The following is a 112377-nucleotide window of genomic DNA, read 5'->3' on the forward strand; positions in this document are numbered from 1 at the left end:
TCTCCGCCGGTGAGTACGGTGCGCCGAGGGCGAGGTCGACCCGGACCGTCCCGTCGTCGACCGTCACGTCGTTTACCAGTCCGAGCGAGACGATGTCGTCGTCGAGGACGGGGTCCTCAATCTCCCGCAGGCAGTCGCGAACTGCGGCTTCGTCCATGTCGGAACATCGCGGTCGACGGTCGAAAAGGGTTGTGCTCGGCGGATGGCGGACACGAACCTCGTCACCCGACGAAGTCGAACTACGGTCCGCCGTCAGTCGGTGGGTCGGGTCGAGTTCCACGCCTCCGCTCGAAGCGACGACGTTGAGGGAGAACGGCGTCCACAGCAATCGATCGCTTCCCCCTAAGACATCGCCAAAATCTGCAGGGAGTGTCGACGAAATCTCTATCACTGTCGGAGAGGACAATGGAAGTGTACCTGTGATACCCCGAACAATCTCCGATGAATCAAAATAATAATCCAAATAAAATATATGTGCCGAAGGGACCAGTCACTGAAAATGGACGTTCAGATATATTCGATGCGTTACTACAAATGAGACGACGGCAACTGGTTATAAGCTTGTGTGCTGGACTGCTAATTATCCCTTCCGGATGTATAAACATTTTTGACAATAGGGGTGTTGATATGTACCTAGCGAATGCGACTACCAATCGGGCAGTATTCAGAATACAGTTTCGAACCCCATCTGGAGACTTAATAGCCGGTGATACGTATGAGCTTGAACCGAATACTCGGAGGCGTATCGAAAACGTTGTTCCTCATGGCAAGTACTCTGTATCAGTAACTATAAATGGTGAAATTGTCGACGAACGTTACCCGTTTACCGAGACTAGTTGTGAACAACAAAAACTGACTGCTGAAATTTGGGAAGAAGATGAGGATCGGCAAACTAAATTGGATCAAAATAGATGTTAACTAATCCCGCTTGGGTCCAGTTCGCAACCGAGCTGAGATTCTATCCCAGCACCGGTTACCGGATTTCAGATCATTCCACTGCCGGATTCTGGAGCGACCGTATCCGTTTCCGGTCAAAGAAACCGATCTGGCCGAATTCGATCCCGAAAAGTTCGAAGAGAAGTACGTCCACTACTTCGAGGAACTGGAAGAGGCGTACTCGAACGTCTACCAGCAGTTGCACGGTAGCTACGACACCGAGGGGCTCCGCGCGATCAATCGGCAGGTAACCACGTTTCGCGTACACTCACCGAAACGGGGCATGGAGCCGGACGGGCTCGCGGAACTCGCCGCCCACCACTTCGTGATGCTGGTGATCTTGTTTCTCGCGCTCATGGCGTTAGACGCGGTGGTCGACGTGCCGGGTCTCCACCTCGAACGCGCCGTCGTCTACGGGTGGCGTTCTCGTATCGACCGAACTTGTTCAGGCTCGGAACCATCCCGAATCGATGGGAGCGGGAGTACGGCGGCCGCCGTCGCAGAGCGCGGCGCGGCGAACCACGGTCGGGTCGACTGGCTCGTCGCTGAGACTACCCGAAACGGCTTTGGCCCGGACGGCCGACGGCTGAGACATGATCGACGAAACGGCCGAGGAGATCCGACGGATGCAGACACACAGCTCCTCGGCGGTCGCCATCAGGGCGACCCGTGCGCTCGAAGCGCTGCTCGACCGCGAGTACGCCTCGATCGAGGAATTTCACACCGCGCTCGACCAGAACGCGCGGGTGCTCCGTCGGTCGAATCCCTCGCACGCGTCGCTACAGAACGCTCTCCGGAAAGTCGTCGACGAGAGTACCGGTGCGGACGTCGCCGACGTCGAGGAAGCGAAGTCCGTCACGCAGGCGGTCATCGAGGACGTCGCCGCCAGGGTCGAGTCGGGTAAACGCCGCGCGGCCGAGAACGCAGTCTCGCTCCTTTCGGGTGACGCGACGCTCATGACCCACGATTACTCCTCGACCGTGCTCGAAGCCCTCGAACTCGCGACGGCCGAGGGAGCGACGTTCGATCTCTACGTGACGGAGGCCCGCCCACGCTACATCGGCCGGAAGGCGGCGCGTGAGTTCGCCGCCGTCGACGGGGTCGACGTGACGCTCATCACCGACGCGGCGGGTGGCTTTCACCTGCGAGAGTGCGACCGGCTGATCGTCGGGATGGATTGCATCGTCGACGACGTACTCTACAACCGGGTCGGTACGTTCCCACTCGCGGCGGCCGCGAACCAGTGTGACGTCCCCGTCACGGTACTCGGAGCGGCCTCGAAGATCATCACACAGGGGTTCGTCTTCGAGAACGAGTTCCGCTCGGAGAGCGAAGTCATGCTGGAGCCGACGACAGCGTTTACCGTCTCCAATCCAGCATACGACGAGACCCCGATCGAACTGGTCGATCGGATCGTGACCGACGACGGCGTTCGCTCCGACTAACGTCGGTCTGCCTACCGATATTAGATCGGATACACCGATCCTTCTTTCTCGCGGTTCGTGGTGGACGCGCTATGCGACTCGTGCAACTGTACGTCCCGCGCGGTGAGCGCGAGACCGTCCTTGCCACGCTGGATGCGGCGGGGGTCGAGTACGGCCTCCTGGACGAGACGAGCGATGGCGCGTACGAGGCCGTCGCGTCGATTCCTGTCCCGACCGGAGCCGTCGACTCACTCCTCGCGAGGATCCGGGACGCCGGTCTCCACGATGACACGAGAATCGTCGTGCTGGGGGTCGAAGCGTCGGTCGGCGGTGCCGACGCGGACGCTGACCGCGACGATGGTGGTCAGCTTGCGCGTGACGAACTTCGGGCTCGCGCCATCGATCTGGCGCCAGCCTTTTCGACGTTCGCCGTCCTGCTCGTGCTGAGTAGCGTCATCGCGACGGCGGGGTTGCTGACCGACTCGGCGGCGACGATCATCGGCGCGATGGTGGTCGCTCCGCTGATGGGGCCGGCCCTGACGGCGAGTGTCGGCGTGGTCGTCGACGACGACGAACTCGCGTCACGCGGTGTGACGTTGCAACTCGTGGGCCTCGTCCTCACCGTCGTCACGGCCGCTCTCCTGGGGTACCTCCTCAGGGGAACCGTATTGTTGCCGCCAGGACTCGATATCGTGGCCATTCCACAGGTCGCCGAGCGGGTGACGCCGTCACTGCTGTCGCTGTTTCTGGCGCTCGGGTCCGGTGCGGCCGCGGTCGTGAGCCTGACGCGAAACGTTGGGTCGGTGCTGGTCGGCGTGGCGATAGCCGTCGCGCTCGTGCCGCCCGCCGCGACGGCGGGACTCGGTATCGCCTGGGGCGATCCGATGGTGGTCCTCACCGCGGGCACGCTCGTCCTCGTCAACGTACTGGCGATCAACCTGAGCGCCCTGGTGCTCCTGTGGATGCTCGGGTACCGACCGCACAGTGTCGACGGACTGGATCGAACCGTCCGTCGACTCGTCGCCAGATCCGCGATACTCTTCGTCTCGATCGGCCTGCTCTCCGTCGTACTGATCGGGATGACGGTCGGCACCTACCAGGTAGCGAGTGTAACCCACGACGTGGATACGGAACTCGAGTCGATGAACGATGCCGCAGCGTTCGACGCCTACGAGTTCCACGAAGTCGACGTCTCGTACGCCGTTCACGACGTGTACACCGGAGAGCCGGCGAGCGTCACGGTGCTCGCCGAGCGACCGCCGGGAAACGTCGATACCACTGGGCTGGCAGATCGCGTTCGCGATCGTCTGGAATCGGCTACCGGAAGGGAGGTAGACGTCGTCGTCGAACTCGTCGACACACAGCGAAGCAGCTGACGGTGAAGCCGAACGGTAGAACGAGGCGAGAGGGAGAGAAAGAGTGTGTGAGTGAGAGAGTAAGAGAGTGTGAAAGTAAGAGAGTGTGAGAGTAAGAGTGTGTGAGAGTAAGAGTGTGGGAGTGAGAGAGTAAGAGTGTGTGAGTGAGAGAATTAGATTGGGAGAGTGAGCAGGTAGCCGACTGTGACAGAATTGTGTGAATAATACTAGATATTATTCGAGAGGTCTGAAAGTCACACGTATGAGTGCTTCTCGGGTCAAAAAAGTTATTTCGTCCGCGTACCTGGGTTCGTCAATGCGACCCCGGTATTCCACCATTTCCTCCGAGAAAGTGTCGATTACACGGCCAGGCTCACCGGCGCCGACACCGGGTGAGAGTACGTGAGAAGTGTCGGCGTCGGAATCGTCGGCCTCGGCGGGATGGGACACCTCCACGCCCGAACGGTCGCGGACCTCGGCGCCACCGTCGTCGCCGGGGCGGACGTCAGCCCCGATTCGAGGGCCGAGTTTAACACGACGTTCGACGCGCGGACCTACGAACGCTACGAGGACCTCGTCGTCGACGACGAGGTGGAGGCGGTCGTCGTGACGACACCGAATCGCTTTCACGAACCGATCGCCGTCGCCGCACTCGAGGCTGGTCGATCGGTCCTCGTCGAGAAACCGCTCGCCCACACGATCGAGAGTGCACGTCGCATCCGCGAAGCGGCGATGGACGCACCAGGGTGTACGATGGTCGGCTTTCACAACCGGCACTCGGCGTCCGCTCGACTCTTCGACGCGCAGAACGAACGTGGACGCTTCGGCGACATACAGCACGTTGAGGCCAACTACGTCCGTCGGCGCGGCGTTCCGGGAACCGGGTCGTGGTTCACAGAGGAAGCGCTCGCCGGCGGCGGTGCGCTCATCGACATCGGCGTCCACGCGATCGACCTCGCACTTTCTACCATGGATTTCCCCGATATCGTCGAGGTCTCCGGTACGACACGGTCACTCTTCGACGATCCGGACGGGTACGCGGACCCCGACGACTTCGGCGGGACCGCACCCGATGGCCGCGCTTCGTACGACGTCGACGACTCGGTCTCCGCGTTCGTGCGAACGGCGGACGGACGGACGATATCGCTCGAAGCGGCCTGGGCGTCGAATCGCGAGCCATCGATGGATATCCACGTACGCGGGTCCCGTGCAGGCGCGCAATTCGAGATCGGCGAGACGTCCTGTCGAATACTTTCAGCCGGGACGTCCGGAGTGGACCACTACGAAGACGCCGTCCTCTCGACCGACGCTGCCGAGCCGGGATATCGAATCCAGGATCGACACTTCCTCGAGTGCGTCGAGACCGGTTCCGACCCGACGACCAACACCGTCACCGAGGCGTTCCAGGTTCAGCGTGTGATCGACGCGATCTACGAATCCGCCGCCCACAATCGGAGCGTCCGACTCGACTCTCCGGAAGACGGCACTGTCGAACCGCAACAGGCCGCAGGCGTACAGTTTCAGCGGTGAGCACCGACGCGTGAGACCACGTGCCCAGCGAATCGAAAGTGTCAGGTGAGCCTCTAGAGTGGCGCTCCCGTTCGTCGAACGATGGGACGACCCGGATTGGATCGCACCGCTATCTATCGCTGGCGGGACGCGCGACTGATCCGTCGGCCGCCCTTCGACCACCGTGTGTAGACAGTGGTTCGGGGTGGGCGACGCGTCCGATATCTGATGCTACATCTCGGATATCGACGTGCGAGCGCCTCGGCACGCCACTGGCCGAGTGGCGTCGCATCGAGAAGTGGATCGGTGTTCGAGTTCGGCCTTAGATGACGTCGTCGAAGTCGTGGTGGCCCTGGATCTCGACACCGTCGTCGGTGATCTCACAGAGGAAGACGCCGTTGCCGGAGCCGGTGTCACGCTCGGCGGCCGATTTGATGCCCTGTGCGGCGATCGTCTTCGCCTCGTCGTTCGAGAGGTCCGCTTCGTACGTCTGTTCCAGGTGCCCGTATGCGAGTTGCATCCCGGAGCCGGTGACGGTGTAGTCGTCTTCCATCACGCCGCCAGCGGGATCGATGCTGTAGACGTGGCTTCCCTCCTCGTCGACGCCGCCGAGGATCGGATGGATGGCGAAGAACGGGCCGCCGCGGGCGAAGTTACCGGCGAGTGTGGCCAGCGCGTCGATGCTCATGTTCTCGCCGCGTCGGGCCTCGTAGAGGTTCACCTCGGCCCGGAGGGACGAGATGAACGACTGAGCGCCGCCGACGCTGCCCACCATCGTGAGCGCAGCCGTCGGGTGGATCTGTTCGACCTTCTGGACGTTCTTGTTCGAGACGAATCGGCCACCGAGACTCGCGCGCATGTCCGTCGCGATGACGACACCGTCCGCCGTCGTGATCCCGATCGTGGTCGTCCCGGTTTTGTTGACGTTGTCGAGGTCGCCTTCGTCGACGTCGTTTTGCGGGAGCGAACCGAGTTCTGGGCTGTACGGGTCACGGTTACCGGCGAGTCGATCGGCGGTCGTCGAGAAATCGTCGACAGTCGGTGTACGCATTAGGCGACACTAAGGCACGGGACAGTATAAAACATCGGCGGTAACGGACCCCGGATTCGAGGGCGTGCCTGTCGTCGTTCACGTCGGTGGGTCAGCTGGCGGTGCGGTCGCCGGCAGCTGACCGGTCGTGAAAGGGGAGGTGCTCGATCGAGCGGCATCCTGGACGCATCGGTGGGTTGCGAATAGGACTGTGCGAGAATCGGGTCGCGTCGATCAGCCTCGACGTACCGACTCGAGCCAACGGTGAAACTCGTGACCGATGCGGTGACGGGACGCTAGAGGGTGTGAGAATCCGATCAGGGCTTGGTGTTCTCGTACGCTGATTCCGCCCGGACGATCAGTCGGCGAATCGGAACCGAGACGCCGACCTGTCTGGTCAGTAGCGCGAACGGCATCAACAGGATGCCGAACAGGATAGTCAACTGGTACAGGGTGAACACGAGCGCACGGTGGGCGCGGGTTGTCATCGCGTGGTCGGTCCTCTGCGGCAGGGGATACATAAGCTTTCCTGCCGGGGCCGCTCTGTCAGGATTCTTCATCACCGATTGGGCCCGGCGCAGTCTTGCGATTCAAGTACACTTTACCCGTTCGAAACTCGACTTGGACTCAGTCGATCGACACGTAATGTGGGCGGCTTGTATCCGCACGTTGTTCGTAACGTATGGCCATGATTCACCTCTCGTGCGGGTCGTGAACCCGACCGTGACGTCGCCACTGCTCTGACGAGGCGTTCGAGTGTCCCACCAGTCGCGGATCGCCAGCGGTAGTCGCTTGGGTTCGACGTGGCCGGATCGACCGAGATCGCTGTCGCTCGATCGGCTCGCCCGCAGCGTCGAGAGAAACCGCAAAGAACGTAGCCCGTCGGCCCGACGTGGGCGTATGAGCAACTATCTCGTTGCGATGGAAGCGGCCTGGCTGGTACGCGACGTAGACGGCGTCGACGACGCGATCGGCGTAGCCGTCAGCGAAGCCGGGAAACGACTGAACCAGGCCGACATGACGTACGTCGAGGTGGAAGTGGGCGCGACTGGGTGTCCCGCGTGCGGCGAACCGTTCGACTCCGCGTTCATCGCGGCCGAGACGGCGCTCGTCGGCCTCGCGCTCGAGATGGAGGTGTTCAACGCCGAGGGCGAAGAACACGCGAGCCGCATCGCCAAGAGCGAAGTCGGCGGCGCGCTCAAAGACGTCCCGCTCGACGTGGTCGAAGTCTTCGAGGAACCGGACGACGAGACCGCCTGACCGTCGATCGATTGCCCGAACCACCGGCTGGGGCTGATCTGGCGACACCTGGATCCGTTCGACCCAAACACCTTTCTATAACCCATAGTTATGTACAGCTATGGAACTGCCGACGCCAGCCGATCTCCGTCAACGGCGGACGGACCTCGATCTGACGCAGAGCCAATTGGCCGATCGCGCCGACGTCTCCCAGCCACTCATCGCCAGGATCGAGGGTGGTGACGTCGATCCGCGACTCTCGACGCTTCGTCGAATCGTAACGGCCCTGGACGAAGCAGCGGGCGACATCATTCGAGCGGGCGACCTGATGAACGAGGACGTCGTCAGCGTCTCACCGACCGATCCGGTCGGCGAGGCGGCCCGACTGATGGAATCCGAGGCGTACTCACAGTTGGCCGTCATCCAGGACGGTGTTCCGGTCGGCTCCATCAGCCAGGGTGACCTGGTTCACCTGGACGAGGACGCGCGAACGGAACCCGTCTCGGAGCACATGGCCGAAAGTTTCCCCACCGTCTCTTCGGACGCGACGGTCGACGAAGTGAGTAGTCTTCTCGACCACTACAAAGCAGTGATGATTACCGACGCTGGCGAGACGATCGGGATCATTACCGAAGCAGACCTGGCGGCGAGACTCTCCTGAGTTGCGACGCAACTCCGTGAAGAGACGGTTCTGCGTTCAGGCGTCGACGTCGCAGTGGGATTCTTCCGTGTTCGTCTCTGGCAGCTACGAGTTATCGTCTGAACACGCCGACGAGGCGGTCGAGAGCGTCGTGGAACACAGCTCCGTCAACGCACGTCGGAGTCGCTGTGAGATCGCTGATTTGGAGACACCGAGGCGTTCTGCGAGCTGGTCCTGTGAGATTCCGCGCGGCACTTCGAAGTACCCCTCGTCGAAGGCGACGGCGAGCAATTCCTCCTGTTTCGCCGTCAGACCGACGACCGGATCCGACGAGTCGTCCGCCGAGCGCAGGTGTGTGACCTGTAGAGAGATATCGATATCTTTGCACGCTTCGTTGAACGACACGAGTGCCTCGCGGGCGGGGAACCTGAGCTGGACGACCCACGCCGTTTGCGTACAGCGGGCGTCGACGATGCGACCACCCTGCTCTGCGATCGCACCGTGGACCGTGAGCGCCCGTTCGGTGACGTCCAGCCGGTAGACCAGTCGCCCGCCATTCCGATCGACCAGAACCGGATTCGTCACGGTTCGATCCCGTTCGAGTGCAGCCTCGAGTGCGGTCTCGTCGGCGACCGAGAACGAGACGAACTGGTAGCGACGGTCCGGTCCGCCGGCGTGGTACTCGGGGACGGCCGTCGCATCGTCGAGGCGGCGAAGCGTCGGTCGCAACAGCAAGCGATCGTGATCCAGGTGTACCTCGGCGACGACGCCTGGTCCATCCGTGGGCGGCGTCGAGACGAGTTCTTCTCCGATCCCGGCATCGGCCGGGTCCCGAGAAGCCGCGCCACCGGCGTCAATACTCACGACGATCACCCGCGTGGGTGGAAGCACCCGCCCGCCCGGTATCGACGCCGTCCGTCACAGATTCGATCGCATCCGTCACAGATTCGATCACGTAATCAGCCGTTTCCGTCCCTAGCATCGGTACTCGCCAGTTATCACGCCGACGTCATCGACGGTGGCGCTAGGTGTATTCACGCCGGCCGCGTCCTGGCTATCAATATTCACTGATTAGCGAGGGTATCGGTTACGGAAACGGCGTGAAACACAGGATTATCACCACCCAGTCCCGGGTAAGCATCGGTTGAAGCGAGGTGATCGACGATCGGTGAATGGAGTCGCGCGCGACGAACTGGTCGGCCGTCACGACCCGTCCGACTCGAACAGCAGGTCGAAGATTCGTCGCTCGGCGGCTCGAAAGTGTCGGGTAAAGGTCGGTTGCGAGATATCGAGCCGGTCGGCGATCTCCTCTCCGGTTCGTTCACGCGGCCACTCGAAGTACCCGGCCGCGTGCGCCGTCCGGAGGATCTGGCGCTGGCGATCTGTAAGCGAGTCGAGAACGGACGAGACGGACGGATCCGGTTCGTCCGCACGCGATGCCGGTCGCCGAGTGGCGAGTGCCGTCGTCGGGATGGTCGATCGGACCGTCTCGACCAGGGCTCTGACGTCGCGGTCTGATGGTAGATCGACACCGACTGTCGCATCCCCATCCCGGACCTCGACGGATGTGACGACACCTCCGTGGGACGCGACGGCCTCGACGTACGGGTGCTCGTCCACGAGAAGTTCCAGTCGGGTTCCGCGATCGGTCTCTTGCAGGCGCTCGATACGATCGATAGGGCCGATGGCTTCCACGAGCCCCGACGGGTCGACGTCGACGTCCTCCTGGACGGTCACGTAACACGTGAGTCCGTTCCCAGCGGGTACGACGGCGTCGAGGTCGACGCGGGTGTCGAGGGTGGATGCCAGCATCGCGAGCGCGTCGGTCCGTGAAACATCCATCGTGAGTTCCAGTTCGATCGATTCGCTCGCGTGAAGGGCCCGTATGGATTCGATGGCGTCGATTCCGAGGGCTGTCACCGTCGCCACGTGTTGACCGAGCCGTTCGTACAGGTCCCGATCGTTCACTGCGTCGACGTACACGAGGAGGACACCCTCCTGGAGCGTTCGACCGTCGAGTGGCGTGACGATGACGGCGCCCTCGGTGCCGGTCTCGTCGTCGGGTTCGGCCCGATCACCCGGATGCGGATCGACCCGTTCGACCACCTGCTCCCCGGAGTCGAGAACGTGGCCGACGACGTCGACGAGGGGGCCGCGAACTCGCTCGGTACCCTCCGGCGAGTCGCCTGTGTCGTCCCGTTGGTCGACGACGGTCGCTATCGACTGCGGGATCGATCCCGATCGTGCACGGACCGTCACCGGCTCTGTCCCCGACAGCACCGCAACCGTGGCAACCTCGTCGAGCGCTTCGACGGTTCCGCAGATCCGCTGTTCGAGTCGCTTACGCGTCGGGGCCGTCAGCGCGACGTCGACGAGTTCGTCGTACCGGTCGAAGACGGACGCGATTCGACCCCGCCGTCGTTCTTCCGACCGCAGCGCCGCCTGAAGTTCACGCGTGTCGGCGCGACACGACACGAGGGTGCGCTCGATCCTGACGAACGTCCTGAGGATGGGCGTGAGCACGGCGAGTCTGGAATCCGGTCCCGGCGCAGGTTCGCCCGACCACCGACCGTCGGCGTCTCTGGGAACTGTAGCGGCGTCGATGTCTCGGCCCCGACGGCCGGGGCCCGATTCGGTGCCGGAGCTGGAGAGCGACGTCGGCGACGAACCGACGACGACCACCTCGTCGGTGGAGAGTGCCAGCGCAATCGCGTTCTCTATGACTGTGTCCGAGGATATCGGAATTCGACCGACTGGGCCGAAGTCAGCCGGGTCCTCCGCTAGCGACGGGATCGTCCCTGGATCTATGGCGACGGTCGGGACGGATCCGTCGGGCGTTCCGACGCTCGTGACCGGTGAGAGTCGATCGTCGGTACGCCGGTACCAGATGCCGACAGAAACGTCGAGGGCCGTCACCAGTGCGGTCAACGTCCGCCGACGAGTCGACTGAATCGTCTCGGCGAACCGAGGGTCGTCGGTCGCCTGGTTGAGGGCGATGGCCGCGTCTCGTACTCGTCTGTGGTCGGTCACGTCGCGACCAGCGACCGCGATTCGATCGTGTACCGTGTCGACCGTGAGGGCGACCGTTCGTTCCTCGCCCCCGACCGTCGGATGCCACTCGATAGGGTCGACACGTCGGATCGACGCGCTCGCCCGCTCCTGGATCGTCGCAGCGGTCCGGTCGCCGACGACAGTCGCGAGCGGCCGCCCCACCACCGAATCGACCGACGCGTAGTCGATCGTCGCCCTGTTGGCCGTCGATACAGCCCCGTCGTGAACGAGGAACGCCGGCCCGGGGACGACGTCCAGAAGTGCGGCCGTTCGTTCGAGATCGAACCGGTATCGATCGACCAGGGTTCCCTCGCGACGCTGTGCTATGAGCGTGACGCGCTTCTCGTCGGGATACACGGTAACGACGTCGATGTCGTCACCGGTCGGTCCGTCGACGACGAACGAGCCGGTGGATCCCCTGGCAGCGACCTCGGAAACGCCCTCGTACCACGTGTCCAGGGTCTCTCCGGGGACGAGTTCCCAGAATTCGAACCCGATGGGGGCGTCTCCACGCGGGCCGAACCGCCGCGTTGCCGCATCGTTCGCCGCTGTAACGGTCCGCTCCTCGTCGAGCGTGACCACCGGATCGTCGAACTGCTCGATGGTCGCGTCTGGAACGTCGACCTGCTCCGGCTCGGTGACGGGGACCACGGTCCAGACGAGTCCGTTCAGCGCGGGATCGGCCAGCCGATTTCTGACGGTGATCTGCACGTGCTCGGTTCCGCCGGACCGACGCCGGACCCGCGCCGAGAACGATTCGGTCGCGTCGAGCGAGGACTCGGCCACCGATCGCCGATGGTCCGAAACTGTCCGGCGATACCCCTCCGGAACGATCGAGTCGAGCGGCTCGTCACGGAGCGTCTCCGGGGTGTAGCCGAGTGCACGATCGACTGCGCCGCCCACTCGATCGATCCGTCCCTCCGGCGTGGTCACCGCGACGACGGCTTCGGACGAGTCCAGCAGGACTCCTCCGCGCTCGCTGGCTCGCGTTTTCGACGCGTTCACGACGTTACGGACCCGAGCTGTCGCCAGTTCCCGCGCTACGTCCGACTGGATGACGTCCGTCGCTCCCGCCGTCATCTCGTCGACCGAATCGGTCACGAGCGACAGGATCGGCAGGTCGGTCCGGTCTCGAAGGGCGGAGACGTGCGACTCGTCGCTGATGAGACAATCCGCCTGCCGGACCGGTTCGTCGGCCTCGCTCGGCGTCGTGACTGATCGGACATCCACGTCCGGCGAGAGGATTCGACCGAGCCGATCGAGGGCCTCGGACCGACCGACCAGAAGGACCCGGATGCCCGTTTCACTCGCCGGTTCCTGATACTCACTCATGGCTCACTGGGCGCGGGAACGTATGGTCTGGCGGAGCGACCACTGTCGAACTGTTGCGGCCGTTGGACGGACGGTGCTAGTTCGTTTCGTTCGACTGCCCGGACTATTCGATCATCTCGCCGGTTCGATCGTCCGCGTCGTCCGTCCATCTGGACCGTCCTCGTCCGGGTGGTTCGACCGTCTGGGCCGGATCCCGCCACGTTCGACGCTCTCCGTCCCCTCTCGAAACAACGTCTGACCGTTCATCGAAGTAGCCGGGGCGTACGCCGATCGCAGACGCACTAGGCGTCCGTTACCCCTCCGTTCGATCGGGTGTAGATACCGGCCGCTCCCCGGCTTCCCGAAGACTGAACCACGAGTTGGATGGCCGAACCTGGCGGCCACCTACAACCTGCGCCATAACTATGCTGGCGCGCGGTGATCGACGGGTCCATGTCGACAGCAGTCCGCATCGGGTGCCCCGAATGTGATCGATCGGTCCGAGCGGCGATTCCGAGTGGAGATGGCCTCCGGTCGCCCGCGGAGGGTACTCGAAACAGGCTCAACGGTAGCGAAACGGCGTGTACCAACTGCGGACACGAACTCTTCATCTACTATTACTGAGCGGGGGCAGTGATCGATCGCACTGGCGTCCGCCACCTACTGGTGACGCAACTGGTAGTGGTCGTCAGTAGCTGCTGCCGGTATCGTGGTCGGCGTCCACGGCGTGCTCGCCCGGCGTGTGCAAGCGAGGAGCGGACCACCACCGACGATGTGGGGTGAGGAGAATGCGAAACTTCGCATACGAATCGGACTCGGACGAGTCGTCGACCGGGAGTGCCGACACGACGCCGTCCCGGGACTGGGAGACGCCACTCGATTCGTTCGACACCCTCGTAGTGCTCTCGAACCGGCAGCCGTATCGCCACACACGTGATGCTGACGGGTCCCTCGCGGTCGACAGGCCGACGGGTGGACTCACCGCGGCACTCGATCCGGTGTGCCAGCGCGCTGGCGGAACCTGGATCGCGTGGGGCGACGGCGACGGCGACCGACAGGTCGTCGACGAGAACGATCGTGTCGACGTGCCGCCGACCGACCCGTCGTACACCTTAGAACGCGTGTGGATCGACGACGATCTCGCCGACACCTACTACAGCGGGTACAGCAACCGGTTACTGTGGCCGATCTGTCACGGGGCCGTAGACGAAGCGAAGATCCGTCCGGGCGATTACGACGGATATCGACGCGTCAACGAACGGTTCGCCGAGCGCGTCGTCCCGCACGTCTCGGGCGAGTCGTTGATCTGGGTGCAAGACTACCACTTCGCGTTGGTTCCGGCGATGATTCGAGAGCGGGTCCCACCATCGACGACGATCGGTCAGTTCTGGCACGTTCCCTGGCCGAAACCCGAAACGTTCTCACGGGTTCCGCAGGCACGTGCGCTGCTAGACGGGTTGCTCGGCGCCGACGTCCTCTCCTTCCACGTGCGTCGCTTCGCGGATCGGTTTCTCACCTGTGTCGAGTACTTTCTCGACGATGCGTCGGTCGACTGGGACGCGTCGGTCGTCTCGTACGACGGCTCGGACACGCAGGTCGTGGCCGTCCCACTCGGGATCGACGCCGACGAGCACGCCCGGCGGAGTCAGAATCTGGACGACGGCGTGTACGAGACCCTGTCGGCGGAACTGTCGATACCGGATGGGACGCTCCTCGGACTCGGGGTGGATCGTCTCGACTACGCGAAGGGGATCGAAGAACGGCTTGAGGCCATCGAGACCCTCTTCGAGCGCCGACCGAGGTGGCGCGAATCGGTCACGTTCGTGCAGACGACGACCCCCAGCCGAACCGACATCCCGGCCTACGCAGCGTACGGAAAACGGGTCAGACGAGTCGTCGATCGTGTCAACGAACGGTTCGGGACGGACTCGTGGCAACCGATCGTGTACACCGAATCGTACCTCACACGGGACCAGCTAACCGCACTCTACCGAAACGCCGACTGTCTGCTCGTCACCTCGCTCGCCGACGGCATGAACCTGGTTTCGAAAGAGTTCGTCGCGGCGAGCGTGGACGAAACGGGCGTTCTCTGCCTGAGTGACCAAACCGGCGCACACGACGCACTCGGAGACGTGGCCAACACGATCGACCCGACCGATCGCGAGTCGGTGTGGCGGACGATAGACGACGCCTTGCGGATGCCGGTCCGAGAACAGCGCGTGCGGATGCGGACGCTCCGGGCGAGGACGGCCGAACGGTCGCTCTCGTGGTGGATGTCGACTCTATTCGAAACGTTCGCGGCGGCGACGCCGGATCGGTCGATCAGTCCCCAGGGGTATCCCACCGATGGGACGTAACTGGACGGGTTGGCGCTGCGACCGATGACCGATTCTGCAGCGGTGAGATGCCAGTCGGTCCCGAGACGGCTCTCGAACCCGACTTCGAGGCTCGGTCCGACGCTCGAGAACGCGTCTCACCTCCTGTGCTGTCTCGATTTCGACGGCACCCTGGCTCCGATCGTCGACGATCCGGCGACGGCAGTGATGCCGCAAGCGACAGAACGAGTGCTGGACAGGCTCGGGTCGTCGCGTTCGATCACCGTCGCCATCGTGAGCGGTCGATCGGTTACGGATCTCAGAACGCGCGTCGGGAGTCCGGCGATCCTCGTCGGCAACCACGGGCTCGAACGGTTCGATCCTGGTCCGCATCCGCCGAACGGTCAATCGGAATCGAATTCCGCCGGTCGACACGCAGTGCATCCGATAGCCGCTGCTGCGACACCGCGCATCGAAACCTGCAGTGGTGTCCTCGAAACGGTCCTCGATCCGATTCCAAACGCCACCGTCGAACACAAGGGGCTCACTGGAACCGTCCACGACAGAACTGTTCCAGAGTCGGCGGTGCCCGTGTGTCGCTCACTCACGAGAGACGTGATCGAGCGTGTTGGTGACGATCGAGTGGTACTCACCGAGGGCGCCCGGATTCTCGAGTTCCGACCCGCGATCGAGTGGGACAAAGGCGACGCCGTTGGGGTACTCGAGGACGGACATCCCCCGGGAACGGTACTTCTGTATTGCGGTGACGACACGACCGACGAGGACGCGTTCCGAGTTCTCTCCGATGACGACGTCGGGATCCGCGTCGGTGACGCGACGCCGTCGTACGCGTCGTTTCGCGTCGACTCACCGCAGGCACTCGTGGGTTCCCTCGAGTGGCTCGCCGATCATGGCCCCTCGCTGCTCGCGTCGTGACGGCCAATTGTTGCATCGGCTGATCGGGATGGTCGTGTTCGAAGGTAATTTCCGTCTGACGGTTGATCGGACGGGAAATGTCCGGAAATAATCGGCGAGTGACTTTCCGATGATAGTTCCCCCGTCACGCCATTTCAACGGCGACAACCGTACCAGATAACCAACGAATTACCGGTTTCGAGCCGAAAGAGTTTATTACCATCGGAAAGCTACGTACCATACGGAACACAGACAATGAAACTACGTCAACCAACTGACTTCCTCATCCTCGAAGCGCTCGAGGACGAAGGTCGCAACGTGGCGACGAACCTCGCCTCCCACACCGGAAAGAGCCGAAAGAACATCAACACCCGACTGCCCGTCCTCGAGGACTACGGGCTCGTAGACAAAATCGGTCCGGCGAAGCGATCGGGCCTGTACGAGATCACGCCCCTCGGCAAGAGCGCACTCGTCCACCAGGACGAGTACGACGACGTCGCCGACTTCGAGGCGCTGATCACCGGCCCAGAAGCTGGCTCCCCGGCAACGAACGAGGGAGCTCCGCAGGCCAGTTTCGCCAGAGGAGACGCGACCGACGGCACCGACGAGGAGTAACGCGACCGAGGTCCGCCGCTCGAAGTGACGGCGGTCGACCACCCGCTCCCCGTCGAGTCGATTTCGACCGACCGCGGAGTTACATCTGTAGCGACTCGTGACCCGTTCGTTCCACTATATCGAGAGGTGATGGCCATCGTAGGCCCGTAACGCACGTCTCGCACAGGCACTGTAGGAGAAATCGAGGCGACGAATCAAGCCGTCGTCCACCGCTCCAGCATCGGTAGGGCGGCATGCTGCGTCGAGGAGTTCGGGACGATGCCAGCCGTACAGCGACAGCATCGGGGTGACGATGCTCCGATTCTCTCGGTCGTATCGACGACCGTCGGTGTGATCGAGTCCGAGCGCGTGCCCGACTTCGTGGAGAACGAGTTGCGCCGCGAACGTCGACTCCGTGACGGGTTCGAGCCGTTCGGGGGTGGGGACGGACTCGAGGGCTGCCAGCCGACCGGCTCCTGGCACGGCGGCGACGTGTGCTGTGCCGTATCCGGACGGGGACGTCTCCAGCGGACCGTCCGTCACGAGGAGGTTGACGTCCCAGGCCGGATCGATCTCGTTCGCTCGCACGACGCCGGACAGCAGCGCGCGTGGCCAGGAGCCGTCCGTGACGGCGTCGGCCGCGTTTTCGGTTCCGACGTCGACGATCCCACCGCCGCTGAGTTCGAGGACCCAGTGATCGAATCCCAGACACCGATGGAGCAGTGAGCGAAGTCGCCACTCCAGGCCGTCGTACGCGGCGGCCCGTTCCGTCATCCAGTAGCGAAGGGAGACGGTCTCCCCGCTTCGATTCGTCGTGTAGCCGATGACGGGAAGGGCGCTACCGGCGCAGAGCGCGCCGAGGACGGATCGACGGTTCACTGTGGACCGATCCGACGCCGAGATAGTGAACGTCTCCGTGAATATCTTCAGCAGGTATAGTACGCGACGACTCTGCGCGGTCCCGCGTGCCAGGGGTCCCATCGATCGTGGCCACTCGTGGCATCACGGCGGGTCAACGTATACGGAGTGAATCCACGGCGCTTCAACGTGTGTGGAGTGAAACTGGGGTCTGTCGCTGCGGGCCGATCGGTCCCACCACGTCGGCCGACTGCGACGACGGGACCACTCGACGTCGGTCGGCGACCCACGTCCGGTGTCCATCGCCGCGAACCTCGAGGTAGGACGGCAGCGATCCCATCGCCAGGATCGTCAGGGCTATCACCGTTTCATCAGCTGACTCGACGAGTATCACGCCCGTCGATTCGTCGACGATCCGTCGACACCACTCTCCACACTCGATCCGTTGTCGCAATTGCCAGCCCGTCAGGTACCGGCCGGAGTCGGTCACGTAGAGGGTCTCGGGAGCCATCACAATCCTCGCACCACCGGGTGATTCGATGCGAGGGGCCGTTCGGTCCAGGACAGCATCACGTGTTCACGACTGTCGTGTCTGCCGGACAGTCACGTATTTCGATCCCTTCACATGGCCATCGTTAGTACATCGAGTGTCCGGTACGATGGATACCGTCGCTCTTCCGTCGCAGACCGATGGACGGTTGCCTCACCCGTACGTCCCGGACAGACGGATACGTCCAATCGATCACCGCTCGCAGTGTCTACCCGTTTACCCGGACAATTCGGCTGCTCGTGTCGAGCCGTGGCATCAACTACCCCATAATTTATTATTTATGCGGAAGAAGTACCAGTCGCAATGGCAAACGAAGACGAACTCCGCGAGCAGTTCACCGACGCCTTCGAGGGCGCATCGTACCCGATCTCCAGCCCGATGGATCTCGTCCCGGCACTCCCGAACGGGCCTGCCACGAAGTTCGAATCAGGTGACTTCTCGATGACCGCGATGGAATTGAACTCGAAAACCGCAGGGAGTGCGGACTTCCCCTACGACTCCGTCGACGAACTGGTCGACGATCTCATCGAGGGACTCAAAGAAGACGACCACATCTAGTCGGCTATCGTCGATCGATCCGTGACGAGCAGGAGGCTGGTCCAGTAGTCTCACCTGTCCACCGGTTCCGATAGAATCATCGTCGCCGTCGGTGATTCGGTCGCTCTACGGGCCGCGACCCGCGCTCACGGCAGTGGCTGTGGGGTACTAGACCATCACTTCGTCGAGTGGACGACGATATCGTCGTTCCCACACGCTGGACAGGCGGTCGTCGTCGTATCGACGGTCGTTCCACAGCGACGGCACTCGTAGACGTCTTCGCCGTTATCCCCGGTGCCGCCGAGGAACTCCCGGACAGTATCGAGCATCCCAGTCCCACCGAGGCGTCCAACGTCGACGTTGAAGTATCTTTCTGGATGACTCACGCGCTCGGACGACCCTCTCGGTGAGGAGACAGTCGGCGGATCTGTCCGACGTCGCGCACTGATTCGCCACTGTCTGCCGGCCATCGCACCTAGATTCGGCGCATGAATCCAGGGAGCACTCCCCGATCCGACGGCGGATCGCCCCGGTGTGCTCCCCCGTCGTCGGCCTCCTCGCCCCCTGGCGAGTGAGTATCTGGGTCGTTACCGTCCGCCGCATTCCCGCCGAACAGACTGGATTCGGCTATCGCTCGGCCCAGGCCGGCACCCGGAGCGGCGTCTGTCCGTTCGACAGGATCCGGTGAACCGCTCTCCGACGCGGATCTGGCGAACGCCTCCGGCGTGTCGGGACCGAAATAGTACGGTTCCACTGGGTGGAGCGCCGCGAGTAACTGGACGTTTGCGTACCCCGCGACGACGAGTGCAACGATGAAGACGACGTCGGGGAGCAAGAGGACCAGCGCGACCGACAGCGGCGAGTAGAGCATGTACGCGAGCAGTCGGAACCACCCGGGTACGTAGCCGTCGACGACGTACGCGTAGAGTCCGTACAGCCCGATCACGAGGCCGACGTCCAGATACAGAGAGAGCGGTAACCAGAGACCGCCGGCGGTGACGCTGTGGACGGCGACGGCGAGCGACCCCGCGAGGATCGTCGTGCGGTTTACGTACGTCTCGTCGAGTGCCATCCCCGTCCCGAGAAAGAGCGCGTAGAGGATCGGTCTGGCGACCCACCAGGGAAAACTATCGAAAATCAGGGCGGGTGCGGTACCGATCATACAGGGCCCGATACGACGAGTTTCGTCGTACCACGCATCAAGGTTCCTTCCGTTTCGAGTGTCGAATCGAACCTCGAAATCCCGCACGGACTCATAGCGGTACGACGACTCCCGTCAGCAGAGCACGACACCGGCCTCCGGCGTACCCGAAGCGTTTCGTGCACGCGTACGCGCACCCAGGGAACGCACCCGATCCGCCTCATCCGAACACCGTCCGGGGTCACCGGCGTCTCACCCTGGTGGAGCGAGTTCTCCGAGAATGGGTGAGAGCGTGAGCGAGCGATCGACGACGGTCGCGACGCGATCGATGGCATCGTCGGTCGTCCCACCCGTCGACCGATCGGATCGTGGGCGCTCTCCGTCGACTCCTCGGTACACTGCGTCGACGAACGCCGATCTGATCGACGGGTTCGCGAACAACCCGTGAAGGTACGTTCCGAGGACCGACTCACACACCGCACTCCCGGGTTCGACCGGTTCAGGGACGGGTTCGAGTACGGTCGTCGTTCCTGCGTGTATCTCGTACCCAGTCGCCTCACCGGTCGCGCCGGCGATCGGACCGCAGCCGTCGACGGTCACTCGCCGACGGCAGACACGCTTGTCGGGTGCGAAACGCGTCTCGACCGGCAGGACGCCGAGGCCGTCGAGCGTGGACGCGTCGCCGGTTCCCTCGTGGTGCGCTCCGAGCAGCCGCCGACCCAGCACCTGGTACCCGCCACAGATACCGACGATCGGCCCGTCGAACGAACGGACGACGTCTCCGAATCCAGCGCGACGAAGTTCCAGGCAGTCGTCGACGGCGTTTTTCGTTCCCGGGAGCACGATCCCGTCGGCGGCAGCGAGCCGGTCACGATTCGCCGCGGTGATCGGTACGTACTCGACCCGAACGCCGGGAACATCGACCAGTGCCTCGACATCCGCGGCGTTCGAGAGGTGGGGCAATCGGGGAACGCCGACGGTGACGCTATCGGCCTCGGGGACGCCGTCGTCGGCACCCCGTCGTTCGCCCGTCGACGAATCCGGCAGGCCGAGGCTGTCTTCCGCCGGCAGGTCGAAGTCTTCGTAGGGGACCACGCCCAGAATGGGGACGCCACAGCGTGCCTCGATCGTCCGGATTCCAGGCGTGAGCAGTGACGGATCGCCGCGGAACTTCGTGATAGCCGCCCCCACGACACGGTCGCGGACGTCGTCGGGGAGTAACGCGAGCGTGCCATAGAGGCTGGCGAACGCACCGCCGCGTTCGATATCGACACAGATCACGATCGAGGCGTCTGCGAATCGCGCCGTCTCCACGTTGGCGAGATCCCGATCGTGTAAGTTAATTTCGGCGATACTTCCAGCCCCTTCTGCGACGATCACGTCCGCCGTTCGGGCCAGTCGCCGGTGTGCGTCGAGGGCCGCCGCTCGGGCGTTTTCCCAGTGTGCCTCGTAATAGGCGTCGGACCGAACGTGACCAGCGGGCTGCCCATCGACGACGAGTTGACTCTCCCCGTCGCCACGCGGTTTGAGCAGTACGGGATTCGCGTCAGTCGTCGGCGTCGTACGAGCCGCCTTCGCCTGCACGAACTGTGAGACGCCGATCTCGCCCCATTGGGGAGTCGGACGATCGGCCGCGACGGTCGGAGCTGACGTCGGCTCCGGATCGCCAGAGCCTGTCGGCGAATCGCCCGTCGTCGGCCCGACGAGGACGACCCGCGCGTTGGTACTCATGTTCTGAGCCTTGAATGGGGCGACGTCGTATCCGCGGTCGGCGAGCAACCGACAGAGGCCCGTCGTGAGCGTCGATTTACCGACGTGGCTCGCGGTCCCGGCGACGAGGATGGTATCCGTCATCCGTCGAGTGACGATTCGTCACTGTTCGGCTTTGCCCTGTCGATGTCCTCGACCACGTCGTCCGGACAGGTCGACCCGTCGGGCGCCTCGGATCGATTCGGCGACCGGCTCAGACCGTGCCGGCCATCGTGCGGTCCGCCCAGTACGTCGCCGCGCGCCGCGAGAGGACCACGCCGACGGCAGCGAGGACGGCGCTGGCACCGATCAGTGCCACAGCGGTGGGTGCCGACGGCGGTGTCAGGACGAACGCGGCGACGAGGGTGGGAACGAGCGGGAGCGCGACGCCGGCACCGAACGCGGCGAAGCGCGCGCCGTCGAAGAGGAACTCGTTCGGTGAGAAACCGGCCAGCGCGACCGTGAGCCCGTAGTAGTAGCCCGCGTACCCGACGAGAACGGCCGCACCGGCGAGCGCGTCCATCGGGGTCGCCTCGAACCAGACGACGGCGAGCGCGTACGGGACCGCCGCCGTCGGCACCCCGACGATGACGAACGCGACGTGCTTCGCACGGAAGACGTCGACGACGGACACCGGCAGTATCAGGTAGTCGTCGACGGCGTCGAACTGCGTCAACCAGTTGTACGTCGTGAACGCGCTGACGCCGAGGACGCTGCCGAAGAAGATCCCCGGGGCGGGTGCGAGTCCGGTGATGGACTCGACGATCCCGAGAGAGCCGGCGACGAGACCGGCGAGAAGTGCGACGGCGACGAAGGGCTTCGCGTAGCCACCACTGCTGCGCCCGAGTTCGAGGAGCACTTTCGCCACCAGCGGGTCGTCGGTCGGGAGGAACCGTCGAATTCGATCGAATCGCTGCGGAGCGGTTCGCGACGGCGGGACGTGGGTCGGCTGGTACGCGGCCAGTGCGACCCCGCCGAGTGCGGCCGTCGCGAGAGCGAGACCGGCAGCGGCGAGCGGGTCGCCCACTGTGACGAGGACCTCGAGCGCGGTGCCGATCGATCCTGTGGCCACTGTCACTCCCACCCCGAGGACGACGACCAGACCGATCGCCCAGGCAGGGATACCGTTCGTTCGCGCCGAGATCGCAGCGACGGTCACGGCCATCCCGCCGGCGAAGACGAGCCAGAGCGAGAGCCACTGGCCGACGACGCTCGCGACGGTCCAGCCGGAGACGCCGGCCGCGCCGACGGCCATCGGCAGGACGAAGAAGACCCCGTAGAAGACCGCGTCCTTCACCAGGAACAGCCCGAGGACCAGTCGACGCGATAGCGGGAGCGTCGCCGCCACGCCGAGGAGGAACTGGTGTGCGCCGAAGACGTCTTCGAGCATCGAGGAACCGGCGAAGCCCGCCGTGCCGGCGTAGAGACCGAAGACGAGTGCGGCTGCGTGTACGCCGGCGACGATCGCGTCGGGGGTCGTCCCCGTCTCGGTGAGGAGCACGGCCGTCCCGGCGGCGAACGCGGTGATCAGGAGCGGCATTCCGAGGAAGCGATAGCCGTCGAAGAGCGTCGTGTGAATCCGCCACTCCTCGCGGGCCAGCGCCCGCGTCGTCAGCCAGAGCTGGGAGCGTACAGTGGGCACCGCCGGTACGCCGTCGCCGGCCGTCGCGTCGGTCGTCGTCGCTGACTCGTTCGGCTCTCCCGACGCGGACTCCGACGACGCTCCTGGCTCGGTCCCCGTCGAAGTGCCCTCTTCGAACTCCGACGGATCGCCTCTCTCTGGTTCCGCTGTATCGTCTCTCTCTGATTCAGTCGCGTCCCCAGTCATGGTGCCGTCGGAACGTCCCGCGGCTGTACGTCTTCGACCGTCGAGAGGAAGACGTCCAGCAGCGGTTCGTCGGTCGATCCGACGTCTCGTTCGGCGACGATGCGCCCGTCCGCTACGATCCCGACGCGTGTACACATTTCCTCGGCGACGTCTATGTTGTGCGTCGAGAGGAACGCCGTGTTCCCGTCCTCGACGTAGGCGGTCAGTTGCCGTTTGACCCGCTCCTGGACGAGCGGATCGAGGTTCGCCAGCGGTTCGTCGATGAACACGACGTCCGGCTCGTGCAGGAATGCCTGCGCGATCATGACCTTCTGTTGTTGCCCGCGCGAGAGGTCCGCGTTGATCGTCTCCAGACGGTCCTGAAGTCCGAGCCGACCCGCCCACCGATCGATGCGCTCGTCGACTACCTCGTCGTCCAGGCCTCGAATTCCGCCGACGTACGTGAAGAACTCTCGTGGAGTGAAGAAACTCGGCGGTGTCCCGCCTTCGGGGAGGATACCCACTCGTCGACGGGTCTCGATGGGATCGACGGACGGATCAGTCCCGTTCACCGTGACGGCCCCCGCGTCGGGGCGAAGCTGTCCGGTCAGCAGTTTGATGGTCGTGGTCTTCCCCGCCCCGTTCGGCCCCAGAAAGCCGAACAGTTCGCCGTGGTCGACGTCGAAGCTCATCCCGGAGACGGCGTCGACACCGGCGAACGACTTCGAAACGTCCCTGACTCGAATTACACTCATCGATCACGATAAATTCTCACACCAGTGGTATAATCGTACTGGCACCGGCGATCCAGGAGTATGGGATCCGCGCCCCGGATCGACGCTGCGACTCAGGTCGCGAGCGATCCAGTTCGTCAGTACTCGGTTCCCTTCCTGGCCCGCTGCCCGTCGTCGATCGGGTGGCGTTCCTTGCGGACGTTCGTGACCAGGTCGGCCAGCTCTGTCAGGTAGTCTGGCCGTTCGTGACCGCCCGAGAGTACGAGCTCTAGCCCGTCGGGTTTCGATTCGACGAGATCACACACCTCGGCCTCGTCGACCAGACCCGTTTCGGCCGCGTAGAGGATCTCGTCCAGTATCAGCATGTGCACGCCGTCGTCTGGCCCGCCGTCGAGGGGCAGTGGCGCCGACAGATCGGCCCCGTGCGACGCTTCGAGTAGGTCCCGGGCGCGTTCGAGCCCGGCTCGCGCCTGGGCCTCGTGGTCGGCCTCGTCGCTGCCGTCGGCCATACCGTGCCAGCCGTAGTGGCCGAGGTTCTCGAAACTGAAGCCCGGAAGCGTCTCGATGGCGTTGTACTCGCCGCGGACGGCCTCGACGCTCGCCGCACCGCCTTTCATGAACTGGAGGACGTGCACCCGATAGCCGTGGCCGACCGCGCGCATTCCCATGCCGAGCGTCGCAGTCGTCTTTCCCTTGCCGTCGCCCCACCAGACCTGTACCAGGCCGAACTCTCCGGGGGCCGTCGGGTCGATCGACTGGGCGACCGGCGTGCGGCCCTTTCCAGGTGTGTTCTCGTGGAGGGACTCCGTTGATTCGTCGACGGGCATACCTTGCAGTTCGAACTGGCGGTACTTGTATGCACGCAGACCCGACGGCATTCCGCTACCGTGACTCTCACCGGCCCGTCGGTGACGCCGTCGTTCCGCGGAGGACGGCGATCAGGTAGCAGGCGATACCGACGACGATGATCGAGCCGCCGGGCGGCAGCGACTGTGAGATCGCGAGGGCGTACCCGCCGATGACAGCCGCCTGACCGAACAGGATCGACAGGGAGACCGTTTCCCGAAAGCTCTCTGCGAGTTGCGTCGCGGCGGCGACCGGGATGACGAGCATCCCTGCCACGAGGATCACCCCGAGGACCTGCATCGCACCAACGACGACGACCGCGGTCATCACGACGAGCAAGGCGTTGTACCCGCGGACGTTCAGCCTGGCCACGCGAGCGGCCTGTTCGTCGAACGTGATGAACTGAAGCTGCTTGTACGCCGACGCGATACCGATGACCACGAAGATCGTCAGCACGACCATCAGACGGGCACCATCGCCGGTCACGAAGGCGAGGTTACCGAAGAGATACTCCTCGACGTTCACGGCCGTCAGTCCGCGTCCGTAGCTGATGACGAGCGTTCCGACGGCGAAGCTCCCGGTGAGCATGATAGCGATCGGTACGTCGCCGTACGCATCGGTTTGCTCGGCCAACCACTGCACCGCCAGCGCCCCACCGATTCCGACGACTAGGGCAGAGAGGAGCAACGACGCCTGCCAGTCGGTCGTCGCACCGAGCAAGAGCCCGACCGCAACGCCGGCGAACGCGGTGTGCGCGAGGGTTTCACCGATGAGCGCCATCTCCCGATGGACGAGAAAGACGCCCACGAGCGGGGCGACGATCCCGATCAGGACCGCCGTGGCGACCGACTGCCACATGACCGGGTGTCGAAAGACGTTCGTCCCGAGCAGGCGGTCCACGTGCTGGCCAGCGTAGACGTACTGTGCGGCCACATCCCCCAGTAGCGGATAGGCTCGGAGCCAGTGGGAGACGACGAACCCGGTCAGGACGAGCGCGAAAGCGACCGTGACAGCGAGTCCGATTCGCTGGATGAGACCGATACCGGTGGTGGACTCACCTGCTGTCTGTTCTCGTCGCGTCGGTGGCTTCCGTCCCTCCGCGTGAGCGGTCGGACCGATCGTCGAGTCACCGCGAGCCCGTCTCGATTCTGACGGATCGTCTATTGACTCGGCGTCTGTTTCAGATTGCGTGGATTCACTCATGGTCAGTGGTGGTGCCTGACTACTCGCCCCGACGCACCGTAGGCGTCGGCGAGGGCGTCGCTCTCGACGAACGATTCGGTGTCTCCGTAGTGATACAGCTGTGTGTTGAGACAGGCGATGTGGTCGGCTCGATCCGTGACGACGCCGATGTCGTGTTCGATCAGGACGATCGTGATGCCGCGCTCGTTCAGTGATTCCAGGAGCTGGTAGAACGCGTCGCGTGACTCCGCGTCGACGCCAACCGTCGGTTCGTCCAGCGCGAGCAGATCTGCCTCGGAGGCGAGTGCGCGAGCGATATAGGCCCGCTGCGTTTGTCCACCCGAGAGCGTACCGATCTGGCGTGCAGCTAGGTTGTCGATGTCGACGGTTGCGAGTGCGGCGTCGACCGCGGCTCGGTCTTCTTCAGAGAGGCGTGAGTGGCCAGCGCGTGCGAACCGCCCCATCCGGACAACTTCACGGACGGTGACGGGCATCGTCTCCGCCCGACCGGTCGCCCTCTGGGACACGTAGCCAATTCGCTCCCCCTGATCGAACGACGAGACGGACTCGCCGAACAGTTCGACAACACCCGAATCCGGTTCGAGCAGTCCGAGCATCACGTGTAACAGCGTCGTCTTTCCGGAGCCGTTCGGGCCGATCAAACCGAGGAACTCGCCGTCGCCGACAGTAAGCGTCACGTCCGCAACGGCAGGTTGCTCGCCGTAGGAGAGGGTCACGTTCTCCAGGCGCACGACGTCAGTCACGGCTCACCAGTGCCACATCGAGGGCAGGGACGTTTATTTCCGCCATCTGGTCGACGTAGCCCCAGTCCTTCTCGACCCAGGTTTCGGTCGTCCCAGCGGCCGGCGAGACAGCTACTCTCGACGTCGCATCGCTGTTCTCGACGATCGTCCGGGCCAGTCTGTCCGATTCGAATCGATCGTACAGAACCGTCTCGATCCCGTTCGAATCGACGAACTCGATCGTCTCCGCGATCTCCGACTGACTTGGTGACTGGTCGGGGGAGATTTCCGTCGGCGTGTGCAAGACGAACCCGTACCGGTCCTGCAGATACCGGAACGAATCGTGACTTGCGAGGACGCCGATCGGCCCGTCGAAATCCGAGACCAGCGTCCGGAACTGCCGGTCTAGGTCGTCCAATTGGTCGGTGTATGCCGCGGCATTCTCCCGGAACGTCTCCTCGTGGTCGGGTTCGATACGCGCGAGTCCGTCGGCGATCGTTTCGACCATCTCCGTGGCCCTGACCGGATCTATCCAGGCGTGGGGGTCGTACTGGCCGTGATCGTGTTCGTCCTCGTCCTGGTGATGATCGTCTCCTTCGTCGTGATCGTGTTCGTCCCCGTCTTGGTGGTGATCGTCTCCCTCGTCGTGATCGTGTTCGTCCCCGTCTTGGTGGTGATCGTCTCCCTCGTTGTGATCGTGTTCGTCATCGTGAGTGATCTCGTGATCCGTTTCTAGAAGATCGAGATCGTCGAACGCGTCTACGAGGGTCACGTCGTCGTAGTCACGTTCGATCACGTCGGCCGCATCCTGCGCCCACGAGAATGCCGGCGAATCGATGTAGATGAACGCCCGTGCGGTTCCGAGTTCCGTAATGAGGTCCGAACTCGGACTCCAGCCGTGTCCCATGTCACCGACGTCGATCGGCGTTTCGAACGTGATGTGGTCGCCACCGACAGTATTCGCCCAGTCCTGGAGGGTGAAAAACGCCGCGTATCCTCCTTCCGAACCCTGTAAGTCGGAATCGGAGAGACAACCCGCGACGGCAGTTGCTCCCACTCCGGCACCGATCGAGAGGAACGATCGTCGTGAACGGTCCATACATCACCCTCGACAAGGACTGTAAAAAGTGTTATTATCCTTTAGCGCAGATTTAATAATCCTTGCTATGGACGGGCCCTTTTTTGTTAAACAGCCGATTGGGCGACCGGAGGGTGTCGGAGGGAGCGGTGAAAACCCACCACCAATTCGAGTCCGATTCGAGTCGAGAGTGCGAGCGCCCGCCTCGTCACGATGGAGCGGCGACCTCGATCGGAGTGGCATCCGAAAGCGATCGGAGCCGCGCGGGATCTATCGGAAAGACGGCCGACGGCGTTCCCGCGGCAGCCCAAACCTCGTCGAACTCCAGCAACGTTCGATCGAGGACGACTGGAACGGTCGTCTCGTGACAGAGAGGAGGAACGCCCCCGATCGCCCAGCCGATGGTCTCGCGGACGTGATCCGGGTCCGCCATCTCGACCGCGCTCTCCCGGACGTCGAAGTGGTCCCCGAGGGCCCCTTCGTCGACGCGATTCGCGCCGCTCGTCACGCAGACGACGAGTGATTCGTCCACCTCGAACACGAGCGAACTGGCGATCTGCGCCACCGAACACCCGATCGCGTCGGCCGCGTCGGCGGCCGTCTTCGTCCCGTCAGGAAACTCGACGACGTCGGGATCGATGTCGTACCGGTTCAGTGCGCGCTCGCGAAAGTCCGCTGCCCGTTCGTGCATCTCGTGGGTCATCGAAAGCGATTACCGTAACGCTATCGGCGCTCGCTCGGTCGAGACGAACCTGGCGAGCGTCGACTGACACACCGCACGCGACCCGGTTGCTCGTACACAACGGCTACCCGTCACCGCACGCACACCTCGGTCGCGAGGTCGGTCCGACGCCGGTAGGTCGGTGCGTCGGTGGCCGATGCGTCGCGTTCGATGGTGAAGGGTTCGAGTGCGATCACGAGTCGGCCGGCGGGAAGCGTCGCCCGCAGGACCACGCCCGTACTCGTGACGACGACGTACGGTGGCGCAGGGACAACGGGCGCCGACAGTTCGTGGCCGAGGGCGTCGACCAGGTCGGTGAGCACCGTGCGTAAGTCGTCCATCGCGCCGCGAGTGACCAGTTCGGATCGAAACGGCTCGGCTTACGTGGCCCGCTCGATCCGGCCGTCGAGGTCGAATTCGGCGACAGCGTCAGGCTCCATCGAGGCTATCGTATCCAGGAAGGCGACGCGATAGCTCTCGGGACCGTCGTGGTCTGTCGATGTCGCCTGCTCGCCGGCCAGCCCGAATGCGATCGTGCCCGCGAGCGCGGCCTCCGCCGCGTCGTCGACGACACCGGCGAACGTTGCGATCGTCGCTCCCAGGACGCAGCCGGTGCCGACGATCTGTCCCATGCGTTCGTGGCCGGCAGCGATCTCGAAGACCTCGTCGGTCGTCGCCAGGACGTCGGTCACACCCGAGGCGACGACGGTCGCGCCGGTCGAGTCCGCGAGTGCCCGGGCGGTGTCTGCGATCTCCTCGTACTCGCCGACCGACTCCACGCCGGCGACGTCCGCTTCGACGCCGGCGAGGGCGCTCACCTCGCCGTAGTTACCCTTGATCGCCGTGAAGTCTACGGTAGAGAGCAACTGCTCGGCGTACTCGTCGCGGGTCGGCGTCGCGCCGACGCCGACCGGATCGAAGACGACCGGCACGTCGAGTTCGTTCGCCGCCGCTCCAACGGCCGCCATCGTCTCGACCTCCTGCGGCGAGGCGGTCCCGATGTTCAAGAGGACGGCGCTCGCACCGTGGACCATCTCCTCGGCGTCGCCAGGTGTGTCGGACATCACAGGGAGACCACCCCAGTGGAGCGTGACCTGCGCGACGTCGTTCATCGTGACCCGGTTGGTGAGGTGCTGGACGAGCGGCGATCCGGCCTCGAGCGCGGTCAGCGCGTCCGAGAGATCACCGGTGTCGATCGGTGACGACTCAGGCATCCGCCACCACCTCCCCCAGGGTGTGGGTCGCGGCGGTCGGGTCGTCCGCCGCGGTGATCGCGCTGATAACGGCCACGCCGGTTGCGCCGGCGTCGACGACGGGAGCCGCATTGTTCGCCGTGATTCCGCCGATGCCGAACACCGGGATCGACACGGCGTCGACGACCGATTCGATCCCGTCGGGACCGATGCCGTCCTTCTCGGCGTCGACGTCCTTCGAGGACGTTCCGTAGACGGCCCCGGTGCCGAGGTAATCCGCACCCTCTCGCTCCGCCCGTTTCGCCGCTTCGGGTCGCCAGGCCGAACACCCGACGATGGCGTCCGGTCCGAGGAGGTCCCTCGCCACGGACACCGGAACGTCCGACTGGCCGAGGTGGACGCCGTCTGCGTCTGCCGCCATCGCGAGATCGATCCGATCGTTGACGATGAACGCCACGTCGGCCGCGGCCGTCACGTCGCGCAGTTCCAGCGCGAGTTCGTACCGCTCACGGGCGGGGAGATTCTTCTCGCGAAGCTGGACCGCGTCGATACCGCCCTCGATCGCCGATGAGACGATATCGGGAGTCGAGCGCCCCTCAGAGAGTGATTCCTGGGTCACCAGGTACGTCCGCCAGTTCGATGGAGTCACACCCGTTCCTGTTGCGTAGGGACACAAAGTGACTTCGCCTTCTGGCCCGTCCTCGACCGGTACCCGGACTGACCGGCGCACGACGTCACGCGAGACGGTGAGTGCGCCTGTGAATGGCTTAAGGGGCTGACGTGTGTACGTTCCGGTGCGATGAGCACCCAGAAATCCGTCCGCCAACCGGCCGATTCGATCGAGGAGAACAGGCTCCGACTGGAGACGGACAAGGCGGAACAGGTGGTCGACGCGCTGAACACGGAACTGGCGAACGCGTACGTTCTCTACCACCAGCTCAAAAAGCACCACTGGGTCGTCGAAGGCGCCGAGTTCCTTCAGCTACACGAATTTCTCGAAGAGGCGTACGAACATGTCGAGGAAGGGGCCGACGTCATCGCCGAGCGCGCCCAGGCGTTGGGCGGCGTCCCCGTCTCCGGGCCCGACGCGCAGGCCGAGCGGGCCACCGTCTCCTTCGAGGGTGAGGACGTCTACGACCTGCGGACGATGTTCGAACACGATCTGGAGATGTACGGCGACATCATCGAATCCATGCGCGATTCGATCGAACTCGCCGAGAACCTCGGCGACTACGCAACCGGAGAGATACTCCGCGACGTCCTGGTGCACGTAGAGGAAGACGGCCATCACTTCGAGCACTTCCTCGAAGACGCGACGCTCGTTGTCGAAGCGGCGACCCACTGAGATCGAAGGGCGGTCGGGAACCAGGAGCCGACTTTCCGTTTCGACTTCGGAAAATTCCGTAGACCAGCCTTCCAGCCGGATTCGCCGTGACTACTGGTGAACTGGAACGACGATATCGGCGGAGATCCAGCCATCCGTGTTCCCACGTTCGGTGAACACGTGCCGTCCGGGTCTGGTTTCGTGACAGCAAACGATCGTCTCGCCCGGCGACGACTCGGTAGCGTCACTCAGTTCCTCGCGTGAATCGGTGGCGTCCATTCGGATAGTCTTAGGCGAGCCTAAACCCATAAGCGTTGCGTTCGCGTGGATCGGAAATCCCCGACAGACCGTACAGAAGGGGCACAAAACCGATTACCCAGTCTCAGGACAGCGAAAGGCCACGAATCTCGACGGAGTCACCCTCCTCGACGCGTCCGATCACCTGTCCGTCGGTCTCGGCTGCGAGGTCTGTGGCCTGCTCGTCAGGCACCGAGAGGACGAATCCGGTACCCATGTTGAACGTGCGGTGCATCTCCGCGTCGCTCACGGTGCCTTCCTCCTGGACGAACTCGAAGACGGGCTGGGCCGGGAGCGGATCGTCGACGACGTACCGCCGATCACCCATTCGAAGGAGGTTCGTCCAGCCGCCACCCGTCACGTGCGCGGCGGCGGAGACGTCGTACTCGCGAACGTACGGGAGGAGATCGGTGTAGATGCGGGTCGGCCGGAGGAGTTCCTCGCCGATCGTGCGTTCGGGGATCGGCGGGAACGGGTCGGTGTACTCGTGCTCGCGGGTGACGGCTTCGCGGGCGAGCGTGAGACCGTTCGAGTGGATCCCGTTCGAGGGGAACCCGACGAGTGCGTCGCCGACGTCGGATTCGCCGTCGAGTACGTCGGTCTTCTCCGCGAGACCGGCGCACGTCCCCGCCAGGTCGAAGCCGGTCACGACCTCCGGCATGACAGCCGTCTCGCCGCCGAGCAGCGTGAGGTCGGCTCGCTCCAGTCCGACGGCGAGTCCCTCTCCGATCTCGTTCGTGAGGTCGTCGTCCGGTTCGTCGATCGCCAGGTAATCGACGAACGCGACCGGTTCGACACCCGCCGCGACGAGATCGTTCACGTTCATCGCGATGCAGTCGATGCCGATAGTGGAGAACTCCTCGATCGCCTCGGCGACCATGAGTTTGGTCCCGACGCCGTCGGTGGCGAGTGCGAGGTATCGATCGCCGATGTCGAGGAGGCCCGCGTACTCCGTCGTGAGGTCGCTCCCGAACGCCGACAGCAGCGCCGCCGTGGCGTCCTCGCTCGCCTCGATGTCCACCCCCGTTTCCGCGTAAGTGAGTCCCGTCTCGTCGTGGTCGCTCATACTGAATCGAGTGACAGGTGACGGCAAAAGACCACCGGTCCGACGCGACGGTGAGGCGGATGGAGTGCGACACTGACGCCGTTCGCGAACCGTCTCGTCACACGCCGACGAACATCACGTAGAGGGCCGCGAGCAGGCTGGGAACGAAGACGAGGACGAACACGCTCGTGTTCCAGCGCTTGACCGTCGTGCCGTCTAACGGCCCCCACGGGAGCATGTTGAACGCGGCGAGGAACAGGTTGATCCAGACCCCGAGTCGACCGATCTCGCCCACGAGCGGGGGACCGCCAAGCGTCGCCGGCGCCATGTACAGGGCGAAAAACACGGCGGCGAGTGCCTGGTTCGTCAGCGGACCCGCCAGTGCGATCAGTCCATTCTCGCGGAGCGTGATGCGGCCGCGATGGTGGACGGCCCCCGGCGCGGCGAAGAGAAAGCCCACGAGCGCGCTCATCAGGGCGACGAAGAGCATGCCGTAGTCCGCTTTGAACTCGGCGACCTGTCCGAACCTGATCGCGACGACCTTGTGTGCGAGTTCGTGGCTCAGAAACCCCACGCCGACCGTGACGAGGCTGAGGAGCGTCATTCGGACCAGTGCCGCCGGGTCGATCCCTCCGATGGCGCTCCCGCCCGAGAGCAAGATCGCGAACGCGACACTCAACGTGACCCAGGCGATCGCGAGATCGATCAGTTCCCGGGAGCTGAACGACAGCGACGACCGTGTCTGGTAGCTCACGGGACGGCCCTCACGCTCACGGTGCTCACGTCACCACCTCCACGATCGTCTCGAGGCTGGCTCTGGCTCCCGACAGCAGTTCCGCGAGGAGCTCGCCGGCGCCGCCGATGTCCGTCGTGAACCAGGGGAGCACCACGAGGATGAACAGTCCGGACGCGATCATGCTCCCCACGTTCGTGAGTGCAACGATAACGATCAGACGAAACAGTGCGACGTCCAGCATCTCGTCGAATAGTTCGCCGAGCGGTCGCTCCGTGTCGTCGAGCAGTTCGTTGAGCACCCGGATGTCGGCGACGTTGACCGGGCGGTGGCGCAGTTCCATGTAGCCGGCGAACCAGCCCGGTGCGAGCAGCGGATTGATGCTCGTCAGCCAGGCGACGCCGCCGCCGACGGCCGCACTGGAGAGACGTGCCCCCGCGAGCCTGGCCAGTGAGAACGCGAAGATTCCGTTGATGGCCACCCACGCCAGGAACAGTTGGAGCAGGAGGAGGTTGTCTACGCCGGCCATCAGGAGCAATCCGAAGAACGCGACGAATCCCACCATCATCAGGTACCCGACGATCTTCGCGATCGAGAAGCCCTTGCCGGACGACGTCCCGGAGATCGATTCGATCGGCGGAAGGTCGTCGGGATGGTCGAGGTAGTGTTCGATCCCCGCGCGGTGTCCGGCACCGACGACGGCGACCACGGTGTAGCCCTGTTCGCGTAACGCGTGCAATCGGGTCGCGATGAACGCGTCGCGTTCGTCGATCAGCGCTTCCGCACCGCCAGGGCTGAACCGCCTGAACTCCTCCATCATCGCCGTGACGACGTCACCGTCGGTGAGCTGTTCGATGTCGAAATCGTCGATATCGTCCGCGGCCTCGTTCGCGGGGGTGAGCAGGCCGCCGAGGACGATCCCGAGCGTGCCACCGACGCCGGCGCCAGCGAGGACACCGACGAGCGATCGAATAGTGAGGCCGCCAGCGTTTTCGACGGACGTCGCCGTCAGCGGGCCCACGTACGTCTCGGTCGTAACGATGCCGATCATCACGGCGAGACCCAGGACGACGCCGACGAGCAGCCTGAGCGAGAATCCCGACAGCAACCCGGTGTCCCCGAGGCTGTCCATCGACGGGACGAACACGAGGCCTACGAGTACCCCGGCGCCCAGTCCGATCGCGATCGCGCCGACGGATTGCAATATAACCGGGCTCGTGAGCCCGAGCGTGAAGAGATCGACCAGACCGAACCACGGGGCGAGTCCGATCGCGACGACCAGACCGACGAATGCGCCGAATCCGGCGCCGAGCGTGAGGCCGACCGTCGTGGGTTTCGTCACGCCGAAGGCGAGGCCGCCGACGAGTTTCGCCTTCTCCCCGACGGAGAGTCTGGCCCAGAAGCGTTGCATCGTCACCTGGATGTCCCGGTCGACCAGGGCGACGCCGAGTCCGTTTCGCTCGGCGGCGTCGATGGCCGCCTTCATATCGGCTCCCGGTTCGACGTCGAATCGGTCTCCGAGCTGTGATTGAACGTACGAGAGCATCCAGTAGGCCAGAAACTGAAAAACGGTGTTTCCGGAGAGCAGATCCGTGGCCTCGATGTCTTCGGGCGTCCCGCCTTGCATCTGCCGGTAGCGTCCCTCGTCCAATTCGACGGCGACGACGTCGGGTTGCATCTCGTCGACCGTCTCCGACACTTCGTCCGCGCTCGACTGCGAGACGTGGGCCGTCCCCACGACCGTGATCTCCCCGCGATCACGGTCGGGTGGGTCAGGAGGGCTCGGTACTCGGCCCTCGCGTCCGTCGGTCATTATTCCAGATGAACACGCCGACGACGTTTAGGGGTATCGAAGGGGCGCGTCAGACCCAGCCGATCCGAAGCGACCCGTGCTCGAGTTCACGTCGCGTACTGCGTACAGTGAGACGTCCGATCAGGCCTCGTCTACCGATACGTCGATCGGGTACACCGTCGCTGACGAACCGTCTACCGGTACGTCGAATAGGTACTCGGTCACCGAGGAACCGTCAACTATGTACGCGAGTGGACGCCGGTCCTAAACTGTTCTTCCCGCCAATCGAGTGGGCCGGATGTTCCAACCTACCGATGTATATTCCAACCGAGTCACTTTCACGCACGCAGGAATCTGATACATCACCATTCATTTTACTCGCCGCCAGAGGACCGGTATGACCGATCTGATGGAGACGTACATCGAGAATCGAACCCTCGTCCAGCCGAATCACACGAACATGCTGGGCAAGACCCACGGCGGGAACGTCATGAAGTGGATGGACGAGGTGGGCGCGATGGCCGCGATGCGCTTCTCCGGCGAGACGTGCGTGACGGCCAGGGTCGATCGGATGAACTTCGATCTCCCGATCCGGCTCGGCGATTCGGCGCTCGTCACCGCGTACGTCTACGACGCCGGTTCCACGAGCGTCAAGACGCGCGTGACCGTCGAACGAGAGGACCTCCGGACCGGCGAGAGCGAACGAACCACCGAGTCGTACTTCGTCTACGTCGCGATCGACGAAGACGAGCGTCCGACCGCGGTCCCGGAACTGACCGTTACGTCGGCGAAGGGCGACCGACTGCGCGAGACGGCCCTCGACGGCGAGGCCAGTCACGAGTGACGTCCGGGATCGACGTGGCACTTCGAACCGCGATCGGAGGACATCTCGGACGCCAAACCGCGGATCCACCCCGTCGACAGATTCGGGGCGCCCGTGGCGAACGCTTATCGGGAGACCGGGCCAACGGACGGGTATGCCCCTCGACGTGGACCCGCCGGCACCGCCGGAACTCGAGTTCGTCGATCCGAACGAGTACGAGGACGCCACCGTCGCCGACGGACCCGACGTCGACTATCGGCGGGAGGAACTCCAGGGGTTCCTCGAGGATGGAGCCTGGGAGGAGGCCTTCGACCGGTGGCGTGCGGACGCAGACGTAACCGAACGCGAATTCGCCATCGCGACCGACCTCGACCTCTTCGCCGCGTTCGATTTCTTCTGGGACGACTTCGCCGACCGTGTCGGCTACCACGCGCCCGGTATTCCGGAGGACTGGCAGGAGCGTGAGTACCATCCGGAGCTCGACTCCTGGGGGACGGTCTCGTCGATCAACGCCGGCCTCACCGAGCTCGGTCAGCTGGTTTGCGAACACCTGAAAGACGAGTACATCGACTGGGAGGCCGAGTACGAACCGCCCGAGGATCTACCGGACTTCTAGGTCCGAAATATGTGTTTGGTCGTGACCCCCGACGCACCGGCGCGCCACGAGGAGAACGTCCCGACGCGCGACAATGAGAAACGTCTCGGGACGACTTACCGACGCGCCACGAGGAGGAACGTCTCGGGACGTTCCCGCGAGTCGGCGATCGTGAAGCCGGCGTCGCGCAACTGCTCCCCGGCATCGGCCGCGGAGAACCGTTCGTCCGTCGGTGGCCCGCTCTCGCCGCGTCCGTCGGCACTCCAGTCGACGGTGACGAGCCGACCGTCGGGACGGATGACGCGGGCGAGTTCCGCGAACGCGTCCTCGCTCGCGTACTCGTGGTGGGTCATCGTCGAGAAGGCGCCGTCGAGGTCGTCGTCGGCGAAGGGGAGCGAGTCCACGCCAGCGGTCACGAGTTCGACGTTCTCCGGCACGCCCTGGTCGCGGTACTTCTCGTGCATCGCCGCTTGCACGTCGACGGCGTAGAGCGTCCCGACGAACGGGGCGACGTCGTCGGTGTAGAACCCCGTTCCCGAACCGAGGTCGGCGACGGTCGAGTCCGACCCGAGCGGGAGTTCCGAGAGGAGTTCCTCGCGAGAACAGTACCGATACCGACCTGGGTCGCGGAGTCCGTCGGCGCGGTCGACGGGGAAGGTGTGAAAGCCCATCGCGGATCACACCTCTCCGAGTATCTGGGAGCGCGGTCGATCGTGTCGCCTCGTCTGGTTGTCAGGCATCGTACTCACGTTCACGGTCCGTGACAGGGCCGCAAAGGTCTTGCTCTGTTTCTCCGTGCGACTCGAATGCCGCTCCGGGTCCCTGGACGTCACGATAGCCTCGCTCGACAACTCAGTCGGAATCAGATCTGAGGAATAGCACGAGCAGCAATACAAAGAGGACTGCCGTCGACAGAACTACGTACGGAAACACGTCGACCCACGTCTGGTACGAGATCGATACAGCGAGCGTGAAAATCGGATCCCAGAAAAACCCCGCGACAAAAAGTGTCGCGGTCGCCGCCATTCCGAGGTACGTTCCTATCGTGCGAAGCGAACGAATCACTCCGTCGTCTTCCGACTCGACGTCCGTCGAATCGTCCGACGTCGTCTGTCCGTATTCGGTGGCACGGTCACTCATCTTGCTTCATCTCGATACTACTAGATTATCGTTCTGTCGGAGGAAAAATTGTAAGCAGACGAGTCGTGACAACCTGTGTCTTCTGTGGGTCTAGGTTTTCCTGGGTTAGCATCAAGATCGCGCCGCCCAGCTCGCGTGTCGCTTCGCTCCCGCTCACTCAGTCGGCGGTCGGCATGCCGACCGCCCGGCTCGCGTGTCGTCACTGCGTTCCTCCCGCTCACTCAGTCGGCGGCCCTCACTCCGTTCGCGCCGCCCGCCTGTTGCCGAACGTGTGCTAACTCGTGAGCGAGCAGGTGCTGGCCCTCCGGACGCTCCGGGGTCGTACTCCCCAGAATTGAACGCGATGTGGTTGCCGACCGTGAACGCGCGGGCGTTGATCTCCTCGCACGCGTTGGCGGCCGTGTGACCCGTGTGGATCTGCACGTCACCGAAGGAGTCGCCTGTCCAGTTTCCGATCACGTGCGAGCCACCAGTGGGTTCCGGATCATGCAGGTTCTGCTCACAGCTGCACTTCGAGGCCGAGGTCGGGGAACGCGTAGCCATCGATATCGGCGTCGGAGTAGTGAACGGGTTCGTACGGCGGGCGGTGTTCGTTACGGATCGTCTGCTGGAAGGTCCCCAGGCCGAGCAGGCGGAGGCTCTCGGGTGGCTCGACACCCATCTCGAGGAAGCGATCCCGGGCCTGACAGAGCAGGTGGTGAACGAGGAGTACCTGGAACCCCTCGACTGGAAGGTAGTCCTCCCACGGCGGGTCGATCGTCGCCAGTTCGAGGCGGGCGTCGGGCGGCCCACTGACGTCGTCGGCGGGGCCCTCCTCGACGACGTCGTCCACGGTCTGGTAGACGACGCCGAGGCCGGACGTCTCGTCGATCGAGAGTGTGTCCGCGTCCACGCTGACGTCGGTCACCTCGTCGAAGTGGTCGCCGATGGCGTGGGCGATAGCCGTCGGCGAGGTCGTCGACTTGACGGGGAGCGCTTCCGCGAGCGCCGACGTCTCCGTCTCGGCCAGCACCGTCGGGAGGTCGACGTCGAGCACGACGTGCTGCCGGTAGGCGAGCAGTCCGTCGGCGTCCGGGTGGTCGATCACCGGTCGGACCTCGTCCGTGACGGTGCTGCGGTACTGGTGGTAGTAGTCGCCGAAGGCCACCGCGAATTCGCGGGCCGAGAGCGACGCGACCGCGACGGCGGTGATCACGGCACTCTCGGGGAGCGCCCACGGTTCGACCGTCGGGTGGCCTCGCTCGTGGAAGACGTGATAGCGAGCGAAGCGGCGCGCCTGGGCCACGTAAACGTTCTCCTCGACCGTTCGCTTCGAGGGGTCGTCCGGGTAGCCGTCTTGGGAGTGACCTTGAACTGAACCATCGCATCCGACTGCGACAGTGTGTTTTGCCTGATTGTTGTCAGTCACGCGCACCCCTATGCCCCGATCATCTTCGTCAATAATGTGTCCCTCCATGGTTAATCGAAGCGGGTCTCACCGGTCTCGTCCGCCCAGTCGGTTTCGTAGCCGATCGTCTGGAGGATCGTGACGAGGAGATCCTCGCGTCCCGCAGCTGCGAAGACCCGGCGCCAGACTTGCGGATCGAGCTTTTTGTAGGCGATCGTCTTCGCGGTCAGGCCCGTGGCGGCCGCGACGCTTGCGGTTCCGGTCACCATCGCGGTCTCGGGATCGGTCATTCCCGTTTCGAGCGCGAGGCTCTGGACGACCGTTGCGACGATCCCCGTCGACAGGCCTGCTTTGATCGCGCCCTTCAGAAGCGTTCGGAGGGTTATCTTGTCGTCCTCGGCTTCGAGATCGCGAACCTCCTCCGTGATTGGTCCACCTGCACCGGGGTGGGGTGCTCCACCGGGGACGCGCTGGACGTGCACCTCCGTCTTGGCCATCCGTTGAATCCCGAGTTCGCCGCCCTCCATCACGCGCCGGGCGGTTGCCTCGGCCTCGCGCTCCAGTTGCGGATCGGGGTCGATCTCCAGCTCGACGTTCGCCTGCGGCATCATCGAGAGGGCACCGCCCGGCTCGCGTGTCGTCACTGCGTTCCTCCCGCTCGCTCCCCCGGCGGCCCTCACTCCGTTCGCGCCGCCCGCCTGTTGCCTCACGTGCGCTAACTCGTGGGCGAGGAGGTGTTGTCCCTCCGGACTCTCCGGATCGTGCTCCCCAGAATTGAACGCGATGTGGTTGCCGACCGTAAACGCCCGCGCGTTGATGTCCTCGTTTACACGGCAGACGGGTCCGGACACGCCTAGCCTCCGAACAATGCCCGTTTGAGCCGAGTCGTAAGCGACGAGCGACCAGGGATGGCCGCACCCTCCCCACCCGCGAGCGCGGCAGTATCGACACCCGGTTGGCGATACCCATCGATATCGGCGTCGGTCAGGTGGTAGTCCGGGTAGACGTCGGCGTGCTGGTAGTGCATCGTCTGCTCGGCCAGCCCCTGGCCCAGCACCCGGAACGGTTCCGGCGGTTCGAGTCCGAGCCGGAGGTAGGCGTCCCGGACCTGACACTGCAGGTGGTGACACACCAGTCCCTGGATGATCTCCGTCGTAAGGTCCGTCTCGATGGTAGTCTGTGGCGGCGTCATCTGCAGTTGTGCGTCGGGCGGACCCTCGCTGGTGTGGCTGCGCTCGCCGACGACGGGTTCCTCGACGCTGCCGTCGCTCGCCCGTCGCTGGTACTGCAGGTCGAGCGCCGACACCTCCTCGATCCCGTCGGCGTCTGCGGGAAGTCGGTCGGACAGCTCCGCACCCAGCGTCTCGTACAGGTCGTACGCGTCCGTGATCCCCGCCACCGCATCTATCGGAGAGACGCCATCGGGGTCGTCGAGGTACGCCTCGAAGTCGAGCCCGAGGAACACGTCCGCACGGTACACGGTGAGCCCGGTCGGAGCGGTTTCGTCGGGCATCTCGACGATCGGATCGACGTCCGGCCGGAGCGCGCTGTGGTACTGCTGGGCGTACGGCCCGAACCGATCCTCGAAGTCGTCGAACGACAGCCCGAACACCGCACCCAGCGTGTAGGGGAGCCACTCCGGGGTCAGACACGGCCCCAGTGTTGGATAGCCCCGCTCTCGCTGGACGTAGTACTGCGCGTACCACTGGGCCTGTCTGAGATTTACGGCATCGTTTGGGGTTTGCTCGTTCGCCTGATTTGGATACGCATCCTGCTCATGATACGTTATTTCTCCATCGAAATCAACAGAGATCAGATGTTCCTCCTCGTTGTGATCGACGACACTAATTCCGACACCACCTTCGTCCTCTCCTGTGATCTTCCCGTCCATACTACTCCTGTCTGCTTTTGACACGTTCCGGGCGGTCTTGTTCCATATCTATATCGAATCCCATTCTTTCTAACGTCGCAGCGACCCTCTCCTCGGCCCCCAGCAATCGTGCGATTTCTAGTATCAGATAGATGTCTTCGCGGTGCAGTCGATCTTTCCCGACGTGGATGGATCCGCCGACCGCGAACGTCACTGCTAACGCCTCCGTATGACTGAGACCGTATTCCGAATTTAGCAGTTGTACCGGCACCTGGGTGACACCGAGTGTCGTCGCATACTCCGCGAGCTTGTACGCGTCGCGGAACCGGTCGGGGTCGACGCTCAAGATGGAGGCTTCCTCGATCCCCGCGGCAATCTCGGTCGACGACACCTCGCCGCGCAGAACCTCCCTGCGGGTCTTGTCCGCCCGCTGGACGTGGACCGCCGTATCCGCCAGCCGTTGAATCCCTAATTCGCCGCCTTGCATCACGCGCTGGGCGGTCGCTTCCGCCTCGCGTTCGAGCTGCGGATCGGGATCGATCTCGAGCTCGACGTTCGCCTGCGGCATCATCGAGAGGGCCCCACCAGTTTGCTGCCTCACGTGCGCGAGTTCGTGCGCAAGCAGGTGCTGGCCTTCCGGACTCTCCGGATCGTACTCCCCAGAATTGAACGCGATGTGGTTGCCCACCGTGAACGCGCGGGCGTTGATCTCCTCACAGGCGTTCGCCGCTTGCGGCCCGGTGTGAATCCGCACATCCCCGAACGAGTCGCCCATGCGATCCTCCACCGCACGCTGGATCGACGCGTCGAGCGACTGACCCGACGAGGAGATGACCTCGCGCACGCTCTCGGGGACACCGGCGTCGCCCGCGGGTCCCGTCGCATCGTGGGCGTCTTTGTTCCGCTGCAGCGACGCCAGGTTCTGCCGGTTGTTGTCGATGGGGATCTCGTCGGGTCGATTCTGGAACTCGGCGATGAGTTCGGACGCACGCTCGCTCGCCGCCGGGCCGAGCGAGACTGATTCGTCGAGCGTCGCCTCCGTCGACCCCAGCACGGGCACCCCGAGAGGGCCGGGTGCCATCGGGTCGGCGGACTCGGATCGGGCACGCCGACGCGATCGGGACGAGTCGGTCGACTCGCGTTCGTCCGACGTCGACGACCGGCGTGAGCGGCGTCGTTTGCGCCTGCTCATCGACGACTCGCCTCCGGGGACCGTCGGCATCGGGATCCGCAGCAGGGCCAGCTACTCATTGTCCCTAATTTTATTCCAATGTACAATAATTCGGCCTTGTTTAGATGCTCGTCACCAGCACGGAGCGCGCTTCACTAGTAAGTTCTAGGGTCCTAGCAAACGCTGCTACTTGTCGAATGTACTAGGAAATGAAGCGGGTAGCTTCGGTTGTGCCTACGAAGATTGCCCGCTTCACGAAGCAGGTTGTGTCGCTCTCACAAAAAGCCGTCGCTGGAGCGCCAAGACCGGCGTTTCAACCGGGTGAGGGCGGCTATGCCGACTGGGTAATCGTGACAATTCACGGTCTCAAAACCTACCTCGATTTGCCGTATCGACGGCTGCTCGACGTCCTTGCAGAAATGCCTCGAATCGGTCGAATTCTCGATTTAGAACCGGCTGAGTTGCCCGATTTTACCACCGTCTGTGCGCGCATGCAGCCGCTGAAAATGCCGATCTGGCGCGACTTTCTCCGCCTGTCGGCGCAGTTGCACGACACCGGCGACATTCAGGCGATCGACGCAACCGGAATGGATCGCATCGCGGCGAGTCAGCACTACGCCAAACGGACGAATTACACCTTTAGAGCGGTGAAAACGACGGCGTTGATCGACTGCGAAACTGGGGTGATTCTCGACATTCATTGCTCGATGAAACAACCTCACGACTCTCAGATCGCGTGGCAACTGCTCACGCGGAACCTAGAGAAACTGACGATACTGACCGCGGACAAAGGTTACGACTGGGAACTACTTCGTCATAAATTGCGATCTGAGGGCGTTACACCGGTGATAAAGTACCGAGAATTCGGTTGGCACGGCATCGCAAACAATGTCTTGCTCGACGATACGACGTACCATCAACGATCGAATATCGAAGCGACGTTTTTCGCGCTCCGGCGAAAATACGGTGAGATCGTGCGAGCTCGAACCTGGTTCGGCCAGTTCCGCGAACTCGTCCTGAAATGTGCCGTCAGAAACGTCGAACTAGCGCTTGACGCTGCTACTGGCTGATTTCAGCCGTCTAAACAAGGCCAATAATTCTTCTCCTACAGGTTTCGAGGATGGGGGGAGCCGGGTGTCCCCGCCACCGATCGGCGGGGTAGGATTCGACCCACTCATCACCGATTGTCTACGCTCCAGCGAGGGTTGATTCCACCTACCCATCGGTAACTATATTACCCATCACGTCAACCATCCGCACGGAAGCTGCGTCCGCACGGGTACGAAAGTGCCCCGGGTGCTGGAACACCCGGGACGTGGCTTCCAAATCCCAGAGGAGGGATTTTGTCAGCCATGATTGCGTACACACCATCACGACAAAAAGGTCTCGCCCGCTCTCGGTCTAGAGAGTCGGAACGCTGTCCGCCGCTGACTTTCGATTTCGGAGGTCAGAGTCGGTCGTCGGTGAGTCTGAGAGTCACCGACTGGTTCGCCCGACCGTCCCGCGGTGATCGTCGATGACCGCCGCCGACGCGTCGAGCGACGCACCCGAGTACAAACCGCGCGGGCGCGAGTGTTATCGCTGTGATCGCGACGTCGCGCCGCAGTTCCTCTTTCGCGTCACCGTCGAGTCGCCGGCCCCGCTCTCCGAGACGTACGCCGACGGCGTCCGGTACTGCTGTGAGGATTGCGCCGCTGCGATGAACCTCTCTGACTTCTCCAGACGGTTCAAGCGTCGCGCTCACGATGGATAGCCGGCCGTCCACTGCAGCCCGACGGGCGGTATCGTCCTCGAACGTGTCTTCGCGCTCGTCTTCATCACTGGTCGTCTACGTCGACGTCCCGGCTACCGATTCGGCCGCTCCAGAGCCGAACACCCAAGGTATATTCGGGTTCGCGCCGACGGTTTCCGTAATGACCCTCGTCGACGACCTGGACTCGTACGGTGATCCCAACGACATCGGGCCGTCGGATCGAGCCCCGCGGGAGCCGGAGGGGCCGCCGGACACGTCGACCGGCGACTTCCTCGTCTGGACGTTCGACTCGGAGAGCTCCGCCACGGTTCCCGACGTCTACCTCGTGGCGCGCGACCCGGACCCGCTCGACTTCCGGATGTGGATCTTCGCCGGGCGGGGCGAGCGGGCCGAGTTCGTCCTCCGGGCCTCCCACCGATTCAGCCCGAGTGAAGCGCAGAATCACGACACGATGGAGTGTTGTGAGGTACTGATGGAGGGCCAGTCCCTGGGGAAGACCCACTGCCCGGAGGAGGTGACCGAGTACGTCGAGGAACTGACCGGGGCGACGGTGACCTACCCCGATTACGATCCCGACCGCGAGGACGATCGAGACCGCGACGACTCGCCGATCCAGTACTGAACGTGGTCTCTCTGGTAGTATGAGCCGACTGAGAAGCTCCTCGTCCGAGATGGTTGTACCGCCTCGTCCGATCCGTTTCGTCCGGTCCGTTTCGTCTGGTCCATTTCGTCCGGTCCGTTAGAAGAACGCGCCGGCGATCAGCAACGGGAAGACGAGCGTCGCTTCGGCCTGGATCTCGGTGTAGTTGCTCCCGTCTGTGGCCTTGATCTTGCCCCAGGAGACGGCTTCGTTCGGCGGGGCGCCCGAGAGCGAGCCGTCTCCTTCCATCCCCGTCTGGATGTAGATGGCGTACTCGGCGCCGCCGCGGAAGAGGTTGGTCATGATCGCGTGGTGCTTCGGGACGCCGGCGCCGACGGCGATCAATCCCGTCGTGTCCTGGAGCATACTGTCGCCGATCAGGGAGTCGTAGTCCTCGACGATCTCGATGCCGACGTCGGGCGTGTCGGGGCGCTGGCGGTAGTAGTAGAGGAAGTTCCCGACTTCTGCGTCGGTGAGCGCCGGACAGTAGACCGGAACGTCGTTCGCCGCGGCCTGATAGAGGACCGAGTCCTCGTCGTCGAGCGTCTCGCCGAGTTCTCGGATGAACGCCGAGGGCGTACGGATCGCTTCCTCGGCGAAGAAATCGTCGAAGAAGTCGTAGAGGTACTCCTCGAGCCAGACGTAGCGGTCGGAGGGAACGAAGATGTTGCCCAGGCGATTGATACCGCGTTCACGCAGGGCGGCTTCGTCCGCGTTCCACTCGCCCATCTTGAACGGCTTTTCCGTCTTGATAACGTCCTCGGTGATCGACCCCGACGTCGTGATGATGACGTCGACGTGGCCCTCGCGGACGAGCGCGGCGACGACCTCGCGGAGGCCGGAGGAGATCACGTTCGAGGTGAGCGTCAGGTAGATCGTCGCGTCGTCGTCTTGCATCCGCTCGGCGATGTCGATCGCCTCGGCGAGGTGTGTCGCCTGAAAGCCGGTCGTCGCGTAGCTGTCGAGGATCGCGCCCAGGTCGACGCCGTCGCGAAAGTCGTAGCCGCGGACGTCCGCCCCGTCGAGTTCCTCGTCCGTCCCGGGAACGACGTGTTCACGGGAATCGTCTGGTTCCATGGCCAGTCGTAGCCGACAAGACGGTTTCAATGGCTCGGAACGCCGGCGCGGAAACGAACGCATAAATCGGTCGACCGACTGTCCCCACGCATGGACACTTTCGAGTTGCTCACCCGGAACGCCGACGAGGTGGTGACCGAGGACGAGGTTCGCGAACTGGCGCAGGATCCCGACGGGAAACGGGTCTACGTGGGCTACGAGCCCTCGGGCGTCCTCCACCTGGGACACCTCCTGACGGCGAACAAGCTCATCGACTGCCAGGAGGCGGGCATGGAGGTCGTCGTGCTCCTCGCCGACGTTCACGCCTACCTGAACGGAAAGGGCACGTTCGAGGAGATTCGCGAGACGGCCGAGCAGATGCGCGCGCAGTTTCTCGCCTACGGCCTCGACGAGGAGCGTACGGAGTTCGTCTACGGCTCCGAGTACCAGCTCGACGATGACTACGCGCTCGACCTGCACGAACTCGAACTCTCGACGACGTTGAACCGCGCCCAGCGCGCGATGGCCGAGATCCAGTCCGGGGAGACGGCGAAGGTGAGCCACGTCGTCTACCCGCTGATGCAGGCGCTCGACATCGAATACCTCGACCTCGACCTGGCCGTCGGCGGGATGGACCAGCGCAAGGTCCACATGCTCATGCGTGAGGAACTGCCCGACATAGGGTACGAGGCCAGACCGGTCCTTCACACGCCGATCGTCGCGGATCTCACCACCGGCGAGGGGAAGATGTCATCGTCCGAGGGCGTCACCATCTCGATGGAGGATTCCGCCGACGAACTCGAGGAGAAGGTCAACTCGGCGTTCTGCCCGCCGACGCGCGACCCCGAGGGCGACCTCGAGAACCCGGTCCTCGAACTCTTCGAGTACCACGTCTTCCCGCGCTTCGAAGAGATCCTCGTCGAACGACCGGACGAGTACGGCGGCGACCTCGCCTACGCGAACTACGAGTCACTGGCAACCGACCTCGAGTCGGGCGAACTCCACCCGGCCGACGCGAAGGGGACACTCGCGAGCTACCTCGACGAGTTGATCGCACCAGGACGAACGCTCCTCGAAGAACTGCGCGCCTGAGTGGAACGGTCGACGCGTCGAGCGATCCACTCGTCGGCAGCGACGGACGGTCGATATCCCTGCCCGGATACGAGCGAGCGAACACCGGCTGATTGATGCGATACGAATTCCGAGAGTGTGTATGAACGAGACACGACGGGACGTCATCGAACACATCGAGGCGGGACCCGTTACGGGACCGGAGCTCGCAGACCGACTCGATATCTCGCGTGCGGCGGTCTGGAAACACGTCGAGGCGCTCCGCGACGCCGGGTTCGAGATTGCGGGCACGGCCGACGGGTACACGCTCGAAACGGTGTCCGGATACAGCGGTCCGCTCGTCGAGTACGGGCTCGACGCGCCGTTCTCCGTCGAGTTTCACGACAACCTCCCGAGTACGAACGCACGCGCCCGTGAACTGGCCGGCGGCGGCACGACGGACGTGGTGGTCGTCGCCGAGCGTCAGACCGGCGGCACCGGACGACTTGGCCGCGAGTGGGAGTCGCCCGCCGGCGGGATCTGGGCGAGCGTCGTCACCAGACCGGACGTACCGCCGGCGCGAGCGCCGCTCTTCACCCTCGCCGCCGCGGTCGCGACGGCGGAGGTCGTCAGAGAAGCCGGTGTCGACGCCAGGATCAAGTGGCCGAACGACGTGATCGTGCCGGCGGACACCGAGCGGGGCTATCGGAAGCTCGCCGGTATCCTCACCGAGATGGAGGGTGAAGCCGACCGCATCGCCTGGCTCGTGACGGGAATCGGCGTCAACGCCTCCGTCGACCCGAAGTCGTTGCCCGACGGGGCGACGTCGATCAGCGCGGAGGCAGAACCCGTCGATCGACGCGTGTTCTGCCAGCAACTCCTCGAACGGTTCGACACGGCTCGTTCCGACCTGTCGGGAACGGTTGAGCGCTGGCGATCGCTCGCCGATACGATCGGTCAGCGCGTCCGCGTCCAGCAGACGGACCGTACGATCGAGGGGACCGCAGTCGACGTGACCGCGACCGGCGCGCTGATCGTCGAGACCACGTCGGACCGGGTAACCGTCACCGCAGGCGACTGCGAGCACCTCCGTCCAGACGTCACCGGTGGCGAGTAACGCCTCTCACGGCGGGAGTCGGACGAGAACCACCCGTCTGGAGCACCGTCACTCGGCCGTCGCGACCGATTCAGCGGACGAGTCCTCGGCGACGTCGTCGCCGACCCTGACCGTCGTCACGGGAACCGGCGAGAGTCTGACGACGCGCTCGGCGACGCTACCGAGCAGCAGCCGGTCGATACCGCCCCGCCCGTGAGTCCCCATGACGATGAGGTCGCACTCGGTCGACTCGGCGTGCTCTACGATACACCGACTCGGCGAGCCACTGACGACGCACCCCCTGACGGGGACGTCGGCGTCGTGTTCTGCGACCAGTTCTTCGACGCGAGCGACGGCGGCGTCCCCTTCCTCCTCCAGCGCGGATCCGATACCGTCCCAGGCCGTCTCCATCGGGAGTGCGCCGTAGTTCGTCGCGTTGACGACGTAGAGGGCGTCGATCGCCGCGTCGTGCACTCCGGCGAGGTCGATCGCGTGCGAGACGGCTCGCTCGACAGCGAGCGACCCGTCCGTCGGAACGAGGAGCCGATCGTACATCTTGGTATGTCACGACGTATCGTCCCCACCGTATTAGGCGTATCGTGCTTTCGGATCGAAACGGATGCGGCGTGAGTCCGACGACGAGCGATAGACGGCACCGGGTCGGAACGGCGTCACGGGATCGTCGGAGTCCGACGACCTCACGGCGTCACCGGGTTACGACGTCGATACGGGATCGCCGTTCACCAGGACCGACTCGACGTCGCCCGCACCGGCCCGCCGGACGACGGCTCTGACTGGGTCTCGGACGCCGGCCAGGTTCGGCGATTCCCCGTCGAGAACGAGCAGGTTTGCCGGTCTACCCACTTCGATCAGTCCATCGTCGCGTCCGACGAGCGCCGCCCCGTTCCGCGTCGCCATTCTGAGGACGGCCGGGGCGTCGAGATCGGCGTGTTTGGCGACGAACTCCATCTCACGGAACATCGACGGCGAGTTGAGCATGACGTTGTCAGTCCCGAGTGCGACGGTGGTCTTCGACGCGAGTTCGGTCACCGGTGGAAGGCCGACGTCGGTCACGAGGTTCGAACGCGGACAGACCACGACTGGAATCTCCGCGTCCGCGATCCGATCGACGTGTCGGGCTTCTGGGTGGACGACGTGGACGAGGAAGTCGGGCGAGAGATCGAGCGCCGGGTTGAGGTCGCTCGAATCGGCCTCACCCGCGTGGATGCCGAACAGTTTCCCCGCCTCGTGGGCAGCCGTCCGTTCGTGCTCGAAGTCGTCGTCGTTCGCCCCGCTGGCACCGAATCCCGTCGCCGTCTCCAGGACGTCTATCGACTCACGGCCGAAGGCGTACGTCCCAATCGGCAGGTCGGTCGCCGCCTCGTCGAGCCGTGAGACGCCGTCGACGCCGCCTTCCCGGAAGTCGATGCAGGCGACAGTCCCCGTCCGGAGCGCGAACGTGAGCGAATCTCGCATCGCCGCGACCATCTCATCGCGCGGTGCGTTCCGTAGTAACCGGTGTTTCAGACCGTCCGGCGGAGCGACGAGTTCAGCGAGGGAGAGGCCACGCCCGGCCTCCTTCGCGATAGAGTCTCCCAGGTGCGTGTGCGCGTTGACGAACGCCGGAGAGATGATCCGGTCGTCTGGGTCAGACGTTTCTTCGACGGCGGCGATCCGCCCGTCCTCGACCACGACGCGTCCGTCGATCGGCTCGAATTCGGGACCGCGGAGGATCCTCCCGGAGAGGTTCATGGCGGTCGTTCGGCGGGTCGATCCTTGAACCGTTCGAAGACGCGTGTGAGGGAAGTACTGGAGTGACGATTGACCGGAGACCGTGGACGTGTCGCTCACCGGGGACCGACTCACTCTGTGAACTGATCGAGGGTCGTGTAGAGGCCGTCGCGGACGTCGCTCACCAGCGGTCCGTCGATGTCGAGACCGAGCACGTCGAGGGCGGCTCGTCCGACGCGATCGCGTTCGTCGGCGGGGGAGTAGACGCCGAGACGCCACTGGGCGTACTGGGCCGCACGGAGCGCGTCGACGAGCGGGGACTGGTAGCCGAGTCGGCGAACCTCCCCGTTGACGAGGACGCGCGTCGTCGATTCCGCCATCGACGGACGCTCCGGCACGTCGACGATCACGTGATCGGCCGGTACGTCGGCCCGATCGGCGATCTCGCGCTCGAATCGACGGACGGTCTCGTGCGTCGCCTCGATGATTCCACCGGGCACGTCGTCGATTTCGGCCCACACGGCCCGTTTGTGCAGCCGTCGGTCGTCGAGTCTGCGAACGAGCGGTCGACTCGCCGCACACTGACGCAGGGCGACGACGAGTTCGTAATCGTCCATTCGAGCGATCGTTTCGGCGTCCACCGCATCCGCGTCGAGCAGCGTCTCGGTCGCCCGCCGCAGCATCGCTTTGCTGATTCGGGCGACACTGTGGCTATAGACGGTCGGATTCATCAGCGCCCGGGCGACGAGTAGACTCTCGGCGGCCTGGACGTTTCCCGCTCCGAGGACGAGTTCGCCGTCGACGAACCGAAGTTCGCGGACGAGGCGACCGTGATCGATCGTCCCGTAGGGAACGCCGGTGTGGTGGGCGTCACGGACGAGGTAGTCCATCCGGTCGACGTCGAGTTCTCCCGAGACGAGCTGGCCGAACTCCCCGTCACCAGCGACGAGATCGGCGATTCGGGCCGGATCGAGGTCGTGATCGTGGAGGACTGTGCCGATCTCGCCGTCGGAGAGGAGTGCGTGAACGTCGTCGTGGTAGCGACCGGTGTGGCGCTGGATGAGGTCCTCGACGTTGTGACTGAACGGGCCGTGTCCGACGTCGTGGAGCATGGACGCCGCCGTGATTCGGTCCGCCTGGACGCCTTCGATGCCGAGTTGATCCAGGGCCTCACAGGCGAGGTGGTAGACGCCGAGGCTGTGTTCGAAGCGCGTGTGGTTGGCCGAGGGATAGACGAGCGAGACGGTGCCGAGCTGGGAGATGCGTCGTAACCGCTGCAGCGCCGGGGTGTCGAGCAGCGCCCGCGCGACGCCGTCCACGGCGATGTGATCGTGGACGCTGTCCTTGATGACCTTCATTACCCGACCATCGTCGGCGACGCATAAAACAATCACCGGCCTGGCGGGCCAGCGGGAGGTGGCTCCGGGTTTCCCATCGGCGTCGACAGCGGAACGTGAGAGACCGACTGGACAGTCGGGAGTCTATCTCTACGGCCCATCCAACTCGGGTACCGGTTCCCACGTGCCACGTTCGTCGCTCGCTTCGATCGACGCCAGTACCCGTTGGGCCGCCAGTCCGGCGTCGAACGAAGGATCGAACGACGTTCCATCCGCGACCGCCTGCAGGAAGGCGGCGTTCTCGTGGACGAAGGTGTGTTCCCACCCGAGGACGTGCCCGGGCGGCCACCAGTGGTCGACGTAGGGGTCGTCCTCGTCGGTCACGAGAATCGTCTCGAACCCTCGATTCTCTGGGCGCAGCACCTCGAGTTCGTTGAGCCGTTCGAGCGAGAACCCGAGACTGCCCTCGCTCCCGTGGATCTCGATCCTGTGATCGTTCGTGTGCCCGGGGGCGATCCGGGACCCTTCGAGGACTCCGATCGCGCCATCGGTGAACGCGAGCTGGGCGGTGTAGTCGTCGTCGACGGTGACTGATCGCATCTCACCGGAGCCCTCGACCGGGCGCTCGTCGACCGCCGTACGCAGGTGGCCGCTCACGCGGTCGATCTCTCCGCCGCCAGGTGCGTCACCGACGAGAAACCGTACGAGATCGACCGTGTGCGCGCCGAGATCGCCGAGCGCACCGGATCCCGCCAGTTCTGCATCGGTACGCCACGACCACGGCGCTTCAGGATCGACGAGCCAGTCCTGGAGGTAGCGTCCCCGTACCGTTCGAATCTCGCCGAGTTCGCCGTCCCTGATCAGTTCGCGCGCGTACCGGATCGCCGGGACGAACCGGTAGTTGAAGCCACACGCCGTGGGGACGCCCGCCGAACGCGCCGCCTCAGTCATCGCCTCCGCGTCCGCGAGCGTCGCCGCGAGCGGCTTCTCTGAGAAGACGGGCACACCCGCTTCGAGCGCGGCGATGGATGGCTCGGCGTGGAGAAAATTCGGTCCCAGATTGTAGAAAACGTCGACGTCGTCGACGACGGATCGCCAGTCCGTCGCCGTTCGGTCGAACCCGAGTCGCGATCGAGCGTCTTCGAGCGCCGCCTCGTCGCGACCGATCAGGACGTCCCGATTAACGGCCGGAGTCTCGGGAAAGAACATCGGAAGACGTGCCAGTGCGTTCGCGTGCGCCCGGCCCATGAATCGATACCCCAGGATGCCGACGTCGAGCGTCATAGCGCTCGTTCACCGACGTGACGGAAAGGGATTTTTCAGCGTCGCTTACCGATCGGCAGACAGGTATCGGGTTGCCATCGCCCGATCGTCGCCCGATCGGTTCACTCGACACCCTCGGTCCAGAACGGCGAGTCGGCGTCCGCTCGGAAGACGATCGGCGCCAGGAACTCGATCGCCTTCTCGAGGCCGTCGACCGAATCAGTCAGTGAATCCTCGTGTTCGATGCTGATCGCGCCGTCGTAGCCGACCAGTCGCAGCGTCGAGATCACGTCTTTCCAGTGGCGGGCGCCGTGCCCGTAGCCGACGGTTCGAAACAACCAGGACCGCTCTGACTCGTCTTCGAACGGCGTCGTGTCGAGCACGCCACGCACGCGCGCGTTCGCGTCGTACCTGCGGGTGTCTTTCGCGTGGACGTGGTGAATCGCGTCGTGGTCGCCGAGGTACCGGATCGCGTCCGTGATCGAGATCCCCTGCCAGTAGAAGTGAGACGGATCGAGGTTGGCGCCGATACGATCTGTGGTCTCCTCGCGTAACCGGAGCACGCCCGTCGGTTCGTAGACGAGCATGTTCGGGTGTGCTTCGATCGCGACGTCGACTCCGTGATCGTCGGCGTACGCAGCGAGCTCCGACCAGTAGTCGATCGCCAGGTCCCACTGGTAGGACAGCGCCGAGGCGTGCTCGGGCGGCCAGGGGGCCGTGATCCAGTTGGGAGTCTCGTCGTTCGGCCCGCCCGCCGGGAGGCCGGAGAAGCACGTCACGGTCTCTACGTCGAGGTGGTCCGCCAGGCGGATCGTCTCTCGCAGTTCGGTATCGGCGCGCGCCGCCCGCTCGTCGTCCGGGTGAAGCGGATTGTTGTGCGTCGCCAGCGCGCTGATGAACATACCGTGCTCGTCTAGCGTCCGGCGGAGGTCGTCCCGTGCGCTCTCGTCGTCCAGATAGGTCTCCCGGCGCAGGTGGTCCTCCCCGGGAAACCCACCGACGCCCGGTTCGACCGCGGTCACGCCGCGGTCGGCCAGAAACGCGAGTGCGTCGGCGAACGACCGGTCGGCCAGTGCTGGCGTGTGGACACCGAGATCCATGCGTCGTTCGACCACGGGCCCGGCGATAAAACCCGAACCACCCGCCGACGCGGCGCGGTCGTCCGCAAATCGACGATCGATATCGGCCACGGAGCGAGCGACGCATCACCGGACACCGTCCTGATCCGACGGCCGTCGACGGACTACTCGATCGATACCGCGTCGCCCCGCTCGCTCGACCGGTAGATCGCCTGGATTACGCGTTGTACCGTGAGGGCCTGGTCGACGTTCGAGACGTCGACGTCGTCGAGGATGGCGTCGAAGAACGCCTGCTGTTCTTCCCGATGGGTGTCGACATCCCGCGTCCTGACCGACGTGTCTTCGAGGGCTGCGGGTCCGTTCGTTCGCGCGCGGTGGATGGTCAACTCGTGATCGATGAGATCGAACCTGGCCGCTGCCTTCGTCCCGTGAACGACGAACTCGTGCGTCGCCGGGCGGTTGGTCGCCCACGCGACCTCCAGCGAGATCGTCTGGTCGCCGTCGGTCCGGACGAACGCGCTCGCGGAATCGTCCACGTCGAACGCGTCCCCACCCGCGTCTTCGCCCCACATCTCGAGGAACACGTAATCGTCTCGCCGCCCGAAGTCCGATCGGGCCATTCCGAGCACGACGGACGGGGTCGGAAAGCCGAGGAGGTACAGGGCGAGGTCGATTGCGTGGACGCCGAGGTCGATCAGTGCACCGCCTCCGGCCCGTTCCTGGTGGGTGAACCACGTCCCCCGGCCGGGGACCCCTCGTCGCCGAACGTAGTTCGCCTCGACGTGTCGTACCACGCCGAGTTCGCCGCGTTCGATCCGATCGCGGACGACTCCGGCGGTGTTCGAGAAGCGATTGTTGAACCCGACCATGCAGAAGGCGTCGGATGCCGCTTCGGCTGCCACGATGCGATCGGCGCTGTCGACCGTGTGAGCGAGCGGCTTCTCCAGGAGCACGTGGATGTCGCGTTCGAGCGCTTCGACCGCGTAGGGTTCGTGATATTCGTTCGGCGTCGTGACGACGACCGCGTCTGCGTCCTCGTAGAGCGGTTCACCACGGTCGTACGTCGGGACGTCGTACCGGCTTTCGAAGCGCTCTCGTGCACGCGGATCGATGTCGACCCCGCCGACGAGCGTCACGCCGATATCCAGCAATCGCTGGGCGTGGTACTGGCCGATGTTCCCGAGCCCGACGATCCCCGTCCGAACGGTCGATCGATCTCGTGTCATGATGGCGGCGGGGCCGGCGCATGCGTTGCTACGACGGCGAACACCTTTGATTCGTCGGACGGTCTCACACACCGAGTTCGGTGTCCGAACGGCCGATCGGTCCGGTCGGACCCGCGAACGACCGTGGCCGACCGACAGACCGGTCGACCAGCACAGGCGCACGCGTCTGCGGGTCAGAACGCTTAACAGACGAGGCGGAGAGTATCAGTTCATGCGAGGCGTCGAACCGATCCTTCGGGAGCTTTTCACGTCGAGGATCCTTTCAACGCTGCCCGGCCCGCTCGGATCCGTAGCGGCCGAAAACGAACGCGTAGTTCGTGTTCTCGGTGCGATCGCCGTCCTCGTCGTGGGATGGTACGCCTCGAAACTGGTCGTGCGTCTCGCCGGCCGAACCGTCGCCCAGCGGATCGAACGCCCCAGCGTCACGCGATCCGTCTTGCGGGCGATTCGTCTCTCGGTCGTCGGCCTGGCCCTGGTCGTCGCCGCCGGCGTCCTCGGAGTCGGCAACGTCGAGATCCTGCTCTCCGTCGGTGTCCTCTCTGCCGTCCTGGCCGTCGTCCTCGCTCCACTCATCGGTAGTCTCATCCACGGCCTGTTCATCCTCACCGACCGACCGTTCGAGATCGGTGACATGATCGAACTCGTCGACCAGGAACACGTCGGCTTCGTCGAAGACATCACGATCCGGTACACGAAGATCGTCACCCTCCAGAACACCATCCTCGTCGTACCCAACAGCGACATCCACGAGCGAGACGTCCTGAACTACTCGGCCGAAGACGAGCGAACCCGGGTCTCGATCGAGTTCGAGATCACCTACGAGAGCGACCTCGACCGGGCGATCACGCTCGCCGAACGAGCGGCCCGGTCGGTCGACGTGGTCGTCAGCGGCGGGCCGGACGTGCGTGTCGGGAGCGCGCGGTACGCTGCTGGGCCGCTCTGTGACGTCCAGTCGTACGCCGATAGCGGTATCGCGTTGACGCTTCGGTTCTGGGTAAAGGAACCCTACAAGCTGACGCGCGCCAGATCGGCCGTCGCACGGGCCGTTCGAGCGAAATTCGCTGACGCGGCCGTCGAATTCGCCTATCCGCACCGCCAGCTCGTGTTCGAAGACGCAGCGGCCAGAACGACTGTCGCCCGATCCGAAGAGGGTTCGAGTGACGCGACCGACGAACGATCCGAGTGAGCACTCGAACGGGAACCGACCGGTCGACCGAGCCGTCACACCGGCGTGAAAACGGTCGCTGGTACTATCGCTACGCGTCGGCAGAGACGGAACGGACGCCGGTTAGACGGCGTGTCGAATTGCTGGCCGCGAGCGACGGGTTTCGCGGTCCGGGGCGACCATCAGGAGGGAGCCGCTTCTGCGGTGACGACTTCGCAGTCGAGGTTGTGCTGGAGGTACTCGACGATGTTCGGGTTGTTCGTTAGTCGACGGAGGAGCCGTCGCCACAGTGTCCGCTGTTCTCGACCGACCACGACGACGTCCGCGTCTTCCGCGGCGACTTCGTCGAGGATGCTCTCTTCGACGAGGAAACCGGTCCGGACGACGAAGCGCGCCGTGCCGATGGGGCCGAACGCCCGTTCGACCGCCTCTTTGAGCTCGCGACGGGTGACGCTGTGGCCGTTCTGATAGAGGTTGACGTGTAGCACCGTCAGATCCGCTTCGCGTTCGTCCATCAGTTCGATCGCACGCTCCAGTGTGGCCTTCGAACGATGGTCGAGAGGAAATCGAACCGGGGCCACGATTAACGTCATTAGCGCTGAGGACGAGACCACCGCAGGTAAACCTTTCAGTTTCCGGGGTCGTCCCCCGCTAGTGGACGGATGCGTCGGCGTACGGTCGGACGAGAGAGACACGATGAGACACGATTTTAGTCGTCGGACACCAATCGATTTGCATGGAACCGATCGAAACGGACGCTGCGGGGACGTTATACCTGTCACGGTCGGACGGCGACCGCGGATCGAAGGGACCCTTCTTCGGTGTCTACGCCACTCGAACCGGTGACGACAAATTCGGGTGGTTCTGTAGCGCCTGTGAATCGGTCGACACGGCGATGGACGCCATGGGTCGCATTCAGTGCAACGAGTGTGGCAACCTCCGAAAACCAACCGAGTGGGATGCCGCCCACGAGTGAACCGCTGGTCCGGACCCGCCGACCGATTCGGTCCCCTCGTAACACGCAACCAAACCCAGAATCGATGCGATCGACAGTCAAACCGTGAAGGGGAGAATATCGACGGATAGCGCCGTCGTGCACGGCGATAGAGTGTGGCGTGCAAACGTTTATCATACCTGCGCGTGTATGTCGGCGTGGAATGGGTTCCGGTACCACGCCACTCGCCGAACGGGCACGATCGATTTTTACCGAACTCGGATACGCCGTCGACGGAGACGGGTCGGACTTTCGGGCGGAACGCGCGTGGAAGGTCGTCCACGTCAGTACGACGGCGTCAGTCGACGACGACGCGACGGACGGCTACCGGTGTTTCGTCGCCGAACCCGACGACGCGTCCGACTTACAACACCGGCTCGAGCGACGGCAACCGGCCTACGAGTGGGCCATCATCGTCGCAGACGGCGACGACTACCAGGTCGAGCGCGCACCGCCTGTATCGGCGTAGGGTGGCGAAGTCACACCGCCATCTGAGGGACAAAACGACCCGCCCCATTCACCGTGGGGTGTCGCGTACCCCTCCCACCAGCGACGCGAACGCGCGGTCGAGTACACTCGAGGCAGGCCGTACACGTGACCAGAACGAGGAATACGGTGGATAAAACCCGAGAGGACGGCACGAGGCCCGAGCGTGTGATCCGGGGATCGACACCGCCTCACGAGAGACGGGTTCCACATCCGAACGTCGAACGCACAGGCATCAGACAGCGATCGGCTCGTCTACCGGAGCGATTCGCGAACCGCACGAACGCCGGCGTCCGTATCGACGTCGGCGCCCGCCTCCGCCAGCGCGTCGCCGAGCGCGGTGACGGTGAGCACGACGTTCTCCGGGCGCGCGGCGTGACCCATACAGCCGATGCGGAATATCTCGCCTGCCAGATCGCCGAGGCCACCGGCGATCTCGAGATCGTAGCCCTCGAGGACCGCGTCGCAAATCGCCCCGTCGTCGACGCCCTCGGGGACGCACACGGCGTTCAGGCTCGGTAACCAGTACGCATCCGGTGCGTTCATCGCGAGGCCCATCGCCTCGACGCCGGCTTTCAGCGCACTCGCGAGACGTTCGTGACGCTCCCACCGTGCTTCGATCCCCTCCTCTGCGACGAGGCGGAGGGCCTCTCGCAGCGCGTAGACGTTCGTGATCGGCGCGGTGTGGTGATACGCGCGTTCGTCACCCCAGTATCCCTCGAGGAGTGAGAGGTCGAGGTACCACGACCGCGGGTCCGTCTCGCGATCGAGTACCTTCGCCATGGCCTCGTCGGAGAGCGTCAGGGGACTCGCGCCCGGGGGGCAGGAGAGACACTTCTGCGGACCGGCGTACGCGACGTCGACGTTCCAGTCGTCGACCCGGAGTTCGACGCCGCCGAGAGACGTGACCGTGTCGGCGACGACGAAGGCGTCGTGATCGTGAGCCGCCTCGGTCAGCACCGGTACGTCGGGTTGCAACACCCCAGTGCTCGTCTCCGCGTGGACGAAGCCGAAGACGTCCGGATCGTGCGCCGCCAGTGCCGACTCGACGTCAGCAGGGTCGAGCGGTTCGCCCCACGGCGCGTCGACCGTGACGACGTCGCCCCCGGCGCGACGAGCCATCGACGCCATCCGGTCGCCGAAGTAGCCGTTCGACGGGACGAGCACGGTGTCACCCGGTTCGACCAGGTTTCCGAACGCCGCCTCCATCGCGGCCGAACCCGTCCCCGAGACGGGGATCGTCCACTCGTTGTCCGTCCGGAACGTGTACCGGAGCAGGTCCTGCACCTCGTCCATCAGCTCGACGAACGAGGGGTCCAGGTGACCGACCAGTGGCGTACTCATCGCCCGCAACACGCGCGGGTGAACGTCGCTCGGACCGGGCCCCATGAGTGTTCGATTCGGCGGATCGAGCTCGGCGACAGCCGGAGCCGCTTCGGCCGACGACGTAGCGTTCTCTCCCATGAGCCAGTCCTGCCCCGGCACCCCCAAAGGCCTACCGAACCCGGCCAGACACGTGATGTCGCCGCGTCTATGTGTCTCACGCACCGCTTATTTACCTCGCCTGCGTACGATTCGGACTGTGTTCGTCGGACACGCCCTGTTCGCGTTCGCCGTCGCCGCCCTCGTCGCCGACCGGTGGGGCTGGCACCGACGCCAGGCGCTCGCCGTCGGGATCGTCGCCGGCGCGTTCGCGACGCTCCCCGACGTCGACGTCGCCTACGCGTTCGTCGGGCTCCTCCGCTGGATCACGACGGACGGAGCGCTCTCTGCGCCCACCGCGTTCTGGGACGCCAGTCGTGCCACCCACCGATCCGTGACCCACTCGCTCGTCACCGGCGCGATCGCAGCCGCATCGTTCGCGTTGCTCGCGCGCTCACTCACGGCCGATCGGTCAGTACCGGCGATTGGTGGTTCGCTCGGACTCGTTGCTATTCTCCTCGCGCTCGCGATCGGAGCGGGACCGCTCGCTGGGGCAATGATGGCGCTCTTCCTGGCGACGGGCTGGGTGCTCACCCGACTGGCCACCCACCGTACCACCCTCTCCGCACCGACGATCGGACTCGCCGCCCTCTGGGGACTGTGGTCGCATCCGTGGGGCGACCTGTTCACTGGCGAGCCACCAGCGTTCGCGTTCCCGATCGAAACCGCGTTCGTCGACTCTCGCGTGGTGATTTCGGGGGATCCGACACTCCACCTCCTCGGGGCGTTCGCGATCGAGCTCGCCACGGTCTGGCTCGCCCTCCTCGCACTCTACCGACTCACCGATCGAGCCGTGATCCCGGCGATCGACCGTCGCGCGACGGTGGGTTCCCTCTACGGCGTCACGGCGCTCGTCGCGACGCCACCGACGCTCGCCGTCTCCTATCACTTCGTGTACTCGATACTCGGCGTCGGGTTCCTCTTCGGGGCGATCAAAACGGCTCCGCTCCCGTCCCAGGTTCGCCTGCCGATCCGTTCGTCGCTCGGCCCGTCGATCCCGGGGAGCCGATCCGCCGCCCTCGACCGACTCACCGGCCGTACTCTCGCCGACAGACTCGGCGACGGCAGCTGGCTATCGAACGACGACGTCCTCGACGGCGCGCTCACCGCGGTCGCGGCCGTCACCGTCGCCCTCGCGACATACGGTGTGAGTTACGTCCTCGTCGTCGGGCCGTCGTAGCGGGCCGCCCCGGCGCCGGGGTTCCATACGCTTTTACCGGACCGGTCGGTATCCCTGCTCGTGGCTCGCGTCAGACTCGACGAGTTGCTCGGTGGCAGCAGAGCGAACGCGATCGTCTCGTGGCTGGTCGTCGCCGCCATCGCGGTCGGCGGTCTCACCGCGATCAGCGTCGAGCGACCGCTCTGGGTCGCATTCGCCGCCGCGCTCGTCGTCCTCGCGATCATACCGCCGGTGACACATCGGTCGTGGGACGTCATGCTCCCCTGGGAAGTGCTCCTCCTGGCCGCCCTGCCGATGGTCGAACTGGCGCTGGGGACTGCCCGGACGGGCGGTCACTTCACCTCGTACCTCTCGGTCGCGGCGGTCGCGCTCGTCGTCGCGGTCGAACTGCAGGCGTTTACCAGCGTCGAGATGACGTCCGGATTCGCCGTCGTCTTCGTCGCGATCGCGACCATGGCAACGGCGGCCCTCTGGGCGCTGCTGCGCTGGTGGCTCTCCGGGCTCCTCGGCGTCCCGTTCCCGACCGATCACGACGTCATTATGTGGGAGTTCGTCTACTCGACCCTGGCTGGACTCGGCGCCGGAGCGGTGTTCGAACTGTACTTCAGGCGGCTCGATCGCGCCGGAGGGGGACCAGCTGACGAATCGACGGCCGGAACGGAGGCCCTCGATGTCTAGGGTCCGATCGTTCTTCGCATCGACCCGACGGCAGCGTCAGCTCACGTACCTGATGGAACTGAGCCTGATCGGAATGGTGTTCATCGGAATCGATCGCGGCGACGTCGGCCTGCTCGTCAACGTGGGCGTGGCGGTCGCCGTGACGCAGTTACCGCCGATCCTCGAACGCGATTACGAGATTCCGATGGATCCACGGCTCACGCTGTGGATTACGAGCGCGGTCTTCCTGCACGCCCTCGGAACCGTCGGTCCCCCGGGCGGGACGGCAACGTTCTACAGCCAGGTCTGGTGGTGGGACCACGTCACGCACGCCCTTTCGGCCTCACTGGTGGCCGCCGTGGGCTACGCCACCGTTCGGGCCCTCCACGAACACGCAGACGGCATCTACTTCCCGGATCGCTTCATCGCCGTCTTCATCCTCCTGTTCGTCCTCGCGTTCGGTGTTCTCTGGGAGGTCCTCGAGTTCGCGATCGCGCTCGCCGCCGAGCGGATGGGGACGGGAACCGTACTCACCCAATACGGGCTCGAAGACACCATGATGGACCTGGTATTCAATTCCATCGGCGGCCTCGTCGTCGCCGCCTGGGGCGGGGTCTACCTCTCCGACGTCGTCGACGCGCTCCGCCAGCGCCTCGACGGTGAGCGAACCGCTCGATAGCGAGAACGGCCGGGTGGATTTATGTCGACGGTCGTGGTAGTCGAGGAGGCAATGGTTTTCAAGAAGATCACGCTGATCGGAACGAGCGAGGAGAGCTTCGAGGCGGCGACCGACAACGCGATCGATCGCGCGGAGTCGACCCTCCAGAACGTACACTGGGTCGAAGTCGACGAACTCGGCGTCGAACTCGCGTCGGTCGCAGACAGACAGTACCAGGCCGAGGTCACCGTCGCCTTCGAACTCGAAGAGTAACAGCCCCCGTCGTGAACGGAGCGGAATCGAAGGTAGTCGCCGGTTCATCTCCTGGGAACAGCCGATCGGATGTTCCTGAGAGGGCCGTTCGTGTGCTAGAGATGGCCGATTGAGTGTGACAGAGCGTGCTGATCGAGTGTGTCAGAGACAGCCGAACGGACGTTCCAGAGACGGTCGGTCGTGGAGCGCGTCAGGTTCGGAACGACTCGCCGCACCCGCACTCGCTGACGACGTTCGGGTTCTCGACGTGGAACCCTTCTGCCTGCAATCCGGATTCGAAGTCGAGGACGCTCCCCTCGATGTACTTCATGCTCGCCGGATCGACGAAGACGCGCAGGCCGTGGTGTTCGTAGATCGTGTCGTCCTCGTCCGGTTCGTCGTCGAAGCGCATGCCGTAGGACAGTCCCGCACAGCCACCTTGCTGGACGAACAGCCGAAGTCCGGAGATGTCGGTATCCAGTCCCTCGTCTTCGATGAGAGACAGGGCCTGTTCGGCGGCGGATTCGGTGACGTCGATCTGCGCCGTGGCGTCACCGCCAGTGGCCGGTTCCGTACTCATGGTGGGTGATACTGCGGCGACGGTGTTAACAGTGACGCCTCCGGCCGTCGACGGCGACACAGATTTGGGTCGGACGTGGTTCGTCGGTGACACCGGTGAGCGACGACTCTGAGACCCGCCTGTCTCGGGCTACTCCTCGAGTCTCCGTCGAACGCTCTCGGCGTGGGCGTCGAGGCCCTCGGCGTCGGCAAGCGTCGTGATGGTGTCGGACAACGCTGCCAACCCGTCACGGGAGAGGCGCTGGACAGTCGTCGCCCGGAGAAACGTCTCCACGGCGAGACCGCCGGTCACCCGCGCGCCGCCGCCCGTCGGGAGGACGTGGTTCGTCCCGCTCGCATAGTCACCGGCAGCGACCGGTGTGTACGGGCCGAGAAAGACGCTTCCGGCACTGTCGATCCGATCGAGGATCGCCTCGTCGTCGGCGGCGTGGATCGCAAGGTGTTCGGGGGCGTAGGACTCCGCGAAGAGGATCGCCTCGCTCATCGATCGCGCGAGGAAGACCCCACTTGCGTCGTTCGAGAGGGCACCTTCGACGACGTCCGCGCGAACCTGCTCGGGAGACCGGGCCGCGAGTTCGTCGGCGATCGCCTCGGCCGTCTCCTCGTCGTCGGTCACGGCGACGACCGACGCGTTCGGATCGTGTTCTGCCTGCGCGAGCAGCTCGTCTGCCACGTTCGACGCGTTGGCCGTCTCGTCGGCGATCACGAGGACCTCGCTCGGCCCGGCGAGGAGGTCGATCTCGACGTCTCCTCGTACCTCGGCCTTGGCGGCCGTCACCCACCGATTCCCGGGGCCGACGACCTTCTGTACGCGGTCGACCGTCTCCGTTCCGTAGGCGAGTGCCGAGACACCCTGCGCACCACCGACGGTGTAGACGGCGTCCGCGCCCGCGGCGTGGATCGCGCCCAGGGTGGCTGGGTTCGGGTCGTCCGCGGGCGGCGTGACGACCGCAACGTGCTCGACGCCGGCGACTACGGCCGGGACGATTCCCATGATCGCGCTCGAAGGATACGCCGCCGCGCCACCCGGCACGTAGACGCCGACCCGGTCGATCGGTCGGAACCGTCGGCCCAGTTCGCGTCCCGAATCGAACGTCTCGCGCCAGTCGTCTGGCAGCTGGGCCCGGTGGAACGTCTCGACGTTCTCGATCGCGGTCTCGATCGCCGCCCGAACGTCGTCTTCGAGCGACTCCCAGGCTCGCTCGCAGCGATCCGTACAGTCGATGTTACCGACGGTCACCTCGTCGAACTCCTCGGAGAACGATCGAACGGCGACGTCACCCTCTTCGCGGACGCGCTCGACGATGTCGGCAACGTCGTCACGGACGCTGTCGATACCGGCGTCCCGATCGAACAGCGCCGACCGTTCTGTGGGGCCGAGCTCGGCGAGTTCCCGTACGTCGATGGTCATACGCGACCATCGGGCCACCGGGGAAAAACCGTTTCTCTCCGCGCTCACTCGGACCCGTCGACTGGGTCGATCCGCCAGAGGCCGAGCCAGTCGAGAGTCGCCCGGACGAACAGATAGACGACCAGTCCGAATCCAGCGAACAGGAAGGGTGCGCGGGCCAGATCGGCCGCATCGCTCCCGATGACGAACCCGCCGAATCCCCGCACGAAGAAACTCAGGACGACCAGCCCGATCGCCACGACCGCGTACGTGACGAAGTCCTGTCGATCCATACGGATCGATCGACAGCCGCCGTTAAATCCGCTTGGATACGACTTCGGCCCGGTTTGGCGTACGAACGGTTGTGAACGACCCGTCCGTGAAGAAATGGATGACTACCGATCGTAGGTTCCTCGGCGACTGAGTGTCCGGAAAATACTGGTATCTCTCCCTGAAGTGGGCATTATCTGGGCAGGTGAAATAGGGCCGTCCATGGATCGACGAACCGCATCATCACGTCGTCGCACGCTCGAACGAATCGGCGCAGCGATGGGCGTCGTCTGGCTCGCCGGGTGTTCCGACGGCGGCGGGCCCGAAGACGACGGTGACGGAGGCGATACCGGCGACGATGGAATCGAGACGGGAGACGGAGCGGACAACGAGACGGACGACGGCGTCGGAGACGACGACAACGAGACGGACGGTGCGGGTAACGAAACCGCCGACAACGAGACGGCCGGAAACGAGACGAATGGAAACGAAACTGACGGCAACGAGAGTACCGGTGGCGGTGCGAGCGGCGCGATCGAACCGGACACGTCGATCGAATTCAGCGCACAGACGACCGCGTGGGTAGGAATCGCGCCCGACGCTATCGCCGACCAGGACAACCCGGAGCTCACCTTGCATGGCGGCGAATCCTACGAGATCGGCTGGACCGAGGGCGACGGTGCGGGCCACAACATCGAGATCTGGGACTCGAACGGTGAGGTCATCGACGACCTCTCGACGGAGGTCGTCTCCGATCCGGGGGACGGCCAGTGGCTCCAGTTCGAAGCGAGCGACGAGATGGCGAACTACGTCTGTCAACCGCACCAGACGACGATGATCGGGGACATTTCCGTCGAGTAACGGGCACCCGATTCGGACGGGCAGAGCGGCGGGAGGAAGACGATTTGGGCGGAGCGAAATAGCGCAGTCGCTTTCGGAAATCGTGTCGCCCGGAACACTAACGTCCAGCGTCATCCCTGGCGGCGTGCCGTGTCGGCTGGCTAACCCTCGTGCCGGGCGGGCGAGATTCCGTCAGGAATCTCGATATGCGAGGCGGTGTGAACCGCCGCAGTGTGTCGCGTACCCGGGTTCTCCGTCCGTCATCGCACCCGTGCAGGTACGCTCTGGTGGGGACTGAGGTACGCACTGGTCGTAGGTTGGCGCTGCGGAAAACGCTTCCCGTTAGTTAGTGATCCGGCGTGAGTCTCGGTGACGTCAGTAGACGTAGTCGTCCTCGGCGAACTGGACGTAGCCGCCGTTTCGGTACCCGAACTTACGGCGTTTGTACGCGAGGAGGAGTTTAGTGGCGCCGACGCCGGCGGAGTAGCCGCGACTGAGCAAGCCGTCGCCGCGGCTGTCACGGTGACCGTCGCCGATCATACTATCCGCGACGCCGAAGACGCGGTCCCAGTCGTCCGGTTCGTACTCGGCGACGATGTCCGCGAACGAGACGTTACGCAGGATCTCGCTCCCGATCGCCCGTTTCCAGACGTCGTTGTACGATCCGAGCTCGTCGATCGCGGCGAGACGACCGGCGATCTTGCCGGTTCGGACGGCGACGTGGTAGCCGCCCTCGTGAAACGCCGAGGTGGTACCCATGGCGCCACCGGCGACGGCGATGCCGGCCTGGACGGGTGAGTCGATCGGTCGCGTCGATGAGATCGGGTACGTCTCGGTTCCCTTCGACTTACCGCGGTCTTCGACACGTGGGATGTCCGTTTCGACGTCGCACTCGTCGCCGTAGACCGTCTCGAGCAGGCGATCGATATACGTCGACCCCGACGGGATTCCGTCGTCGTCCGGTCGCAGGAGGCGATACGATTCCGGGTGCGCGACGTCGTCGAGCGACATTCCGATCGGCATCGTCAATCCGACGCGGGCGACCGTTCCGTCGTTCGGGAAGACCCAGGGATAGGCCGTTTCACCGGGCATCCACCCCCACCAGAAGAGCAGACGGTCGTCCGGGAACAGGTCCGCCGGGAACTCGCGATACTCCTGGTAGGCGATGTGATTGGCCTCGGGTGGTGAGAGGAACTGCGACATGCTCGTTCCGGCCGGGGTGAACTGGTCGAGCGCGTCGAGCGTGATCCGGCGCTGGGGGCCGTCGGCCAGGACGACGCGGTCGGCTTCGAGTTCGTCGCCGTCCGATAGTGTGAGCGTGTGGGTCTGTCCGCCGGCCGTGCGGTCGGTCTCGAACGAGGAGACGCTCGTCCCAACGCGGACGTCAGCGCCGGCGTCGACGGCCCGTTCGTGGAGCCAGTCGTCCATCTGCGTTCGATCGAACGTGAATCCGAATCCGGGGTACGTCGAGTCCATCCCGGTCGTGTCGATCCTCACGCGGTTGTCGGGCCCGATGAAGTCCGTCCCCGACAACTCCCTGAGAACGACGTCGTCGGGAATCTCCCGATAGTCTTCGTCCATAATGTCGACCCAGTAGTCGAGCATCCCGGCTGCGTCAGTCGAATCTGGGCCGAGTTCGTCACGGTCCTCCCGAGGGACGCCCTGTTCCAGACAGACCGTCTCGGCACCGTGGGCGGCCGCCTGCTCCGCGGCCGACGCGCCTGCGGGTCCACCACCCACGATCGCGACGTCTACGCGTTCCATACGGCGCACCACACAATGACCCCTAATAAGCGGTCTGAAACGAATCGTCGTGACGTGATGCTCGCGTGACCGTGCCCGACCGGTCGGTACCGGTACGAGCCTCAGTTCGGTTCGCGCCCCGGGTGTCGTACCGTCGCAGTTTTTACGGGCGGCGTCGGAGTGGTGGCTATGAGCGAGTCACCGAACGTGACAGTCGAGATAGCCGACGAGATCGGCCGCGTCACGATGAACCGACCGGAGAACCACAACGCGATGACTCCGGAGATGGCCGGCGAGATCGCGTTGGGTCTCGGAGACCTCGCGACGGACGACGAGGTCCGCTGCATCGTGCTGACGGGCTCCGGCGGAACGTTCAACACCGGCGCGGATCTCGCCGGTCTCGAGGGCGACGAACGCGACGAAGCGGTCATCGACTCGGTGGCCGACCCCTTACACGAGAGTGTGCGAACGATGACGACCGCGCCGAAGCCGGTCGTCACAGGGATCAACGGTGTTGTCGCCGGTGGCGGGCTCGGACTCGCACTCGCGTCCGACGTCGCGATCATGTCCGAAGACGCCCGAATCCAGTACGCGTACCCGTCGATCGGCCTCTCCGGTGACGGGGGCATCACCTGGCTCTTGCCCCGCCTCCTCGGGCTTCGACGGGCACAGGCGTTCGCCCTCCGTAACGAGGGGTTCGACGCGCATGAGGCGGTCGAGGTCGGCCTCGTGACCGAGGCCGTGCCGACCGACGCGTTCGACGACCGTCTCGCGGAGGCGGCGACGGAGCTGGCCGCCGGTCCGACGAAGGCCCTCGGAACGATCAAACGGTTACTGTTCGACGGTGCCGATCGCTCACTCGACGACCACCTCGCGCAGGAACGAGACGAACTGACGGGCCTCACGGCCACCGACGATTACGCGATCGGGATCGACACCTTCTTCGACGACGAGGAACCGGACTTTTCGGGCCGGTAACGACGAACACGGGTCGAGTCGACGGATTCGACCTGCCACCTCCGCTCCGCCCGGTTCGAACCGCCCATCGAACACATCAGCGCGACCGTTCGTCGAACACACCAGTGCATCCGTCAGCCGAACACACCAGTGCACCCGTCAGCCGAACACACCAGTGCGTATTTGACGCGTCCGCGAAATGTCGTGCGTATGGTCGGAACAGAGCCATCACCGGACGGAGCCGACGGCGCTCGCCACGTCGGCGTCGCCGTGTTCGCTATCCTCGTCGTCCTCTTCGCGCTCGTCGAGGGAACGCGTCCACTCGCGTTCGCCCTGCTGTGGATCGCCGCCCCCGTTGTGGCCTTCGGGAGCCTTCTGCAGGTGATCCGGGGCTCGGTAACGCTTCGCAGCGGACGCGGACTGATCTTCTCTATGTGGTGTGCGGCGGTCGTAACGGTAACGATGCCGCTCGGAGCGCTCGTCGTCGAACGGCGCCTCGGCGAGGCGCTTACGTTTCTCGGGTTCTTCGCGGCCCTCGTCGCCATCGGATTCGCCAGACTGTCGGTGTCCGAATCGCACGACGAGCGCGGCCGCGATGTACCGCCGCCGATCGATCCGGACGCTCCGGCGCCGACACCCTCCGACGCACCGACGGAGGAATCGTAGTCCCTGACCGGAGGGTGCACACACTCGCTCGGATTTCACGGAGTGAGGTGCCGTGTCGGTTTGATGGTCGCGGGGGCCGTACGCGATACCATGTCGCGGGGGGAGACGCTGGCGGCGATGCTGGCGGACGTACCACGGGTGGTGATACTCTGCCACGACAACCCGGATCCGGACTGCCTCGCGAGTGCCCTCGCGTTCGAACACATCGCGATCGCACACGGGGTGGCGGACACGTCGATCGTCTACGGCGGCGAGATCTCCCACCAGCAAAATCGAGCCTTCGTCAACATGCTCGACATCGACGTCGAACGAAACGGAACCGTCGACACGGACGGGTTCGTCGCGTTCGTCGATCACGCGCGCCGCAGCGTCTCGTCGGCCGGTGCGGACGTCGACCCCGACGCCGTCGTGGATCACCACCCAGGCCCCGACGTCGACGCGCCGTTCGTGGACGTGCGGCCCGACTACGGGGCGACGGCGACGATATTCGTGGAGTACCTGGAATCGCTGGACCTGGACGTCCCGCCGCGCCTGGCGACCGCCCTGCTATTTGCGCTCCATCGCGAGCGGCTCGACTTCGTCCGTGAACCGACCCGCGCGGAGTACGAAGCGGCGCTCGTCGTCTACGACCGGGCCGACCTCGACGCGCTCGAACAACTCTACGGAAGCGCCTTCACACCGGCGACGCTCGATGCGATCGGGGAGGCGATACGATCGCGTTCGCGCCGTGGTTCCGCGCTGGTCGCGACGGTCGGGCGAACGACCGAAACCGACGCGCTTCCACAGGCCGCCGACTACCTGTTGAACGTCGAGGGAGTCAACACGGTGTTGACCTACGGCATCGTCGGGCGAACGATCAGGCTGAGCGCGCGCTCCATCGATCCTCGAGTGAACGTCGGTGAAACGCTCCGCGACGTGTTCGGCGACCTCGGTCCGGCCGGCGGTCACCACGATATGGGCGGTGGCACGATCGACCTCGGTATCTTCGGCGACGTCACCGACAGTGACGACGCCGGTATCCTGCTCTCGATATTGAACCCACGCATCGAGGATCGGTTCTTCGACGCGTTGCGACTCTCTCCGGACCGGTGAGCCACGCTCGAGACCGATCCGAAGCGAATCACGTCCGAACACCGGCCCGGCGACGGGCACCGCGTTCGAACGTGGCGTGACGCTTCGACACCTGGTACGATTGTCCGCCAGTTTTCGATCCAGTCGACTCTGTCGGGGTCCGATCACCGCACTCGCCCCATGTCGGACTGGTAGCCGAGATACTCGTCCCGTTCACAGAGTCGCCTCCCGACCAGCTGGCGGTACTATTCGGTCGCCGCCGTACGAGAGCATCCGACCGTTGGTCAGTGCTGAGAGAATTGTGTCCGTCAGCCAGTGCCGAGAGCGATCCGTTCGCTGGACAGTGCCGAGAGCATCCGCCCGAGAGCCAGCGCAACGAGCCCTCCGTCCGTGGATTAGTGTCCGGCAGGCACACGTCAGTGGCCCCGTCGAGAACCCTGGTAGCCGGTGTGTCGAATCACTTCCTTTTTACAGGCTGACGGGGAATGGCGAGTATGAGCTTCGAAGAAGACGATCGAGTCGTCCTCTCGGACAAGCACAGCGAGTTCGACGGCGAGACGGGCACCATCACCCAGACGATGGAGTCCATGTTCGGCGACGTGACGTACACCATCAGCTTCGAGGACGGGCAGGAAACCGGCGTCCCCGAGGACGCCCTCGAATCGGCTCCGGACGACGCCGACACAGACGAAGCGTAACGAGGGCGACGCACGCACGCACACATCGACAACTCCCTCGCCGTACTGTCCACGAGACAACACACTCAGTGCGGCCCTCCCGTCCGATTTCACACATCCGACCCATGTCGAAGATTCCCTTACACTACGTCGACCTGCGAGCGTTCTGCTACGCCACGGAAGACGACAAACGCGTCGAGCAGGCGCTCGAACACTTCCTCCCGGAGGACGTCGATCTCGAGCGTACCGAGACGACGGGCCACTACGGCGACCGCATCCTCGTCTACTCGGTCCGTGTCGAACGCGCGGACGAGCTCAGACACGTCCTCGACCGGCTGGCGGCGGGGCCGGACGTCGACCGCGTGATCGACGAACTCGACGATCGCGTCACGGAGAACACGGAACTGTTCCTCAGCCTCGACAAGCAGTCCGCGTTCGGGGGAACGACGCGACTCGGAGACGGCATCACGTTCCGGGGGAAACTCGAGGCCTACCCCGCAACGCGCGAGGCGGCCGTCGAGAACGCTCGAACGCTGCTCACCGAACTGGTCTCAGACTCGACAGCGTAACCCTGTCGCGCTGGAATCACCGCCGGAGCGCGTCACTTTTGAGGCGACCGGTAGATGGGTCCGTCATGGACGTACCCGTCGTCGGAGACGATCCGATTCGCGAGGAGGTCGCTGCAGCGTTGACAGACGTCGACGTCGGAGTCACCGACGCGACAGCGGACGAACTCGCAGACGTCCCACTCGCGGTGGTCGGCGGTATCGCGGGAGCCGAGGTCTTCGCAACGGCGAACCGGAGCGCCCGGCAGGGGAACACGCCCTGGATCGCCGTCGAGGTGGGCGGTGTCGGCGGTCACCCGATTTCGTCGATCGACGCCGCAGTCGCAGCGTTCGGCCCCGATACGGCCTGCTTCGAGTGTCTCAGAGCACGCGTACGCTCGACGCGGGACGAACCCACCTCGTCGAAGCCACGGGGCGCCAGGGCGAACGCCCGCCTCGCCGGTGCGGTCGCCGGTCGAGAGTGCGTCCGACTCCTGACCGACGGCGGTGACGACCTCCGCGGATCGGTGCTCGAACTCCCCCACGCTCGTCGTGTGGTTCTCCCGGTCCCGGGCTGTGATTGTCAGGAGTCGCCCAGGAATCGGTCCATCGATCCGGCCGACGACGATGAGCGATCGCTCGAGGAGACGGTCGACGCGATGGATCGCGCAATCGACGACCGCGTCGGCATCGTCCGATCGATCGGCGAGATCGACTCGTATCCGATTCCGTACTACCTGGCCACGCTCGCGACCACGAGTCCCTACAGCGACGCGACCGCCCCAACGAACGCCGCGGGCGTCGACGAGGACTGGAACCGTGCGTTCGTGAAGGCGATCGGTGAGGGGCTCGAACGCTACTGTGCGGGCGTCTACCGCGAAAGTGACTTCGTCGCCGCACCCGCGGCAGACCTCGATCGTGTCCTCGAACCCACCGACATCGTCAGGCCGGACGACGCCGCGTCGTTCGATCCGACGGCGTCGACGCTGTGGATCGACGGCGTCGAGCTCTCGTCTGGAGAACGGACCCACCTGCCGGCCGACGCGATTCACTTTCCCCAGCCGGGGCCGGGTCACGTCCCGCAGATAACGACCGGCCTCGGTCTCGGCTCCTCGGTGGCGGACGCCCTCTTCGCGGGCCTGACGGAGGTCGTCGAACGCGACGCGACGATGCTCTCGTGGTACTCGACGTTCGAACCGCGCGAACTCGACGTGGCCGACGACCGATTCGACCGGATCGCCCGTCGTGTCGAGAGCGAGGGGCTCACAGTGACGCCGCTGGTAGTCACACAGGACGTCGACGTTCCGGTCGTCACAGTTGCACTCCACCGAACGGACGGCGAGTGGCCGGCGTTCGCAGTCGGTTCCGCGGCCGATCTGAACGCCGTCGATGCGGCCCAAAGCGCGCTCGCTGAGGCGACGCAGAACTGGATGGAACTGCGTTCGATCGGACGAGAGGAATCCGCTGATGCGGGCGCCTGGATCGGAACGTACGCCTCGTTCCCCGATCCGGCTCGTGCGTTCGTCGACACGTCGGAGTCGGTCGCCGCGACCGACCTCGGCCCGGGCGAGGATCTCGACGCTCAGATGGCCGTCGAGACGGTCGTCGATCGCCTCGTCGAGGCGGATCTGACGCCGTACGCCGGTCGAATCACCACTCGGGACGTCGAGAAACTCGGGCTCGAGGCGGTGCGCGTCGTCGTCCCGACGGCGCAGCCGCTCTTTACGGACGAGCCATACTTCGGCGACCGGGCAGAGGCGGTTCCCCGTGCGCTCGGCTTCGAACCACTGCTCGATCGCGAGCCGCATCCGTACCCCTGAGTGGACTCACGGGACGCCTCGTCGTGGACGATATCTCCGATTGGGGCTGGTGCTACCGTCGTGAGCGGTCAGGTCACTCACGGTAGGAGAGGGCGAGGTCGAGTCCGTCGTCCGTGATCGTAATCGTGAGCTGTTTGGTGTCCTCGCCGACGAGGGTCGTTTGCTCTTCGATCACGGCGCTCTCGTCAGGTTCGTCGCCAGCGAGTTCGACTCGTTTGACGACGACCTGTGCGTCCACGTTCGGGATGCGACCGATTTGCGTCGTCGCGTCGACGGGAACGGCGATCGGATCGTCGAACACTTCCTGACCGTTCTCGATCCGCGTCGCGGTGACGACGAGGCCCGTCGCCGTGTCGGTCTCGTTCTCACCGATGAGGAGGACCGGCATACTGAGCGTGAAGTTGTAGATGAAGAAACCCACGAGTCCGAACGCGGAGAGACCGCCCGCACCGGTGAGGAGTGTTCGTCGATTCACACCCGTACCTAGCCGTCGTAAATCCCTTAGTGTTACCATTTCGGCTCCGACCGCAGTTACCCGGCCGACCAGTACACCGACTGGCCCGTGAGTGAGCGCTGCTGATCACTCAGAATTCGGCGAATAGTTGGGCGCCTCGTCGGTGATGACGACGTCGTGGGCGTGTCCCTCGGCCTGGCCCGCACTGGAGACGCGGACGAACTCGGCGCGGTCTTTGAACTCGGAGATCGTCTCGGCACCGACGTACCCCATTCCGGACTGCATCCCTCCGGAGAGCTGGTGGAGTTCTGATTTGAGTGTCCCCTTGTACGGAGTCGCCGCCTCGACGCCCTCGGGGACGTACTCGTCCTCGTCGTCCGGATCTTCCTTGAGATAGCGCTCTGTGTCGCCCGATTTCATCGCACCGACCGAACCCATGCCGCGGTACTGCTTGTACTTCTTGCCGTTCATCGTGACGACGCGGCCGGGCGCCTCGTCGGTTCCCGCGAAGTACGATCCGAGCATGACGGCGTCGGCACCGGCGGCGATCGCCTTGATGGCATCGCCGGAGTAGCGGATGCCGCCGTCGGCGATGACGGGGACGTCGTGTTTCGCGGCGACGTCTGCGACCTGCGAGACGGCAGTGATCTGGGGCATGCCGGCACCGGAGACGACGCGCGTCGTACAGATCGATCCGGGACCGATACCCACCTTGATGCCGTCGGCGAAGTCGACGAGTTCTTCGGCAGCCTCACGCGTGCCGACGTTACCGACGACGACGTCCGCATCGACGCTCTCTTTGATTTCGGTCGCGCCGTCGATGACGTTCAGGTTGTGTGCGTGGGCGGTGTCGATGAACAGCACGTCCGCACCCGCCTCGTCCGCGGCCAGCGCACGATCCATCTCGAAGGGGCTGACGGCGACGCCGACGCGCAGTTGCCCGTCGGCGTCGCGGACGGCCTGTTCGTACTCCCGGCGCTGGAGGATGCCCTGCATCGTCACCAGACCGACGAGGAGGTTCTCGTCGTCGACGACGGGGACGCGTTCGATCTTGTGGTCGTACATGAGGTCGAACGCGTCGCGCGCGTCGATATCGTCCGGTGCCGTGATCACCTCGTCGGTCATCGCCTCCGTGACGGGGTCGTCCTCGTTCACCTCGAGGTGTGGCCTGATGTCCGTACTGGAGATGATGCCCAGGACCTCGCCCCGGGTGTTGACGACGGGCGCGCCGCCGACACCCTCGCGGGCCATCAACTCGTCGACTTCACGGACCGACATCTCCGGATCGGCGGTGACCACGTCGTCGAAGGGGATGATGAGTTCGTCCGCGCGCTTGACGCGGGTGATCTCCTCGACCATCCGGTCGATCGTCATGTTCCGGTGGAGGACGCCGAGGCCGCCCTGTCGCGCCATCTCCACGGCCAGCCCGCTCTCCGTGACAGTGTCCATCGCAGCGGAGAGGATGGGAATCGACACCTCGACGTTGGTCGAGACGCGCGTGGTGAGATCGGCGTCGTCGGGTTCGACCCGGCTCTCTTTGGGTCGAAGCAGGACGTCGTCGAACGTCAGCGCCTCGGGTACCCGCAACTTCTCCGAATAAAATTCGTCCGGTGGAACGTCGTTCGCCATGTAAACTGTCCGACTGGGCCACCCAAAAACGTTGCGAGACGTTCCTAGTCGAGACGTTCGAGAACGGGTGTGACGTGTAGCGATCGTGGCGTGAAACCCCATCTCACGCAACGTTTAACCGATCACACTCTGTTTATATTCACATGAACGCTGTGATGGCTTCAGATTCCGGAACCGCTGGCTGGACGAAATTCGACTTCGTCGCGGCCGCTTTTATTCCGGAGAACCCACTCACAGCTCGGGTAGCGATGCGTGGACGGACCCCGATGAGCTGCCGGCTCTCGACCGTTCGTGATCGCGTGACCCACCACCCATCGGCCACGGGGTACGGCCAGTATGCCTAGCCGATGAGTGCCTCCACACACCCGATCGCCAGACGCCTATCCAGCGTCGGCGACTCCGATCTCTCACTGCTCGCCCTCGTGATGGGACTTCCCCTGATCGACGGGATCTTTCCGGCGCTCGTCCTCGCGGGAGCCCTGGACGACCCGGTCGGGGCGATCCAGGTCGGCTTGCTCATCTTCGGCGGGAGTGCGACGGTCGCCGTGATACTCGGTGAGCTAGACGGGTCGCCACGAGAACAGGCCCGCGTGGTACTCATCGTGGGACTCCCGTTGATTGCACTCGCCGCGCTGCAGGCGGCCGTCGCACCTTCGATCGCGAGCGTGCTCGACCTGTTCGTCTTCGAACGCTTCGCGGCGCTCGTCATCGCGGCTGTCGCCGCGAAGACCGCCAGCGCGACCATCGGCGAGTACCTCCCGAGCCCGGCCGTCGTCATCGGGCTCGGTCTGCTCGCCAGCCTCGATCCCTCCGGCGCCACGTTCGAGCTCCTCGCCGACCCCGCACTGGTCGCGAACGCGACCCTCGCGGCCGTGATCGGCGTCGGGTTCGCCCTCTCGCTGGCCGTCTTCGGACCGAGGCTTCGTGACTACGTCGACGTGGATCGATTCCGGTTCGGCTGTGCCCTCGCGCTCGGACTGCTCCCGCTGTCGCTCCTCGGGATGGCGTTCGGACAGGCGCCCCTCGCCGTCCTCCTGGTCGCCGGCCTCTTCGCCCTCGATCCTGGCGGCGACGAGACAGACGACGAGTCGCCGTCTCCAGAAAGACCGTCGATGGGCACCCCCAACGCACACCGTACGGATGGCGGGTCGCCGCCGTCTCGTCAGGAATCGGAGGACGATGCGTACGGAACGTACCCCGGCGACGACTCGACCGATACGGTCGGTCGAGCGCCGTGGCTCTAGGGGCCACCATCTACGGGGCCACGAACGGGTACGCCACGTTCGACGGTGAGCCGGTCGCCGACTCGGACCGGTTCACAGTTCTCGTGCGTCGAGTGTTCGATTATGAGACGTCAATCGTGTACACAGTTCGTATCGACCCCTCTCGTTCGATTGTCGTACCGCCCCCGGAATCGAAACCACTTTAGGGTGCTTGCTCTTAGCCGAATCCGAGGGGTCGTGGCCAAGCCAGGCATGGCGACTGACTCCAGAGGCACGCCCGCCCGGGACGACACTCCAGCTGATATACTGATCGAGTGGCTGATCACCGCTCGTGTGATGACCCTCTGGAGTACCGAGGTGGGTCCGGAGATATCAGTCAATCGGGGGTTCAAATCCCTCCGACCCCATGTGACATAAAAAGGAAGAGCGGCCAACACGGCCGTTTCCGACATTTTTCCGAAAGTAGTGTTTCGGGGTGGCCTGCGTGAGCGCGGACCGTTCCGATATCGACCCCGAGATTTTCCGAAAGCGGGTCTTCGTTGCACCCCCGCCGACCACGGATCGAGCGTTCCGGTGTGGTGAGTGTCGTGCGCGCTGCACACTCCTGCTCGACGGTCACTCGGAGGCCGGGCACCACTACTACTGCTCGCGACAGATGGAACGGACGGGATCGTATCGTCGGTCGCGACCGACGGGGGTGACCGACGGTGACGCTGACTCGGTTCGCGTACTGCGAGCGGTGTGACGCTCGTCGCGAGCTCGCCCCTGTCGCTGGTGGCGAGGCGCTCGCCTGCTGTCGCTGCGACGCGACCGACGGGGGTGAGCGCCGGTGACAGACGCGTTCGTTATCGCGTCGGCGCTGTACGACGTCGTGACGCGATCGACCCTCGTCCACCCGGCGAAACAGGCGAGCGATATCGAAGTCCGTGAGTCGGTCGAGAAGGCCGACGAACGACTCGTCACCGACGGCGGGGCGTATAAGCGCAAGTCTGTTCAGACTCGCCTCGATGTCGGAGATACGCGGAAGCCGCGCGCCCTCGAGGACGCGCGACGCGTCACCACTGGCGACCTTGCGCCTCTCGCGATGTGTGCCCACCGGTTCGAGCCGTCAGGCCTTCAGGGATGGTACACTCACGAGTTCGACGACGTACTCCGCCAATGGATTTGTTCGAACGTCGGGAGCGTAATTGCGCGGCTCTCGCCCCACTGTGAGGACCGGCGCGGCGAACTCCCGCCGCTCCACCGATCGGAAGATCTCTGGAGAGGCGAAGAGGATATCGGACCGACGCAGGTGAGGAGGTGAGCGTCGTTGACGAATCGCGACGTTGCTATGGTCGTCTCGATCGTGGTCGCCAGGGAGTACGACTGGATCGAGACTGACGAGGACCACCCGACGTTTCAAGCCTTGAACGCGCTCGTCGCGAACGTGTTGTCGGGCGGCTCGATCGCCGAGGAGTAATTCCGGCCGTCGTTCGCGCTCGATCCGACGCGGCGCCAGCTGCACATCGTCGACACGCTCGACGCGGTCGGCGTCGAGTACCAGGTGATCAACGATCGCGACGGCCGGGCCGACGAAGCGCGACCGACCGAACACGGTACCATCTTGGGCCGGGTGCTCGCCTGTCTCGGTGCGCCCGTCGGACCGAAGGCACAGCAACAGCTCACCGTGCCCGGCTACCTGGCCGACGCGTCCGACGAGACGCGCGAGTCGTGGGTGCTGTGCTACCTGGAAAACCGCGCCATCGAGCCGGTGAACGAGATCGTCCGGTTTCGCGAGGAACGAAACGACGGCTACCTCCGTGACCTGTCCGCGCTGATCGCCGACGTTTCCGATTCGGACGTGTCGGTTTCCGAAAAGAACGTGATTCTGTCGACGGCCGCGACCGAGTCACTCGGATTCGTCTGAGACTTCCAGGTCGGACGCATCGAGCTCGCCCGCGAGGTAGGGGCGTTCCTTGTCGGTGATTCGGTAGGGTGACCCCTTCCGATCCTCGGTTTTTTCGAGATACCCATTTTCAGGCAGTGAACGTGTCGTCCAAGAGAGTAACCAACACACATATTAGATTCCCAACATTTAACGAACACGATTTCAGAAAGTGCCGTATAGGTCCGGGTCGGCGGATTTTGTTGGAGAAGGAGTGTATAACCAACGCCTAGTTCCGCTTCCCCGAGCATTAAGTCTCGTGAGATGAACAATCGTGTGTGATGGAACAACGTAGCACGAATTCGGCTGGGAATTGGTTTGGCGAGCAAACTAGGTTCTGCTCGTCGAACGACTCCGGAATCAACACCACCGGTATCGGTGGCAATTCCGGCGAGTCCGGCACCAGAGGTGGTGAGCCATGACGACCGGCATCTTCTACAATACGCTAATCGGCCTTGTGGCGAGCGTAGCGCTGTTACTGCTCGTGGTGTTCCCACGACACGGTGCAACCGCATCGACCGACGTACGGCGAGCGTGGGCGTGGACCTTCGGTACCCTCGGTGGGTTGCTCGTGGTGATGAACCTCCACATCAACTTCGTCTGGCCACTCCCCGGAGTCGCTAACATCGTCTTCGGTGAACCGGCGCTTCTGTTTGGAGCCCTCCTGGTTGCAGCGGCAGCGATCATATACAGGACGCCGGTCGAAGATACCGACGATTCGATCGAGGAGGCATCAGGAGATGGCGGAATCCGTAGCCTCTGGGAGGTTGGCGAACTCCCCACCGAACTGGTCGTGGCACTCCGTCCAGTCGGCTACGTTGGCGCCTTCGCTGGTCTGATGACGATTCTACTTGGGTGGGGGACCGCAGCTTTCGCCGAAATCGTCTTCCGAGCACCGGCCGCCGAGTGGCCAACGGGAATCGTCGCCGGGACTGGCATCGAAGTCGTCTATATGACTGGCACGTACACTATTCTCGGAATTGGAGCCATCCTGGTCCCGTTCGGCCTCCACAATCCGCCCCGCCTGCGAACCGCAGGGAAGTTCCTCACAGTAGCCGCACTCTTGTTGTTGTTTATCACGCTCATCAGCTTTGTCGGCCACATATCGCTCACCGCTGGATACCAACCGTGAGGACTCTGAAGGGATACTACCCATCCAGCATCCGTTCAGAACTGCCAACGTAGCTCCGCGTCCGTGGTCACACTCGGCCACCAACCGATCACCGTCCGGATCGTGGGGATCGACGGGTCGGATCGGCAGAGCCGGAACCGCTCGGTACTGCCACGGTAGGACTTCTCGATGAACCGCTGACCGGCCCAGCCGCGCTGGGCTGCGACGTAGCCGAACCAGTTGGTGATCGACCGGGTCAGGGTGAGGCCGTATCTGTAGACACGTTCACCGCATTCGATGACGTGTACGGTCTCGTCGATCGTCCGGTAGCAGTGAAACGCCCCTTCGGGATGGATGCCGGCGTGAAAACACGGTCCGTATTGGCCAGTATCGCACAATCATGACGGACACTGTCCGCGACTACACCACGGGAGGGGGGAACCCATCAGCGGTACACCGGTTCCAGTCTAGCAGCGGCGGTCTGTGCAAATTTCGGCACCTAGGTGTGCGGAGGATGGGGCGTCAGGACTCGCGCCACTTGTGGCCGCACTCGACGCAGGTGAACAGCCGAACCTCGTAGGAGCCGCCCGGCTTCGGCATCATCTCGGAGGAGACCCGCTCGCCGTCGCAGTCGTCCACCGGACAGGGCACCTCCATCGTCTCGGTGGAGCCCTGGGTCGCGTCGACTACAGACGGTGCCCCATCGTCCCGCTGTCCATCCCGGGTCGCCATCGCCGTTTCTGCGTGAGAGTTCCGCGTCTCCTCGTTCTCACAGGAGCGACAGACCCACCTGTCGCCCTCCGTGTGCATCATCGAACCACACTCGTCACAGAAGTGCATATACCGGAGGGATGCACGGTCGATGGACATATGTGTTAACTTCCGATTCGACCGCAGTGTCTGTGTTCGAGGCTGTCGTCCGTGAACATCACCAGCCAGTCCATCTTCTCGTTGGGCGGATAGTACAGGTGCTGTCTGTCGTCCCAACTATGGACGAGGAGACAGTCGTCGTCGACCGCGTCCAAGAGGAGCGACAGCACTGACTCCTGATTCGCGAGGTGACAGCAGAGAGAGAGAGAGAGAGAGAGAGAGAGAGACGGCAATGACCAGACCGAACGTCCCGAGATCGGCGTCCGGCACGTTGGTAACGTCCAGCCAGCGAAACGTGACGTACGACGCAGCATACTGGTCCTTGGCGATTATGAGGGCAGTTCGGTACTGACCGACGGCGACCACGTCGAAGCGGTCGTGGTGTCTCGATCACCCCATGACAGCTTCCGGAGCGACGGATATCGTGGCGAGAAGACAGACGAATACGAGGATCGCTGTGACTCGCAGAATACCAGTCGCTCGTCGTCGAGTTTTCGGGAGGGACTCGGCGATCCCGGACAAGGCCGTTCCGGCTATCATAAATAGAACGAAACGTCCCACGGTCGAATTTCCCAATACCGCGTAATATACGTAGAGACTCGAAATAAGGAGTGCGCTACAGAGTTGGACCAGTGCAAAGGGCCGACCAGCGGGTTCACTGAACACGACGTCGCCGATGGTGGAGGGCATTGAATGTGCGTTATGGCGCGACGTACAGGTAGTAACTGCATTCGACCAACCTCGTTTATTTATTATTCCAACGAATAGAGGTAGCGGTACCGTCGCCGCTACCCACCGATGGAACCCGATGGGACGGTGTCAGAAGGAATCTCCAAGCGATAGGTACTCCACGTGACGAGTTGGGTGATTGGGACTGCGAGCCGATCGGACCCGTACAACATTTGGACTGGGGACCGACTGACGACCGGATTCGGTCGAACGATCGCGGGGACGAAACTGAGTTACCCGTCTGCAGCGCGGCGGTCAGTCGGTGATGGCACTCCTGAACGCGCAGGAAGGGTCAGATCCACACGCCGGAGCAACTGCGCGTTTATCGCGACGATCACCGTACTCAGTGACATCAAGAGCGCGCCGACGGCGGGCGACAGCAGAATACCGATCGGTGCGAGCACGCCCGCGGCGAGCGGAATCGCGAAGACGTTGTATCCCGCAGCCCAGACGATGTTCTCCTGCATCTTTCGGTAGCTGGCCGTGCTGAGTTTGACGAGTCGGACGACGTCCATCGGGTTGTTCTGGACGAGAATGACGTCGGCCGACTGGACCGCGACGTCGGTACCGCTCCCGATCGCGATTCCGACGTCGGCTCGCGTCAGCGCCGGCGCGTCGTTGACGCCGTCACCGACCATCCCCACGAGCTTGCCCTGATCTTGCAGTTCCTGGACCGTCACGTCCTTGTCCTCGGGAAGTACCTCCGCGAACACCGTGTCGATGCCGAGTTCGTCGGCGACGGCGTTGGCGACGTCACGCGAGTCGCCGGTGAGCATCGCCACCTCGATACCCAGGTCGTGCAGGGCGTCGACGACCCGGTGACTCTCTTGGCGGATCACGTCGGCCATCGCGAACGCCGCGAGTAGTTCTCCCTCCCGAACCAGGTAGACCACCGTCTGGGCGTTCTCGCCGGCGTCGTCGGCGAACGACTGTAACTCCGCTGGCACGTCGCTCTCGAGGTGGTCCAGAAGGTTCGGGCCGCCGACGTACACCTCCCGACCATCGACAGACGCCCGAACGCCGCGTCCCTTCAACGCCTCGAAGTCCTCGGCTGCCGGGACGTCCACGCCCCGCTCGTTGGCGGCCTCGCGGATGGCACGGGCGATCATGTGCTCGGAATCCCCCTCGACGGCTGCGGCCAGCGCGAGCGTTTCGTCCGCGTCGACGCCCTCGACCGTCGCCTGACCGACGACACCGTGTTCGCCTTCGGTGAGCGTCCCGGTCTTGTCGAAGACGATCGAATCGAGGTTCCGGGCGTCCTCCATGGCGATGCGATCGCGGACGAGTATCCCGTTTCGGGCGGCCATCGACGTGTTGATCGCGACCACGAGCGGAATCGCGAGGCCGAGCGCGTGGGGACAGGCGATGACGAGGACGGTTACCGTCCGGGCGACGACGTCCGCACCGAAGGTGGTCGCGACGGTCCACGCCACGGCCGTGACGGCAGCGGCGGTGAGGGCCGCGTAAAACAGCCACCCGGCCGCACGATCGGCGAGCATCTGTGTCTTCGACGTGCTGCGCTGGGCGTCCTCGACGAGGCGCATGATCCCCGCCAGGGTGGTGTCTTCGCCGATCGCATCGACGCGAACGCGGAGGCTCCCGTCGCCGTTGACGGTCCCGCCGATGACCTCGTCGCCGGGCGCTTTCGAGACCGGCTTCGACTCACCGGTTATCATGGCCTCGTTCACGTCGGAGTCGCCCTCTTCGACGACGCCATCTGCAGGCACGCTCGCGCCGGGGCGAACGAGGACGAGGTCACCTTCGGAGAGATCGCTGACCGGAACGTCCTCCGTCTCGCCATCCTCCGTAATGCGCTCGGCGGTGTCGGGCATCAGCCTCGCCAGTTCGTCCAGGGCGCTGGAGGCCCGTCGAACGGAGCGCATCTCGATCCAGTGACCCAGCAACATGATATCGACGAGCGTCACCAGCTCCCAGAAGAAGGGGTCGCCGACGTCGACGGCGACGGTCGCGAGGCTGTAGACGAACGCCACGGTGATCGCCATCGAGATGAGCGTCATCATCCCGGGCGTGTGGTCTCGCAGTTCGGGGACGGCCATCTTCAGGAAGGGAACGCCACCGTAGGCGAAGACGATCACCGCGAAGACGGGTGTGATCCACTCGCTTCCGGGCACCGCCGGGACGGAAAATCCCAGCCACCCCTGGAGCGTCTCGCTGTAGAGGAGGACCGGGATCGAGAGCAGCGTCGAGACGAAAAAACGCCGTCGGAACAGCTGTTCGTGGCCGGCGTGCATCCCGCCGTGGTCGCCGTGGTCGTCGTCACCGTGTTCGTGTTGGAAGTCGCCCGCGCCTCGATTCGTATCGGTGGCTTCGGCGTGTCCTTCGAGCATCGACTGTTCGACGCCCGGTTCGGCAGTCCCCGTCGGTTCCCCGGTATCGGTTCCGGTGGTGTCGCGGTGGTGATCGTGCTCCCCAGACGATCGTCCATCGTCCGTGTTGTGTTCGTCGTCCATGGTCATCTCAGTGCGTGGCTGGAGACCAGCAGAGATGTCGGATGTACGGTGTGGGTGCGTGAAAAAGGTGGGTACGAATGGGTGAGTTTCACGCTGGGTGACTGTATCGTCCGTCTCGACGGTCGATCTGGAGGCACCAACGAGCAGGCGTATTCTCACCGTCTTACGCCGGTCACGCGAGGATGGCGCTCTCCCGCGTACGAACACGTGATGGGATTTCCGACACGGTCTACACCATCAGTAGATTGTCGACCGGTTCCACGTCGATCAGTCGCGACCGTACGTGTGAAAGTCGACGGCCTGTTCGAGGAGATCGTCAGGAATTCCGGGAACTTCGGCGGATCGTACCGGTCCCAGTTCGTCTATGGTTTCTAGGTCGCGTGGAAAGTCACGGAGCTGGAAGTGGACGTCGATGCCGGCCTTCGCTCCCTGTCCGAGTGCGACCGGAACCTGGTTGTGACCGGGCGTGCAGTCGCCGACCGCGTAGACGTCGTCGACCGAGGTCCGGCCGTGATCGTCGACGGCTATCGTCCCGTCGGCCTCGAGTTCGCACCCGAGTTCTCGGGCGAGGCCGTTGTTGTAGTTGGCGCCGTACATCGCGAATCCGCCCGTGTACTCTCGCACGGCCCCATCCTCGAATTCCAGTGCCTCCAGCCAGCCGTCCTCGCCGTTCTTGACCCCCGAGATATCCGATTCGATCACGTCTATCGGGTGTGCATCGAGAACTGCGGCCGTCTCGTCGCTCCACTCCGGTGATGCTCCCCGCGTCAGGATGTCCACGTCGTCCGTGAAGTTCAACATGATTCCCGCGACGTGAGCCGTGCTCTCGCCGTGACCCATCACGTAGACCGGCTCGTCGACGAACATGTACGCATCACAGTGCAAACAGTAGTGGAGGCCACGGCCGGTCCGAGGCAAGGGCGGTTCGGGTCGAACGTCGGTGAACCCCGTCGCGAGGACGACGACGTCGCCCGCGTACTCGGCCGCATCGCCCGACAGGTGGATCGAGCCGTCACCGTCGTCGCGAGAGCACGAGGTCACCAGGTCGCGGTGGATCTCGCAGCCGTAATCCTCGAGCTGATCGCGACCGACGCCGAGGTACTCGGCACCGCTCGTCTCCTCTCGTACGCCGAGTACGTTGTGGACGTCCCGCATCATCGCCGCCCGGCCGCCGCCGCGATCGACGAGTGCCGTTCGGTGGCCGAGTCGTGTCGTGTACAGCGCCGCTGTCATCCCGGCCGGGCCGCCGCCCACCACGACGACATCGTATTCGTGGCTGGGGATCGATTCGGTCATGCAAGCGACGGACGATATCGTCCGGTAAATAGCTCACCGGCGAGTTCTACTCGGTGGGTTCGGCTGTTCGATCGGCCGAACGCTCCCGGGCGTCCAGGTGAGGACTCGGAGAGCGTTCGATCGGTGCGAATCGGGTTCTCGTCGGTCGATCGGCGATCGATCGCGGTCAAAACGTGAGCACCTCGTAGCCGTCGTCCACGAGCGAGCGGAGGCTGGGGTGACCGTCGTGTTCGCCCAGCGTACTGACGGTCGCGTCGTCGACCGCGTCCCGGACGCCGAACGCACCGGTACAGAAGTCACAGGCCGCAGCGTCCTCCCGGACTGCGTCGTAGAGGTCGTGATAGTCGCTACCTTCGTCTTCGAGTTCGGGGATCCACTGCGTTCCCGCACCGTCGAAGATCAGTTCGACGTCGTCGCCGTCGGTTTCGGCGAACTCCCGTGCCGTCTCGAGCCCGTTCACGAGTCGGCCAGTGTCCGCGTGCGATTCGGTCCCCGCGAGGATCACGACTGCTGCGTTCGTCATGCACTCCGAGCGACGAAGAGCGTGGTCAAAAGGTCTCGCGAACGGTCCGGTAACGCCGTTACGGACTGGTAAGTGCCCGATGTGTGTCGACAGCTCCACTCACGCTATCGACTCCTCCTTCGTCGCCGCCGACGTCAGGTGGGTCCGTCCCCATTCGGCCATCTCCAGAATGACCGGTTCGAGCGAGACGCCCAGTTCAGTGAGCGAGTACTGGACGCGGACCGGTTTTTCGTTGACGATCTCTCGGTCGATCAACCGCTTCTCCTCTAGATCGTCGAGCACGTCCGAGAGAACCTTGCTCGAGATGCCGCCGATTTCGTCCTGGAGCGCGTTGAACCCGAGCGGTCCGGTGTCGAGCAGTCGATGGACGACGACCGGATGCCACTTCTTCCCGATCATCGTCGCAGTCGAGGTGACCGGACACCAGTCTTCGCCTGCACACCACACCTCGAATTGCTGCGTCGGTTCGTCCATACGCTGGCCATCGAGGTGGACTCCTTTATAGTTACGTATCGTAACTCGATTACTGATAGTTAGTCACTTACTGCCCGTACGTTCGATCGAGATACGCCACGATCTCGTTACTCTCGGGCATTCCCGTAACGCCCTCGTCGGGATCGACGAGTACCGGAACGCCAGCCTGGCCGCTCACTTCCCTGACCGCGGGCCGATGCGATCGACTCGGGGCGACCTCGTGACGTTCGTACTCCAGGCCGAGGGAGTCGAGCTTGTTCTCGACTGTGGCACAGTACGGACACCCGGTGAGGCTGTAGAGTTCGAGCATGCGTTTGACCGGTACTGTCACGGTGGGGAAAAGCCTCAGGCGAGGACGCGGTAACCGGGTAACTGGTGGGTAATTGCGAGTCGAATCGGTCGCGACGCCCGGCACGTCCCTCCCACCCACGGGTACCATCGAACGTCGGGTCGGTTCACCGGCCGAATTCCATCTTCCGGGAGGGGTGGGCCGTTCGGAAGCGAAATGCGACGGGTACGCTGACGTCCGGACCAGGCGAGAGACGCTTCGTACGTCGAACCGTTCGCGGCCGGTAATCGATGTCGCCGTCACCACCCTACGTGAGCGAGAAAATTATCACGACGTAGCCGTTCTCATTTCCCATGAACGTCCGTCAGGTCGTCCCGAAGGACGCGATTCCGAGCATCGACGCGCCGACGTTCGGGACGGAGTACGTCGGCGGCGGGGACGACGACGTGATCGTCGTCGAGACGTCGCCACCGAAAGCGTACCCCGTTCGCATCCTGCAGTACCACGAAATCGTAAACGACGAACTCACGGACGTGCCGTGGGAGGCGGGCCAGGAATCAACCAATGAGTTCGACGGCGCAGAACCGATCCCGATCGCCGTCACGTGGTGTCCGCTCTGTGCCAGCGCGGTCGTGTACGACCGGCGACTCGACGGCGACGTTCTGACGTTCGGCGTCAGCGGGAAGCTCGCCGACGACGATCTCGTGATGTACGATCGGGAAACCGACTCCGAGTGGAAACAGTCGACCGGCGCGTGTATCGCCGGTCGATACGAGAGCCGTCGGCTGCCGGTCCGTCCGAGCGCGGTCACCACCTGGCGAACGTTCCGTGACCGGTACCCGACCGGAGTCGTCCTCCAGCCGGTCGAAGACGCCCGGAGTGAAGCCGCGAGCGAGGACGACGTGCCCGCACCGATCGACTACGACGACCGACCCTACGCGGGCTACTTCGACGGTGACGGCTTCGGGCTGGCCGCCCATCGCGGGACAGACGACGCCCGCTCCTGGGACCGAGCGGATATCGATCCCAAAACCGTCATACTGGGGCTCGAGGTGAATAGCGACGCGGTCGGATTTGCGCTCCCTCGAGTGAACGCGGCGGGTGGTGTCGTCCACGAGACGATCGCGGGCACTCCGGTGGTCGTGTTCGCGACGGACGACGGCATTCACGCCTTCGAGAACCCGGGCTACACGTTCGAACGGACTGAGGACGGGGCGTTCCGGGCCGATTCGACGACGTGGACGGGATCGACCGGTGAATCGGCCGACGACCGGCGGCTCAGACGACTGCCAGCGCAACGGCTCTTCGCGTTCGCGTGGCAGGACGATCACGGCCCGGACGCGTTCTACGGGTAAGTCCGGGCGAACCGAATTCAGACCACGACACGAACCCGGTGTGTCAGTCGGCAGCGACTGGCCGTATTGTGCGCCTGCGAAGTTTTTCACGGGATCGGCCGATCGATACCGCGTGGAGGCCCTACGCATCGACGAGATCGAAAACGAAGTTGGGACCGGCGACGATCCCCCGGCGGGCTGACCGACCCGCTCGGACCGACCGACGTCGCGACCACCTACTTCGACCTCGAACCTGGGGATAGCAACGCGTTCGGGTTCCACAGCTACGGGAGTCGGGAGGGGGTTTCGCCGTCAAAACAGGGACGTTCGAGACGGATGCCGATTGCGTACCGGTGAAGGAAGGACAAACCGTCCGCTTCGCACCCGGCGAACTCGGCGCGGGTGGAATCGAGGTGGACCGCGTCGTTTCTCTCGCTGGGTGTATCCCCAGACGGACGGCCAAAACTTCGGTGGGACTGTCCCTATCGCAGCGAGGAAACCAGGAATGCGCTGGATCGCCGGACCGACGAAGACGCGCCAGAGGCGTCGCAATCGTCACCGTCAGCCGCGAGTGCGAAGCCGAAACGAGCCGTGGGGCACCGAATCGATGCCGGGACGCGGTGCCCGAGCCGGGATCGAGAGGCCGGATCCGACACCAGTTCGTTCGGGTGTTCACAGACGGGGTCCGTCACTGCTTCGGTGACTCAGGGTCGACTGTCGGCCCGGTCTCTGCTCCGAACCGTTGCCGGTACCCGTCGTCCAGGCGTCAGCCTCGACACAGCCTCGTGGCCTCGTTCCGTCGAAATTCGGTTCCCAGTGACGCAATGAGTCACCACACCGGTCGAAACTCTCCTTCGCGATCGCCAGAATTGATATCGGAGGTCGGACGCCCCAAACCGGTTCTACCTGTCGAGTACTGCAGGTGGTTCGCTCCCAGGCTGTGACCACGACGGAAAGTATATATTGCTGACGCTATCTCGATCGCCCATGGTCCTCACGAAGAGTGGACTCGGTGCAGTCCTCCTCGGAAGTGTCGTCGCGCTCCTGCACCTCGCACCCGGATACGTCACCTCACAGTTGATCGCGAACGACGCCACTGCGATCGACTGGCTGGGATCGACTGCCAGACAGATCGTCTTCCTCAACGGATTCGTGAGTGCGATGGCGTTCGTCGTCGGGATCGGCGTCGTGTTCCTCCTCGGCTACTGGGCCGGATCGCGACTGGATCTTCGCCGCTCGTACCGGTCGTTCCTCCTCGTCGTCGGTGTTGGGGGTGGAATCGGGTACCTCGTCCCGATGCTGCTGGTTTTCGGATACACTGCGCTCGCGGCGACCGGGCCGTTCCAGAGCGATCAACTGGGGACGACGGCCCTCGTATTCCTCGGACGCACCGGCGCAGTTGCGATCCAGTTCGCAGTAGTGGGGTTTGCCGGAGCGGCTCTGGCGACGCTCTCCAGCGGGACGGGGGTGACGGATCCATCCGACACGACGTCGATCGACTGACGGAGGGTTGAGGGCGTTTCGGTAGGTCCGATCAGGAAGAAAACGCCCTGCGATACGACGACTGTTAGGTCACGAAATCAGGAAACGGATCGTGTCCTCCGTCCGTAGCGTCGGGGCCTCACTCTTCGATATCGGCGTCCGTAACGGGCTCATCACCGCCTTCGTGTAGTTCAAGCGCCTCTGCGAGCATCGAGAGGGCTTCGGCCTTGGTATCACCGTACGAGGCGACACCGGTTTCGAGGTCGACGGCAGTAATCTGGCCGTCGTCCTCGTGGACGAATTCGACGCCCTCGGTTGTGTCTTGCCGGGTCGTGCTCGACATAACGGTCCAAACGGGCAGGAGATTGATAAGCGTCGTACGACGGGTCCCGGACACGCCGTACAGCAGGTGGATGGGGTGCATTTGTGATGGTCGATTTGACCGACACGGGCCGACCGCGCGGTACGTTCAGTAGATCATCCCGACGCGTGATGGGCTGTTGTCGACCGACGAACGACGGGCTATGGACGAATCGATCGCCCTCAACACACGCCTCCGCCGCCGGTCGCGGCGCCGGCGCTGGCGCAACTGGCGGCGCTCGCGCTTGCCGCGGCGGCCGCTGTCGTGCCCGCGACGATCATCGCGGCGTCGTCGGTCCGGCTGTAGTCTTTGCACTCGCCCCACGCGACGGGTGCGATCTCGTCGTCGATATCGTCGGCGGCCTCGACGGCCGCGCGGAGGTCGGCGGCGGTGAACGACGCGTCGGACGCGTATCGATCGACGAATTCGTCCGTGAGCAACACGCGGCGGCAGGTCTCGGCTTCGAACAGCCCGTCGCCGTCGAACGTGAACTGAACGTCGTAGTGGCGGACGTAGACGTCGTCGAAAGGACGCCGCAGCGCGCTCGCGGCCTCGGCCACCAGTTCCCAGACGAGGTCCATATCGGGATCTTCGACGTCCTCGCCGAGCGAAAAGCGCGCGATCGGGACGATGACCGGCTCCTCGTCGGGGCCCTCGTTGACGACGGCGACGCCCGTCACGCCGCAGTCGTCGATGGTGTACCCGCCGGCGTCGACGGCGTCCGCGAGCGCCTCGTCGGCATCTGACTGTCGGGATTCGAGGTCGACCTGTTCGTCCGGGGTGTCGTCGTCGAGAAGTCGCTGGAGTAGGGATCGCATGGTACCCGACCGGAGGACTGGTAGCCTCATTTACGTTTTGGCGAGGCGGACCCGGTCCCAGCGGGACCAAGGATGCGCCCCGGCGTCAGGAGACCGTATGAGTGGCGACGGTCGTCTCCGCCCCGTCGTCGGTGGTGGCCACGGCTTCGACCTCGTCTCCGGCGGTGCACGAGTGGGAGACGGAACCGCCGATCTCTTCGATCGTGTCGGTATCGGAGGGAAGTAGTTCGAAGAATCGCTGTGGGGACAGAACGCACAGCTGAGTAGATGTCCGTCCGTGGGCAATCCTCCCTCGGAGGGGTTTCAAGGAACCGTGTACCGATGTGCGACAGCCTCCGAGCCATCATCGGCTATCGCTACGACACTAATCACCTGATCCGTCGAACACGATTGTGATGCGGAGTCGCCGACTTCCTGGATCGTGTCGTCTTCGAAGTCACAATCGCCACGAATCTCGAGTCGGTCCGCGTTTCCGCGGTTGGTGTACGTGACAGTGACGATTCCGTCGGCGTCTTGATCGACAGCGACGCCGGCATTGACAGTGTTTGCTGTTGGCTTTCCGGCGGATGGACTGTCCGGGTCGGTTGTGGCCGGTTGGTTCCCTGAGTCGTCACCCATCGGTCCGATGTCGTCCAGACAGCCGGCGATCGACGGAATCGGTATCGATGCTGCGAGTGCGGCACCGAATCGACGTCTACTGACCATGTTCAATTCCAGGTCAATCTGTAGGCAACTTGAATTTTGTTATCTACGGTAGATCGGAGAGAATCCTAATTCAACGTACGTGGCGTTGATATAGACGTGTCGGGCTCACCGCGTATCGAACCTCCCGACCGAGAAAGAAGAGCCGGCTGGTCAGCGAGACGCGCCGTTTTTCCACTCCTGGGAGAACTCGGAGAGGTTCATCGCGGCCGCGCAGTGTTCACAGCAGTAGCGTTCCGAGGGTGCATACTTCGTCGGCGGGAGATCCGGCGGCTCGACCCGCACGCGGAAGAGAAATTCGGGGACCGTGGGTCGATCGCACCGGTAACACTCACGGGGGTCGGGTGACTCGTCCGCATTGGCGGTCGATTGCCTGGCGGACGTCATTCGCGGTCACCCTGAAGTGGGACGCGGAACCTGTTGGCAGATCTCGAGATTTGGTAGTGGCCCTTAGAATCCGAAGTCCGTGTCAGGCATAGTTTCAACTCTCGATACCGAGAGCGGGCGAGACCTTTTTGTCTCGGTGGTGTATTTCGTAACATGGTGACTGAATCCCCGTCCAGGGATTTGGAAGCCAGACGTCTCGGGTGGGTACAACACCCGGGACTTTCTCTGCAGAGTCCCCTGCATCGGATGGAGACGCTGGCTTCCACCGGATTCTTCGAGGCCAGGATTTTTATAATTACTGGTGTATTTTTGGTATAGTAGTGTAATTACTTCGATGTATAAATGTCACACGAGGCGATTTTCAGCCACATATTTGAACATTTAATATAGTAAGAAAACAGGACAGCCTGAACGATTCTGGGTCAGATTATGGACAGTTCCATTCCTCGGAATCGATCGTAGTCCACGTATCTTGCCCGTCTATGGATGCTACCACGGAAACAGACCCGGACTCCCCACTCCGAATACCGTACGCAGGTGCAGAATTAAGATTAGACTCTGAATCACATTCGAGAGTTACAACATCTCCAGGCCCGGAGAGAGTCTGGTAATTCCCGTTTGCGGCAGTAGAGGTGCTGGCCCCATCCCAATAATTGCCACGTACTTGCCATTCGTCTGCGTTACCGGAAGAGGTTAGCTCAATAGTCAGTTCATTGGCGTTATTGTCGAATTCGAGCGACGCACCTGACTGTGCTTCCTGGTTCACAGAATCACCGAAGTCCATCACGAGCGTCGCGATGACGGCCGCCAGAATCACCGTAATGGCAACCATCAGGATGACACCGATCACTGGAGACACTGCCCGCTCCTCTTCATCGCCAATCAGCAGCTTCTTGAATTGTATTGCTTTCATAAATATCTGAACTGGGTGAGACGATTATGAGACAGTATGACTGTCAACTTGCGTCTCAACGTTGTTCGTGTTGTCAACTGCAACTGCAGTTACAACATCGTCCGTACTGCAAGAGGCAGTTGCTGTGTTCTCTACGTCGGAGATGGTACCGAAACCACTGCAGTCTCCTCTAACAATGATTTCATCGGCGGTTCCCTCTGAGGTCCAAGTGACTACCACATTCCCACTACCATCATCCTCGATTGTAACCCCAGCATTGACTTCCTGTTGTACCGAGTCACCAAAGTCCATCACGAGCGTCGCGATGACGGCTGCCAGAATTACCGTAATGGCGACCATCAGGATGACACCGATAACGGGTGAGACGGCGCGTTCGTCGTCCGATCCGATCAACTTGTCGCGGAGTATTGTTGCGTCCATGGTTCGATCGTCCACGGCTGCACGAACAGACAACGTTTTCCGGCGGTGGGTGACCGCCGTGTGCAGGTGAGCGAATCGGGATCGACTCACACTCTGCACGGCAACGTGTTCTGTCCGGTGCCGAGTACGACGAAGTGAGTGAACGGGGATAGTATAAATCTATCTGCCAGTCCGGATATCCTGACCGTTCCGATACCTGTAGTAGCACCCCTTGTAGATTTCCAGCGGTAGTAGGAACCGTTCCAAGTGGGGCTTGAAACCGCTGAGGTGGCCGAAATTGGCGGATTTGTGGAATTTAGGTACGGAATATAATAGTTACGGACGAATCGGCGCCCGACTCGAGTCCCAATTTAACACGGCACTCCGGCCGATGGAAACTCGCGCGCACCTGACGAAGTCGCCCGATGATCGGTCGATCGAGTACGGTTGAAACGGCCACGGTACTCCCCCCTTTCGCCGATTCGACGTACCAAGAGCACGACCGGAGCGTGCTCACGGCATCACCAGCCAAACCCCGGATCACGCAACCGTGTACGAGGTCACAAGACTCTCGGTCCCGTCGTCGTGAACCGCAACGACGAGTACCTCGTCCCCGGGCGAACACGACTGCGTCGTGGACTCACCCACGGCGTGCAAGTGAGTGGTCCCGAAGGCGCAGTCGCCGCGGATGACCACGTGATCGGAGGTCCCGACGGCCGTGTAGGTGACCGAGACCGTCGTGCTCGACGGCTGATCGACGGTTACGCCTGCATCCACCTGCGGATCGACCAACCCAGTGAATCCGCCGACCAGGACGGCGAGCACGCTCGCCAGAATTACCGTGATCGCGAGTAGCGTCACGGCCCCGACGATCGGCGACAGCGCTCTCGATGCCTCCAGCGTTCCATAGCCCGCCCCCGCGTGTATTTCGTCCGTCATCGTTCGAGTTTCGGATCGTGACGGGCGGATCTGTCGACCGAAACGGCCGATACCGTCGTCTCCGTCCGTCCGATGTAACCGGTTCCAGACACCAATCACGAACATATAAAGGGTGAACTACGTTCAGATATCGCTGTCGTCCGCGCTCGATTGTACTGCTCCTTGAATCGATTTGACGGTTCTCCCTCGGTTTCCAAGACTCGCTTGAATCGACCAGCAACACACAGACGGACGAACCATTCCACCCCATCCCTGCTGAACCGATCTAGCCACAATCGTGCCGGTCGAGATCCGTCATTCACATGGGCAGAGTTCGCTCTGGCCGGTGGGTGGGCGCGATCGAGCCGAGAGGTCACGCACCGTCGGCAACGATTCCAGGCCGCGGTGAGAGGCGGTCGTCCCGCCACGAATCGACATCACCACCGCCACTGGCGTGCGAACGGCGGACCCACACAGTCAGTGTCCGAATGACGCGGAACGACCCTCCGTATCCTCCTTCGAACGGCTCTACCCGGAGAATTCGTCGATTCCCACCCGTCGGGACGAAGTGGGCAAATTCACATACCCCCGGTGCGAAGGCCCGTCCATGAGCGACAACGAAGACACGGAACAGGTAGTCGCCGACGGAGAAGGCGACGAAGCGCCGATCGACGGTGAAGACGCGCCGGCCGACGGCGAAGACGCGCCGACGGAGGAGTCGTCTGGCGCGCACGACGCCGAGTACGACGAGACTGGCACGCTCGACTCGCCGGACGTCGAACAGACGTCCGAGGAATCGGACCTCGCATCGTCAGAACCGTCCGGAACCTTCGCTGGGCGCAACGCTGTCCGCGCGATCGGCCTCGTCGCCGGCATCGGAACCTTCCTCTTCTTCGCGCCGGTCCTCTTCACCGGTGCCGGAGACCCCATGTTCGTCCAGTTCGGCATCGGCCTCGCGCTCGCCGTCGTCGGTTCGATCGCCTCGATGAAACACGGACGGGACGCCGCCTCCGCGATGGGCCTCCCGCTGCTCGCCGCCATCCTCGGCGCGCTCGTGATCGCCCTGCCGTTCGTCGTCGACGTCAGTTCACAGACGCTCCAGTGGGCCAACGTCGTCGCGGGCGCGCTCGTCGTCCTCCTCGCGCTGCTCGCGATCTACGGCTTCCGCAAAGACGCGGCCGCCGAGACCGGATTCGCAAGCGCGACCAGATAACCGCGACGCCACCCGATTTTCGACACCGACCGACTCGATAGCACCTGCACCGATCGCCGCAGGCCGACGGATTTTCCGCACCGATCGTCGGTCCCGGAACTCGACCGCCCTCACTCTGCCTCGCGATGGACGACGACGCGATCGATGTGTCCGACCTCACCGGTCGTCGTCATCGCGCTGAACATCTCGTTCTCGTAGAGGAGGGCGCTCACCGACTGGCGTTCCTCCTCGTCTTCGTACTCCGTCCGGTGTTCGATCCAGTACGTACTCGCCGTCTCGTCGTCCTCGGGGACCGTGAGCGTGATGGATCGGAGGGATCCCGGCAAGAGGTCCGTCTCGGCGGTCAACTCCCTCGTCTCCACCGCTACCGCTGTGACCTGAATCGGCGATTGCGGGGTCTCGTCGTAGCTCTCGTTGTACCGGTCGAAGAACAGTTCGAGCTCGTCACCGGGTTCGACCGACGGCAACACCGCGACCGGCGGGCCGTCGAGTTCGTCGGCTGGCATACGAGACCGTTCCACCCCAATCGACAAAACCGTCACTCTCCGATCGCGGCGACGAATGGTGAGGACAGTACAAACGTGCTACTACGTCCACGAGTAACGATTCACGGCTTACACGGTCCGAGTCCCCACTCTGGCGCAGACCAGGGACGGTTCTCGGAAATCGAAACGGACGGCCCGTCAGTCGAAGAGCCCCGTCGAGAGGTACCGTTCGCCACTGTCCGGGAAGATGGTGACCACGAGCGGGCAATCCGCGGAGCCGCCACCGTCGGCCCGTGTCGCGCGAGCGGCATCCAGGTCTCCGAACTGGCGATCGAGAGCGTCTGGAAGGTCCGGACACGGGGTACCGGGGGTGGCGATTCGTTCCGCGACGGTGCGCGCGACGAGACTCGCCGCACCGCTCGATTGACCGACGAGGATACCCTCCTCCCGAGCGAGGCGGCGACACTCGGCCTCGGCGTCCTCCAGCGCGACGGTCTCGACGGCGTCGACGAGCGAGCGGTCGAGATTCTCGCTCACGAATCCGGGACCCATCCCCTGAAAGTCGTCGTCGCCCGACTTTCCGGTCGAGAGTACGGGGTTTCGTTCCGGTTCGACGGCGACGATCTCGGCGTCGGGAAATGTCTCGCGAATCCGACGGCCCACGCCGGTGATCGTTCCACCGGTGCCGACGCCGGCGACGAATGCATCGATCGAGCGGTCGTCGACCTGGTCGACGATTTCGCGTCCCGTCGTCCGGTAGTGCGCTTCCGGATTCGCCGAGTTCTCGAACTGGCCGAGCTGGACGGCGCCGTCGGACGCGAGTTCGTCCGCTCGTTCGCGCGCGTCGGACATGTCGCCCTCGACCAGTTCGATGTCCGCCCCGTATGCCGCCATCACCTGCCGTCGCTCCGCCGACTTGCCGGCCGGCATCACGATCGTGAGGTCGTAGCCGCGGACCGCACTGACGAGTGCGAGGCCGATTCCGGTGTTCCCGCTGGTCGGTTCGACGAGTCGATCGCCGGGCGACAGCTCGCCCGCCTGCTCGGCCGCGTGGATCATCGCCATCGCGGGCCGATCCTTTGCTGAACCCCCAGGATTGCGCGACTCCAGTTTGGCCGCAACCGTCGCGCCGGACGGGCTGGTGACGCGCACCAGTGGCGATCCGACGGTGTCCAGGATACCGTTTCTCATCGCCGGAGCAACGAGCGCGAGACGTAAACACCTGCTGGAGGGCGAGAGGATGGCCGCGCCGGACGTCCGATTCTCGCTCCGTCCACCAGGCGATGACACTGGTTCGAGGGAGGCAACGAACGCCGGTACCCGCTGGTGTTATCTCCGTGCCAGCCCATCCGTCGCTCATGGAACTCGAAAGCCTCAGACCGAATCCCACGTGGGACGGCGCCTCCTACGAGTACGTGGTCGAGACGATCGAAACCCATCGTGACGAGCTAACCTACCGCATCTGGGCCGGCGACTGGTGTCCGGACTGTCGGTCCGCCCTCCCGGACGTCGGCGCGGCGCTCGACGCAGCGGACGTCCCGGACGAGCGGATCGACGCGCGACCCGTCGATCGCGACAAAGACGGCGAGGGCGTCGACGAGTACGGTATCGAGTACATTCCGACGATCGTCGTCGAGACGGACGATGGCACCGAAGTCGCCCGGTTCGTCGAGGACGAAGCCCTCCCGCCCGCGACATACCTCGCGGACGCGATCGAGGAGTGGGCTGCCACCGCGTGATCGACCGCTAGAACGGTGCGTCGGCGGCTTCGTGCCACGAGAGCGCCGCTTCCATGTCGTGCTGGGGCGGCGAACACGAGCGGTTCCGACACACGTACACCGTCGGTTCGCCGTCACGACGCGTCCGGTCGGCCCAGATCGGCGGGACGGCGTCGACCTCGAGCGTCGCCAGCCACTCCTCGAGCGTCGCATCCGGGGGGCGCGGTGCGAGCAGTCGTCGTGGAATGTACGTCTCCGCGAGACTCGTTGCCCACTCCGGCGATCGGGAATCGGCGACCGTAGTGATCTCGAGCGGGCCACGGGCGAGGAGGTCGCGAGCGAGGGCCATGGAGACGAACGCAAGTGGTGACTCGTCGATCGCCTCGGCGTGAGTCGAGACGACCCGGCGAGCGAGTTCGCCGAAGGGTTCGTCGGTGAACGGGTCGACCATCGCGAAGACTTCTACGGCGACGCCGGTCGGGGAGGGTGTCGACTGATCACGAAGTTCCTGCGGACGCGCGAGCAGCGTCTCTCCGCTCTCGGGCGTGAAGTACAGCGTCCCGGCGGCCTCGTCCCAGAACTCCCGGCGAATACACCGGGCGAGATCGAGGGCGAAAGCGAGGTGGTCGACGGCACCGGTCGCCTCGTAACACGACAGCGCACCACGCGCCAGGTAGGCGTAATCGTCGAGGTAGCCGTCGATGGCGACGTCGCCGTCGCGAAACCGTCGGTGAAGCCGTCCGGCCCCGGGATCCCACAGTCGGTCGCGAACGAACGAGAGCGCGTCGACCGCCAGGCCGGCGTAGCGGTCCGACTCAGGCCCCGAATACCGGTCGGCGTCACCGTCGACACTCACACCGTCCGCGTCGACGCCGTCCGCCCCCAGTACTACCGAGGCGTTCGCGAGGGCGTCGATGGCGAGGCCGTTCCACCCGGCCAGCACCTTCTCGTCGCGCGCGGGTCGCGGCCGCGACGCTCTGGCGTCGAAGACGGCCTCGCGAACGGATTCGAGTCGGTCCACGACGGTCGATTTCGCCAGTCCGTAGTTTGCCGCGAGCTCGTCGACCGACGCGTCGACGTTCAACACCGTCCGTCCCTCGAAGTTGCCAGAGTCGGTGACGCCGTACCGATCCGAAAAGAGGTCGGCGTCGGTCTCCGACAGACCTGTACGCGCGACGACCGATGCTATCTCGTCGGGCGTCCACACGTAGAAGGCGCCCTCCACTCGCTCTCCGGACTCGTCCTCGCTCTGAGCGTCGAGCGTGCTGTAGAAGCCGCCAGCCGGGTGGCGAAGTTCCCGTTCGACGAAGTCGACGGTCTCGCGAACCGTTCGCGCGTAGCGTTTCTCGCCGGTCAGCTGATAGCCGGCCAGGAGCACGCGCGTGATCGTCGCGTTGTCGTACAGCATCTTCTCGAAGTGTGGGACCGTCCAATCCGCGTCGACGCAGTAGCGGTGAAACCCCCCACCGACGTGATCGTACAGGCCGCCGGCGCACATCGCGTCGAGCGTCCGCGTGGCCGCGTCGAGGGCCGCAGGTCGGTCGTGGTCTGCGTACAGCCGGAGGAGTGCCTCGACGCGCCGGGGCTGTGGAAATTTCGGCCCGCCTCGGCCGAATCCGCCGTGGTCGTCGTCGGTGGCGCGGAGCGCGGCCTCCCCCACCAGTTCGATCGCGTCCGGTTCGTTCGGTCCGACCTCTGTGTCGAGTTCGAGCGTCGACTCGGCAGTGTCCGTCGCCGGTTCGCTCCCCGATGTAGTTGCGTCGAGTCGATCGGCGGCCATCGACGCCCACTCGTCCGCTCGCGACTCGAGCTCGTCGCGGTTCTCGCTCCAGGCGCTGCGGATCCGTCTGCAGAGGTCGAGAAATCCCGGCGTTCCGCGCTGGGCCTCGCGCGGAAAGTACGTCCCGACGTAGAACGGTCGCCCGTCGGGGGTGAGCCAGACCGAGAGTGGCCAGCCGCCCCGGCCGGTGACGGCCTGACTGACGGTCATGTAGACTGTGTCGACGTCGGGTCGTTCCTCGCGGTCGACCTTGATCGGAACGAACCCCTCGTTCAGTACCTCGGCGACGGTCTCGTCGGCGAAGCTCTCCGCTTCCATGACGTGACACCAGTGACACGCCGAGTACCCGACGGAGAGAAAGATCGGTCGATCGCGCTCGCGAGCCGCGCCTAGCGCCCGTTCGTCCCAGGGTTGCCAGTTGACCGGATTGTCGGCGTGCTGGCGGAGGTACGGGCTCGCCTCGTCGCCGAGTCGATTACGATCCAGCGGGTCGGTCATACGTCCCCTACGGGCAGTGCGTTCAAAAGGTATGGTCTCGCGGCCACCGGGACAGCCCGAGCGGCGAGGCGAGAAAGCGCCTCGTCACGCGCCGTCACGTCCGCCAGAAGGGCTCATCCGGTACGTTTAACAGGCGACTGAGAGTGCATCCGCTATGTCCGTTCGGTCGGAGGCCTGGACGATCTATCGCCAGGCGGTACCGATCCTCCTCGTCTCGCTGCTCGGCGGTCTCTTCGCCGGTCTCGTCCTAGAAGACATGGTGCCGAGAGTCGCGGACTTTCCCGGGTTACTCGTGATGATACCCGTGTTCCTCGCCACGCGCGGGAACGTCTACGGCGCACTCGGCGGTCGGATCTCGAGCGGCCTCCATCAAGGTGTGATCGAACCGCGGTTCGCTCGTGACGACAGACTGGTCAACGCGGTCGTCGCCTCGCTCGTCAACGCGATCGGCATCTCGATCGTCATCGCCGTGCTCACGTGGGTCGTCCTCCGCGGGCTCGGTCGCGACGTCGCCGCCCTGTACGAACTCGTCGCGATCATGCTCATCTCGGGCGTGCTGACCGCCGTCGTCCTCGTCGCCGGCCTCCTGGGCGTCATCTTCGTCGGCTTCGAACGCGGGTACGATCCCGACAACCTCGTCGGCCCCGTCGTGACGACCATCGGTGACATCTTCGGCATGCTCTTTCTCCTCTTCGCGGTGGTCGCCGTGGAGGTGCTCGTCCCGTGATCGGCGCAGGCGGGAGCGTCGAATCCGACGGTGGACTCGACACCTGGTCGACGCGATCGATCGTTCGGACGATGTTTCCCCTGCTCGTCGTCCTCTCCGCGATCGTGCTCTGGGCGGGCCTCACGCTCGAAGACGCCGAGGCCCTCCTGGCCGAGTACGGCCTACTCGCCGTGATGGTGCCGACGATCATCGGAACCGGCGGCAATCTCGGAGCGATACTCAGTTCGCGGCTCACGACCCGGTTTCATCTCGGGATGACCGACCTCGACGTTCGCGATCCCGACCTCTGGGCGAACGTGATCGCCATCGTCGCCCTGGCGCTCACCGTCTTCACCCTCCTCGGCGTGGGTGCGTTCCTCGTGGGACTCGTGATCGGTTCGAGCCTCTCGCTGTCGGCACTGCTCGCCATCTCGATCGGGAGCGGACTCGCGATCGCACTCCTCGTCGTCGTGTTCAGCTTCGCGGCCACGTACGGTTCGTATCGACTCGGCGTCGACCCCGACGACACGACGATCCCGATCATCACCAGCCTGATCGACGTCTTCGGCGTGGTCATCTTCATCGCGGTGTCGTCGCTCGTCGTCGGGCTATGAGAACGGACTGTTTGGATCGAGCGAACGTGGACGCTCCGGATCGGACGGACGTGGTGTTCAGTTCGGACGAACGAGGGCGCTCCGGATCGGACGGACGTGGTGTTCAGTTCGGACGAACGAGGGCGCTCCGGATCGAGCGGACGTGGTGTTCAGATCGGACGAACGTAAAGTTCAGTTCGGACGAACGAGGTCGCTCAGGATTCCGAGAGTGGCTGGACCGACTCCTCGGCGTTTCGCGTTCCCTTCGCGATGAGGACGTCGTGGGCGCGCAGTCGCGCGTCGGCGTCGGCGATGAGCAACCACCCGTCCTCCGGACGGCGGATCGCGATGGCACTCATGCCGGCGTCCGCGTCCAGGCGCCCGTCGATCACGTCCGCGTCGACGAGTTCGCTCCCGGGTTCGACGACGATCCGGGTGATGATCTCGTCCGACTCCTGAACGGCCAGGTGGACGACAGGGTGGACGTCAAGTTCGCGGAGGACCCCTTCGCTGATGCCGATCGCCGCGTCGCTGATCTCCTCGGTGGCGCTCGCGAGGATCATCAGCCCGCGGATGCGAACCGGATCCTCGGCTTCGCCCGCGGCCTTCAGCGCCCACGCGGTGAAGCGCGACTGGAGCGCGTCGACCTCGATTTCGAGGTTACGCACCTCTTCCGCCAGGGGTCGGCTGTCGAAGAGGACGCTGCTGTAGGCCAGGTCGACCGCGAGTTCGCTCACGTTCTTCATGTGAACGATCGTGTCGATCGCCCGCTCGAGGTCGGCGATCTCCGGTGACTCCGGCTCGGCCAGCTCGTACGGCTCGCCGGTGAGTGTCTCGACGACGGGTCCGAGATCCGTCTCGGTCCCGCGCAAGAAGGCCACGTCGCCAGCCTCGACGGTGGTCTCGGGGCCGGGGTCGAAGAGCCACTCGGCACCCCTCCGGAGCGCGATGACGCGGACGCCCGTCTCGGATTCGAGGTCGATGTCGACCAGTGTGCGACCTGCGTACGCGGAGTCGGCCGTCACCTCGGCGCGTTCGAGCGACTCGATCGCCTCCGGGAGGGTCGTCCGCATCGCCTCCGGGAGGCCAGCGTCCTCCAGAAGGATCTTCGCGATGTCGCCCGCCGCGTCGCTTATCTGGTCGGTCGCGGCGACGATCCCGAGTACCGGCGCGAGGCGCTCCGCGTCGTCCGGGTTACGGGCGGCCATCAGGAGACTCATCCGGGCGCGTAGTTCGAGGAGATCCATCCGCTCTTCCAGCCGGAGGACTTCCCGGGCGAGATCGTGGTGCTGGTGGAGGATCGCAGAGAAGGAGAGGTCGATCAGCAACTCGGCCGTGTCCTTCATCTCGACGAGGACGTCCTTCACGCTGACCGGCTCGTACTCGATCGAACCGGCCGAGATCTCGCCCTCGAACGGGTCCATGGGTGGAGAGAACACGCGCTGGCTGAAAAACGTTCCTCACACGTACTGGACCGGTCGTGACGCGGTGAAACTACGATCCAGAACGCGTGCGCTCGTACTCAAGAAACGTCACCGCATCGCGCTCGTCGCGGGCGATCTCCCGCCAGACGGCCGGGTCGATCTCCGGGAAGAACGCGTCGCCGTCAGGCGATCGATCGACTTCGGTGACGACGAGGCGATCGACGGCCGGGAGGAACTGCTCGTAGACGGACGCGCCGCCGGCGACGTAGGCGCGCCCCGATCTGTCGTGACGATCGCGATCGGCACGTTCTGCGGCACGGACGGCCGCCTCGATCCCGTCGACGACCACCACGTCCTCGGGCGTCTCCAGGTCCCGGGAGGTGAGGACGATCGAGGTGCGATCGGGCAACGGCTCGCCGAGTCCCGCGACGATGCTCTCGTACGTTACCCGGCCCATGATGACCGGATGCCCAGTCGTCTCCCGTTTGAAGTGTGCCATGTCCTCGGGAATGTGCCAGGGCATCCCACCGTCGACGCCGATGACGCCGTTTTCGGCCACGGCGACGATCGCGACCAGTTCCAGCTCCGTCTCGATCGTGGGAGCCCCATCCCCGTCACGCGGTGGCGTATCGGAGTTCGTCATCGTCACTCCGCCACGCCGAAGGTGAGTCCGTCGTGGCTCTCGTAGTCGCGAAGTTCGACGTCGGCCGCAGTGATGTCGTCGATGGAGACGTCGCCTACCGAGAGCGTCGGGCGCGAGAGGGGTTCCCGGGCACACTGCTCCAGTAACCCCGGAACGTGGTCCATGTTTTCGTCGCCCTCGGCCTCTGGCGGCGCGTTCGCTTCGACCCACTCGCGAACGTCCCGGTACTCCTCGCGCTCGCCGACGTCGGCCAGTCGGTCTTGCAGCGCGTCGAGGGTGTCTGCGTACCACTCGCCGCGCTCGCCCGCGCCGCAGTAGACGTGTGCGTCGACGATCGTGTGACCGAAGGTACCGGGTTCGAATCCGGTCTGTTTGGCGATCACTTTCGTGAGCAGTGAGTAGGCGGCGACGTTGAACGGAACGCCGAGCGCGACGTCGCCAGAGCGCTGGGTCAGGTGGCAGTTCAACCGATCGCCCTGGACGTTGAAGACGAACGTGTAGTGACACGGCGGCAGCGTCGAGACGGCCGCGTTCGCCGGGTGCCAGGCGTTCACGACGAGGCGTCGCGAGTTTGGGCTGTCAGAGAGGGTGTCGATCACGTACTGCAGCTGGTCGAACGTCCGCCGACCGTCGGCCTCCTCGGTCACCCAGCGGTGGGCCTCGTCGGGCCAGGACTCGCCCGCGAGCTGGGACGATTCGTCCGGGACCGGAAACCGTCGCCAGAATCGGCCGTACGCCGTGTCCAGTCGGCCCTCGTCGTCGGCCCAGGCGTCCCAGATCTTCGTCTCCTCTCGCAGGGTCCGAATGTGTTCTTCGCCCGATAGGTACCAGCAGACCTCGTGGATCATCGAGTTCCAGCGGTAGCCGTCCATCTGTTTGGTCGTCAGGAGCGGATAGCCCTCCTGCAGGTCGACCTCGTAGTGACGGCTGAAGCGCGAGATGGTGTCGACGCCCGTCCGGTTGGGCTTGTACGTCCCGTCGGAGAGGACGTCGTCGACGAGGTCCAGGTACTGTTGCATGGAGAGTCACTCCGTGCGGAAGGTCATAAATTCCGATGATACGGTGCTGTGACGTCCTGTGCGAAGCGAAATGCCGGGCATGAAGCCATCGTTTTGTATTTTGGATCGTTGGGGGCCGGGAAGGATAACTCACACCATAATACCCCCAACACGAATTCGAATCGACGGACCACTTTCGCCTCGGTCTCGGAACCCTCTTGAGACGAGCCTCCCTTCCTCCGTTCGATGACTGGCGACGTCGGTGCGCGAGTGCTCGCGCTTCCCACCGAGATGGCGGCGACGCGGGAGTCAGCGGCCCTAACCGACGTCCGATCGCACGCCGACCCCGATCTCGTCTTGCTCCCGGGCCCGGGTCGCCGACCGCAAGCCGCCGCCCGGGCGCGACAGTACTTCGACGTCCCAATCGTCCACCCGCCCCTCGGCGACGCCGGCGGCACCGTCTCGGAACACGAAGTCGGTAGCACTCGACTGATCGCCGTCCAGCGCGCGACGGCGCTGTCGACGGCGGCCGCCACCGTGGAGCGGCTCGAATCGAACGCGACCGACGGACCCGCGATTTTCGTCTGCGACGACATCGGTGTGACGGTCGATCGAACCACGCTCGGCGCGTCGCTCGATCACGCCGACGCCCTCGTCGACTGCGTCCCCGGCGATCGACGTCTGGGGACGGTCCTCACCGGTCGCCTGCCTGCAACCTACGATCGGTGCTGGGTGCTCGATCGGGACGGCGGCGTCCGCGCCGTCCGCGAACCGGCGGAACTCGGGTCGGACGAGCACTCGACGCCGGACGCGTCCGCCGTCTGGCTCCGAATTCGAGGCGTCGGCTCGATCGACGACTACGGCGATAGCGGGACCGTCGTCACGATGGATCTCGCACCCGGTACGTCGTCGGAACGCGACGGTGCGAGCGACGACGGTGACCCCGGCGACCCCTGGCCGATCCGGAGCGTCGAACCGATCGGCGCGGACACATTCGGAATCCGGGCCGTCGCGGGCGTAGGTGCGAAGACGGCAGGGGCACTGGACGAGCGGGGTATTCGAAGCAAAGCCGACCTCCTCGAGACGCCGGTGTCCGAACTGGCTGTCCTCTCAGGAATCGGCGAAACCGCCGCCCACCGGATGCATCAGCACGCCCGCGTACTCGAAACCGGCGAGCCCTGTCGGGTGACGGCGGAGCCGCTTCCCGGGGAATCCGACGCCGACCCCCCGCTGTGCCTGGACATCGAGACCGACGGCCTCTCGCCGACGATCATCTGGCAGATCGGCGTGTACGACCCTGCGACCGACGACCATCACGCGTTCGTTGAGCGGACCGACCCATCGGAGCCGGGAACCGTGATCGAATCCGTCGTCGAGTGGCTCGTCGGAACGCACCCTGACCGGACGCTGCTCACGTGGAACGGCTGGCAGTTCGATTACAAACACCTCGGGTCCTTCGTCGAGCGATACGTTCCCGCCTACTGCGAAGCCTGGGACTCGATCGCGAAGCGCGACCTCTACGGGTGGGCCGTTACCGACGGGAACGCCGTGCTCCCCGGCCGGACGAACAAACTGGAAGACGTCGCCGACGCGCTGGGGTACGCAGGTTCGGGGACCGGTCTCGACGGGGCGACCACCGCAGCCGCGTACTCGCAGTTCGTCCGGACCGGAGAGCCACTCGACTGGGACCGTCACGAACGGTACTGCGAGAACGATTGTCGCGCACTGTGGACCGTCTACGAGGCGCTGGCCGACACGCCGATTTCAGGTGCGTCTGCAGCCGCGACGCCGTCCGGCCAGACTGGACTCGGTGACTTTTGATCATGGACGGGACCGACGCACCGCCGACCCACGACGGCGAACTGACCGCCAATGACGTGATCGAGACGTTCCCGGGTGACCCGGGGGAGGCGACGATCGTCGACGTCCCAGCACGTGAGGCATCGACGGTACCCGCACGCGACGTCCTCCGTCCGCGCCTGGCCGAGGCACTGGGCCACGACCTCTACTCGCACCAGGACGCGGCGCTCCGGGCGCTCGCCCGTGACGAGAACGTCTGCGTCGCAACGAGCACGGCCTCTGGGAAGACGCTCGTGTACGGCCTGGCGATCGCTCGTCGCTACCTCGACGCGGGCGGACCCGCGACGACGCTAGACGGGGTGGATCGCGGATCGACTGCACTCGTCGTCTACCCGACGAAGGCCCTCTCCCGAGATCAGGAGCGGGAACTGAACGACCTCTACGAGACGCTCGGCTTGGACGTCACCGTCCGCGTCTACGACGGCGACACCGAACGGGGCGAGACGCGTCGCGAGATTCGAGAGACGGCCGACGTCGTGATCACCAACTTCGCGGGAGTGAACACCTACCTCCACGACCACGATCGCTGGGCGGGTTTCTACGGGGCCTGTGATCTCGTCGTGATCGACGAGTCCCACACCTACACCGGCGTGCACGGTATGCACGTCGCCTGGACGCTCCGCCGATTGAAGCGCGTCCTCGGGTACTACGGGGCCGACCCGGGATACGTCCTGACGAGTGCGACGATCGGCAATCCGGACGCACACTCACGGGGGCTGATCGACGAACCCGTCACTGTCGTCGACGACGACGGGTCGCCACGTGGTCCCCGGGACCTCGTCCTCTGGAATCCGCCGCGCGCATCGTCCGAGGACGGGGACGCCGTACCGCAGACCCAGGCCGAGACGGGAACCGAAACCGACGACGATGCGGAACACGCCGATCGGCTCCCCGCGTCCGTCGACGCCCCGCGGTTGTTCAGCCACCTCACCTATCACGGCGCCCAGACGCTGCTGTTCACCCCATCGCGAAAGCTCGCCGAACTCTCGATCGAGCGTGCCGGCCGCGCCAGAGAGCGGTGGTCTGGGTACTACACCGATCCCGAGCGCGGCACCGACCTGCGGGCCTATCACGCCGGCCACGCACGGAATACGCGCCACGCCACGGAACAGGGGTTGAAGACGGGAACCATAGATGGCGTCGCGTCGACGAATGCCCTCGAACTTGGGCTCAACATCGGCGCGATGGACGCGACCGTCCAGCTCGGCTACCCCGGTCAGCGCCAGGCGTTCTGGCAGCAGATCGGCCGTGCCGGCCGCGGAACCGAGCGCGCGCTCTCGGTGCTCGCCGCCGACCACCGAACCCTGGACCAGTACGTCGTCTCGAACCCGACCTACCTCACCGAGTCCGACGTCGAGGATGCCGTCGTCGACACGGAGAACGACGCCGTCTTCGCTACGCACGTCCGCTGTGCGGCGGACGAACTCGCGCTCGACCAGACCGACGCGGACTCCTTCGCCGAACGCGAGCGGCTCGAATCCGCCATCGAACTCTGGCGACGGGCGGGCCAGCTTTCCGGCCGACTCGAAACCGGCGTCTCCTACACCGGTCCACCACGACCGCAATCGACGGTGTCGATGTACGCGACGGCCGGCGAGGAGTACGCGGTTCGCCTCGCCGACGGCGTCGATGCCCGACACGACCCCGAGATGGAGCCACTCGCCCGCGAACGGGTCTTCCGGGATTTCCACGAGGGCGCCGTCCGGTTCCACGAGGGCCGTCAGTACGAGGTCACGGACGTCGTCCACGAGGGGGCCCAACCGCACGTCGTCGTGCAACCCGTCGACGTGGACTACTACACGCGGACGAACCGCGAGGTGACCGTCCTCGACGCCGAAGCCGAGCGCTCTCGCGAGATCGGCGACTTCGTCCTCCACCACGGTACCGGGACCGTCCTCTCGTACTACGGCACGTACGACCAGGTTCGAATCGAAGGCGGAGGGAAGCGTCGGCAGAACGTACCCACGGGGTTGCCGGCACTCCCGATGGAGACCCAGCTCTGCTGGATCGAAGTCCCGAACGACGTCGAGGTACGGCTCGTCGATCGGTACGGGGACTTCGCGGTGCCCGAACTCGACGGCGAACTCGGCGAGAGCGTGCACGTCGGGTACGCCGGCGGACTGCACGCCGCCGAACACGCGACCATCGGCGTCGCACCGCTCGAACTCATGGTCGACAAACGCGACCTCGGCGGCCTCGCTACCCTCTCGCTCGACGCCCACCTCACGGCCGCGACACCCGATCCCGCCGGCGACGACGGCTCGTCCGATGCGTCGATCAGGACGCCGGACTCGATCGCCGCGGCCGAGGCACGGATCCGCTCGCGGGCGGACGACCTGGAGCGACCACCGGCCAGCGGCTGGTTCATCTACGACGGCGTCGAAGGTGGACTCGGCTTCTCCCGGGCCATCTACGAGGAGTTCGAGTCTATCGCCGAGCGCGCACGGGCGTTGATCGCCGGATGCGATTGCGGGCGGGTCGACGGCTGTCCGGCCTGCATCATGGACGACCAGTGCGGAAACGACAACCGACCGCTGCACGGCGAGGCGGCCATCGACGTCCTCGACGCCCTGCTCGGGCAGACATCGACGACGTCGGAGTCCACCGCCGACGAGGGGACTGTGAACGAGGACACCGCGGACGAGGTGACCCCCGAACGGGGACACCGACCGACCCTGTTCTACTCCTGAGTCGGGCGTCTGGGTCCGACGACAGGAGCGATTCGTCGCGAACGGACGACCGACGGCACCGACGTTTCAGCCATCGAAACGGTAACGCTTACCCGTCGGCCCCTCTCGCTATCGACTATATGCGAGAGATCGTGCTCCTCATCGGTGGCGGCGGTCGCGAACACGCCATCGCCCGCAGCCTCGCCGACAGCGAGGTCGACCTGTACGCGTGTGCGAGCAACCGGAATCCGGGTATCGCGGCGGTCGCGAACGGGTTCGAGACGCTCGATCCGACCGACACGGACGCCGTCGTCGAGTACGCAGCGTCCGTCGACGCGACGATCGCAGTCGTGGGCCCCGAAGCACCCCTCGCCGAGGGCGTCGCGGACGCCCTCGAACGCGCGGGCGTCTACGCGTTCGGCCCGAGACAGGCCGACGCCCGGATAGAGACGGACAAGTCCTTCCAGCGAGAGTTCATGGCCGAAAACGAGATTCCGGGCTGTCCGGACTTCGAGACGTTCACCGATACCGAGGCGGCGTGCGCGTTCGTCGACGAGTACGACGGCGACCTCGCGATCAAGCCCGCCGGTCTGACGGGTGGCAAGGGCGTGAAGGTCATCGGCGACCAGGTCACCCCGGAGGAAGGAACGGCGTACATTCGCGACTCCGACTACGACGAACTCGTCCTCGAAGAGCGCCTCGTCGGCGAGGAGTTCACCGTACAGGCGTTCGTCGCGAACGGATCGGTCCGGACGACACCCGCTGTGCAGGATCACAAACGCGCCTACGAGGGCGACGAAGGGCCAAACACAGGCGGTATGGGGAGTTACTCGGCGGCCGGACGAACCCTCCCGTTCATGGACGACGATGACTACGACCGTGCCGTCGAGATCATCGAGGCGACCGTCGACGCGCTAGACGACTACAAGGGTATCCTCTACGGTCAGTTCATGCTCACCGCCGACGGGCCGAAGGTGATCGAGTTCAACGCTCGGTTCGGCGACCCGGAGGCGATGAACACGCTGCCGGTCCTCGAAACTGATTTCCTGGACGTCGTTACGGCCGCTCGTAACGGCGAGGCGCTTCCGGCACTCACCTTCTCCGAACAGGCCACGGTCTGTAAGTACGCCGTCCCCGAGGGGTATCCAACCGATCCACAGGCGGGTGCCCTGGTCGAGATAACTGAAGAGAACGCTGGCGACGCCCAGCTCTACTACGCCAGCGTCGACGAGCGCGACGACGGCATCTACACGACGACGTCGCGATCGTTCGCCGTCGTCGGACTGGCCGAGTCGATCGCCGAGGCCGAATCGATCGCCGAGGACGCGCTGGCCGTTGCCGGCGAGGAGGGCCTGCACATCCGTCACGACATCGGGACGCAGGAACTCGTTCAGCGACGAATCGACCATATGGCCGAACTACGCGGCGAGTGAATCGACGGGCGAACGATCGGGGTATCCACCGAGCACACGGTTCGGTCACCGTCGAACACGTTCTTGTACCCGCGAATCGAAGACGGTGACAGTGACGGCAGACGACCCTTCCCGCCACGATCGGATCGACCGACATCCGACGCCCGGGCCAGGAAACTCCCTGTCTGGGTGGCCGGGCGAGCGCAATCCAATCCGCGTCGCGGTCAACTACGTCATCGTCTGGCTCGTGCGTCTCTCGCCGAGCCTGCGGCTCAAACGCTGGCTCCTTCGCCGTCTCGGCGTCGACGTCGGAGAACGCGTCTCGTGGGGACTCGAAGCCACGCCGGACGTCTTCTGGCCCGATCTGATCACGCTCGAGGACGACGCGCTCGTGGGCTACGACGCCACCATTCTCTGTCACGAGTTCCTCCAGGACGAGTACCGCACCGGCGAGGTCGTCGTCGGCGAGCGCGCCATGATCGGCGCGGGAGCGATCGTCCTCCCGGGCGTCGAGATCGGACGCGACGCGAGCGTCGCGGCGAACTCGCTGGTGACGCGGGACGTACCGCCCGACGCGGTCGTGGCCGGCGTTCCGGCGCGGCCGATGAACGGCGACGCGATTCACGGTGACGCGGCCGAAACGGGCGGGGAGTCGGACGACTGAGCGGCGAATCGCCGCATCGAAACTGGACGCGAAAAGCGACCGAGACTACAGCGCCGACCAGCGTTTTCGCGCGTCGTTCCAGCCGGTCAGGTCGGCGATCCAGCGGGCGGCGATCAGCTTCTTCAGATTCCGAGCCGGGAAGCCGCCAAATGTCGTAACTGGAAGGGAGACGCCGAAGGCGGGCGTGACGTCGTGGGCCACGGCGCGCTCACCGATCGAGACGACCGTCCCCTTGTCCTCGTACTGCCAGGTCCGGAGCGGGCGTCCCTCGATCGCGCGGGTGATGTTCTCGCCGACGACCGCCGCGGCCTGCCAGGCGGCCTGCGCGGTCGGGGGGGCGGGCCGTTCGCCCTGGTCGACGATCGCGGAGTCGCCGATCGCGAAGACGCGCTCGTCCGACGTCCGGAAGGTCGACTCCGTCTCGACGCGGTTGTGCTGGTCGTCGAGCTCGGCGCCGTCGAGTGCGTCCTGCCCGGTGATGCCGCCGGTCCAGACGAGGACGTCGTAGGAGAGGGGATCGCTCTCGTCGAACTCGATGGCCTCGTCGGTCGCCTCCGTGATCGGATCGTCGGTGTGGATCGTCACGTTGGCGTCTTCCAGGCGCGATCGCAGGGCCCCCTGGATCGACGGGTCGTGTCCCGGGAAGATCTCCTCCATCGCCTCGACGAGGTGGATCTCGAACGGGGCGCGGTTACGGTCACGAAACTCGGCGATCTCGCCGGCGGTCTGGATACCCGACAGACCTGCGCCGCCGACCACGATCTGTGCAGGGTCGCTGCGGGTCGCCTCCTCGCCCGCGGCTCGAATGGCCTCGTGGATCGAGAGGGCGTCGTTCAAGCTCTTCAGGGTGTGTGAGTGTTCGTCGAGCCCCGGAATGCCGTAGAACGCGGTCTGACTGCCCAGAGCGACGAGAAGGTAGTCGTACGAGACGGGGTCGCCGGATTCGAGTGCGACGAGCCTGTCGTCTGTGTCGACGGAGACGACGGTGTCTTCTACGAACCGCGTCGATCGATCGGCGATGTCGTCGATCGGAACGGTGATGTCGGCCTGAACGGCCGGCTCGCGGATGACGCGGTGGACTTCGTGCAGAACGAGGTGATAGTCGATCTCGGAGATCCAGGTCAGCTCGGCGTCTGGACCGAGTGACGATTGAAGCGACTTGACCGCACCGGCTCCGGCGTAACCGGATCCGAGTACGACGACGTCGGTGCTCATACCAGAGACTCGGGATAGCTCCAATACAAACCTGTTGAAACCCACGTCGGGGTGCGTGTAGTTCCCACGCGCGGGCCGACTGCGACTGGCGAGAGCGTATGGCGGTTTCCGATCGGCGAGCGGGGGACGGTGCGTTCGTTTCGGCTACAGGGTTCGTTTGCCAAACGCGCTAGCGACGATCTCCGTCGCGACGGAGGCCGTCTCGTTGGATTCGTCGAGGATGGGGTTCACCTCGACGACGTCCATCGACCGGAACGAGCCGTGTCGTGCGTCGTGATCCGCGACGGTTTCGAGCGCCGAGTGAGCCTCGCGATAGGTGACACCGCCGCGTACCGGCGTGCCGACGCCGGGTGCGGCCGACGGATCGAGCCAGTCGAGGTCGAGACTCACGTGCAGGCCATCCGTGTCGTCCGTCGCGACCGCCAGCGCGTCCTCGACGACGGCCGTGATCCCGCGTTCGTCGATGTCGGCCATGGTGAACGCCGTGATGTCGCTGTCGCCGATCACCTCACGCTCGCGCTCGTCGACGCTCCGGAGCCCGACGTAGGCCACGGACGATTCGCGGACGTTCGGCGCGGTCGCCCAGTCCTCGTCGGCGAACTCGTCGTATCCCAGGGCCGCGGCGAGGGGCATTCCGTGGACGTTACCGCTCGGCGACGTCGACGGCGTGTTCAGGTCCGCGTGCGCGTCGAACCAGATCACGCCGATATCGGCGTCGCGGGAGGCGCCGTGCATCGTCCCGATGGAGATGGAGTGGTCGCCGCCGAGGACGAGCGGAAACACGTCTTCGGCGAGCGTCTCCTCGACCCGATCGGCGAGACGGACGCAGGCGCCCCTGACTTCGTCGACGAACTTCGCGTTGTCGTGATCGAGCGAGCCCTCGTCCGGATCGCGTTCTTCCGCTCGCGGAACGAAGAGGTCGCCGTCGTCGGCTGGCTCGATGTCGGCTGCGGCAAGCTGGTCGGACAGGCCGGCGTATCGAATGGCAGACGGCCCCATGTCGACGCCGCGTCGGTTCGCGCCGTAGTCGACCGGCGCACCGATGATTCGCACGGTACGAGTCATAGTTACGCTTCGCGACCGGTGACGTAAATCCCTGCTGAAACGAATCCGGCCGGGACAAATCGCCACCGGTCGGGTCGATCGGTTCGGCAAACTGCGATAGGTTTAGGGTCCGAACGCTCGACGATTCGAGCGGATGATGCTGAGCGACGTCATGGAAGATTACCTCAAGGTGATCTACCAGCTAGAGCGCGACCGGGACGAACGGATCCGCACCTCGGAGATCGCCGACGATCTGGACGTGACGTCGCCGACCGTGACGAGCATGGTCGAAAAGCTAGAGGAGCGTGGCCTCCTCGATCGCGAGAAGTACAACGGCGTCACGCTCACCCAGGAGGGCGAAACCGTCGCGATCGAAGTCGTCAGACACCACCGCTTGCTCGAAGCCTACCTGGCCGAGCACTTAGATTACGACTGGGCCGAGGTCCACGAGGAGGCGGATCGGCTCGAACACTACATCAGTGAGAACTTCGAGGAACGGCTCGCCGCCGCGCTCGGTGATCCCGACGTCGATCCGCACGGTTCTCCGATCCCGGGCGCCGACCTCGAAGCGCCGTGTTCGCGCCCCGGCGAATCGGTTGGCGAATTCAAGGCGGGCGACACCGTCGTCGTCGAGGAGGTCGCAGACGACGATCCGGACGTCCTCTCGTACCTCGCCGACCGCGGCGTCGAACCCGACGTGGAACTCGAGATACTCGAGCGCGCGCCGTTCGGAATGATCACCGCTCGGGCCGCCGGTTCGGATCGGACGATTTCGCTCCCCGAGGACGTCGCGGCACACGTCCGCGTTCGTCGGCCGATAGACGTAGACCGGTGACCGTCCGGCGACGATCCCTCCATCGTCGTCCCCGATCGAGACGGGATCACCAGGACACCCGGGACCAGCGGTTTTAAGAAAAACTGCTCCTAACGTCCACTATGTCGTCCATCGAACTCACCTCCAGCCAGAAGATGATCCTGCGGGCGCTGACCAATTTACACGCTGGAGACGAGGACGCCGTCAAAGGCGAGGACATCGCCGAACAGGTCGATCGCAATCCAGGAACGATCCGCAACCAGATGCAGAGCCTGAAAGCCCTCCAGCTCGTCGAAGGCGTCCCCGGGCCGAAAGGAGGGTACAAGCCGACGGCGAAGGCCTTCGAGGCCCTCGGCGTACAGCAACTCGACGAACCGGCGCCGGTTCCGCTCGCCGTCGAGGGCGAGGTCGTCGACGACGTCGTCGTCGAAGAGATCGACCTCTCGAGCGTCCATCACCCGGACCTCTGCCGCGCGGAGATCTACATTCAGGGCTCACTCGACGTGACGGACGACGAACGCGTCCGGGTCGGTCCGACCCCACTCTCGAAACTCGTCGTCGAAGGAACCCTCGACGGGAGAGACGACACCAACAACGTCCTCATTCTGGAGATCGAGGAGATGGTCGCCCCCGCGGACGACCCGGCACACTGATCGTCGCCACGTCGACGCGTTCGACGAACGTCACCCCGGTCACGACGGACCAATTCTACAGGCGGAGCAGGCCGAGTGCCTCGGGGCTTGCCCCCGAGGCGGTTCACGTAATCGCGTGCCCCGTTCTGTGTGCGTCTTCGAGCAATGCGACGGTCGCAGAACGCAGGCCCACCGTACCGGTCGGTTCGCATGTGTCCAGTCGTAGACGAATCGGTTCAGTACCGGAGCGGTTCCGTCATTCGTCTGCTGCGTCTGCGGCGTCGGTCACCGGCAGGACGTCGACGCTCGCGACGGCGTCGTCGCTGTCGACGTCCATCACCGTCACCCCCATCGTGTTCCGGCCGACCGTCGATATCTCGCCCGCTCGTGTACGCATGATCTGC

At 64.5% G+C, this 112377-nt stretch carries 116 protein-coding genes, 1 tRNA gene and 4 pseudogenes (2 of these 121 cut by a window edge); 52 read left to right on the plus strand and 69 right to left on the minus strand.

Going from position 1 to position 112377, the window contains the following annotated elements; genetic code table 11:
• A protein-coding gene (locus NO366_RS14000; protein WP_256531405.1) for an Mrp/NBP35 family ATP-binding protein crosses the window boundary here: on the minus strand, window positions 1-157 show its beginning. 917 nt of this gene lie to the left of the window's left edge; only the first 157 of its 1074 coding nucleotides appear in the window; it begins with the start codon at window positions 155-157; the stop codon falls past the left edge of the window.
• Between the two features lie 888 nt (window positions 158-1045).
• Between NO366_RS14000 and NO366_RS14005 the strand changes: the two are divergent.
• The 4 genes and pseudogenes from NO366_RS14005 to NO366_RS14020 form a co-directional block, all read left to right on the plus strand.
• Window positions 1046-1186 (plus strand): annotated as a pseudogene (locus tag NO366_RS14005) (DUF5783 family protein); the annotation flags it as partial.
• Between the two features lie 343 nt (window positions 1187-1529).
• Window positions 1530-2381 (plus strand): eIF2B alpha/beta/delta subunit family protein, encoded by an 852-nt coding sequence (locus tag NO366_RS14010; RefSeq protein ID WP_256531406.1) that lies wholly within the window; start codon window positions 1530-1532, stop codon window positions 2379-2381.
• 71 nt (window positions 2382-2452) lie between these two features.
• Window positions 2453-3736 (plus strand): TIGR00341 family protein, encoded by a 1284-nt coding sequence (locus tag NO366_RS14015; RefSeq protein ID WP_256531407.1) that lies wholly within the window; start codon window positions 2453-2455, stop codon window positions 3734-3736.
• Between the two features lie 381 nt (window positions 3737-4117).
• Window positions 4118-5245: a Gfo/Idh/MocA family protein gene (locus NO366_RS14020; RefSeq protein WP_256531408.1), complete on the plus strand. Its 1128-nt coding sequence runs from the start codon at window positions 4118-4120 to the stop codon at window positions 5243-5245.
• A gap of 301 nt (window positions 5246-5546) precedes the next feature.
• On the opposite strand, the gene psmB is transcribed toward NO366_RS14020, so the two are convergent.
• Both psmB and NO366_RS14030 read right to left on the minus strand, forming a co-directional pair.
• The gene (psmB, locus tag NO366_RS14025) at window positions 5547-6275 is read right to left on the minus strand and encodes an archaeal proteasome endopeptidase complex subunit beta (RefSeq protein ID WP_256531409.1); all 729 of its coding nucleotides are present in this window, start codon (window positions 6273-6275) and stop codon (window positions 5547-5549) included.
• A gap of 296 nt (window positions 6276-6571) precedes the next feature.
• Window positions 6572-6742, minus strand: coding sequence for a hypothetical protein (locus NO366_RS14030; protein ID WP_256531410.1), 171 nt, complete (start codon window positions 6740-6742; stop codon window positions 6572-6574).
• Window positions 6743-7154: 412 nt separating this feature from the next.
• On the opposite strand from NO366_RS14030, the gene NO366_RS14035 reads away from it, so the two are divergent.
• A complete protein-coding gene (locus NO366_RS14035; RefSeq protein ID WP_256531411.1) occupies window positions 7155-7514 on the plus strand; it encodes a DUF555 domain-containing protein in 360 nt (119 codons plus the stop codon).
• A 100-nt stretch (window positions 7515-7614) separates the two neighbouring features.
• Window positions 7615-8154 carry a CBS domain-containing protein gene (locus NO366_RS14040; RefSeq protein WP_256531412.1) on the plus strand — a complete coding sequence of 180 codons (540 nt, stop codon included), beginning with the start codon at window positions 7615-7617 and terminating at the stop codon, window positions 8152-8154.
• Window positions 8155-8238: 84 nt separating this feature from the next.
• Here the strand turns inward: NO366_RS14040 and NO366_RS14045 are convergent, their stop codons facing one another.
• Both NO366_RS14045 and NO366_RS14050 read right to left on the minus strand, forming a co-directional pair.
• Window positions 8239-8997, minus strand: coding sequence for a helix-turn-helix domain-containing protein (locus NO366_RS14045; protein WP_256531413.1), 759 nt, complete (start codon window positions 8995-8997; stop codon window positions 8239-8241).
• A 339-nt stretch (window positions 8998-9336) separates the two neighbouring features.
• Window positions 9337-12516 carry a bacterio-opsin activator domain-containing protein gene (locus NO366_RS14050; protein WP_256531414.1) on the minus strand — a complete coding sequence of 1060 codons (3180 nt, stop codon included), beginning with the start codon at window positions 12514-12516 and terminating at the stop codon, window positions 9337-9339.
• A 767-nt stretch (window positions 12517-13283) separates the two neighbouring features.
• Between NO366_RS14050 and NO366_RS14055 the strand changes: the two genes are divergently transcribed.
• The 3 genes from NO366_RS14055 to NO366_RS14065 all read left to right on the plus strand — a co-directional run bounded on the left by NO366_RS14055 (window position 13284) and on the right by NO366_RS14065 (window position 16340).
• Entirely contained in the window at window positions 13284-14852 is a 1569-nt protein-coding gene (locus tag NO366_RS14055; RefSeq protein WP_256531415.1) for an alpha,alpha-trehalose-phosphate synthase (UDP-forming), read from the plus strand.
• 24 nt (window positions 14853-14876) lie between these two features.
• On the plus strand, window positions 14877-15746 hold the full coding sequence (gene otsB, locus NO366_RS14060; protein WP_256531416.1) for a trehalose-phosphatase: 870 nt from the start codon (window positions 14877-14879) through the stop codon (window positions 15744-15746).
• A 234-nt stretch (window positions 15747-15980) separates the two neighbouring features.
• A complete protein-coding gene (locus NO366_RS14065; RefSeq protein ID WP_256531417.1) occupies window positions 15981-16340 on the plus strand; it encodes a winged helix-turn-helix domain-containing protein in 360 nt (119 codons plus the stop codon).
• Between the two features lie 114 nt (window positions 16341-16454).
• On the opposite strand, the gene NO366_RS14070 is transcribed toward NO366_RS14065, so the two are convergent.
• Together NO366_RS14070 and NO366_RS14075 are read right to left on the minus strand one after the other, a co-directional pair.
• Complete coding sequence (locus tag NO366_RS14070; protein WP_256531418.1) at window positions 16455-17300, minus strand: zinc metalloprotease; 846 nt, start codon at window positions 17298-17300, stop codon at window positions 16455-16457.
• A gap of 61 nt (window positions 17301-17361) precedes the next feature.
• Window positions 17362-17688: a hypothetical protein gene (locus NO366_RS14075; RefSeq protein ID WP_256531419.1), complete on the minus strand. Its 327-nt coding sequence runs from the start codon at window positions 17686-17688 to the stop codon at window positions 17362-17364.
• A gap of 342 nt (window positions 17689-18030) precedes the next feature.
• On the opposite strand from NO366_RS14075, the gene NO366_RS14080 reads away from it, so the two are divergent.
• On the plus strand, window positions 18031-18285 hold the full coding sequence (locus NO366_RS14080; protein ID WP_256531420.1) for an MTH865 family protein: 255 nt from the start codon (window positions 18031-18033) through the stop codon (window positions 18283-18285).
• 155 nt (window positions 18286-18440) lie between these two features.
• Here the strand turns inward: NO366_RS14080 and NO366_RS14085 are convergent, their stop codons facing one another.
• The 13 genes and pseudogenes from NO366_RS14085 to thiE all read right to left on the minus strand — a co-directional run bounded on the left by NO366_RS14085 (window position 18441) and on the right by thiE (window position 30107).
• Complete coding sequence (locus NO366_RS14085; RefSeq protein WP_256531421.1) at window positions 18441-18650, minus strand: hypothetical protein; 210 nt, start codon at window positions 18648-18650, stop codon at window positions 18441-18443.
• Between the two features lie 89 nt (window positions 18651-18739).
• Complete coding sequence (locus NO366_RS14090) at window positions 18740-19426, minus strand: hypothetical protein (protein ID WP_256531422.1); 687 nt, start codon at window positions 19424-19426, stop codon at window positions 18740-18742.
• Between the two features lie 231 nt (window positions 19427-19657).
• Window positions 19658-21259 (minus strand): cobyric acid synthase, encoded by a 1602-nt coding sequence (locus tag NO366_RS14095; protein WP_256531423.1) that lies wholly within the window; start codon window positions 21257-21259, stop codon window positions 19658-19660.
• A 109-nt stretch (window positions 21260-21368) separates the two neighbouring features.
• Window positions 21369-22982 carry a hypothetical protein gene (locus NO366_RS14100; RefSeq protein WP_256531424.1) on the minus strand — a complete coding sequence of 538 codons (1614 nt, stop codon included), beginning with the start codon at window positions 22980-22982 and terminating at the stop codon, window positions 21369-21371.
• Window positions 22979-23716 (minus strand): ABC transporter ATP-binding protein, encoded by a 738-nt coding sequence (locus NO366_RS14105; protein WP_256531425.1) that lies wholly within the window; start codon window positions 23714-23716, stop codon window positions 22979-22981. The genes NO366_RS14100 and NO366_RS14105 overlap by 4 nt, the downstream gene beginning before the upstream one ends.
• A gap of 116 nt (window positions 23717-23832) precedes the next feature.
• Window positions 23833-24522 carry a cob(I)yrinic acid a,c-diamide adenosyltransferase gene (locus tag NO366_RS14110; RefSeq protein WP_256531426.1) on the minus strand — a complete coding sequence of 230 codons (690 nt, stop codon included), beginning with the start codon at window positions 24520-24522 and terminating at the stop codon, window positions 23833-23835.
• Window positions 24523-24589: 67 nt separating this feature from the next.
• A complete protein-coding gene (locus tag NO366_RS14115; RefSeq protein WP_256531427.1) occupies window positions 24590-25744 on the minus strand; it encodes a metal ABC transporter permease in 1155 nt (384 codons plus the stop codon).
• Between the two features lie 2 nt (window positions 25745-25746).
• Window positions 25747-26487 (minus strand): metal ABC transporter ATP-binding protein, encoded by a 741-nt coding sequence (locus NO366_RS14120; protein WP_256531428.1) that lies wholly within the window; start codon window positions 26485-26487, stop codon window positions 25747-25749.
• Window positions 26480-27565 (minus strand): metal ABC transporter substrate-binding protein, encoded by a 1086-nt coding sequence (locus NO366_RS14125; RefSeq protein WP_256531429.1) that lies wholly within the window; start codon window positions 27563-27565, stop codon window positions 26480-26482. The genes NO366_RS14120 and NO366_RS14125 overlap by 8 nt, the downstream gene beginning before the upstream one ends.
• Before the next feature lie 187 nt (window positions 27566-27752).
• Entirely contained in the window at window positions 27753-28235 is a 483-nt protein-coding gene (locus NO366_RS14130; RefSeq protein WP_256531430.1) for a YbaK/EbsC family protein, read from the minus strand.
• Window positions 28236-28357: 122 nt separating this feature from the next.
• A pseudogene (locus tag NO366_RS14135) lies at window positions 28358-28630 on the minus strand (DUF7988 family protein); the annotation flags it as partial.
• Between the two features lie 15 nt (window positions 28631-28645).
• Entirely contained in the window at window positions 28646-29479 is an 834-nt protein-coding gene (gene thiM, locus NO366_RS14140; protein WP_256531432.1) for a hydroxyethylthiazole kinase, read from the minus strand.
• The gene (gene thiE, locus NO366_RS14145; protein ID WP_256531433.1) at window positions 29472-30107 is read right to left on the minus strand and encodes a thiamine phosphate synthase; all 636 of its coding nucleotides are present in this window, start codon (window positions 30105-30107) and stop codon (window positions 29472-29474) included. The genes thiM and thiE overlap by 8 nt, the downstream gene beginning before the upstream one ends.
• 150 nt (window positions 30108-30257) lie before the next feature.
• Between thiE and dpsA the strand changes: the two genes are divergently transcribed.
• Complete coding sequence (gene dpsA, locus NO366_RS14150; RefSeq protein ID WP_256531434.1) at window positions 30258-30803, plus strand: DNA starvation/stationary phase protection protein DpsA; 546 nt, start codon at window positions 30258-30260, stop codon at window positions 30801-30803.
• A 90-nt stretch (window positions 30804-30893) separates the two neighbouring features.
• On the opposite strand, the gene NO366_RS14155 is transcribed toward dpsA, so the two are convergent.
• From NO366_RS14155 to NO366_RS14170, 4 genes are all read right to left on the minus strand, one after another.
• A complete protein-coding gene (locus NO366_RS14155) occupies window positions 30894-31061 on the minus strand; it encodes a hypothetical protein (protein ID WP_256531435.1) in 168 nt (55 codons plus the stop codon).
• 103 nt (window positions 31062-31164) lie between these two features.
• Window positions 31165-32145, minus strand: coding sequence for a phosphoribosylformylglycinamidine cyclo-ligase (gene purM / locus NO366_RS14160; protein ID WP_256531436.1), 981 nt, complete (start codon window positions 32143-32145; stop codon window positions 31165-31167).
• Window positions 32146-32242: 97 nt separating this feature from the next.
• A complete protein-coding gene (locus NO366_RS14165; RefSeq protein WP_256531437.1) occupies window positions 32243-32878 on the minus strand; it encodes a zinc metalloprotease in 636 nt (211 codons plus the stop codon).
• Between the two features lie 25 nt (window positions 32879-32903).
• A complete protein-coding gene (locus NO366_RS14170; RefSeq protein ID WP_256531438.1) occupies window positions 32904-34670 on the minus strand; it encodes a TraB/GumN family protein in 1767 nt (588 codons plus the stop codon).
• Between the two features lie 376 nt (window positions 34671-35046).
• Between NO366_RS14170 and NO366_RS14175 the strand changes: the two genes are divergently transcribed.
• Window positions 35047-35493, plus strand: coding sequence for an acyl-CoA thioesterase (locus tag NO366_RS14175; protein WP_256531439.1), 447 nt, complete (start codon window positions 35047-35049; stop codon window positions 35491-35493).
• Between the two features lie 133 nt (window positions 35494-35626).
• Window positions 35627-36088: a DUF7992 family protein gene (locus NO366_RS14180; RefSeq protein WP_256531440.1), complete on the plus strand. Its 462-nt coding sequence runs from the start codon at window positions 35627-35629 to the stop codon at window positions 36086-36088.
• A 95-nt stretch (window positions 36089-36183) separates the two neighbouring features.
• Here the strand turns inward: NO366_RS14180 and NO366_RS14185 are convergent, their stop codons facing one another.
• From NO366_RS14185 to NO366_RS14210, 6 genes and pseudogenes are all read right to left on the minus strand, one after another.
• A complete protein-coding gene (locus tag NO366_RS14185) occupies window positions 36184-36738 on the minus strand; it encodes a class I SAM-dependent methyltransferase (RefSeq protein ID WP_256531441.1) in 555 nt (184 codons plus the stop codon).
• A 714-nt stretch (window positions 36739-37452) separates the two neighbouring features.
• Window positions 37453-37648 (minus strand): annotated as a pseudogene (locus NO366_RS14190) (eCIS core domain-containing protein); the annotation flags it as partial.
• A gap of 58 nt (window positions 37649-37706) precedes the next feature.
• A complete protein-coding gene (locus NO366_RS14195) occupies window positions 37707-38663 on the minus strand; it encodes a DUF7958 family protein (RefSeq protein ID WP_484496874.1) in 957 nt (318 codons plus the stop codon).
• A 395-nt stretch (window positions 38664-39058) separates the two neighbouring features.
• Window positions 39059-39463 (minus strand): annotated as a pseudogene (locus NO366_RS18675) (eCIS core domain-containing protein); the annotation flags it as partial.
• Window positions 39448-40485: a DUF7958 family protein gene (locus NO366_RS14205; RefSeq protein WP_256531443.1), complete on the minus strand. Its 1038-nt coding sequence runs from the start codon at window positions 40483-40485 to the stop codon at window positions 39448-39450. The gene NO366_RS14205 and the pseudogene NO366_RS18675, both read right to left, overlap by 16 nt.
• A gap of 1 nt (window position 40486) precedes the next feature.
• Window positions 40487-41545, minus strand: coding sequence for an eCIS core domain-containing protein (locus NO366_RS14210; RefSeq protein ID WP_256531444.1), 1059 nt, complete (start codon window positions 41543-41545; stop codon window positions 40487-40489).
• 299 nt (window positions 41546-41844) lie between these two features.
• On the opposite strand from NO366_RS14210, the gene NO366_RS14215 reads away from it, so the two are divergent.
• The 3 genes from NO366_RS14215 (at window position 41845) to NO366_RS14225 (ending at window position 44010) form a co-directional block, all read left to right on the plus strand.
• Window positions 41845-42705, plus strand: a complete 861-nt coding sequence (locus NO366_RS14215) for an IS5 family transposase (RefSeq protein WP_256531445.1) — start codon at window positions 41845-41847, stop codon at window positions 42703-42705.
• Window positions 42706-43151: 446 nt separating this feature from the next.
• Window positions 43152-43388, plus strand: a complete 237-nt coding sequence (locus NO366_RS14220) for a hypothetical protein (protein ID WP_256531446.1) — start codon at window positions 43152-43154, stop codon at window positions 43386-43388.
• A gap of 160 nt (window positions 43389-43548) precedes the next feature.
• The gene (locus tag NO366_RS14225) at window positions 43549-44010 is read left to right on the plus strand and encodes a hypothetical protein (protein WP_256531447.1); all 462 of its coding nucleotides are present in this window, start codon (window positions 43549-43551) and stop codon (window positions 44008-44010) included.
• A 117-nt stretch (window positions 44011-44127) separates the two neighbouring features.
• Here the strand turns inward: NO366_RS14225 and NO366_RS14230 are convergent, their stop codons facing one another.
• Window positions 44128-45105 carry a deoxyhypusine synthase gene (locus NO366_RS14230; RefSeq protein WP_256531448.1) on the minus strand — a complete coding sequence of 326 codons (978 nt, stop codon included), beginning with the start codon at window positions 45103-45105 and terminating at the stop codon, window positions 44128-44130.
• Window positions 45106-45195: 90 nt separating this feature from the next.
• Between NO366_RS14230 and NO366_RS14235 the strand changes: the two genes are divergently transcribed.
• Together NO366_RS14235 and NO366_RS14240 are read left to right on the plus strand one after the other, a co-directional pair.
• Window positions 45196-46176: a tyrosine--tRNA ligase gene (locus NO366_RS14235; protein WP_256531449.1), complete on the plus strand. Its 981-nt coding sequence runs from the start codon at window positions 45196-45198 to the stop codon at window positions 46174-46176.
• 121 nt (window positions 46177-46297) lie between these two features.
• On the plus strand, window positions 46298-47251 hold the full coding sequence (locus NO366_RS14240) for a biotin--[acetyl-CoA-carboxylase] ligase (RefSeq protein WP_256531450.1): 954 nt from the start codon (window positions 46298-46300) through the stop codon (window positions 47249-47251).
• 48 nt (window positions 47252-47299) lie between these two features.
• On the opposite strand, the gene NO366_RS14245 is transcribed toward NO366_RS14240, so the two are convergent.
• From NO366_RS14245 to NO366_RS14270, 6 genes are all read right to left on the minus strand, one after another.
• Window positions 47300-47785, minus strand: a complete 486-nt coding sequence (locus tag NO366_RS14245) for a universal stress protein (RefSeq protein ID WP_256531451.1) — start codon at window positions 47783-47785, stop codon at window positions 47300-47302.
• A 159-nt stretch (window positions 47786-47944) separates the two neighbouring features.
• Window positions 47945-48982, minus strand: coding sequence for an amidohydrolase family protein (locus tag NO366_RS14250; RefSeq protein ID WP_256531452.1), 1038 nt, complete (start codon window positions 48980-48982; stop codon window positions 47945-47947).
• A 110-nt stretch (window positions 48983-49092) separates the two neighbouring features.
• Window positions 49093-50319 (minus strand): HD domain-containing protein, encoded by a 1227-nt coding sequence (locus NO366_RS14255; protein ID WP_256531453.1) that lies wholly within the window; start codon window positions 50317-50319, stop codon window positions 49093-49095.
• A gap of 129 nt (window positions 50320-50448) precedes the next feature.
• Window positions 50449-51582 (minus strand): Gfo/Idh/MocA family protein, encoded by a 1134-nt coding sequence (locus NO366_RS14260; RefSeq protein WP_256531454.1) that lies wholly within the window; start codon window positions 51580-51582, stop codon window positions 50449-50451.
• A 101-nt stretch (window positions 51583-51683) separates the two neighbouring features.
• Window positions 51684-52661: a sugar phosphate isomerase/epimerase family protein gene (locus NO366_RS14265; RefSeq protein WP_256531455.1), complete on the minus strand. Its 978-nt coding sequence runs from the start codon at window positions 52659-52661 to the stop codon at window positions 51684-51686.
• Between the two features lie 143 nt (window positions 52662-52804).
• The gene (locus NO366_RS14270) at window positions 52805-53917 is read right to left on the minus strand and encodes a Gfo/Idh/MocA family protein (RefSeq protein WP_256534031.1); all 1113 of its coding nucleotides are present in this window, start codon (window positions 53915-53917) and stop codon (window positions 52805-52807) included.
• 160 nt (window positions 53918-54077) lie between these two features.
• Here NO366_RS14270 and NO366_RS14275 point away from each other — a divergent pair, with 160 nt between their 5' ends.
• Entirely contained in the window at window positions 54078-55052 is a 975-nt protein-coding gene (locus NO366_RS14275) for a mechanosensitive ion channel family protein (protein ID WP_256531456.1), read from the plus strand.
• A 161-nt stretch (window positions 55053-55213) separates the two neighbouring features.
• Here NO366_RS14275 and NO366_RS14280 read toward each other — a convergent pair whose 3' ends face one another.
• Window positions 55214-55624, minus strand: a complete 411-nt coding sequence (locus NO366_RS14280; protein ID WP_256531457.1) for a universal stress protein — start codon at window positions 55622-55624, stop codon at window positions 55214-55216.
• 143 nt (window positions 55625-55767) lie between these two features.
• Here NO366_RS14280 and NO366_RS14285 point away from each other — a divergent pair, with 143 nt between their 5' ends.
• A complete protein-coding gene (locus tag NO366_RS14285; RefSeq protein WP_256531458.1) occupies window positions 55768-56007 on the plus strand; it encodes a DUF5816 domain-containing protein in 240 nt (79 codons plus the stop codon).
• A gap of 181 nt (window positions 56008-56188) precedes the next feature.
• Window positions 56189-56494 (plus strand): DUF7116 family protein, encoded by a 306-nt coding sequence (locus tag NO366_RS14290; RefSeq protein WP_256531459.1) that lies wholly within the window; start codon window positions 56189-56191, stop codon window positions 56492-56494.
• Between the two features lie 272 nt (window positions 56495-56766).
• Here the strand turns inward: NO366_RS14290 and NO366_RS14295 are convergent, their stop codons facing one another.
• Window positions 56767-57975, minus strand: coding sequence for a pyridoxal-phosphate-dependent aminotransferase family protein (locus NO366_RS14295; protein WP_256531460.1), 1209 nt, complete (start codon window positions 57973-57975; stop codon window positions 56767-56769).
• A 118-nt stretch (window positions 57976-58093) separates the two neighbouring features.
• Between NO366_RS14295 and NO366_RS14300 the strand changes: the two genes are divergently transcribed.
• Genes NO366_RS14300 through NO366_RS14315 form a run of 4 tightly spaced genes read left to right on the plus strand, consistent with a single transcriptional unit; the run spans window position 58094 to window position 60761 of the window.
• Window positions 58094-59173 (plus strand): metal-dependent hydrolase, encoded by a 1080-nt coding sequence (locus tag NO366_RS14300; RefSeq protein WP_256531461.1) that lies wholly within the window; start codon window positions 58094-58096, stop codon window positions 59171-59173.
• Window positions 59174-59233: 60 nt separating this feature from the next.
• Window positions 59234-59851, plus strand: a complete 618-nt coding sequence (locus NO366_RS14305) for a hypothetical protein (protein WP_256531462.1) — start codon at window positions 59234-59236, stop codon at window positions 59849-59851.
• Complete coding sequence (locus NO366_RS14310) at window positions 59844-60509, plus strand: DUF2238 domain-containing protein (RefSeq protein ID WP_256531463.1); 666 nt, start codon at window positions 59844-59846, stop codon at window positions 60507-60509. Before NO366_RS14305 ends, NO366_RS14310 begins: the two co-directional genes overlap by 8 nt.
• A 51-nt stretch (window positions 60510-60560) precedes the next feature.
• Window positions 60561-60761, plus strand: a complete 201-nt coding sequence (locus NO366_RS14315; protein ID WP_256534032.1) for a dodecin — start codon at window positions 60561-60563, stop codon at window positions 60759-60761.
• Window positions 60762-60951: 190 nt separating this feature from the next.
• On the opposite strand, the gene NO366_RS14320 is transcribed toward NO366_RS14315, so the two are convergent.
• The 3 genes from NO366_RS14320 to NO366_RS14330 form a co-directional block, all read right to left on the minus strand.
• On the minus strand, window positions 60952-61320 hold the full coding sequence (locus NO366_RS14320; protein ID WP_256531464.1) for a HesB/IscA family protein: 369 nt from the start codon (window positions 61318-61320) through the stop codon (window positions 60952-60954).
• Between the two features lie 129 nt (window positions 61321-61449).
• Window positions 61450-62730 carry a histidinol dehydrogenase gene (gene hisD / locus NO366_RS14325; RefSeq protein ID WP_256531465.1) on the minus strand — a complete coding sequence of 427 codons (1281 nt, stop codon included), beginning with the start codon at window positions 62728-62730 and terminating at the stop codon, window positions 61450-61452.
• Window positions 62731-62774: 44 nt separating this feature from the next.
• Complete coding sequence (locus tag NO366_RS14330; protein WP_256531466.1) at window positions 62775-63002, minus strand: hypothetical protein; 228 nt, start codon at window positions 63000-63002, stop codon at window positions 62775-62777.
• A 199-nt stretch (window positions 63003-63201) separates the two neighbouring features.
• On the opposite strand from NO366_RS14330, the gene NO366_RS14335 reads away from it, so the two are divergent.
• Complete coding sequence (locus tag NO366_RS14335; protein WP_256531467.1) at window positions 63202-63840, plus strand: plastocyanin/azurin family copper-binding protein; 639 nt, start codon at window positions 63202-63204, stop codon at window positions 63838-63840.
• 354 nt (window positions 63841-64194) lie between these two features.
• On the opposite strand, the gene NO366_RS14340 is transcribed toward NO366_RS14335, so the two are convergent.
• On the minus strand, window positions 64195-65583 hold the full coding sequence (locus NO366_RS14340; RefSeq protein WP_256531468.1) for an NAD(P)/FAD-dependent oxidoreductase: 1389 nt from the start codon (window positions 65581-65583) through the stop codon (window positions 64195-64197).
• 168 nt (window positions 65584-65751) lie between these two features.
• Between NO366_RS14340 and NO366_RS14345 the strand changes: the two genes are divergently transcribed.
• The 6 genes from NO366_RS14345 to NO366_RS14370 all read left to right on the plus strand — a co-directional run bounded on the left by NO366_RS14345 (window position 65752) and on the right by NO366_RS14370 (window position 71298).
• A complete protein-coding gene (locus NO366_RS14345; RefSeq protein ID WP_256531469.1) occupies window positions 65752-66540 on the plus strand; it encodes an enoyl-CoA hydratase/isomerase family protein in 789 nt (262 codons plus the stop codon).
• A gap of 189 nt (window positions 66541-66729) precedes the next feature.
• On the plus strand, window positions 66730-67185 hold the full coding sequence (locus NO366_RS14350) for a hypothetical protein (RefSeq protein ID WP_256531470.1): 456 nt from the start codon (window positions 66730-66732) through the stop codon (window positions 67183-67185).
• Window positions 67186-67275: 90 nt separating this feature from the next.
• On the plus strand, window positions 67276-68277 hold the full coding sequence (locus NO366_RS14355; protein ID WP_256531471.1) for a DHH family phosphoesterase: 1002 nt from the start codon (window positions 67276-67278) through the stop codon (window positions 68275-68277).
• Window positions 68278-68750: 473 nt separating this feature from the next.
• The gene (locus NO366_RS14360; protein WP_256531472.1) at window positions 68751-68954 is read left to right on the plus strand and encodes a DUF1918 domain-containing protein; all 204 of its coding nucleotides are present in this window, start codon (window positions 68751-68753) and stop codon (window positions 68952-68954) included.
• A 104-nt stretch (window positions 68955-69058) separates the two neighbouring features.
• Window positions 69059-69502: an RNA-binding protein gene (locus NO366_RS14365; protein ID WP_256531473.1), complete on the plus strand. Its 444-nt coding sequence runs from the start codon at window positions 69059-69061 to the stop codon at window positions 69500-69502.
• Between the two features lie 65 nt (window positions 69503-69567).
• The gene (locus tag NO366_RS14370; RefSeq protein WP_256531474.1) at window positions 69568-71298 is read left to right on the plus strand and encodes a YcaO-like family protein; all 1731 of its coding nucleotides are present in this window, start codon (window positions 69568-69570) and stop codon (window positions 71296-71298) included.
• A gap of 73 nt (window positions 71299-71371) precedes the next feature.
• Here NO366_RS14370 and NO366_RS14375 read toward each other — a convergent pair whose 3' ends face one another.
• Window positions 71372-71773: a hypothetical protein gene (locus NO366_RS14375; RefSeq protein WP_256531475.1), complete on the minus strand. Its 402-nt coding sequence runs from the start codon at window positions 71771-71773 to the stop codon at window positions 71372-71374.
• A gap of 105 nt (window positions 71774-71878) precedes the next feature.
• Window positions 71879-73381 (minus strand): IMP dehydrogenase, encoded by a 1503-nt coding sequence (guaB, locus tag NO366_RS14380; protein ID WP_256531476.1) that lies wholly within the window; start codon window positions 73379-73381, stop codon window positions 71879-71881.
• A 347-nt stretch (window positions 73382-73728) separates the two neighbouring features.
• Between guaB and NO366_RS14385 the strand changes: the two genes are divergently transcribed.
• From NO366_RS14385 to NO366_RS14420, 7 genes are all read left to right on the plus strand, one after another.
• Entirely contained in the window at window positions 73729-74625 is an 897-nt protein-coding gene (locus NO366_RS14385) for a DUF5794 domain-containing protein (RefSeq protein ID WP_256531477.1), read from the plus strand.
• Between the two features lie 210 nt (window positions 74626-74835).
• A tRNA-Trp gene (locus tag NO366_RS14390) sits at window positions 74836-75011 on the plus strand.
• A gap of 300 nt (window positions 75012-75311) precedes the next feature.
• On the plus strand, window positions 75312-75437 hold the full coding sequence (locus NO366_RS14395) for a hypothetical protein (protein WP_256531478.1): 126 nt from the start codon (window positions 75312-75314) through the stop codon (window positions 75435-75437).
• Complete coding sequence (locus tag NO366_RS14400) at window positions 75434-75907, plus strand: hypothetical protein (RefSeq protein WP_256531479.1); 474 nt, start codon at window positions 75434-75436, stop codon at window positions 75905-75907. Before NO366_RS14395 ends, NO366_RS14400 begins: the two co-directional genes overlap by 4 nt.
• Before the next feature lie 6 nt (window positions 75908-75913).
• Complete coding sequence (locus NO366_RS14405; protein WP_256531480.1) at window positions 75914-76063, plus strand: hypothetical protein; 150 nt, start codon at window positions 75914-75916, stop codon at window positions 76061-76063.
• Window positions 76064-76147: 84 nt separating this feature from the next.
• Window positions 76148-76510 carry a hypothetical protein gene (locus NO366_RS14410; protein ID WP_256531481.1) on the plus strand — a complete coding sequence of 121 codons (363 nt, stop codon included), beginning with the start codon at window positions 76148-76150 and terminating at the stop codon, window positions 76508-76510.
• 436 nt (window positions 76511-76946) lie between these two features.
• Window positions 76947-77660 carry a DUF981 family protein gene (locus tag NO366_RS14420; RefSeq protein WP_256531482.1) on the plus strand — a complete coding sequence of 238 codons (714 nt, stop codon included), beginning with the start codon at window positions 76947-76949 and terminating at the stop codon, window positions 77658-77660.
• 501 nt (window positions 77661-78161) lie between these two features.
• Here the strand turns inward: NO366_RS14420 and NO366_RS14425 are convergent.
• The 8 genes from NO366_RS14425 to NO366_RS14455 all read right to left on the minus strand — a co-directional run bounded on the left by NO366_RS14425 (window position 78162) and on the right by NO366_RS14455 (window position 84312).
• Complete coding sequence (locus NO366_RS14425) at window positions 78162-78479, minus strand: RPA12/RPB9/RPC11 RNA polymerase family protein (protein ID WP_256531483.1); 318 nt, start codon at window positions 78477-78479, stop codon at window positions 78162-78164.
• A gap of 35 nt (window positions 78480-78514) precedes the next feature.
• Window positions 78515-78742: a hypothetical protein gene (locus NO366_RS14430; RefSeq protein WP_256531484.1), complete on the minus strand. Its 228-nt coding sequence runs from the start codon at window positions 78740-78742 to the stop codon at window positions 78515-78517.
• Window positions 78743-78899: 157 nt separating this feature from the next.
• Window positions 78900-79199, minus strand: a complete 300-nt coding sequence (locus tag NO366_RS18680; RefSeq protein ID WP_382274734.1) for a DUF8011 family protein — start codon at window positions 79197-79199, stop codon at window positions 78900-78902.
• 272 nt (window positions 79200-79471) lie between these two features.
• A complete protein-coding gene (locus tag NO366_RS14435) occupies window positions 79472-81709 on the minus strand; it encodes a copper-translocating P-type ATPase (RefSeq protein WP_382274733.1) in 2238 nt (745 codons plus the stop codon).
• Between the two features lie 267 nt (window positions 81710-81976).
• Window positions 81977-83005 carry an NAD(P)/FAD-dependent oxidoreductase gene (locus NO366_RS14440; protein WP_256531485.1) on the minus strand — a complete coding sequence of 343 codons (1029 nt, stop codon included), beginning with the start codon at window positions 83003-83005 and terminating at the stop codon, window positions 81977-81979.
• A 166-nt stretch (window positions 83006-83171) separates the two neighbouring features.
• Window positions 83172-83528, minus strand: coding sequence for a hypothetical protein (locus tag NO366_RS14445; RefSeq protein WP_256531486.1), 357 nt, complete (start codon window positions 83526-83528; stop codon window positions 83172-83174).
• 99 nt (window positions 83529-83627) lie between these two features.
• The gene (locus NO366_RS14450) at window positions 83628-84002 is read right to left on the minus strand and encodes a winged helix-turn-helix transcriptional regulator (protein ID WP_256531487.1); all 375 of its coding nucleotides are present in this window, start codon (window positions 84000-84002) and stop codon (window positions 83628-83630) included.
• Window positions 84003-84069: 67 nt separating this feature from the next.
• Window positions 84070-84312 (minus strand): glutaredoxin family protein, encoded by a 243-nt coding sequence (locus NO366_RS14455; RefSeq protein ID WP_256531488.1) that lies wholly within the window; start codon window positions 84310-84312, stop codon window positions 84070-84072.
• A 332-nt stretch (window positions 84313-84644) separates the two neighbouring features.
• Here NO366_RS14455 and NO366_RS14460 point away from each other — a divergent pair, with 332 nt between their 5' ends.
• Window positions 84645-85646 (plus strand): DUF3179 domain-containing protein, encoded by a 1002-nt coding sequence (locus NO366_RS14460; protein ID WP_256531489.1) that lies wholly within the window; start codon window positions 84645-84647, stop codon window positions 85644-85646.
• Between the two features lie 966 nt (window positions 85647-86612).
• Window positions 86613-87128: a hypothetical protein gene (locus tag NO366_RS14465; RefSeq protein WP_256531490.1), complete on the plus strand. Its 516-nt coding sequence runs from the start codon at window positions 86613-86615 to the stop codon at window positions 87126-87128.
• A 118-nt stretch (window positions 87129-87246) separates the two neighbouring features.
• Here the strand turns inward: NO366_RS14465 and NO366_RS14470 are convergent, their stop codons facing one another.
• Window positions 87247-87450, minus strand: a complete 204-nt coding sequence (locus tag NO366_RS14470) for a type II toxin-antitoxin system HicB family antitoxin (protein ID WP_256531491.1) — start codon at window positions 87448-87450, stop codon at window positions 87247-87249.
• A gap of 200 nt (window positions 87451-87650) precedes the next feature.
• On the minus strand, window positions 87651-88286 hold the full coding sequence (locus tag NO366_RS14475; protein WP_256531492.1) for a hypothetical protein: 636 nt from the start codon (window positions 88284-88286) through the stop codon (window positions 87651-87653).
• Between the two features lie 97 nt (window positions 88287-88383).
• Here NO366_RS14475 and NO366_RS14480 point away from each other — a divergent pair, with 97 nt between their 5' ends.
• A complete protein-coding gene (locus tag NO366_RS14480; protein ID WP_256531493.1) occupies window positions 88384-88512 on the plus strand; it encodes a hypothetical protein in 129 nt (42 codons plus the stop codon).
• Between the two features lie 77 nt (window positions 88513-88589).
• Here NO366_RS14480 and NO366_RS14485 read toward each other — a convergent pair whose 3' ends face one another.
• The 5 genes from NO366_RS14485 to NO366_RS14505 form a co-directional block, all read right to left on the minus strand.
• Window positions 88590-88991, minus strand: coding sequence for a hypothetical protein (locus NO366_RS14485; RefSeq protein ID WP_256531494.1), 402 nt, complete (start codon window positions 88989-88991; stop codon window positions 88590-88592).
• 150 nt (window positions 88992-89141) lie between these two features.
• Complete coding sequence (locus tag NO366_RS14490) at window positions 89142-89375, minus strand: hypothetical protein (protein ID WP_256531495.1); 234 nt, start codon at window positions 89373-89375, stop codon at window positions 89142-89144.
• Between the two features lie 427 nt (window positions 89376-89802).
• A complete protein-coding gene (locus NO366_RS14495) occupies window positions 89803-90288 on the minus strand; it encodes a type IV pilin domain-containing protein (RefSeq protein WP_256531496.1) in 486 nt (161 codons plus the stop codon).
• A gap of 24 nt (window positions 90289-90312) precedes the next feature.
• On the minus strand, window positions 90313-90708 hold the full coding sequence (locus NO366_RS14500; protein WP_256531497.1) for a type IV pilin domain-containing protein: 396 nt from the start codon (window positions 90706-90708) through the stop codon (window positions 90313-90315).
• A 519-nt stretch (window positions 90709-91227) separates the two neighbouring features.
• Window positions 91228-91626, minus strand: coding sequence for a type IV pilin N-terminal domain-containing protein (locus NO366_RS14505; RefSeq protein ID WP_256531498.1), 399 nt, complete (start codon window positions 91624-91626; stop codon window positions 91228-91230).
• Between the two features lie 586 nt (window positions 91627-92212).
• On the opposite strand from NO366_RS14505, the gene NO366_RS14510 reads away from it, so the two are divergent.
• On the plus strand, window positions 92213-92818 hold the full coding sequence (locus NO366_RS14510) for an SPW repeat domain-containing protein (protein WP_256531499.1): 606 nt from the start codon (window positions 92213-92215) through the stop codon (window positions 92816-92818).
• A 110-nt stretch (window positions 92819-92928) separates the two neighbouring features.
• On the opposite strand, the gene NO366_RS14515 is transcribed toward NO366_RS14510, so the two are convergent.
• Together NO366_RS14515 and NO366_RS14520 are read right to left on the minus strand one after the other, a co-directional pair.
• Window positions 92929-93324, minus strand: a complete 396-nt coding sequence (locus NO366_RS14515) for a hypothetical protein (RefSeq protein ID WP_256531500.1) — start codon at window positions 93322-93324, stop codon at window positions 92929-92931.
• Window positions 93325-93501: 177 nt separating this feature from the next.
• Window positions 93502-94494, minus strand: a complete 993-nt coding sequence (locus NO366_RS14520) for a PLP-dependent cysteine synthase family protein (RefSeq protein WP_256531501.1) — start codon at window positions 94492-94494, stop codon at window positions 93502-93504.
• 167 nt (window positions 94495-94661) lie between these two features.
• Between NO366_RS14520 and NO366_RS14525 the strand changes: the two genes are divergently transcribed.
• Window positions 94662-95042, plus strand: coding sequence for a TlpA family protein disulfide reductase (locus tag NO366_RS14525; RefSeq protein ID WP_256531502.1), 381 nt, complete (start codon window positions 94662-94664; stop codon window positions 95040-95042).
• Window positions 95043-95049: 7 nt separating this feature from the next.
• On the opposite strand, the gene NO366_RS14530 is transcribed toward NO366_RS14525, so the two are convergent.
• Window positions 95050-97299: a thioredoxin domain-containing protein gene (locus NO366_RS14530; protein ID WP_256531503.1), complete on the minus strand. Its 2250-nt coding sequence runs from the start codon at window positions 97297-97299 to the stop codon at window positions 95050-95052.
• A 154-nt stretch (window positions 97300-97453) separates the two neighbouring features.
• On the opposite strand from NO366_RS14530, the gene NO366_RS14535 reads away from it, so the two are divergent.
• On the plus strand, window positions 97454-98026 hold the full coding sequence (locus NO366_RS14535) for a magnesium transporter (RefSeq protein WP_256531504.1): 573 nt from the start codon (window positions 97454-97456) through the stop codon (window positions 98024-98026).
• A gap of 71 nt (window positions 98027-98097) precedes the next feature.
• Complete coding sequence (locus tag NO366_RS14540) at window positions 98098-98619, plus strand: magnesium transporter (protein WP_256534034.1); 522 nt, start codon at window positions 98098-98100, stop codon at window positions 98617-98619.
• A 194-nt stretch (window positions 98620-98813) separates the two neighbouring features.
• Here NO366_RS14540 and NO366_RS14545 read toward each other — a convergent pair whose 3' ends face one another.
• The 3 genes from NO366_RS14545 to thyA all read right to left on the minus strand — a co-directional run bounded on the left by NO366_RS14545 (window position 98814) and on the right by thyA (window position 101684).
• The gene (locus NO366_RS14545) at window positions 98814-100022 is read right to left on the minus strand and encodes a potassium channel family protein (RefSeq protein WP_256531505.1); all 1209 of its coding nucleotides are present in this window, start codon (window positions 100020-100022) and stop codon (window positions 98814-98816) included.
• Window positions 100023-100092: 70 nt separating this feature from the next.
• On the minus strand, window positions 100093-100665 hold the full coding sequence (locus NO366_RS14550; RefSeq protein WP_256531506.1) for a dihydrofolate reductase: 573 nt from the start codon (window positions 100663-100665) through the stop codon (window positions 100093-100095).
• Window positions 100666-100667: 2 nt separating this feature from the next.
• A complete protein-coding gene (gene thyA, locus NO366_RS14555) occupies window positions 100668-101684 on the minus strand; it encodes a thymidylate synthase (protein WP_256531507.1) in 1017 nt (338 codons plus the stop codon).
• Window positions 101685-101909: 225 nt separating this feature from the next.
• On the opposite strand from thyA, the gene NO366_RS14560 reads away from it, so the two are divergent.
• The 4 genes from NO366_RS14560 (at window position 101910) to NO366_RS14575 (ending at window position 108268) form a co-directional block, all read left to right on the plus strand.
• Entirely contained in the window at window positions 101910-103484 is a 1575-nt protein-coding gene (locus tag NO366_RS14560; RefSeq protein WP_256531508.1) for a ribonuclease H-like domain-containing protein, read from the plus strand.
• A gap of 2 nt (window positions 103485-103486) precedes the next feature.
• Entirely contained in the window at window positions 103487-106213 is a 2727-nt protein-coding gene (locus tag NO366_RS14565) for a DEAD/DEAH box helicase (protein ID WP_256531509.1), read from the plus strand.
• A 119-nt stretch (window positions 106214-106332) separates the two neighbouring features.
• Window positions 106333-107625 (plus strand): phosphoribosylamine--glycine ligase, encoded by a 1293-nt coding sequence (gene purD, locus NO366_RS14570; protein ID WP_256531510.1) that lies wholly within the window; start codon window positions 106333-106335, stop codon window positions 107623-107625.
• Between the two features lie 91 nt (window positions 107626-107716).
• Window positions 107717-108268, plus strand: coding sequence for an acyltransferase (locus tag NO366_RS14575; RefSeq protein WP_256531511.1), 552 nt, complete (start codon window positions 107717-107719; stop codon window positions 108266-108268).
• A gap of 45 nt (window positions 108269-108313) precedes the next feature.
• Here NO366_RS14575 and NO366_RS14580 read toward each other — a convergent pair whose 3' ends face one another.
• Window positions 108314-109483, minus strand: coding sequence for an NAD(P)/FAD-dependent oxidoreductase (locus NO366_RS14580; RefSeq protein WP_256531512.1), 1170 nt, complete (start codon window positions 109481-109483; stop codon window positions 108314-108316).
• A 144-nt stretch (window positions 109484-109627) separates the two neighbouring features.
• The gene (gene rocF, locus NO366_RS14585; RefSeq protein WP_256531513.1) at window positions 109628-110548 is read right to left on the minus strand and encodes an arginase; all 921 of its coding nucleotides are present in this window, start codon (window positions 110546-110548) and stop codon (window positions 109628-109630) included.
• A gap of 133 nt (window positions 110549-110681) precedes the next feature.
• Here rocF and NO366_RS14590 point away from each other — a divergent pair, with 133 nt between their 5' ends.
• Together NO366_RS14590 and NO366_RS14595 are read left to right on the plus strand one after the other, a co-directional pair.
• Window positions 110682-111362 carry a metal-dependent transcriptional regulator gene (locus tag NO366_RS14590; RefSeq protein ID WP_256531514.1) on the plus strand — a complete coding sequence of 227 codons (681 nt, stop codon included), beginning with the start codon at window positions 110682-110684 and terminating at the stop codon, window positions 111360-111362.
• Between the two features lie 101 nt (window positions 111363-111463).
• Window positions 111464-111994: an Rrf2 family transcriptional regulator gene (locus tag NO366_RS14595; protein WP_256531515.1), complete on the plus strand. Its 531-nt coding sequence runs from the start codon at window positions 111464-111466 to the stop codon at window positions 111992-111994.
• A 235-nt stretch (window positions 111995-112229) separates the two neighbouring features.
• Here NO366_RS14595 and gyrA read toward each other — a convergent pair whose 3' ends face one another.
• Window positions 112230-112377, minus strand: partial view of a DNA gyrase subunit A gene (gyrA, locus tag NO366_RS14600; RefSeq protein ID WP_256531516.1) — the final stretch only. Its footprint extends 2327 nt past the window's final position; 148 of the gene's 2475 nt are visible here — the last part of the coding sequence; its start codon lies beyond the right edge, outside the window — the gene reads right to left on this strand; the stop codon is at window positions 112230-112232.

It is taken from the genome of Halovivax cerinus (assembly GCF_024498195.1).
GTDB lineage: Archaea > Halobacteriota > Halobacteria > Halobacteriales > Natrialbaceae > Halovivax > Halovivax cerinus.

What these genes read in the sequence shown, in the direction of transcription:
- NO366_RS14230 (WP_256531448.1), bottom strand. Translation starts at nt 45,105, where the DNA reads ATGGAACCAGACGATTCCCGTGAACACGTCGTTCCCGGGACGGACGAG.
- NO366_RS14090 (WP_256531422.1), bottom strand. Translation starts at nt 19,426, where the DNA reads ATGATCGGTACCGCACCCGCCCTGATTTTCGATAGTTTTCCCTGGTGG.
- NO366_RS14210 (WP_256531444.1), bottom strand. Translation starts at nt 41,545, where the DNA reads ATGGCACCCGGCCCTCTCGGGGTGCCCGTGCTGGGGTCGACGGAGGCG.
- NO366_RS14255 (WP_256531453.1), bottom strand. Translation starts at nt 50,319, where the DNA reads ATGAAGGTCATCAAGGACAGCGTCCACGATCACATCGCCGTGGACGGC.
- NO366_RS14065 (WP_256531417.1), top strand. Translation starts at nt 15,981, where the DNA reads ATGAAACTACGTCAACCAACTGACTTCCTCATCCTCGAAGCGCTCGAG.
- NO366_RS14520 (WP_256531501.1), bottom strand. Translation starts at nt 94,494, where the DNA reads ATGAGAAACGGTATCCTGGACACCGTCGGATCGCCACTGGTGCGCGTC.
- NO366_RS14515 (WP_256531500.1), bottom strand. Translation starts at nt 93,324, where the DNA reads ATGCCAGCCGACGAACTCGACGGCCCGCCGGTCGCGGTGTTGCCGTCG.
- NO366_RS14195 (WP_484496874.1), bottom strand. Translation starts at nt 38,663, where the DNA reads ATGGAGGGACACATTATTGACGAAGATGATCGGGGCATAGGGGTGCGC.
- NO366_RS14340 (WP_256531468.1), bottom strand. Translation starts at nt 65,583, where the DNA reads ATGGAACGCGTAGACGTCGCGATCGTGGGTGGTGGACCCGCAGGCGCG.
- NO366_RS14385 (WP_256531477.1), top strand. Translation starts at nt 73,729, where the DNA reads ATGAGTGCCTCCACACACCCGATCGCCAGACGCCTATCCAGCGTCGGC.
- NO366_RS14080 (WP_256531420.1), top strand. Translation starts at nt 18,031, where the DNA reads ATGGCAAACGAAGACGAACTCCGCGAGCAGTTCACCGACGCCTTCGAG.
- NO366_RS14030 (WP_256531410.1), bottom strand. Translation starts at nt 6,742, where the DNA reads ATGACAACCCGCGCCCACCGTGCGCTCGTGTTCACCCTGTACCAGTTG.
- thyA (WP_256531507.1), bottom strand. Translation starts at nt 101,684, where the DNA reads ATGCAACAGTACCTGGACCTCGTCGACGACGTCCTCTCCGACGGGACG.
- NO366_RS14350 (WP_256531470.1), top strand. Translation starts at nt 66,730, where the DNA reads ATGGTCGGAACAGAGCCATCACCGGACGGAGCCGACGGCGCTCGCCAC.
- NO366_RS14310 (WP_256531463.1), top strand. Translation starts at nt 59,844, where the DNA reads ATGTCTAGGGTCCGATCGTTCTTCGCATCGACCCGACGGCAGCGTCAG.
- NO366_RS14205 (WP_256531443.1), bottom strand. Translation starts at nt 40,485, where the DNA reads ATGGACGGGAAGATCACAGGAGAGGACGAAGGTGGTGTCGGAATTAGT.
- NO366_RS14320 (WP_256531464.1), bottom strand. Translation starts at nt 61,320, where the DNA reads ATGAGTACGGAACCGGCCACTGGCGGTGACGCCACGGCGCAGATCGAC.
- psmB (WP_256531409.1), bottom strand. Translation starts at nt 6,275, where the DNA reads ATGCGTACACCGACTGTCGACGATTTCTCGACGACCGCCGATCGACTC.
- NO366_RS14545 (WP_256531505.1), bottom strand. Translation starts at nt 100,022, where the DNA reads ATGGACCCGTTCGAGGGCGAGATCTCGGCCGGTTCGATCGAGTACGAG.
- NO366_RS14175 (WP_256531439.1), top strand. Translation starts at nt 35,047, where the DNA reads ATGACCGATCTGATGGAGACGTACATCGAGAATCGAACCCTCGTCCAG.
- NO366_RS14155 (WP_256531435.1), bottom strand. Translation starts at nt 31,061, where the DNA reads ATGGACGCCACCGATTCACGCGAGGAACTGAGTGACGCTACCGAGTCG.
- NO366_RS14335 (WP_256531467.1), top strand. Translation starts at nt 63,202, where the DNA reads ATGGATCGACGAACCGCATCATCACGTCGTCGCACGCTCGAACGAATC.
- NO366_RS14220 (WP_256531446.1), top strand. Translation starts at nt 43,152, where the DNA reads ATGACCGCCGCCGACGCGTCGAGCGACGCACCCGAGTACAAACCGCGC.
- NO366_RS14510 (WP_256531499.1), top strand. Translation starts at nt 92,213, where the DNA reads ATGAGCGACAACGAAGACACGGAACAGGTAGTCGCCGACGGAGAAGGC.
- guaB (WP_256531476.1), bottom strand. Translation starts at nt 73,381, where the DNA reads ATGGCGAACGACGTTCCACCGGACGAATTTTATTCGGAGAAGTTGCGG.
- NO366_RS14105 (WP_256531425.1), bottom strand. Translation starts at nt 23,716, where the DNA reads ATGAGTGTAATTCGAGTCAGGGACGTTTCGAAGTCGTTCGCCGGTGTC.
- NO366_RS14590 (WP_256531514.1), top strand. Translation starts at nt 110,682, where the DNA reads ATGATGCTGAGCGACGTCATGGAAGATTACCTCAAGGTGATCTACCAG.
- NO366_RS14470 (WP_256531491.1), bottom strand. Translation starts at nt 87,450, where the DNA reads ATGTCGAGCACGACCCGGCAAGACACAACCGAGGGCGTCGAATTCGTC.
- NO366_RS14285 (WP_256531458.1), top strand. Translation starts at nt 55,768, where the DNA reads ATGGAACCGATCGAAACGGACGCTGCGGGGACGTTATACCTGTCACGG.
- NO366_RS14265 (WP_256531455.1), bottom strand. Translation starts at nt 52,661, where the DNA reads ATGGATCTCGGTGTCCACACGCCAGCACTGGCCGACCGGTCGTTCGCC.
- NO366_RS14010 (WP_256531406.1), top strand. Translation starts at nt 1,530, where the DNA reads ATGATCGACGAAACGGCCGAGGAGATCCGACGGATGCAGACACACAGC.
- NO366_RS14540 (WP_256534034.1), top strand. Translation starts at nt 98,098, where the DNA reads ATGTTTCCCCTGCTCGTCGTCCTCTCCGCGATCGTGCTCTGGGCGGGC.
- NO366_RS14250 (WP_256531452.1), bottom strand. Translation starts at nt 48,982, where the DNA reads ATGAACCTCTCCGGGAGGATCCTCCGCGGTCCCGAATTCGAGCCGATC.
- NO366_RS14225 (WP_256531447.1), top strand. Translation starts at nt 43,549, where the DNA reads ATGACCCTCGTCGACGACCTGGACTCGTACGGTGATCCCAACGACATC.
- NO366_RS14565 (WP_256531509.1), top strand. Translation starts at nt 103,487, where the DNA reads ATGGACGGGACCGACGCACCGCCGACCCACGACGGCGAACTGACCGCC.
- NO366_RS14070 (WP_256531418.1), bottom strand. Translation starts at nt 17,300, where the DNA reads ATGGGACCCCTGGCACGCGGGACCGCGCAGAGTCGTCGCGTACTATAC.
- NO366_RS14115 (WP_256531427.1), bottom strand. Translation starts at nt 25,744, where the DNA reads ATGAGTGAATCCACGCAATCTGAAACAGACGCCGAGTCAATAGACGAT.
- NO366_RS14505 (WP_256531498.1), bottom strand. Translation starts at nt 91,626, where the DNA reads ATGACGGACGAAATACACGCGGGGGCGGGCTATGGAACGCTGGAGGCA.
- NO366_RS14330 (WP_256531466.1), bottom strand. Translation starts at nt 63,002, where the DNA reads ATGGATCGACAGGACTTCGTCACGTACGCGGTCGTGGCGATCGGGCTG.
- NO366_RS14435 (WP_382274733.1), bottom strand. Translation starts at nt 81,709, where the DNA reads ATGGACGACGAACACAACACGGACGATGGACGATCGTCTGGGGAGCAC.
- NO366_RS14425 (WP_256531483.1), bottom strand. Translation starts at nt 78,479, where the DNA reads ATGCACTTCTGTGACGAGTGTGGTTCGATGATGCACACGGAGGGCGAC.
- NO366_RS14355 (WP_256531471.1), top strand. Translation starts at nt 67,276, where the DNA reads ATGTCGCGGGGGGAGACGCTGGCGGCGATGCTGGCGGACGTACCACGG.
- NO366_RS14245 (WP_256531451.1), bottom strand. Translation starts at nt 47,785, where the DNA reads ATGTACGATCGGCTCCTCGTTCCGACGGACGGGTCGCTCGCTGTCGAG.
- NO366_RS14345 (WP_256531469.1), top strand. Translation starts at nt 65,752, where the DNA reads ATGAGCGAGTCACCGAACGTGACAGTCGAGATAGCCGACGAGATCGGC.
- NO366_RS14460 (WP_256531489.1), top strand. Translation starts at nt 84,645, where the DNA reads ATGAACGTCCGTCAGGTCGTCCCGAAGGACGCGATTCCGAGCATCGAC.
- NO366_RS14240 (WP_256531450.1), top strand. Translation starts at nt 46,298, where the DNA reads ATGAACGAGACACGACGGGACGTCATCGAACACATCGAGGCGGGACCC.
- NO366_RS14125 (WP_256531429.1), bottom strand. Translation starts at nt 27,565, where the DNA reads ATGGACCGTTCACGACGATCGTTCCTCTCGATCGGTGCCGGAGTGGGA.
- NO366_RS14440 (WP_256531485.1), bottom strand. Translation starts at nt 83,005, where the DNA reads ATGACCGAATCGATCCCCAGCCACGAATACGATGTCGTCGTGGTGGGC.
- purD (WP_256531510.1), top strand. Translation starts at nt 106,333, where the DNA reads ATGCGAGAGATCGTGCTCCTCATCGGTGGCGGCGGTCGCGAACACGCC.
- NO366_RS14315 (WP_256534032.1), top strand. Translation starts at nt 60,561, where the DNA reads ATGGTTTTCAAGAAGATCACGCTGATCGGAACGAGCGAGGAGAGCTTC.
- NO366_RS14295 (WP_256531460.1), bottom strand. Translation starts at nt 57,975, where the DNA reads ATGGGAGAGAACGCTACGTCGTCGGCCGAAGCGGCTCCGGCTGTCGCC.
- NO366_RS14235 (WP_256531449.1), top strand. Translation starts at nt 45,196, where the DNA reads ATGGACACTTTCGAGTTGCTCACCCGGAACGCCGACGAGGTGGTGACC.
- NO366_RS14490 (WP_256531495.1), bottom strand. Translation starts at nt 89,375, where the DNA reads ATGACGTCCGCCAGGCAATCGACCGCCAATGCGGACGAGTCACCCGAC.
- thiM (WP_256531432.1), bottom strand. Translation starts at nt 29,479, where the DNA reads ATGCCTGAGTCGTCACCGATCGACACCGGTGATCTCTCGGACGCGCTG.
- NO366_RS14365 (WP_256531473.1), top strand. Translation starts at nt 69,059, where the DNA reads ATGTCGAAGATTCCCTTACACTACGTCGACCTGCGAGCGTTCTGCTAC.
- NO366_RS14290 (WP_256531459.1), top strand. Translation starts at nt 56,189, where the DNA reads ATGGGTTCCGGTACCACGCCACTCGCCGAACGGGCACGATCGATTTTT.
- NO366_RS14475 (WP_256531492.1), bottom strand. Translation starts at nt 88,286, where the DNA reads ATGCGATCCCTACTCCAGCGACTTCTCGACGACGACACCCCGGACGAA.
- NO366_RS14535 (WP_256531504.1), top strand. Translation starts at nt 97,454, where the DNA reads ATGTCCGTTCGGTCGGAGGCCTGGACGATCTATCGCCAGGCGGTACCG.
- NO366_RS14580 (WP_256531512.1), bottom strand. Translation starts at nt 109,483, where the DNA reads ATGAGCACCGACGTCGTCGTACTCGGATCCGGTTACGCCGGAGCCGGT.
- purM (WP_256531436.1), bottom strand. Translation starts at nt 32,145, where the DNA reads ATGAGCGACCACGACGAGACGGGACTCACTTACGCGGAAACGGGGGTG.
- NO366_RS14530 (WP_256531503.1), bottom strand. Translation starts at nt 97,299, where the DNA reads ATGACCGACCCGCTGGATCGTAATCGACTCGGCGACGAGGCGAGCCCG.
- NO366_RS14445 (WP_256531486.1), bottom strand. Translation starts at nt 83,528, where the DNA reads ATGACGAACGCAGCAGTCGTGATCCTCGCGGGGACCGAATCGCACGCG.
- NO366_RS14050 (WP_256531414.1), bottom strand. Translation starts at nt 12,516, where the DNA reads ATGAGTGAGTATCAGGAACCGGCGAGTGAAACGGGCATCCGGGTCCTT.
- NO366_RS14525 (WP_256531502.1), top strand. Translation starts at nt 94,662, where the DNA reads ATGGAACTCGAAAGCCTCAGACCGAATCCCACGTGGGACGGCGCCTCC.
- otsB (WP_256531416.1), top strand. Translation starts at nt 14,877, where the DNA reads ATGACCGATTCTGCAGCGGTGAGATGCCAGTCGGTCCCGAGACGGCTC.
- NO366_RS14485 (WP_256531494.1), bottom strand. Translation starts at nt 88,991, where the DNA reads ATGGTCAGTAGACGTCGATTCGGTGCCGCACTCGCAGCATCGATACCG.
- NO366_RS14500 (WP_256531497.1), bottom strand. Translation starts at nt 90,708, where the DNA reads ATGGACGCAACAATACTCCGCGACAAGTTGATCGGATCGGACGACGAA.
- NO366_RS14455 (WP_256531488.1), bottom strand. Translation starts at nt 84,312, where the DNA reads ATGCTCGAACTCTACAGCCTCACCGGGTGTCCGTACTGTGCCACAGTC.
- NO366_RS14095 (WP_256531423.1), bottom strand. Translation starts at nt 21,259, where the DNA reads ATGACGGATACCATCCTCGTCGCCGGGACCGCGAGCCACGTCGGTAAA.
- NO366_RS14185 (WP_256531441.1), bottom strand. Translation starts at nt 36,738, where the DNA reads ATGGGCTTTCACACCTTCCCCGTCGACCGCGCCGACGGACTCCGCGAC.
- hisD (WP_256531465.1), bottom strand. Translation starts at nt 62,730, where the DNA reads ATGACCATCGACGTACGGGAACTCGCCGAGCTCGGCCCCACAGAACGG.
- NO366_RS14170 (WP_256531438.1), bottom strand. Translation starts at nt 34,670, where the DNA reads ATGACCGACGGACGCGAGGGCCGAGTACCGAGCCCTCCTGACCCACCC.
- NO366_RS14595 (WP_256531515.1), top strand. Translation starts at nt 111,464, where the DNA reads ATGTCGTCCATCGAACTCACCTCCAGCCAGAAGATGATCCTGCGGGCG.
- NO366_RS14480 (WP_256531493.1), top strand. Translation starts at nt 88,384, where the DNA reads ATGAGTGGCGACGGTCGTCTCCGCCCCGTCGTCGGTGGTGGCCACGGC.
- NO366_RS14495 (WP_256531496.1), bottom strand. Translation starts at nt 90,288, where the DNA reads ATGAAAGCAATACAATTCAAGAAGCTGCTGATTGGCGATGAAGAGGAG.
- NO366_RS14370 (WP_256531474.1), top strand. Translation starts at nt 69,568, where the DNA reads ATGGACGTACCCGTCGTCGGAGACGATCCGATTCGCGAGGAGGTCGCT.
- NO366_RS18680 (WP_382274734.1), bottom strand. Translation starts at nt 79,199, where the DNA reads ATGCCCTCCACCATCGGCGACGTCGTGTTCAGTGAACCCGCTGGTCGG.
- NO366_RS14450 (WP_256531487.1), bottom strand. Translation starts at nt 84,002, where the DNA reads ATGGACGAACCGACGCAGCAATTCGAGGTGTGGTGTGCAGGCGAAGAC.
- NO366_RS14260 (WP_256531454.1), bottom strand. Translation starts at nt 51,582, where the DNA reads ATGACGCTCGACGTCGGCATCCTGGGGTATCGATTCATGGGCCGGGCG.
- NO366_RS14560 (WP_256531508.1), top strand. Translation starts at nt 101,910, where the DNA reads ATGACTGGCGACGTCGGTGCGCGAGTGCTCGCGCTTCCCACCGAGATG.
- NO366_RS14465 (WP_256531490.1), top strand. Translation starts at nt 86,613, where the DNA reads ATGGTCCTCACGAAGAGTGGACTCGGTGCAGTCCTCCTCGGAAGTGTC.
- NO366_RS14100 (WP_256531424.1), bottom strand. Translation starts at nt 22,982, where the DNA reads ATGACTGGGGACGCGACTGAATCAGAGAGAGACGATACAGCGGAACCA.
- NO366_RS14130 (WP_256531430.1), bottom strand. Translation starts at nt 28,235, where the DNA reads ATGCACGAACGGGCAGCGGACTTTCGCGAGCGCGCACTGAACCGGTAC.
- NO366_RS14280 (WP_256531457.1), bottom strand. Translation starts at nt 55,624, where the DNA reads ATGACGTTAATCGTGGCCCCGGTTCGATTTCCTCTCGACCATCGTTCG.
- NO366_RS14550 (WP_256531506.1), bottom strand. Translation starts at nt 100,665, where the DNA reads ATGACGAACTCCGATACGCCACCGCGTGACGGGGATGGGGCTCCCACG.
- dpsA (WP_256531434.1), top strand. Translation starts at nt 30,258, where the DNA reads ATGAGCACCCAGAAATCCGTCCGCCAACCGGCCGATTCGATCGAGGAG.
- NO366_RS14015 (WP_256531407.1), top strand. Translation starts at nt 2,453, where the DNA reads ATGCGACTCGTGCAACTGTACGTCCCGCGCGGTGAGCGCGAGACCGTC.
- NO366_RS14420 (WP_256531482.1), top strand. Translation starts at nt 76,947, where the DNA reads ATGACGACCGGCATCTTCTACAATACGCTAATCGGCCTTGTGGCGAGC.
- NO366_RS14055 (WP_256531415.1), top strand. Translation starts at nt 13,284, where the DNA reads ATGCGAAACTTCGCATACGAATCGGACTCGGACGAGTCGTCGACCGGG.
- NO366_RS14360 (WP_256531472.1), top strand. Translation starts at nt 68,751, where the DNA reads ATGAGCTTCGAAGAAGACGATCGAGTCGTCCTCTCGGACAAGCACAGC.
- NO366_RS14075 (WP_256531419.1), bottom strand. Translation starts at nt 17,688, where the DNA reads ATGGCTCCCGAGACCCTCTACGTGACCGACTCCGGCCGGTACCTGACG.
- NO366_RS14035 (WP_256531411.1), top strand. Translation starts at nt 7,155, where the DNA reads ATGAGCAACTATCTCGTTGCGATGGAAGCGGCCTGGCTGGTACGCGAC.
- NO366_RS14215 (WP_256531445.1), top strand. Translation starts at nt 41,845, where the DNA reads ATGAAGCGGGTAGCTTCGGTTGTGCCTACGAAGATTGCCCGCTTCACG.
- rocF (WP_256531513.1), bottom strand. Translation starts at nt 110,548, where the DNA reads ATGACTCGTACCGTGCGAATCATCGGTGCGCCGGTCGACTACGGCGCG.
- NO366_RS14110 (WP_256531426.1), bottom strand. Translation starts at nt 24,522, where the DNA reads ATGCCCGTCGACGAATCAACGGAGTCCCTCCACGAGAACACACCTGGA.
- NO366_RS14040 (WP_256531412.1), top strand. Translation starts at nt 7,615, where the DNA reads ATGGAACTGCCGACGCCAGCCGATCTCCGTCAACGGCGGACGGACCTC.
- NO366_RS14180 (WP_256531440.1), top strand. Translation starts at nt 35,627, where the DNA reads ATGCCCCTCGACGTGGACCCGCCGGCACCGCCGGAACTCGAGTTCGTC.
- NO366_RS14275 (WP_256531456.1), top strand. Translation starts at nt 54,078, where the DNA reads ATGCGAGGCGTCGAACCGATCCTTCGGGAGCTTTTCACGTCGAGGATC.